At 57.4% G+C, this 96,050-nt stretch carries 94 protein-coding genes; 71 read left to right on the forward strand and 23 right to left on the reverse strand.

The window, feature by feature from the left end; all coding sequences use genetic code 11:
* Nucleotides 1–90: 90 nt before the first annotated feature.
* Both nrdD and ACQ4N8_RS12935 read right to left on the reverse strand, forming a co-directional pair.
* Nucleotides 91–2,280, reverse strand: coding sequence for an anaerobic ribonucleoside-triphosphate reductase (nrdD, locus tag ACQ4N8_RS12930; RefSeq protein ID WP_430704780.1), 2,190 nt, complete (start codon nucleotides 2,278–2,280; stop codon nucleotides 91–93).
* Between the two features lie 384 nt (nucleotides 2,281–2,664).
* Nucleotides 2,665–3,747: a permease gene (locus ACQ4N8_RS12935; RefSeq protein ID WP_430704781.1), complete on the reverse strand. Its 1,083-nt coding sequence runs from the start codon at nucleotides 3,745–3,747 to the stop codon at nucleotides 2,665–2,667.
* Nucleotides 3,748–3,955: 208 nt separating this feature from the next.
* Between ACQ4N8_RS12935 and selD the strand changes: the two genes are divergently transcribed.
* The 5 genes from selD to ACQ4N8_RS12960 all read left to right on the forward strand — a co-directional run bounded on the left by selD (nucleotide 3,956) and on the right by ACQ4N8_RS12960 (nucleotide 10,144).
* Complete coding sequence (gene selD / locus ACQ4N8_RS12940) at nucleotides 3,956–5,008, forward strand: selenide, water dikinase SelD (RefSeq protein WP_430704782.1); 1,053 nt, start codon at nucleotides 3,956–3,958, stop codon at nucleotides 5,006–5,008.
* A gap of 21 nt (nucleotides 5,009–5,029) precedes the next feature.
* Nucleotides 5,030–6,073: a tRNA 2-selenouridine(34) synthase MnmH gene (mnmH, locus tag ACQ4N8_RS12945; RefSeq protein WP_430704873.1), complete on the forward strand. Its 1,044-nt coding sequence runs from the start codon at nucleotides 5,030–5,032 to the stop codon at nucleotides 6,071–6,073.
* A 217-nt stretch (nucleotides 6,074–6,290) separates the two neighbouring features.
* Nucleotides 6,291–8,642 (forward strand): YcdB/YcdC domain-containing protein, encoded by a 2,352-nt coding sequence (locus ACQ4N8_RS12950; RefSeq protein WP_430704784.1) that lies wholly within the window; start codon nucleotides 6,291–6,293, stop codon nucleotides 8,640–8,642.
* 132 nt (nucleotides 8,643–8,774) lie between these two features.
* On the forward strand, nucleotides 8,775–9,620 hold the full coding sequence (locus ACQ4N8_RS12955) for a DUF2785 domain-containing protein (RefSeq protein ID WP_430704785.1): 846 nt from the start codon (nucleotides 8,775–8,777) through the stop codon (nucleotides 9,618–9,620).
* Between the two features lie 32 nt (nucleotides 9,621–9,652).
* Nucleotides 9,653–10,144, forward strand: a complete 492-nt coding sequence (locus ACQ4N8_RS12960) for a tetratricopeptide repeat protein (RefSeq protein ID WP_430704786.1) — start codon at nucleotides 9,653–9,655, stop codon at nucleotides 10,142–10,144.
* A gap of 14 nt (nucleotides 10,145–10,158) precedes the next feature.
* Here ACQ4N8_RS12960 and ACQ4N8_RS12965 read toward each other — a convergent pair whose 3' ends face one another.
* Nucleotides 10,159–11,385 (reverse strand): MFS transporter, encoded by a 1,227-nt coding sequence (locus tag ACQ4N8_RS12965; RefSeq protein WP_430704787.1) that lies wholly within the window; start codon nucleotides 11,383–11,385, stop codon nucleotides 10,159–10,161.
* 206 nt (nucleotides 11,386–11,591) lie between these two features.
* Between ACQ4N8_RS12965 and ACQ4N8_RS12970 the strand changes: the two genes are divergently transcribed.
* The 5 genes from ACQ4N8_RS12970 (at nucleotide 11,592) to nagZ (ending at nucleotide 15,577) form a co-directional block, all read left to right on the forward strand.
* Nucleotides 11,592–12,362 carry a MerR family transcriptional regulator gene (locus ACQ4N8_RS12970; protein ID WP_430704788.1) on the forward strand — a complete coding sequence of 257 codons (771 nt, stop codon included), beginning with the start codon at nucleotides 11,592–11,594 and terminating at the stop codon, nucleotides 12,360–12,362.
* A 145-nt stretch (nucleotides 12,363–12,507) separates the two neighbouring features.
* Entirely contained in the window at nucleotides 12,508–12,966 is a 459-nt protein-coding gene (locus ACQ4N8_RS12975) for a DinB family protein (protein WP_430704789.1), read from the forward strand.
* A 74-nt stretch (nucleotides 12,967–13,040) separates the two neighbouring features.
* The gene (locus ACQ4N8_RS12980; RefSeq protein WP_430704790.1) at nucleotides 13,041–13,598 is read left to right on the forward strand and encodes a hypothetical protein; all 558 of its coding nucleotides are present in this window, start codon (nucleotides 13,041–13,043) and stop codon (nucleotides 13,596–13,598) included.
* 22 nt (nucleotides 13,599–13,620) lie between these two features.
* The gene (locus tag ACQ4N8_RS12985) at nucleotides 13,621–14,199 is read left to right on the forward strand and encodes a TIGR00730 family Rossman fold protein (protein WP_430704791.1); all 579 of its coding nucleotides are present in this window, start codon (nucleotides 13,621–13,623) and stop codon (nucleotides 14,197–14,199) included.
* A gap of 49 nt (nucleotides 14,200–14,248) precedes the next feature.
* Nucleotides 14,249–15,577: a beta-N-acetylhexosaminidase gene (gene nagZ / locus ACQ4N8_RS12990; RefSeq protein ID WP_430704792.1), complete on the forward strand. Its 1,329-nt coding sequence runs from the start codon at nucleotides 14,249–14,251 to the stop codon at nucleotides 15,575–15,577.
* A gap of 1 nt (nucleotide 15,578) precedes the next feature.
* On the opposite strand, the gene ACQ4N8_RS12995 is transcribed toward nagZ, so the two are convergent.
* Nucleotides 15,579–15,890, reverse strand: a complete 312-nt coding sequence (locus ACQ4N8_RS12995; RefSeq protein WP_430704793.1) for an MGMT family protein — start codon at nucleotides 15,888–15,890, stop codon at nucleotides 15,579–15,581.
* 171 nt (nucleotides 15,891–16,061) lie between these two features.
* Between ACQ4N8_RS12995 and ACQ4N8_RS13000 the strand changes: the two genes are divergently transcribed.
* Both ACQ4N8_RS13000 and ACQ4N8_RS13005 read left to right on the forward strand, forming a co-directional pair.
* Entirely contained in the window at nucleotides 16,062–16,805 is a 744-nt protein-coding gene (locus ACQ4N8_RS13000; protein ID WP_430704794.1) for a DUF1361 domain-containing protein, read from the forward strand.
* Nucleotides 16,802–17,371, forward strand: a complete 570-nt coding sequence (locus ACQ4N8_RS13005) for a GNAT family N-acetyltransferase (protein WP_430704796.1) — start codon at nucleotides 16,802–16,804, stop codon at nucleotides 17,369–17,371. Before ACQ4N8_RS13000 ends, ACQ4N8_RS13005 begins: the two co-directional genes overlap by 4 nt.
* Before the next feature lie 143 nt (nucleotides 17,372–17,514).
* Here ACQ4N8_RS13005 and ACQ4N8_RS13010 read toward each other — a convergent pair whose 3' ends face one another.
* The gene (locus ACQ4N8_RS13010; protein ID WP_430704797.1) at nucleotides 17,515–18,324 is read right to left on the reverse strand and encodes a histidinol-phosphatase; all 810 of its coding nucleotides are present in this window, start codon (nucleotides 18,322–18,324) and stop codon (nucleotides 17,515–17,517) included.
* Nucleotides 18,325–18,372: 48 nt separating this feature from the next.
* Nucleotides 18,373–19,275, reverse strand: coding sequence for a LysR family transcriptional regulator (locus ACQ4N8_RS13015; RefSeq protein WP_430704798.1), 903 nt, complete (start codon nucleotides 19,273–19,275; stop codon nucleotides 18,373–18,375).
* A 270-nt stretch (nucleotides 19,276–19,545) separates the two neighbouring features.
* Between ACQ4N8_RS13015 and ACQ4N8_RS13020 the strand changes: the two genes are divergently transcribed.
* The 5 genes from ACQ4N8_RS13020 (at nucleotide 19,546) to ACQ4N8_RS13040 (ending at nucleotide 24,684) form a co-directional block, all read left to right on the forward strand.
* Nucleotides 19,546–20,004, forward strand: coding sequence for a chemotaxis protein CheX (locus ACQ4N8_RS13020; RefSeq protein WP_430704799.1), 459 nt, complete (start codon nucleotides 19,546–19,548; stop codon nucleotides 20,002–20,004).
* Between the two features lie 228 nt (nucleotides 20,005–20,232).
* Nucleotides 20,233–21,009 carry an SDR family NAD(P)-dependent oxidoreductase gene (locus tag ACQ4N8_RS13025; RefSeq protein ID WP_430704800.1) on the forward strand — a complete coding sequence of 259 codons (777 nt, stop codon included), beginning with the start codon at nucleotides 20,233–20,235 and terminating at the stop codon, nucleotides 21,007–21,009.
* Nucleotides 21,010–21,149: 140 nt separating this feature from the next.
* Nucleotides 21,150–22,613, forward strand: a complete 1,464-nt coding sequence (locus ACQ4N8_RS13030) for a DEAD/DEAH box helicase (protein ID WP_430704801.1) — start codon at nucleotides 21,150–21,152, stop codon at nucleotides 22,611–22,613.
* Between the two features lie 101 nt (nucleotides 22,614–22,714).
* A complete protein-coding gene (locus ACQ4N8_RS13035) occupies nucleotides 22,715–23,461 on the forward strand; it encodes an ABC transporter ATP-binding protein (RefSeq protein ID WP_430704802.1) in 747 nt (248 codons plus the stop codon).
* Between the two features lie 2 nt (nucleotides 23,462–23,463).
* Nucleotides 23,464–24,684 (forward strand): ABC transporter permease, encoded by a 1,221-nt coding sequence (locus ACQ4N8_RS13040; RefSeq protein ID WP_430704803.1) that lies wholly within the window; start codon nucleotides 23,464–23,466, stop codon nucleotides 24,682–24,684.
* 82 nt (nucleotides 24,685–24,766) lie between these two features.
* Here the strand turns inward: ACQ4N8_RS13040 and ACQ4N8_RS13045 are convergent, their stop codons facing one another.
* The 3 genes from ACQ4N8_RS13045 to ACQ4N8_RS13055 form a co-directional block, all read right to left on the reverse strand.
* Complete coding sequence (locus ACQ4N8_RS13045; RefSeq protein WP_430704805.1) at nucleotides 24,767–24,880, reverse strand: sporulation protein YjcZ; 114 nt, start codon at nucleotides 24,878–24,880, stop codon at nucleotides 24,767–24,769.
* 110 nt (nucleotides 24,881–24,990) lie between these two features.
* Nucleotides 24,991–26,289: an aminotransferase class I/II-fold pyridoxal phosphate-dependent enzyme gene (locus ACQ4N8_RS13050; protein ID WP_430704806.1), complete on the reverse strand. Its 1,299-nt coding sequence runs from the start codon at nucleotides 26,287–26,289 to the stop codon at nucleotides 24,991–24,993.
* 111 nt (nucleotides 26,290–26,400) lie between these two features.
* Nucleotides 26,401–27,021: a pyridoxamine 5'-phosphate oxidase family protein gene (locus tag ACQ4N8_RS13055; protein WP_430704807.1), complete on the reverse strand. Its 621-nt coding sequence runs from the start codon at nucleotides 27,019–27,021 to the stop codon at nucleotides 26,401–26,403.
* A 643-nt stretch (nucleotides 27,022–27,664) separates the two neighbouring features.
* On the opposite strand from ACQ4N8_RS13055, the gene ACQ4N8_RS13060 reads away from it, so the two are divergent.
* The 3 genes from ACQ4N8_RS13060 to ACQ4N8_RS13070 all read left to right on the forward strand — a co-directional run bounded on the left by ACQ4N8_RS13060 (nucleotide 27,665) and on the right by ACQ4N8_RS13070 (nucleotide 31,195).
* Nucleotides 27,665–29,230 carry a PLP-dependent aminotransferase family protein gene (locus ACQ4N8_RS13060; RefSeq protein ID WP_430704808.1) on the forward strand — a complete coding sequence of 522 codons (1,566 nt, stop codon included), beginning with the start codon at nucleotides 27,665–27,667 and terminating at the stop codon, nucleotides 29,228–29,230.
* 69 nt (nucleotides 29,231–29,299) lie between these two features.
* Nucleotides 29,300–30,085 carry a helix-turn-helix domain-containing protein gene (locus ACQ4N8_RS13065; protein WP_430704809.1) on the forward strand — a complete coding sequence of 262 codons (786 nt, stop codon included), beginning with the start codon at nucleotides 29,300–29,302 and terminating at the stop codon, nucleotides 30,083–30,085.
* A gap of 201 nt (nucleotides 30,086–30,286) precedes the next feature.
* Nucleotides 30,287–31,195, forward strand: coding sequence for a hypothetical protein (locus tag ACQ4N8_RS13070; RefSeq protein WP_430704810.1), 909 nt, complete (start codon nucleotides 30,287–30,289; stop codon nucleotides 31,193–31,195).
* Between the two features lie 58 nt (nucleotides 31,196–31,253).
* Here the strand turns inward: ACQ4N8_RS13070 and asd are convergent, their stop codons facing one another.
* Entirely contained in the window at nucleotides 31,254–32,075 is an 822-nt protein-coding gene (gene asd / locus ACQ4N8_RS13075; protein WP_430704811.1) for an archaetidylserine decarboxylase, read from the reverse strand.
* Between the two features lie 417 nt (nucleotides 32,076–32,492).
* On the opposite strand from asd, the gene ACQ4N8_RS13080 reads away from it, so the two are divergent.
* From ACQ4N8_RS13080 to ACQ4N8_RS13090, 3 genes are read left to right on the forward strand one after another with little or no spacing between them, the layout of a single operon-like run.
* Complete coding sequence (locus ACQ4N8_RS13080) at nucleotides 32,493–33,098, forward strand: ECF transporter S component (RefSeq protein WP_430704812.1); 606 nt, start codon at nucleotides 32,493–32,495, stop codon at nucleotides 33,096–33,098.
* Nucleotides 33,098–34,675 carry an ABC transporter ATP-binding protein gene (locus ACQ4N8_RS13085; protein WP_430704813.1) on the forward strand — a complete coding sequence of 526 codons (1,578 nt, stop codon included), beginning with the start codon at nucleotides 33,098–33,100 and terminating at the stop codon, nucleotides 34,673–34,675. Before ACQ4N8_RS13080 ends, ACQ4N8_RS13085 begins: the two co-directional genes overlap by 1 nt.
* Nucleotides 34,672–35,475: an energy-coupling factor transporter transmembrane component T family protein gene (locus ACQ4N8_RS13090; RefSeq protein ID WP_430704814.1), complete on the forward strand. Its 804-nt coding sequence runs from the start codon at nucleotides 34,672–34,674 to the stop codon at nucleotides 35,473–35,475. The genes ACQ4N8_RS13085 and ACQ4N8_RS13090 overlap by 4 nt, the downstream gene beginning before the upstream one ends.
* A gap of 623 nt (nucleotides 35,476–36,098) precedes the next feature.
* Here ACQ4N8_RS13090 and ACQ4N8_RS13095 read toward each other — a convergent pair.
* Nucleotides 36,099–37,232 carry a YheC/YheD family protein gene (locus tag ACQ4N8_RS13095; RefSeq protein WP_430704815.1) on the reverse strand — a complete coding sequence of 378 codons (1,134 nt, stop codon included), beginning with the start codon at nucleotides 37,230–37,232 and terminating at the stop codon, nucleotides 36,099–36,101.
* A gap of 217 nt (nucleotides 37,233–37,449) precedes the next feature.
* Between ACQ4N8_RS13095 and ACQ4N8_RS13100 the strand changes: the two genes are divergently transcribed.
* From ACQ4N8_RS13100 to ACQ4N8_RS13215, 24 genes are all read left to right on the forward strand, one after another.
* The gene (locus tag ACQ4N8_RS13100; protein WP_430704816.1) at nucleotides 37,450–38,631 is read left to right on the forward strand and encodes a glycosyltransferase family 4 protein; all 1,182 of its coding nucleotides are present in this window, start codon (nucleotides 37,450–37,452) and stop codon (nucleotides 38,629–38,631) included.
* 188 nt (nucleotides 38,632–38,819) lie between these two features.
* Nucleotides 38,820–39,647 carry a glycosyltransferase family 2 protein gene (locus ACQ4N8_RS13105; RefSeq protein WP_430704817.1) on the forward strand — a complete coding sequence of 276 codons (828 nt, stop codon included), beginning with the start codon at nucleotides 38,820–38,822 and terminating at the stop codon, nucleotides 39,645–39,647.
* A gap of 7 nt (nucleotides 39,648–39,654) precedes the next feature.
* Complete coding sequence (locus ACQ4N8_RS13110; RefSeq protein WP_430704818.1) at nucleotides 39,655–40,794, forward strand: glycosyltransferase family 2 protein; 1,140 nt, start codon at nucleotides 39,655–39,657, stop codon at nucleotides 40,792–40,794.
* Complete coding sequence (locus ACQ4N8_RS13115) at nucleotides 40,795–41,541, forward strand: glycosyltransferase family 2 protein (RefSeq protein WP_430704819.1); 747 nt, start codon at nucleotides 40,795–40,797, stop codon at nucleotides 41,539–41,541.
* A 27-nt stretch (nucleotides 41,542–41,568) separates the two neighbouring features.
* Complete coding sequence (locus ACQ4N8_RS13120) at nucleotides 41,569–42,300, forward strand: sugar phosphate nucleotidyltransferase (RefSeq protein ID WP_430704820.1); 732 nt, start codon at nucleotides 41,569–41,571, stop codon at nucleotides 42,298–42,300.
* Nucleotides 42,301–42,518: 218 nt separating this feature from the next.
* Nucleotides 42,519–43,727 carry a GT-D fold domain-containing glycosyltransferase gene (locus tag ACQ4N8_RS13125; RefSeq protein ID WP_430704821.1) on the forward strand — a complete coding sequence of 403 codons (1,209 nt, stop codon included), beginning with the start codon at nucleotides 42,519–42,521 and terminating at the stop codon, nucleotides 43,725–43,727.
* A 4-nt stretch (nucleotides 43,728–43,731) separates the two neighbouring features.
* On the forward strand, nucleotides 43,732–45,111 hold the full coding sequence (locus tag ACQ4N8_RS13130; RefSeq protein WP_430704822.1) for a glycosyltransferase family 2 protein: 1,380 nt from the start codon (nucleotides 43,732–43,734) through the stop codon (nucleotides 45,109–45,111).
* A 117-nt stretch (nucleotides 45,112–45,228) separates the two neighbouring features.
* A complete protein-coding gene (locus tag ACQ4N8_RS13135) occupies nucleotides 45,229–45,516 on the forward strand; it encodes a nucleoside-diphosphate sugar epimerase (RefSeq protein WP_430704823.1) in 288 nt (95 codons plus the stop codon).
* A gap of 25 nt (nucleotides 45,517–45,541) precedes the next feature.
* Nucleotides 45,542–45,913 carry a restriction endonuclease subunit S gene (locus ACQ4N8_RS13140; RefSeq protein WP_430704824.1) on the forward strand — a complete coding sequence of 124 codons (372 nt, stop codon included), beginning with the start codon at nucleotides 45,542–45,544 and terminating at the stop codon, nucleotides 45,911–45,913.
* Nucleotides 45,910–46,212 (forward strand): hypothetical protein, encoded by a 303-nt coding sequence (locus ACQ4N8_RS13145; RefSeq protein WP_430704825.1) that lies wholly within the window; start codon nucleotides 45,910–45,912, stop codon nucleotides 46,210–46,212. The genes ACQ4N8_RS13140 and ACQ4N8_RS13145 overlap by 4 nt, the downstream gene beginning before the upstream one ends.
* A 3-nt stretch (nucleotides 46,213–46,215) precedes the next feature.
* The gene (locus ACQ4N8_RS13150; protein ID WP_430704826.1) at nucleotides 46,216–46,584 is read left to right on the forward strand and encodes a hypothetical protein; all 369 of its coding nucleotides are present in this window, start codon (nucleotides 46,216–46,218) and stop codon (nucleotides 46,582–46,584) included.
* 209 nt (nucleotides 46,585–46,793) lie between these two features.
* Nucleotides 46,794–47,888 (forward strand): CgeB family protein, encoded by a 1,095-nt coding sequence (locus ACQ4N8_RS13155; protein WP_430704827.1) that lies wholly within the window; start codon nucleotides 46,794–46,796, stop codon nucleotides 47,886–47,888.
* Between the two features lie 29 nt (nucleotides 47,889–47,917).
* Complete coding sequence (locus tag ACQ4N8_RS13160) at nucleotides 47,918–49,042, forward strand: CgeB family protein (protein ID WP_430704828.1); 1,125 nt, start codon at nucleotides 47,918–47,920, stop codon at nucleotides 49,040–49,042.
* A 62-nt stretch (nucleotides 49,043–49,104) separates the two neighbouring features.
* On the forward strand, nucleotides 49,105–50,580 hold the full coding sequence (locus ACQ4N8_RS13165; protein WP_430704829.1) for a glycosyltransferase family 4 protein: 1,476 nt from the start codon (nucleotides 49,105–49,107) through the stop codon (nucleotides 50,578–50,580).
* A gap of 4 nt (nucleotides 50,581–50,584) precedes the next feature.
* Nucleotides 50,585–51,676, forward strand: coding sequence for a non-hydrolyzing UDP-N-acetylglucosamine 2-epimerase (gene wecB / locus ACQ4N8_RS13170; RefSeq protein WP_430704830.1), 1,092 nt, complete (start codon nucleotides 50,585–50,587; stop codon nucleotides 51,674–51,676).
* Complete coding sequence (locus ACQ4N8_RS13175; RefSeq protein WP_430704831.1) at nucleotides 51,669–52,655, forward strand: polysaccharide biosynthesis protein; 987 nt, start codon at nucleotides 51,669–51,671, stop codon at nucleotides 52,653–52,655. The genes wecB and ACQ4N8_RS13175 overlap by 8 nt, the downstream gene beginning before the upstream one ends.
* On the forward strand, nucleotides 52,652–53,482 hold the full coding sequence (locus ACQ4N8_RS13180) for a dTDP-4-dehydrorhamnose reductase family protein (protein WP_430704832.1): 831 nt from the start codon (nucleotides 52,652–52,654) through the stop codon (nucleotides 53,480–53,482). Before ACQ4N8_RS13175 ends, ACQ4N8_RS13180 begins: the two co-directional genes overlap by 4 nt.
* On the forward strand, nucleotides 53,475–54,404 hold the full coding sequence (locus ACQ4N8_RS13185) for an NAD-dependent epimerase/dehydratase family protein (protein WP_430704833.1): 930 nt from the start codon (nucleotides 53,475–53,477) through the stop codon (nucleotides 54,402–54,404). The genes ACQ4N8_RS13180 and ACQ4N8_RS13185 overlap by 8 nt, the downstream gene beginning before the upstream one ends.
* On the forward strand, nucleotides 54,401–55,111 hold the full coding sequence (locus tag ACQ4N8_RS13190) for a glycosyltransferase (protein ID WP_430704834.1): 711 nt from the start codon (nucleotides 54,401–54,403) through the stop codon (nucleotides 55,109–55,111). The genes ACQ4N8_RS13185 and ACQ4N8_RS13190 overlap by 4 nt, the downstream gene beginning before the upstream one ends.
* Nucleotides 55,112–55,238: 127 nt before the next feature.
* Complete coding sequence (locus ACQ4N8_RS13195; protein WP_430704835.1) at nucleotides 55,239–55,646, forward strand: hypothetical protein; 408 nt, start codon at nucleotides 55,239–55,241, stop codon at nucleotides 55,644–55,646.
* 93 nt (nucleotides 55,647–55,739) lie between these two features.
* Complete coding sequence (locus ACQ4N8_RS13200) at nucleotides 55,740–56,678, forward strand: glycosyltransferase family protein (protein WP_430704836.1); 939 nt, start codon at nucleotides 55,740–55,742, stop codon at nucleotides 56,676–56,678.
* 39 nt (nucleotides 56,679–56,717) lie between these two features.
* Complete coding sequence (locus ACQ4N8_RS13205; protein WP_430704837.1) at nucleotides 56,718–58,040, forward strand: nucleotide sugar dehydrogenase; 1,323 nt, start codon at nucleotides 56,718–56,720, stop codon at nucleotides 58,038–58,040.
* A 59-nt stretch (nucleotides 58,041–58,099) separates the two neighbouring features.
* On the forward strand, nucleotides 58,100–59,086 hold the full coding sequence (locus ACQ4N8_RS13210) for a polysaccharide biosynthesis protein (RefSeq protein ID WP_430704838.1): 987 nt from the start codon (nucleotides 58,100–58,102) through the stop codon (nucleotides 59,084–59,086).
* A 17-nt stretch (nucleotides 59,087–59,103) separates the two neighbouring features.
* Complete coding sequence (locus ACQ4N8_RS13215) at nucleotides 59,104–60,174, forward strand: glycosyltransferase (protein ID WP_430704839.1); 1,071 nt, start codon at nucleotides 59,104–59,106, stop codon at nucleotides 60,172–60,174.
* Between the two features lie 65 nt (nucleotides 60,175–60,239).
* Here the strand turns inward: ACQ4N8_RS13215 and ACQ4N8_RS13220 are convergent, their stop codons facing one another.
* Nucleotides 60,240–61,310, reverse strand: coding sequence for a glycosyltransferase family 4 protein (locus ACQ4N8_RS13220; protein WP_430704840.1), 1,071 nt, complete (start codon nucleotides 61,308–61,310; stop codon nucleotides 60,240–60,242).
* Nucleotides 61,311–61,534: 224 nt separating this feature from the next.
* Here ACQ4N8_RS13220 and ACQ4N8_RS13225 point away from each other — a divergent pair, with 224 nt between their 5' ends.
* Nucleotides 61,535–62,644: a YhcN/YlaJ family sporulation lipoprotein gene (locus ACQ4N8_RS13225; RefSeq protein ID WP_430704841.1), complete on the forward strand. Its 1,110-nt coding sequence runs from the start codon at nucleotides 61,535–61,537 to the stop codon at nucleotides 62,642–62,644.
* Between the two features lie 91 nt (nucleotides 62,645–62,735).
* Here the strand turns inward: ACQ4N8_RS13225 and nagA are convergent, their stop codons facing one another.
* The 3 genes from nagA to ACQ4N8_RS13240 are packed head-to-tail and all read right to left on the reverse strand — an operon-like array spanning nucleotide 62,736 to nucleotide 65,511.
* The gene (gene nagA / locus ACQ4N8_RS13230; RefSeq protein WP_430704842.1) at nucleotides 62,736–63,920 is read right to left on the reverse strand and encodes an N-acetylglucosamine-6-phosphate deacetylase; all 1,185 of its coding nucleotides are present in this window, start codon (nucleotides 63,918–63,920) and stop codon (nucleotides 62,736–62,738) included.
* The gene (gene nagB / locus ACQ4N8_RS13235) at nucleotides 63,920–64,648 is read right to left on the reverse strand and encodes a glucosamine-6-phosphate deaminase (protein ID WP_430704843.1); all 729 of its coding nucleotides are present in this window, start codon (nucleotides 64,646–64,648) and stop codon (nucleotides 63,920–63,922) included. Before nagB ends, nagA begins: the two co-directional genes overlap by 1 nt.
* A complete protein-coding gene (locus tag ACQ4N8_RS13240; RefSeq protein WP_430704844.1) occupies nucleotides 64,642–65,511 on the reverse strand; it encodes a MurR/RpiR family transcriptional regulator in 870 nt (289 codons plus the stop codon). The genes nagB and ACQ4N8_RS13240 overlap by 7 nt, the downstream gene beginning before the upstream one ends.
* 227 nt (nucleotides 65,512–65,738) lie before the next feature.
* Here ACQ4N8_RS13240 and ACQ4N8_RS13245 point away from each other — a divergent pair, with 227 nt between their 5' ends.
* Nucleotides 65,739–66,173 (forward strand): MarR family winged helix-turn-helix transcriptional regulator, encoded by a 435-nt coding sequence (locus ACQ4N8_RS13245; RefSeq protein ID WP_430704845.1) that lies wholly within the window; start codon nucleotides 65,739–65,741, stop codon nucleotides 66,171–66,173.
* A gap of 109 nt (nucleotides 66,174–66,282) precedes the next feature.
* On the opposite strand, the gene ACQ4N8_RS13250 is transcribed toward ACQ4N8_RS13245, so the two are convergent.
* From ACQ4N8_RS13250 to efeO, 3 genes are read right to left on the reverse strand one after another with little or no spacing between them, the layout of a single operon-like run.
* Entirely contained in the window at nucleotides 66,283–68,124 is a 1,842-nt protein-coding gene (locus tag ACQ4N8_RS13250) for an FTR1 family iron permease (protein WP_430704846.1), read from the reverse strand.
* An 18-nt stretch (nucleotides 68,125–68,142) separates the two neighbouring features.
* A complete protein-coding gene (gene efeB, locus ACQ4N8_RS13255; protein WP_430704847.1) occupies nucleotides 68,143–69,480 on the reverse strand; it encodes an iron uptake transporter deferrochelatase/peroxidase subunit in 1,338 nt (445 codons plus the stop codon).
* 4 nt (nucleotides 69,481–69,484) lie between these two features.
* On the reverse strand, nucleotides 69,485–70,390 hold the full coding sequence (gene efeO / locus ACQ4N8_RS13260; RefSeq protein WP_430704848.1) for an iron uptake system protein EfeO: 906 nt from the start codon (nucleotides 70,388–70,390) through the stop codon (nucleotides 69,485–69,487).
* A gap of 226 nt (nucleotides 70,391–70,616) precedes the next feature.
* Here efeO and glpK point away from each other — a divergent pair, with 226 nt between their 5' ends.
* The 7 genes from glpK to ACQ4N8_RS13295 all read left to right on the forward strand — a co-directional run bounded on the left by glpK (nucleotide 70,617) and on the right by ACQ4N8_RS13295 (nucleotide 74,499).
* Nucleotides 70,617–72,107 (forward strand): glycerol kinase GlpK, encoded by a 1,491-nt coding sequence (gene glpK / locus ACQ4N8_RS13265; protein WP_430704849.1) that lies wholly within the window; start codon nucleotides 70,617–70,619, stop codon nucleotides 72,105–72,107.
* Between the two features lie 117 nt (nucleotides 72,108–72,224).
* Entirely contained in the window at nucleotides 72,225–72,449 is a 225-nt protein-coding gene (locus tag ACQ4N8_RS13270) for a helix-turn-helix domain-containing protein (RefSeq protein ID WP_009225122.1), read from the forward strand.
* A gap of 162 nt (nucleotides 72,450–72,611) precedes the next feature.
* On the forward strand, nucleotides 72,612–73,028 hold the full coding sequence (locus tag ACQ4N8_RS13275) for a DUF4118 domain-containing protein (RefSeq protein WP_430704850.1): 417 nt from the start codon (nucleotides 72,612–72,614) through the stop codon (nucleotides 73,026–73,028).
* Between the two features lie 82 nt (nucleotides 73,029–73,110).
* Nucleotides 73,111–73,368 carry a hypothetical protein gene (locus tag ACQ4N8_RS13280; protein WP_430704875.1) on the forward strand — a complete coding sequence of 86 codons (258 nt, stop codon included), beginning with the start codon at nucleotides 73,111–73,113 and terminating at the stop codon, nucleotides 73,366–73,368.
* On the forward strand, nucleotides 73,310–73,600 hold the full coding sequence (locus ACQ4N8_RS13285; protein ID WP_430704874.1) for a helix-turn-helix domain-containing protein: 291 nt from the start codon (nucleotides 73,310–73,312) through the stop codon (nucleotides 73,598–73,600). Before ACQ4N8_RS13280 ends, ACQ4N8_RS13285 begins: the two co-directional genes overlap by 59 nt.
* Entirely contained in the window at nucleotides 73,597–74,007 is a 411-nt protein-coding gene (locus tag ACQ4N8_RS13290; protein ID WP_430704851.1) for a hypothetical protein, read from the forward strand. Before ACQ4N8_RS13285 ends, ACQ4N8_RS13290 begins: the two co-directional genes overlap by 4 nt.
* Nucleotides 74,008–74,031: 24 nt before the next feature.
* Nucleotides 74,032–74,499, forward strand: coding sequence for an SRPBCC family protein (locus ACQ4N8_RS13295; protein ID WP_430704852.1), 468 nt, complete (start codon nucleotides 74,032–74,034; stop codon nucleotides 74,497–74,499).
* Between the two features lie 233 nt (nucleotides 74,500–74,732).
* Here ACQ4N8_RS13295 and ACQ4N8_RS13300 read toward each other — a convergent pair whose 3' ends face one another.
* The 3 genes from ACQ4N8_RS13300 to ACQ4N8_RS13310 all read right to left on the reverse strand — a co-directional run bounded on the left by ACQ4N8_RS13300 (nucleotide 74,733) and on the right by ACQ4N8_RS13310 (nucleotide 78,503).
* On the reverse strand, nucleotides 74,733–76,010 hold the full coding sequence (locus ACQ4N8_RS13300) for an MFS transporter (protein WP_430704853.1): 1,278 nt from the start codon (nucleotides 76,008–76,010) through the stop codon (nucleotides 74,733–74,735).
* A gap of 42 nt (nucleotides 76,011–76,052) precedes the next feature.
* On the reverse strand, nucleotides 76,053–76,973 hold the full coding sequence (locus ACQ4N8_RS13305) for an ArsR/SmtB family transcription factor (protein WP_430704854.1): 921 nt from the start codon (nucleotides 76,971–76,973) through the stop codon (nucleotides 76,053–76,055).
* A gap of 174 nt (nucleotides 76,974–77,147) precedes the next feature.
* Complete coding sequence (locus ACQ4N8_RS13310) at nucleotides 77,148–78,503, reverse strand: dipeptidase (protein WP_430704855.1); 1,356 nt, start codon at nucleotides 78,501–78,503, stop codon at nucleotides 77,148–77,150.
* A 239-nt stretch (nucleotides 78,504–78,742) separates the two neighbouring features.
* On the opposite strand from ACQ4N8_RS13310, the gene ACQ4N8_RS13315 reads away from it, so the two are divergent.
* The 10 genes from ACQ4N8_RS13315 (at nucleotide 78,743) to ACQ4N8_RS13360 (ending at nucleotide 89,765) form a co-directional block, all read left to right on the forward strand.
* Nucleotides 78,743–79,912 (forward strand): peptidyl-prolyl cis-trans isomerase, encoded by a 1,170-nt coding sequence (locus tag ACQ4N8_RS13315; RefSeq protein ID WP_430704856.1) that lies wholly within the window; start codon nucleotides 78,743–78,745, stop codon nucleotides 79,910–79,912.
* A gap of 291 nt (nucleotides 79,913–80,203) precedes the next feature.
* Nucleotides 80,204–80,899: an N-acetylmannosamine-6-phosphate 2-epimerase gene (locus ACQ4N8_RS13320; protein ID WP_430704857.1), complete on the forward strand. Its 696-nt coding sequence runs from the start codon at nucleotides 80,204–80,206 to the stop codon at nucleotides 80,897–80,899.
* A gap of 122 nt (nucleotides 80,900–81,021) precedes the next feature.
* Nucleotides 81,022–82,353 carry an ABC transporter substrate-binding protein gene (locus ACQ4N8_RS13325; RefSeq protein WP_430704858.1) on the forward strand — a complete coding sequence of 444 codons (1,332 nt, stop codon included), beginning with the start codon at nucleotides 81,022–81,024 and terminating at the stop codon, nucleotides 82,351–82,353.
* A 71-nt stretch (nucleotides 82,354–82,424) separates the two neighbouring features.
* Nucleotides 82,425–83,345: a carbohydrate ABC transporter permease gene (locus tag ACQ4N8_RS13330; protein WP_430704859.1), complete on the forward strand. Its 921-nt coding sequence runs from the start codon at nucleotides 82,425–82,427 to the stop codon at nucleotides 83,343–83,345.
* Nucleotides 83,346–83,355: 10 nt separating this feature from the next.
* Nucleotides 83,356–84,189 carry a carbohydrate ABC transporter permease gene (locus ACQ4N8_RS13335; RefSeq protein ID WP_430704860.1) on the forward strand — a complete coding sequence of 278 codons (834 nt, stop codon included), beginning with the start codon at nucleotides 83,356–83,358 and terminating at the stop codon, nucleotides 84,187–84,189.
* Between the two features lie 67 nt (nucleotides 84,190–84,256).
* A complete protein-coding gene (locus ACQ4N8_RS13340; RefSeq protein ID WP_430704861.1) occupies nucleotides 84,257–85,867 on the forward strand; it encodes a DUF4127 family protein in 1,611 nt (536 codons plus the stop codon).
* On the forward strand, nucleotides 85,864–86,814 hold the full coding sequence (locus tag ACQ4N8_RS13345) for an ROK family protein (RefSeq protein WP_430704862.1): 951 nt from the start codon (nucleotides 85,864–85,866) through the stop codon (nucleotides 86,812–86,814). Before ACQ4N8_RS13340 ends, ACQ4N8_RS13345 begins: the two co-directional genes overlap by 4 nt.
* Nucleotides 86,815–86,963: 149 nt before the next feature.
* Complete coding sequence (locus ACQ4N8_RS13350) at nucleotides 86,964–87,821, forward strand: MurR/RpiR family transcriptional regulator (protein WP_430704863.1); 858 nt, start codon at nucleotides 86,964–86,966, stop codon at nucleotides 87,819–87,821.
* 187 nt (nucleotides 87,822–88,008) lie between these two features.
* Nucleotides 88,009–88,767, forward strand: coding sequence for a class I SAM-dependent methyltransferase (locus tag ACQ4N8_RS13355; protein WP_430704864.1), 759 nt, complete (start codon nucleotides 88,009–88,011; stop codon nucleotides 88,765–88,767).
* Nucleotides 88,764–89,765 (forward strand): MBL fold metallo-hydrolase, encoded by a 1,002-nt coding sequence (locus ACQ4N8_RS13360; RefSeq protein WP_430704865.1) that lies wholly within the window; start codon nucleotides 88,764–88,766, stop codon nucleotides 89,763–89,765. The genes ACQ4N8_RS13355 and ACQ4N8_RS13360 overlap by 4 nt, the downstream gene beginning before the upstream one ends.
* Nucleotides 89,766–89,870: 105 nt before the next feature.
* On the opposite strand, the gene ACQ4N8_RS13365 is transcribed toward ACQ4N8_RS13360, so the two are convergent.
* Nucleotides 89,871–90,437, reverse strand: coding sequence for a phosphatidylglycerophosphatase A family protein (locus ACQ4N8_RS13365; RefSeq protein WP_430704866.1), 567 nt, complete (start codon nucleotides 90,435–90,437; stop codon nucleotides 89,871–89,873).
* A gap of 148 nt (nucleotides 90,438–90,585) precedes the next feature.
* On the opposite strand from ACQ4N8_RS13365, the gene ACQ4N8_RS13370 reads away from it, so the two are divergent.
* The 3 genes from ACQ4N8_RS13370 to ACQ4N8_RS13380 all read left to right on the forward strand — a co-directional run bounded on the left by ACQ4N8_RS13370 (nucleotide 90,586) and on the right by ACQ4N8_RS13380 (nucleotide 93,195).
* Entirely contained in the window at nucleotides 90,586–91,647 is a 1,062-nt protein-coding gene (locus ACQ4N8_RS13370) for a GerMN domain-containing protein (protein WP_430704867.1), read from the forward strand.
* A gap of 154 nt (nucleotides 91,648–91,801) precedes the next feature.
* Nucleotides 91,802–92,563, forward strand: a complete 762-nt coding sequence (gene rph, locus ACQ4N8_RS13375) for a ribonuclease PH (protein WP_430704868.1) — start codon at nucleotides 91,802–91,804, stop codon at nucleotides 92,561–92,563.
* Between the two features lie 2 nt (nucleotides 92,564–92,565).
* Nucleotides 92,566–93,195 carry an XTP/dITP diphosphatase gene (locus ACQ4N8_RS13380; RefSeq protein ID WP_430704869.1) on the forward strand — a complete coding sequence of 210 codons (630 nt, stop codon included), beginning with the start codon at nucleotides 92,566–92,568 and terminating at the stop codon, nucleotides 93,193–93,195.
* A 65-nt stretch (nucleotides 93,196–93,260) separates the two neighbouring features.
* Here the strand turns inward: ACQ4N8_RS13380 and asnB are convergent, their stop codons facing one another.
* Nucleotides 93,261–95,105: an asparagine synthase (glutamine-hydrolyzing) gene (gene asnB, locus ACQ4N8_RS13385; protein ID WP_430704870.1), complete on the reverse strand. Its 1,845-nt coding sequence runs from the start codon at nucleotides 95,103–95,105 to the stop codon at nucleotides 93,261–93,263.
* A 149-nt stretch (nucleotides 95,106–95,254) separates the two neighbouring features.
* On the opposite strand from asnB, the gene ACQ4N8_RS13390 reads away from it, so the two are divergent.
* Together ACQ4N8_RS13390 and ACQ4N8_RS13395 are read left to right on the forward strand one after the other, a co-directional pair.
* Nucleotides 95,255–95,569: a hypothetical protein gene (locus ACQ4N8_RS13390; RefSeq protein WP_430704871.1), complete on the forward strand. Its 315-nt coding sequence runs from the start codon at nucleotides 95,255–95,257 to the stop codon at nucleotides 95,567–95,569.
* A gap of 36 nt (nucleotides 95,570–95,605) precedes the next feature.
* Nucleotides 95,606–95,953, forward strand: coding sequence for a hypothetical protein (locus ACQ4N8_RS13395; protein WP_430704872.1), 348 nt, complete (start codon nucleotides 95,606–95,608; stop codon nucleotides 95,951–95,953).
* Nucleotides 95,954–96,050: the final 97 nt, after the last annotated feature.

Genomic DNA, 96,050 nt, shown 5'->3' on the forward strand with positions numbered 1-96,050 from the left:
TAACGCCATGTTAAGGAAGGAGACTTTTTGTCGCATGCACTTCCGGGCAGTTACAAGCTCGTGACTTTAGTCATGAGTTGTTGACAAGCGTCACATATGCTTGACGCGGGCCAGCACTTCCCGCTGTTTCCCCGCGTTGAACGGCCGCTGGCTCGGCTCGGACAAATAACCGCAGCAGCGCCGGATCACCGACGAGGTTTTCGGATTGCGGTTTCCGCAGTTCGGACATTCAAAGCCCGTAGGGGTCGCTTCGAACTCTCCCTCGTAGCCGCACTCCAGGCATTTGTCCGTCGGGGTGTTCGTCCCGAAGTAAGGCACCCGCTCGTAAGCGAAGTCCCATACCGCTTCCAGCGCCTCCGGATTTTGCACCAGCGAGTCGAATTCGCAGTAAGTGATGAAGCCGCCGTTGGCGTAGACGGAATAATCCTGTTCGAATTCGATTTTTTCGAAGGGCGTCACCTTCTTCGCCACGTCCAGGTGGAACGAATTCGTGTAATAGCCTTTGTCCGTAATCCCCTCGAGGCTTCCGAAGCGTTGCTCGTCCAGCTTGCAGAAACGGTAGCACAGCGATTCCGCCGGCGTGGAGTACAGGCTGAAGCCGTATCCGGTTTCCTTCTTCCATTCCGCGGCTTTTTCGCTCAAATACCGCACGATGTCGAGTCCCTTTTGCCGCAACAGCCGATCATCGTAGATATGTTGGCCGTACAGCGACAAGATCGTTTCATGGATGCCTATGTATCCCAGCGAGATGCTCGCCCGGCCGTCCGTCAGCAAATGGTCGATGGTATCCTCCGGCTGCAGCCGGCTGCCGGCCGCCCCTTCCATATACAAAATGGGAGCGACCTTGGCTTTGACGCCCTTCAGGCGTTCGATGCGATACATCAGCCCTTCCTTGCAGACCTCCAGCAGCTCGTCCAGCAGCCGGTAGAAGGTTTGCTCCGATCCTTTTGCCCGAATCGCCAGGCGCGGCAGATTGGCGGTCACCACGCCCATGTTGAAGCGCCCGTCATGCAGCTCCCGCCCGTTTTCTTCGTATGCGCCGAGGAAAGAGCGGCAGCCCATCGGGAATTTGAACGATCCGGTGATCGCTTTGACCTTCGGCACCGAAATGATGTCGGGATACATGCGCAACGTGCTGCATTTCAGCGCGAGCTGCTTGATGTCGTAATTCGGATCGCCCGGCCGCAGATTCACCCCTTCTTCCAATCCGAAAATGAGTTTGGGGAACACCGGCGTTTTGCCGTCTTTGCCGAGTCCGCGAATCCGGTTCCGCAAAATGGCGATTTGGATCTGCCGTTCCTCCCAGCTTATCCCCCGCCCGAAGCCAAAGGTGCTGAACGGCGTTTGGCCGTTGGCGCTGACGAGCGTATTGATTTCGTACTCCAGCGATTGAAAGGCGTCCGAGGTTTCCTTTTCCGTCAGTTTTTTGGCATAGTCGAAGCATCTCGGATAACGTTCGTGCAATTTCGCATTTTCATAGGAAATATCGAGTTCGGCGATCGCCGCGCTATCCAGTTCATACAGCCACTCCAGGCCGTTCTTATAATGTTTGACAAAAGATTTCGCCACATAGGGCGCCAAAATTTGATCGATTTCGTTAATCGTGTTTCCGCCGTAAATATGACTGGCCACCTGGGCGATGATCTGGGCCGTGATGGCCGTCGCGGTCGTAATGGAACGCGGCGTTTCGATCTGCGCGTTGCCCAGCTTAAAGCCGTTTTCCAGCATGCCTTTAAGATCGATCAGCATGCAGTTGTAAATCGGGAAATACGGGCTGTAATCCTGATCGTGAAAATGCAGGCTCCCGTTGTTATGGGCTTCCACCACCCGCTTAGGGACCATGTAGGTCTGGGCGAAATCCTTGGCCATGATGCCGGCGAGCAAGTCCCTTTGCGTCGGGATGGTTGCTCCGTCTTTGTTCGAGTTTTCTTTGAGCACTTCCTCGTTCGTCAGCTCCAGCAGCCCCAGCACCTTTTTGTCCAGGCTGCTGCGCTCGCGCCGCTTCAGCGTCCGGATTTCGCGGTAGCCGATATACGCCTCGGCGGCGTCTTTTCGGCGGCTGTTCATCAGCGCGGACTGCACTTCGTCCTGAATATGCTCGATGTCCACCTTCTCCAGCTTGGAGATTCTTGCGGTCACTTTGTCGGCAACCCTTTGCGCTACGTCCATATCGATTTTTTTCTCCGTGCTGTTCATGGCGGCGCAGATCGCATCGATGATTTTCTGCCGGTCAAAGGCCACTTCGGACCCGTCGCGTTTAATGACTATCGTAACTATCACCCTCTGTCGTATTTTGCTCCGTGAGTATAGCATAAGGTGCCGAAAAAAATGGTGATGTCACGCACTGTTCATAGAACCGCTTATTGCTTATCGCTCGCCAAGCTTGGGCCGATCCGAGCAATAGCGGAAAAAAAGGGCGCTATTTCCGCCGCCTCGGCGATGTTTGAGCGAATAGCGGAACAAAAAGGCGCTATTTGCTCGAGAAAGGGAAGAAATCCATTGATTTCGACCGTTTCCGGAAAAATAGCGCCACAATTTACCGTTATTTCTCAGTTTCGAGCGGATATCGGCCGAATAAGGCCATTATTTACCGCTATTTTGCATAGGCAGCCAGCAACCGGCTACCGGTTGCCGGACCCGAGAGGCATGCCCCTTTGGCTCCCGCTACAGCACCAAAGCCCCAACCAACCCGGTCACGATGCCGAGGATAACCACCGAAGCGAACACGAACAGCAGCACCTTGCGCGGGAAGGAGCGGGACACCATCAGCATGGACGGCAGGCTGATCGCCGGAAGCGTAAGCAGCAGGGCGGCAGCCGGACCGGCGCCCAAACCAAGCGCGGTGAACGATTGGATGATCGGAATCTCCGCCGCCGTCGGGATGACGAACAGTGTGCCGACGAGGGCGAACAAGAGGATCTCCAGCATGCCGCCGCCAAGTTCCACCGGGAAAAGGACGCCTTGGAAAGCGCCGAGCAGCAGGACGGACAACAGGTAGGCCGGAACCACGTTCAATATCATCAGCCCGAGGCTTTTCAACCAGCGTACGGCAAACGGGCCTTCGTTCTTCGCCGCGGCTTCCGCCTCCGCTTGTTCCATTTCCGCCGGCACGGGCACGTCTTTTCCTTTGGCCAGACGATTCGCGAAGTAGCTAACCCCGAACGTCAGCAGGATGCCGAATACGAGGCGGAGTACGGTAAATTTCCAGGATAGTACGAAGGTCATAAAGATCAGCGTGGCCGGGTTCAGCACCGGATTCCCGATCCAGAAAGCCAGGCTGGCGCCGACGGATACGTTTCTTTTGCGCAGGCCGGTGGCGATCGGAGCGGCGCAGCAGGTGCACATCATGCCCGGCAGGGAAGCGACGCCGCCGAGGAAGGTGCTTTTGAAGCGGCTGCTGCCGAGCACCTTGTACAGCCACTGCGCCGGAAGCAGCACCTGAACGAGCGAACCGAGCAGGATGCCGAGCACCGCCGCTTTCCATACGGATTTGAAATAGGCGGCCGCATAATCGAGGGCCGCTCCCCAAGAAGCCGGGGCCGCCGCGTCCGCTCCGAGAATCGATGAACCGATCGAATGCTCGGTGGCGGCTTTGAACGCTTTTCCATAATAAGGCCACCACTTGACATAACTTAAGCCAGCGATGGCTATGATGAGAAACAGGATGATAAACAACGCCGTTTTGCGTTTATTGAAAGCGTGAGGCTGCTGCTGCGGAAAATTTCCGCCAGTCGATGATGAAACCATAAGCCCTAGTTCCCTCCACATAACGTTTAATATTTGATCCAACACACACGAAATATAGTATACCATACGTTGGCAAGCGATCTTTATCGGGAAAAGACGGGCCTGGCGCCGATCGGACGAGTTGCCTTTTTGGCCGCACCTGGAGTACGCTTTATATGATATATAGTTGATTTTCCTATAACGATGTAGGGAAGGAATGTGAGGATTTATGTCTACAGTTGAGCCTGTAAAATTAACGTCTCTTTCCAGCAAAGGGGGCTGCGGCTGCAAAATCGGCCCGGCCGACCTGATGCAGGTGATCCGGAGTCTCCCGCCGGCGGTACCGAATCCCGATTTGCTGGTAGGACTCGATACAAGCGACGACGCCGGGGTTTACCGGTTAAGCGACGAGCTGGCGCTGGTGCAAACGGTCGATTTTTTCACGCCGATCGTGGACGACCCGTATTCGTTCGGCCAAATCGCCGCGGCCAACGCGCTCAGTGATATTTACGCGATGGGGGGCAAGCCGCTGACGGTGCTGAATATCGTGGCTTTTCCGATTTCCACGTTGGATAAGAGCATCCTGGCCGATATCCTGCGCGGCGCAGCGGACAAAGTGCGGGAAGCCGGAGCCACGCTCGTCGGCGGCCATTCCATCGACGACAAGGAGCCGAAATTCGGCTTGGCCGTTACCGGCTTGGTGCATCCGGACAAGGTCAGAACGAATGCCGGCGCCAAACCGGGGGATAGGCTGATCCTCACGAAGCCGATCGGCGTCGGAATCATGACCACCTCGATCAAGAAAGACCAGCTCAGCGCGGAAGAGACAAGCCGCGTTACCTCCGTCATGGCGACGCTGAACAAAACGGCCGCCGAAGTGATGGAGCCGTATGACGTACGCGCCTGCACGGACGTGACCGGATTCGGCCTGATGGGTCATGCCCTGGAGATGGCCAAGGGCAGCGGCACAGGCATCACGATCCGTCATACCGCCGTTCCCGTGCTCCCTCGCGTCCGCGAATTAGCGGAGCAAGGTTTCGTCCCGGGCGGAACCAAAAACAATTTCGCCCACGTGGAGGCGGACATTACGTTCCCGGCTTCGCTGGATCAGACCGGCCGTTATATTTTGTGCGACGCCGTGACATCGGGGGGCCTGCTGATTTCGGTAAATCCGGAGCAAAGCGAACGGCTGCTGGCCGCCCTGCGGGAAGCCGGCGTGGAAGCGAGCCTCATCGGCGAGGTGACCGCCCAAAACGCGGGGCATATCGTGGTTGAGGAGTAGGAAGGGGTTTGGATATTGGATATGTTTCAGGATTTAAGCCTGGACGATTGGGCGGAGCAGCGAGAGAACGGGAAGGCGTTCACGATGATCGACGTACGCTCCCCTTCCGAGTATGCCGAATCGACCATTCCGGGCAGCTTGAATATTCCGCTGTTTGACGATCGGGAACGGGCGGAAATCGGAACTTTGTATAAACAAGTCAGCGTGGACGCCGCCAAGCAGCGCGGGCTGGAAGTCGTATCGGCCAAGCTGCCGGACTTCGTCCGCCGGTTTGCGGAAATTCCGGGCCGCAAGGCGGTGTTCTGCTGGCGCGGAGGCATGCGGAGCAGAACGACGGCGACGCTGCTGAGCCTGATGGACATTCACGCGTACCGTTTGGCCGGCGGTTACCGGGCTTATCGCCAATGGGTCGTCGGCTCGCTGGAGGACATGTCCTTCGTTCCCGAAATGACGGTGATCCACGGGAACACGGGCAGCGGCAAGACGCTGCTGCTCCGTAAACTCCAGGAGAAGGGGTACCCTGTAATCGATCTGGAAGGGATGGCGGGCCATCGAGGTTCCGTGTTTGGGCAAATCGGCTTGCAGGCCCGTAATCAGAAAATGTTCGATTCGCTGCTGCTGGAAGATTTGCTGCATTATCAGGACGCTCCCTATGTGTTGATGGAAGCGGAGAGCAAGCGGATCGGCAAAGTCGTGGTCCCGGATTTCCTCATCGCCAAAAAAGAGCAGGGCCGTCATATCCGCATCGAGCTGCCGTTAAGCGTGCGCGTTCAGATCATTTTGGATGACTACGAGCCGGGGAATCATCCGGATGCCTGTCTGCAGGCGTTTCGGAAAATCAAATCGAAGATTCACACGCCGATCGCCGCGGATATCGAGCAAAGCCTGGTTAACGGGCAGTATGACCGTGCGATCGAGCTTTTGTTGATCTACTACTATGATCCCCGGTACGCGCATACAGAGGATCAGTATACGGACGCGCAGTTTACCGCGATCCGCGCCCAAACGGTGGACGAGGCGGTAGCGGAGGCCGAACGGCTGTTGCCTAAGCCGGTGCTTTTGTAACGCCAAGCCCTCCATAAAAATGACGAAAACGACCCGTTTGTTTGGCAAGCGGGCCGTTTTTTTTGCCGTGGGCCACGAAAAAGGATGGTAAAAGCATACCTATGGATTTACAATTAGAGAGAAAAAATGGAAATGGGAAGGATGAAACGAGTTGCAGGATCAACGGCATTTTTCAGGAAGACCGGCAGAAGGATCCGGTAGGGGTCCGTCGGCGAAATTGGCATTCATAGGATTGATTGCGCTTTCAGTGGCGTTGCCCCAAGGCGCGGTTTTTGCGGAAAGCGGGGAAGGCGGCGGGTCTGCATCAAGCAGCACGGACGTAGTTACGGTTAATGCGAGTTCCGGAACGCCGCAGGCCAAGCCGGGGGACGTATCCGCGGATCCGGCGAAGGCGAAATTCACGAAGGAGCAGGCCATCGCCAAGGTGCGGGAATTGTTCCCGGCCTTGCAAACAGCCGAGGTTTCCCAAGTGGAACTCGGCGTCACCAACGTGTACCCGGCCCCGAAAAATCAGATGGTCTGGACCATCAACTGGACGGTCAAAAGCGGGAATTCGCAATACGGCTTTGACAGCCGGGTAGACGCAATGACCGGAGACTTGATAAGTACATATCTCAGTTTTCCGGTGGAGGGGAATCAAGGATACTACCCGCCGAAACTTACGAGGGAGCAGGCGTTGGAGAAAGCGAAAGCCTTTATTGCCAAGGCGGCACCCTCGCTCTCGGCCGACGAGATCAAAGAAGCCGAGTATGACGTGTACGGAGATATCAGGGCCTTATTCGGCCCCGTACAATACAGCTTTAGTTTCGACATCCTGAAAAACGGCTTGCCTTCTGGATTTGAAAGCCTCTACCTTTCGGTGAGCGGGGATGGAGAGATCACGCAGTTTTCCAGATCGGAAGAAAGCCTGCAATATCCGTCCTCGGTGCCGGTCGTTACGCAAGCCGACGCGGAGAAGAAGTTCCGCGAGGAATTTCAGGCGGAACTGGGGTACGTGCCTTTGCGCAAAGACGGCGTAATCAAGGATTGGGTACTTGCCTGGAGCCCTTCCGACAGCGCCGCCTCGTACATCCGGGCCGACAACGGGAATAAGATCGACTGGGAAGGGAAAGAGTTGGGCGCTGCCCCGATAACGTACAGCGACGTACCGACCGCGGCGAAAGTATTCGTGCCTAGAACCTCGGGAACGGAACTGACGTCCGACGAAGCCGCCAAGCTGGTAGAACAGGCTGCCTTCGTACCGGAGGGACGCAAGCTGAGATTTCCCAATCTGGATAAGGACTATCAAGCCCCTGAACGCAGCATGTGGCGTTTAAGATGGGAGGAAGGTCCGGAAGATGTTTTCCGCGCCGGTTTCCCTACGCAAACTTCGGCGGTGGTCGATGCCTTAACCGGCCAAATCGTGGAGTTCCAGATCGAATCTTATAATTACGGGCAACCAGAGAAGCCGATCGCCGCTCCTTCCGGAGCGGTCAAATTGACCTATGAAACGGCGAAACAACGCGCCTTGGAATGGGTAAACCTGTTATACCCGCAAGCGGACAAGGAATTGAAGCTGGTCGATCGAGGGGCGGAATGGAGCCGGATCTCGGACGGGGAGCAATACCGCTATCATTTCGATCGCTATGCGAACGGCTTGCCGATTCGCGACCAAGGCGTGTCGATCACACTGGACCAATATGGCCGTTTATTTTATTATTACGCCGATCATGGAGCGGTGCCGAAGGATCTGCCGGGAAGCGAAGCCGCTACCGTAACGGCCGAACAGGCGACCAAGGCCTATCTTGAGAATTACCGCCTGCAGCTGCAATATGCCCAAATCGGCGGATACATGACCGATAACGTGTATGTTGAGCCAAACGTGTATCTCGTCTATGCCGCCCAGCAGGAAGATACGAGTAGATCCTCTCAAGTGCTGGACGCCGTTACGGGCAAATGGGTGACTACGTTTGAGGATATCAGGACGATGGGCGGGGGAGAAGCGGCGGCTGCCAAAGACTTAAAGGGGCATTGGGCCGAACAGGATCTTGCGGCGCTGCTGCAATACCGCGTTCTGCAATTGGATGAGGCGGGAAACATCCATCCCGACGAGGTCATCACGGTCGGGGATTGGCTGAATATGATGGCGTCCGCCGCAAACCCGTATCATACGGCTTATGCCTCGGCTTCGCCGGCCGAGGCGATTGCCGGAATCCCGACGGATAGCGAATACTATTCGGCCGTGAGCTTTGCGGTGGAACGGAAGTGGTTCGAAGCGAAGGAAGTTGCCGCATTGCAGTTGAATCAACAGCTGACCCGGGAGCGGTTGGCCGTCTTGCTGACCTCGATGCTGCAATACGATAAACTGGCGAATTTCCTGGGGCAAGGTTCCGCCGTCAATGACTTCAGCGACGCCAAAGCGATCACCCGGTCCGGCGAGGTAGCTATCGCGGTGCGTTTAGGACTGCTGCAAGGGCAAAGCGGAAAGTTTAACCCGCAGCAGAAGGTCACCAAAGCCGAGGCGGCCTCCGTTATCATGAGACTGGTGAAGCTCCAGGGCAAGACGGATCAGCCGATCGGCCAGGAATAAGCGGATTCATTTGTCTTGAGGGTATAGAGGAGAAGTCCTTGGCGGCTTCTCCTTCTATTTTTGGGTTGAGCAACTGACCTCCGGCCGCGAGCCTGATTTCGGCCAAACGGTAGTAAAGGAGATATACATTAGATGGACAAGACGGATTCAGAGAAGTTATCGTTAAAAGATCAATTGCTAGGCATCCAAATAACAAACTATCAGATTCCCGCCTCGGCTTCGGCATTTGAAATGGCCCTGGCGATGATGGAGCGGATCGGCGACCCGGACCCCGTATTACGCGACGAGCTCATTTATAGCACGCTGCGGCACTGGATCCTGCAAGGGGTGTTTGTTGCGGGGCAACTGCGCCAGATGCTTTCCGCTTGCCTTGATGATCAGCATCTTTTTTACCGCGTCGGCGAGGAACAGACCGATTCTGTGTTTACGCGTTCTTTTTCGGTATTGATGATCCCTTTGATCATGCACGCCGATAGACAAGCGCCCTTCTTGGACGAATCGGATATTCAGATGGCGAGCCGCAAGCTGTTGTCCTATCTTCGCCAGGAAATGGATTTACGGGGGTATACCGGGGATACAGGTTGGGCCCATGCCGTGGCGCACGCCGCCGATGCGGTCGAGGACGTTGTCCAATCAAAGTTTATTCAACGGGAAGAGCTGGCGGGTTTTTTGGAGGCGTTCCAAGCTCTATTAATCCAGACCCGATATGCGTTCATTCATGAAGAGGATGAGCGAATGGTTACCGCCTTCGTTGCGATATTGAACAGGAACTTGCTTCTGGAAGAGGATATTTCCCGGTGGATACTTGAGCTTGGAGATATGCCGAGGGAAGGCCGAACCTCGGAGGACTTTGTCCTAATCATGAATGTAAAGAATTTTTTGAGAAGTTTGTATTTTCGGATTTTGCCCGATGAGCGTCACAACCCGTACACGGAAACGATTCGCCAAGCCCTTAACGGGCGGCTGTTCCATGATTGATCCTGGCGGCATGATAGGAGCGTTGAATAAATATGGAAGTATCAAGTCTTATCCATAAGGCCATCGAACGAAGAAACGCCGGTCAGGCGGAGGAAGCCCGCCTAATCCTGTTGGAACTGTTGGATACGGAGCCGGACAACCCCGAGCTGCTATGCCAATTGGCCTGGACGCATGATGTGCTCGGGCGCGAGCGGGAAGCGGTGCCGTATTATAAAAAAGCCCTAGTCTGCGGTCTTAGCGAGGAGCAAAGGCCCGGGGCGTTGCTGGGCCTGGGGAGCACCTACCGAACCTTGGGCGAATACGCCAAGGCGAAGAAGATTTTGGAACAAGGGCTCCGGCAGCATCCCCGCCGCAAGGAGTTTGGCGTATTTCTGGCCATGGCCTTATACAATCTCGGTGAACACGCGGAAGCGATGCGGCTGCTACTAACGGAGCTGTCGAGCTCGTCGGCGGAGGAGGGCATTCGCGAGTACGCCAGAGCCATCGGATTTTACGCTGACAAGCTGGACCAGGTGTGGGACTGAGGAGCGACAGTGCCCTATGCCTCACCTGCTGCGTTGCGATTTGTTCCGCGATAGGGCAGCAGTATCAGCAGTCCGGCTGCAAAACACCCCCCGGCTAACACGTATATCCCTTCCAGCGTCAGCACGCTTTTCAGCACGCCGACCAAACTCATCGCCAGCAACATCGCGCCGGTCATCAACGGCGTTCGAATGCCGGTCACCCGTCCGATATAAGCGGTCTCGGTCTGCTGCATGACAAGTGCATTGTTGCCGATAAATATAGCCGGTTGAAGCAAGGCGATGCCCAACTGGGCCAGCATGGTGAGCCATAGGGAGGATGAAAGGCCGGTAAGCGCGATGCCTGCCGCATTGGCCAGCAAACCGATCGTCAGCAGGCGCTGCGGCGCGATTTTGGCAGCGACCAGGAACGTAACCAGGCCGCCGGCCAGTTCGCCGAGCCCATAAGGAATCTGAATCCAAGACAAGGCCTCCGCTGGCAGGCCTAAACGCTCCGTGACGACAAAGATGCTCAAAGGAGATATCAGGCCGACGCCCAATCCAACGATCATAAAGCAAAGGCTGAGAGACAGCAGATTGCGGTGACCGGCGACGTAGCGCAAGCCGTCCTTCAGATCGACCCAGAGCGACCCGCGCGTCCCTTCCGGATCCGTTGCCTCTCTGCGATCGGCAGGCATGACCAACAGGGATACCGCCGAGAGCAGGAAGCATACGCAGGTCAACAGGATCGCCGGTCGGATTCCAAGCTGTCTGTAAATCCAAGTGCCGATCACCGGTCCGGCGATCATAAAGATCGAAAACAACGTCTGCAGCAAAGACATACAAGCGGTCGCCTCATCCCCCCGTAAATGCATTTTAAACAGTTTCATGCCGGGTGGTTGGGCAAACTGGGATAACACGGAGGAGCATAAAGTAGCGAAGAACACGGCCTGCCAGATCCCGTTTTCCAACCACAGAAAGATGAGAAACACCGACAAGGAGCTGAGCGACTCGCAGCATAGGATAGTTGCTTTGGGGCGCCAGCGGTCAGCGAAAGCTCCTCCGATAAACGAAAAAGCGAAGATCGGAGCATATTCGGCCACCGACACCATGGACACAGCCAGGGCGTCCCCTTCCGTCCGGTGCATGACGTACAACAGTACGGATAAATTACGGATCCAAATCCCCAGTTGGGAAAAAAGATTGGATACCAGCACGGCGCGTACGAACCGATTGCGAAATAACGAGATGGAGCTGCTTGGCATACGAAAAATCCTCCTTGAGATGAATGTTCGGACCTCATCTTAAGGGCTCCGGCAAGGGGAGGGTCAAACTTTTTTTGAGCTGGTTTTTGTCCTTGACCCTCCCCTTAGGGGAGGCCTTAAGATGATGAAGCGGACGAAGGGGGAAGACCATTCCCCTCCAGGCGAACGTCCAAAAGAGCATCCATGTAAATAAAGGAGGAACGTATATGCTTCACACGGTCAAAGAGGTCTCGGACCTTTCCGGGGTCACCGTCAAAACGCTGCATCACTATCACAAAATCGGCTTGCTGCCGCCCGGCGAAATCAGCGAGTCTGGATACCGGTTGTACGGAACGAAAGAATTGGAAAGGCTGCAGGAAATTTTATTTTACCGGGAGCTCGATTTGCCGCTGCAGCGAATCAAGCAACTATTGGAGAGGGAGCGGGACCACCTGGCGGTTTTGTCCGAGCAGAGGGAGCTGATGCGCGGCCGCAAGCAACGGCTGGAATCCATCCTGCAAACGCTGGAGAATTCGCTCGAGCGCTCGGCCAAAGGGGAACCGATGGACGGCGAGGATTTGTTCCGCGGATTTGCGAGCGAAACGGAGTGGCGGGAGGCGCTGAAGGAGCAGGAGCAGCATTTGCGTGAAACCTACGGGGTGGAAATTCCCGGAGATCAACCGATCGACGTGCCGGAAATGAACGAGCAGGCCAAGGAGGCTGCCGAATTTATGGGGGGGATGGCCGCCGGCTTGCAAGCGGGGGTATCCCACCTGGACGAGCAAATCCGGCAGCTGATCACCCGGCATCTGGCCTTCGTTGCAGAGTACGGACATCCCGCTTCCCCCGCCGATTTTGCGGCGCAGGCCCGCTTTTTCCTGATGGACGATTTCCATCGGAGCATGCTGGAGGTCCAGCAGACCGGCTTGGCCTATTATTTGCTGGCCGCCGCTGAGGCTTATGCGGAACGACCGGCCGGCGATGATCATGAATCGTGAACGATAGATCGCGGGCGACTCTCGGGACTGTCCCGGGAGTTTTTTTACATTCCGCGGGCTGAATTGGACCGGGAACTTATGGTAAAATCAGGTTACCGTGGGGGGCTGCGGCTCCCATGGCTATGTGCAGAGAGGAGAATGGCGGATGCTGAAGTTGTTCCAATACAATTGGCAGGTCAGGGATGAATGGTTTGCATGGTGCGAGAACGTATCCGCGGAGGAACTGCTGCGCAAACGGGTCGGCGGCGTCGGAAGTATTTTGCAGACTTTGTTCCACGTCGCCGACGTCGAATGGAGCTGGATTCGTACGATCCAGGGAAAACCGGATTTTGAGGAAGATTTCAAACAGTATATGTCTTTGGAATTGGTGAAAAAGCTGGCGGCTTCGTTCCACACGGAGGTTGAAGATTTCCTTCGAACCTGGAGCGACGAGATGGACGGCATTCCCGTCATCGACCCATGGGGGAGAGAGTTGACGCGCGGCGAAATCCTGCGCCATGTCATCGCCCACGAAATCCACCATATCGGCCAGCTGTCGATTTGGTCCCGGGAGCTGGGGCTGGTGCCCGTGTCGCCGAATTTTATCGAGCGGGGCATAAGATAACCGCTTTTTTTAACGCATAAAGGGCAACCTATCCATATATCCCTAAATAAACCGCACCCGAGGAGGAGCCCGCTTTGAGACAAAACATTCAGGTGCCCTTTGGTTACGAGCCGCCGGCGGCCAGCCGGAAAGGCACGATGATCTTCTACGATTCGTTTGAACATATTTCGGATCAAGCGCTGCAGGCTGCGGAGGCGGAGGCGGAAGCCCGCAAATTTGTGAAGCTGGTGCTGTATCCGCTGCATGACGAAACCGTGCGGCGGATGTCGAAGGAGCCGGTCAGCCCTTTTTACCGAAGAGAGGATCGGCTGCATCAATGGAAACGGGAGCATGACGGGAACCGAGTGGCGATCGCCGTGGAGGGATGGGAAGGCAAACGGAAGAAATACACGCCGATGGATGCGGCGCTCCGGCATCTCGCGGAGAAATACCCGGCGCCTCATTTCATCTACCTTACGCCGGAGTTGGCCAACCAGTTTGCTTCTTTCTCCTCCTTCGAGGAATGGATCGTCAAGCTCCGGCTCCTGCTGGCGGCAATGCCGGCCGTTCCGCACCCGAAATTGGCCCAATTCAGCCATCGCTGGAACATCGCCGGCGAAGCGAACGTCAAAGAGGAAGTTCTGCCGGATTAACCTGATGCAGGAGGGGTAGAGGATGAAATCGATTTGCGTTTTTGCCGGTTCGAGATTCGGGGAAGACGAGCAATACCGCATCATGGCGGAGCAGTTGGGAAGCGTCATGGCGCAGCAAGGCTATCGCTTGATATACGGGGGCTCCAGGCATGGGCTCATGGGCGCGGTCGCAGGCGCGGTCCTGGCGGCCGGCGGCGAGGCCGTCGGGGTTATGCCTTCCGGCCTGATTCACGGCGAAATGGCCCATCCGGGGCTGACGCAGTTTATCGAGACCCGCGACATGCACGACCGGAAGGCCAAAATGAGCGAGCTGGCCGACGGCTTTATCGCTTTGCCCGGAGGTTTCGGGACGCTGGAGGAGCTGTTTGAGGTGCTGTGCTGGCTGCAGATCGGCATCCATCAGAAGCCGGTGGGCGTGTTAAATGTCAAAGGCTATTACGAGCCGTTGATCGGATTAGTGGAATCCTGCATCACGGCGGGATTCGTGAATGAGGGGCATCAGTCCCTGATCAATATGTCGGAGGATCCGGGGGAACTGCTTACCCGGATGGAAAGCTTCGTTCCGTCCATTGCGGAGAAGAAATGGAAGCAAGAGGCTTAAGGTCGCCCCATAGGTAACAGCGGACATCAAGAAACGGGAGGCGCATAACATGAACACGAAACGAGGGAGAAGCATCCTGCCCTTTTTTTTGGCGGGCGTCGGTATGCTGTTGCTGTTGGTATTCCTGATCGGCGGGTGTGCCCCCCGGCAAGGAACGGCGGGCGGCGGGGAGGGAAGCGGGGCGTCCACGGCCGGGTCAGGCCAGGGGCAGGCAGCTCCCGCCTCTCCCGAAACGCCGGAGGCTCCCGTAGAGCCGGATGAACCCGCGCCGCCTTCGGACCCGGTTGCCGAACTGCTCGGCAAATTGAACACGGCGGAAAAGATCGGCCAACTCGTCCTGGTCGGCATGGACGGAACGGAACCGGATGGCGCAACCCGTTCCTTGATCGAGGACGACCATGTGGGAGGGTTTATCTTTTACAAGGACAATATCAAGGATGCCAAACAGGCGCTTAGCCTGTTTAACGGGCTGAAAGCGGCCAATCGGAGTCAGCCGGTGCCGTTGTTCCTTAGCGTCGACGAGGAAGGCGGCCGGGTCAGCCGCATGCCGGGAGAACTAACCAAACTGCCGACCGCCCGTGAAATCGGCGATACCGGCAGCGTAGAGTTGGCCGGTCGAATCGGCGGGGTGATCGGCGGCGAGCTGTCGGGCTTCGGCTTGAACCTCGACTTTGCCCCCGTGCTCGACGTCAACAGCAATCCCGAAAATCCGGTGATCGGGGACCGGGCCTTCGGCACGAAACCGGAGGTCGTCAGCCGCATGGGGATCGCCGTGATGAAAGGGATCCGCGATCAAGGCGTGATTCCGGTCGTCAAGCATTTTCCGGGGCACGGCGACACCTCGGTCGACTCGCATTTGGGCCTGCCCGTGGTCGAGCATGGCCTGGATCGGCTCCGCAAGCTGGAGTTGGTGCCGTTTAAGCAGGCGATCCGGGACGGCGCCGACGTTGTCATGATCGCTCATCTGCTGATGCCGAAGCTGGACCCCGAGCATCCGGCTTCCTTCTCCAAGGCGGTGATTCACGACCTGCTGCGGGAAGAGCTGGGTTTCGGCGGGATGGTCATTTCCGACGATATGACGATGGGCGCGATCGCGGAGCATTACGATATCGGTGAAGCCGCGGTGCAGTTTGTGCAGGCCGGCGGGAACATCGTGCTGGTCGGACATGATTACGCCAAGGAGCGGCAGGTGCTGCAGGCGCTGGCCGATGCCGTGAAATCGGGAGAGATTACGGCGGAGATGCTGGACGAACGCGTTTACGGCGTGCTCAAGCTGAAAGAGAAATACGCCCTGACGGACGATCCCGCCCCGGGCCCGGATGCGGACGGCATCAATCGCGAGATCCGCAACCTGCTCAAGCCGTATGGCTTGAAATGAACTAGCTTTCCGGGAAGTACTGGTAACGGGCCAAGTCAATTCGTCCGCCCGGCAGCACCTCCACGTCTTCCGCTTCGAGATTCCACTGTTGCTCCTGGCTGGACTCCTCATCCTGCAGCGCGATTTCTCCCTTGGCATTGACCACCCGGTGCCAGGGCAATCGGTATTTGCCGCTCATGCTATGCAGGATGCGGACAATCTGCCGGGCGGCGCGCGGGCTGCCTGCGGCTGCGGCGATTTGGCCATAGGTCATCACCTTCCCCGGCGGGATGGAGGCGATAATTTCGATCGTTCGTGCGGTAAACGGCTGCATGTTTCGTACTCCTTTGTCATCAAGGTATCTACTTCGATTTATACCATGTCAGCATTCCAAGTTCCAGAAGAGGTTCAGCAATGGAACTACCGCGGCACGGCAAGGAACGTAACTATCCGCCGGGGCGAATCGTTTATTGGCCATAAGGACCTAGACGGGAGGTACGGTATTTTGCAGCAGTGGAATGAGCTTGGTTATCCGGGCAAACTGTATTTATACGCTATTTTGTTTATCGGAACGGTGATCGGTATGTTCTATGTGGTCCACACCCGCCTTCCGGCCGGCGGTTCCCCTCCTTACCTGTTTATCATCTGGAATACGACCCTGGCCTGGATTCCGCTTGGCTTGGCCGTGATCCTTGACCTGATCAGCCTGATCCCGGCAAGGTTGGCGAAGCTGGGCTTGTACGCGCCGACGGGTCTGCTGTGGCTGTTTTTTTATCCGAACGCCGCTTATATGATCACCGATTTGCTCCATCCGTTTAACCGTTATCCGATTGCGGAAGGCAACAAGTTTTGGCTGGAAATTTCGTTTTGGGATCATCTGTTTACGCTTTTGTTTGCCGGGCTCTTGGGGCTGGCGCTCGCTTCCGTGTCCCTGGCGTCGGTGCATCAGCTCGTGCGTAAGGCGTGGGGGAGCCTGACGGGGTGGGGATTCGCCTTGATCGTGCTGCTCCTCAGCAGCTTCGGGATCTATCTCGGCCGTTTTATCCGCTGGAACAGCTGGGATCTATTGCGGGACCCGGGGTATGTGCTGCGGGAAACGGCCGCTTATTTCGGCGACGCCGCAAACCTGGAGCACGCGCTCTCGTTTTGCAAATGGGTTTTTCTGATTACGTTGTTCTGTTACGTCGTGCTGTACGGATTTAGCAGCTTGCGGAATTCGTTCGGGATGACCAAACGGGAGGAAACATGACGGGGATCAAGGAGCAGCTGCGGAGCCGGTTTCCGGTGCTGGAGAGCGAGCGGCTGCTGCTGCGGGGGCTGGTTCCGGAGGATTCCGAGGCGATGTACCGCTGCATGACCGATCCGGCCGTGCGGGCATTTACGCAGATCAATCCGGGCAAGCTATTGTTTCCGGGCCGTTTATACCGCTATTTTGAAGAGTCTTACCGGACTTTGCGCGATCTTCATTTTGCCGTCGAAAGCATGGAGGAAAGACGATGGATCGGGCTTTGCTCCTTGCAGTATTGGTCGGCGGAAGGGAAAACAGCGAGGCTCGGCTACCTGCTTGCCCCGGCGCATTGGAACCGGGGGTATGCGACCGAGGCGGCGCGTTGCCTGCTGGACTTCGGTTTCGGCACGCTCGGGCTGGATCGGATCGAGGCCCGTTGCCGCACCGATAATCCGGCATCGGAACGCGTTTTGCAGAAATGCGGGCTGCGTTTCGAAGGTCCGCTTGCAGCCGTAAGCCGCCGCGGAGAAGGGGATCCAAAGGCGCTGAAGCTATATGTCGCCGAGAGGAATTCCTTTGAAACGTAAGTGAGAGCTTTTGTTACACAAATGAAATATAGCTGTGATCAAACCCTAATAGAAAGAGGGTACACTTATCACATGACCCCCTTTTGAATATATATTTTCTTGGAACCCGGAGCAGTACCGCACGGGTTCCCTTTTTTTGTTCATTACAGCGGTACGGATACCCTCTGTTTATTCTTGAAGTACACCCAGTTCTTGAATCCGATTTCCTTTAAGCGTCTGGCCACGTCCTCCCACTCGTCGCCTACCCGGGCAGGCGTATGGGCGTCAGAGCCGAAGGTGACCTCTACGCCGAAATGCAGCGCCCGTTCGAGAATCGAGTCGGCAGGGTACCAGCCGCCGCTCAGCTTCGTTTTGCCGGAGGTATTGATTTCGATGGCAACGCCGTTTTCGGCGATGGTTTGCAGCGTATCGTCGATCGCCCGCGCCGCCGGAATGTCCGAGAAGGCCGGATAGTTGCCTTTCATGGCGTCGATATGCCCCAGGATCTGGAACATCCCGCTTTCTGCCGACTGCCGGATGAGGTTGTAATAAGCTTCTTTGCTGGCGGCTTTCTCTTTCGGGCCGAGGCCTTTCCAGCGGTTTTTGTTAAAAATGCTCACTTCCCCGACGCTATGCACCGAGCCGATCACGTAGTCAAAGGGATATTGATTTAGTGTATTCCGGTAGACTTCGGCATGTTCCGGGAAGAAATCCGATTCGATCCCGAGCAGGACGTCGATCCTGCCTGCGTATTCTTGCTTGAGCTTCAGCACTTCCTCGACGTAACCGGCAAAAGCTTGCTTGCCCATGGATATACGGGGAAACGGCTGGTCTTCCGGACTGCCGAAGTAAGGCGTATGATCGCTGATGCCGATCACCGACAACCCGGCGGCAAGGCCCGCTTCGATATAATCGCGAATGTTCCCGTCGGCATGGCCGCAGCGGAAATGGTGGGTGTGAAGATCGAATTTCATCGGATGGACCGCTCCTTTCTGGATAGGGATTCTGTTGCGTAGAATGGCTTACTCGGAACTGATGAAGTGGGTTTCCGGCATGCCCTTCAGGTCGCCCAGAAACTGCTGCATCGCCGAGTTGATGTAACGGCTGGATTTATAAATGACGCCAACCGGGTGCGTGACCTCGAGCTCGGGAATCGGCACGACCTTTAGCGTGCCCTGTTTCAGCTCGCGCAATATCGATTGCCGCGAAATAATCGCCGCGCCCAGGTTGATCTCGACCATCCGTTTGACCTCTTCGCTGCTGGACAGCTCCATGACGATATGCGGCTCGATGTCATGCTGCTTGAACACGTCGTCGATGAACCGGCGCCCGACCGTATCGGGGGAAAGCATGATTAGCGGTACTTCGCGCAGCGAATCCAGCGTCGGCGAGGTTTGGCTTGCCAGAGGGTGCAGCGGCGAAACGACGAATTCGAAGGTATCGTAATATAGAACCGAAGACAGGACTTGGGGGTTATTTTCGATCAAATAACCGATCCCGATATCGACGAGCCCCTGCTCCACGTTTTGGTAGATCAAGCTGGAAGGCATGGATTGGATGGTGGTTTTGATCAGCGGGAACTGGTCCTGAAAATATGACAAAATCCGCGGCAAAATCTGAATGGCGATCGACGTCGTGGTCCCCAGTACGATATGGCCCTGCGGCGTGTGCTCCATATCGGACAGCTTTTGCTTGAGCTCTTCGACGATATCCAGGATACGTTCCGCCTGTTCGAGGAACACTTGCCCCCGGTCCGTCAAGGTTACCGGTTGGTTGCGGTCGACCAGCACCGTCCGGAACTCGTCCTCCAGGCTTTTGATTTGGGCCGATACGGCAGGCTGGGTCAGGTTCAGCAGTTCCCCGGCCTTACGGAAGCTTTTCGTTTTGGAAATGGTGATCAATGTCTCTAATTGACTAATATTCACCGGAATGCCTCCTTTCTTTCCCGTTCCTCGGTAGCCGCCTCATCGACGGCTTTCCTATGATTTAAATAATTATAGGTGATTTTCCTTCGTTAAATCAATGATGCGCCGTTTGGCACCCTTCGACAATACCTAATCCGGAATGTTCGCCTAAACCTCAAGATTCGATTTTTAATGACTTATTAGTAGGAATAAAGTATAATTGTTTTTAACTAAAAGATGGGTCTTTTGTATCGATAAAGTTATTCTCCTAGTGAAAAGGGGCGCATAATTTTGAAAGCAGAAGTGATAAATCCTTTTCTTGAGTCCGCGCGTTCGGTCATTGAACAAGTTGTTCAAGTTTCTCCTTCCACCGGGAGCATGGGTGTCAAAGACGTGATTCCTGTACAGGATCATATTTGGATACAGATCGGCATGTCCGGTCACTTCAGCGGAATGGTTGTGTTTGGACTGGAGGAGACCGTGGCGCTCCGCATCGTTTCGGCGATGATGGGCGGATTCGTACTGACGGAAATGGATGAGATGGGACAAAGCGCGATTTCGGAGCTGGGCAATATGATCAGCGGGAATGCCAGCACGATTTTGTCCAACCAGGGCTTTGCCGTGGATATCACGCCGCCGCAGGTCATCAAGACGGAAAAGGCAACCCATATGAGTCCGCGCAAGGCGTTGTGCATTCCGCTGCTCATGGACGGGATCGGCCAATTGGACATTCAAGTGATGATCTCTTAAGATAGGATCAGGAAAGCTTGAAAACCGATTCAATGAAGGTTCAAAAAGTCAGGTTTGGAGCACCGAGAAGGTTGGAAGAAGTTAGGGCATGAGTAGCAGAGCGTAGGAGACCTACGTGAGCAACGGAAGGCCCGGCTGAATTCAAGATTCGACGTCGATTAAGCTTCTTGATCTGCTTCGTGATCGAAGGATGACTTTTTGAACAACCTCTTGAAAGGAAGTATAGTTATGTCGTTAACGGGCAAGATCGTCGTGATCACCGGCGCTTCCAGCGGGATTGGGGCCATGGCGTCGCAGATGCTCTCAGAGCGCGGGGCCGTCGTCGTGTTGGCGGCTCGTTCGGCGGACAAGCTGAAGCAGGTGGCGGCCGGCATGAAGGGGCCTTACAAACTGCTGGAGATGGATGTAGGCGACGATATCTCTGTCCAAACCGGCTTTGAACAGGTATTTGCCGAATACGGCCGGGTCGATGGCCTGCTGAACAATGCGGGATACGGCAAATTCGAGTACCTGGATCAAATGACGGTTGCCGAATGCGCCGAGATGATGAACGTGAATTACATAGGCATGGTCAGGTGCACCAAAGCCGTGCTGCCCGCCATGAAGTCCGCACGTTCCGGCCGCATCGTCAACGTAGCTTCGATGGCCGGCAAGATCGGTACGGCGAAATCGACGGCATATACGGCAACCAAGCACGCGGTGGTCGGATTTAGCAGCGCCTTGCGCCAGGAGGTCCGGGAGTACGGCATTACGGTGTCGACGATAAATCCGGGGCCGATCGATACACCGTTTTTTGACCTCGCGGACCCTGACGGGGGATACGTCAAGAATGTTCAATGGCTGATGCTGAAGCCGGAGCGCGTTGCCAAGGCAATGGTATCGGCGCTGGAGAAAGGTCCGCTTGAGGTGAATTTGCCCTGGATTGCCGGGGTGGGGGCGAAATGGTACCAGATGTTCCCCCGTTTGGCGGACCGGTTAAGCTATCGGATGCTGAATAAGAAATAGCCTGCCTGCGAAGGCAGGCTTTTTGCATGTTCGGGGTTTGAATTAAGGTATTCATTTGTTGTGACTCATGCTTATCGCATATAATGAAAATATTGGCAATGGACAACACGTAATTTATGAAAAATAAAGGATGAGCCTCTATGACAACAAAAACAACGTTTGCCGGTTTGGGCATCGGAGAAATTCTCACGGCAAAACTGATGGACTATGATATAGCCGAGCCGTCTCCGGTACAGGCGGAGTGCATTCCTGCAGCCCTGGAAGGCCGGGATATCCTCGCACAGTCGCAGACGGGTACCGGGAAGACGCTAGCCTATCTGCTGCCGCTGCTGCAATCGATCTCTCCGGGGGAGAAAACGCTGCAAGGGTTGATTTTAGCCCCTACCCAGGAGCTGGCGATGCAAATCCAGCGGGAAGCGGAGAAATACGGAGAAGCGCTGGGCATTACCTCCCAGGCTTTGATCGGAGGAGCGGCGATCAAGCGTCAGCTGGAAAAATTAAAGCTTCACCCCGAGCTCGTGGTCGGTACGCCGGGACGCATCCGCGAAATCCTCGCGCTGCGCAAGCTGAAGCTGCATACGCTGCGTACAGTCGTCGTAGACGAAGTCGACCAAATGTTCCAGCTTGGCGGAACCGCCGACGTGGAGCAGATTTTGCGCGGAACGCTGCGGGAACGGCAGCTGATGTTCCTCTCGGCAACCATCAACCCGGAGATCCGGGCGTTGGCCGCAAAAGAAATGAAGGATCCGTTTGAAGTCGGGATCGAACCGGAGCAGCGGACGTCCAAGACGCTGGAGCACCTTTACTTCGTTTGCGATCCGCGGGACAAAATCGATATGCTGCGCCGGATCGTGCGCCATTTCGAGCCGGAGCGCGCGATCGTCTTCATCAACAACACCGATCAGATCGCCGAGGTGGAAGCGAAAATGAATTATGTCGGCTTGAGTGCGGGCGCTTTGTACGGGGATGCCGACAAGACGGCGCGCAGCTTGACGCTGAAACGGTTCCGGGAGGGCAAAATCCGCCTGCTCGTAGCCAGCGACGTGGCCGCTCGAGGGCTGGACATCGAGGATCTTACGCTGGTCGTGAACCTGGACCCGCCGATCGATTCCGAGCACTACGTCCACCGGGTCGGACGGACGGGCCGGATGGGCCGGCACGGTCTAGCCGCGTCGATCATCGCTCCGCAGGAAGAGTTCATCATGCGCAAGTTCTCCCGGGAGCTGGGCATCCGGATCGAGCCGAAGGTGCTGCACGGCGGCAAGGTGGCGGGAGCCGAAGCGGTTCCGGGCGCGAAGCGGAACCCTCGCCCGGCGGGAAGCGGCAAAGCCGGCGTGGGCTTAGGCGCCCGCCGCGGCTTGGAGCCGGGGGCGGGCCGTCCGGCCGGCGATGAAGCAGAGCGGTCCGGCGGACGGGCCGCTGAGCGCCCGGATCGCCAGTCGGGGCCCGTGCGCGTCTCCGGACGGACGGGAAAACCGGCGGCCACCGGAAACGCTGGCGTGCGGAAGGCGTCGCCGACGGCCGAAAGGAAGAAGGAGCGCCTGCAGGACCGCAAGAACAAAGGGGCTCCCAAGTGGTTGAAGAACAAGCCGCCGCGCGAGTAGACGGCATTCGAATCGCCGAACCGTGTTCACGAGGCACGATCGAAGGCTAGGCATGAGGTGTAGGAGTTGTACTCCACGTTTGGGGTTGGGAGGAGTTAAGATTGAGTGAATTGCCAATATTGCAGGTTGAGGAACTGAGCGGAGGCTACAGCCTGGGCCGTCCCGTGCTCCATGACATCAGCTTCGAAGTGAAGCCGGGCGAAATGGTCGGCCTGATCGGTCTGAACGGCGCCGGGAAGAGCACGACCATGAAACATATTCTCGGGCTGATGGCGCCGCACCGGGGAGACATTCTCATCTCCGGCAAAACGCGGAACGAGGAGCCGGAAGCTTACCAGTCTTCCCTGGCGTTCGTCCCCGAGTCTCCGCTGTTGTACGAGGAATTGACCGTCCGGGAGCATCTCGAGTTCGCGGCCCGGGCCTACGGCGTCGAGCCGGGAGCCTACCGGGAGCGCGCCGAACGGCTGCTGAAGCTGTTCCGGATGGAGGAAAAGGCGGACAGCCTGTCGATGCATCTGTCCAAAGGAATGAAGCAAAAAGTCATGATCATGTGCGCTTTCGTCGCCCGGCCGCCGCTGTACATCATCGACGAGCCTTTTCTGGGGCTCGACCCGCTTGGGATCCGTTCGCTGCTGGATTTCATGCTGGAGATGAAGCAAGGCGGCTCGTCGATTTTGCTCAGCTCGCATATCCTGTCGACGATCGAAAATTACTGCGACCGCTTTATCGTCCTGCACCAGGGTAAGGTGCTGGTGCAGGGGACGCTGGCCGAAATCGGCGAGCAAGCGCGCACGCCGGGAGCCGCGCTGGAGGAAATTTTCTATGCCTTAGTGAAGGACGGGGAGTGACGATGGAACTTCGAGCGCTGCGCAGCCGGCGAAAGGCGTCTTTTTGGGGCAAGGTGCTCCCGTTTTTGCCTTACGTGTTCCAAAGCGGCGTCGCCGTGCTGCTGCTGCTGTTGATCATCGCGTTCTCCGCCTGGTATACGGCTTTTCTGCAGAACCTGCCGGCCGGCCTGCCGGTCCGTTGGATCATGCTGCTCCTATTGGGGCCGCTGACGGTGCACGCCGGATTCCGGACCTATGTACAGCCGGCGGACGTGATTTTTCTGCTTCCGCAGGAAACGAGGATGCAGGCGTATCTGGCGCCGGCTTTCCGCAGCGGCCTTATTTATAAGCTGATTGGATTATACGTTGTGCTGCTGCTGGCCTGGCCGCTGTATCAACGCAGCGGCGGGACGATTCATCATCCGCTGTGGCTGATGGCCTTGGTGCTGCTGCTGCTCAAAGCTTTAAGCGCCTACGGAACCTGGCAGGAGCTGCGGATCACGACATCGCGGGCCAGAGCCGGATACCGGCTGCTGCGCTGGTGCTTCATTCTGCTGATGGTCGCCGCATGGGTCTGGCAGCCAGCGTGGAAAAGCGCGTTGTTTACGCTGCTCGTCAGCGTGAATTACGTGTTGATCCTGCGCTTTCCGATGAAGCATCGCGTCCCGTGGGATAATCTGATCGCCGCCGAGCGTTCGGGCGCGGCGCGGGTGATGCTGATTCTGGGCTGGTTCGTTGAGGTGCCGGCCGAAGGGCAGAAGGTGATCCGGCGGCGCTGGTTATCCGCGATAGGCAACGGAATTCCGTGGAATCCGGCGGACGCTTACCGCTACCTGCTGGTCAAAACCTTTGTCCGCAGCGAACTGCTTGGCATCGTGTTCCGGCTGACGTTGCTCGGCATGCTGTTGACCGGGTGGAACGACAAGTCATGGCTGGGCGCCGCCCTCTACCTCCTGTTCGTGTTCCTGACGGGAACCCAGCTGGCCTCCTTGCGCCAGGTCCACCGGGATTCGCCGGCAGCCTCTTATTATCCGCTGCCGGCCGGAGCCCGGAAGGCCGCCTCCTTGCGCCTGACCTCGCGCCTGCTGCTCGGGCTGGCCGTGCTGCTTTGGCTGCCGATGCCGCTCGTGCCGGGCGGGGATGCCGCGCTGACGTTTGGTTCCCTGGTTGCCGGCATCGTGCTGGCGCTGGGAATGCGGGCCGCCTGGTCGCGCAAATGGCGGGAAGAGGACGAGGACGACTGAGCCTCGCGCTGGCTGAATCACCATAAAAACGGACCGCTTCCCAGAATAAAGGGAGGCGGTCCGTTTTTGCTTGATCGTTATTTTAGTACAGGATGGAACGACTTACGATAACCAACAGAATAAAGAGAACCAGGATTACGCCAGTGCTCGTGAACAGGCCGCCGTATCCGCCTCTTACTTCTTCTACACCGCTCATTTTCATTCCCCTTTCCCATAAATCAAAAGTGTAATCGTTACACCCCTATTGTATGAATAAGGAAGAGAACGTGCGTGGGCCATCATGGCCGTTAACGGCTGCGCGGCCGCCTATTTCGCCTGGAGATCCTGAACCCCGCGGTAGACCAAGTCGAACAGATCCTCGAGGTTTTCCTCCGCGATGCAGGAGAAGGCGATCCGCAGGTCGGTTTCGCCCAGCGCGATCGTGCCGACGCCGTATTGATGGATCAAATGCAGGCGCAGCGCCTCCGCGGAAACGGTCTTGAGCTTGAGGCACATGAAATAGCCGGAATTAAACGGGTAGTATTCCCAAACGTCGCCGTACTTGCCGCTATCGAGCAGCGCTTTGACTTTGTTGGCCCGGCCTTTCATCACCTTGAATTTTGCCTCCTTTTGCGCTTCGAAATCCGGCGATTTCAACGCTTGGAGCACAAAGGTTTGCGAAGGGTGCGGTCCGCTGGAAATCGTCGCGCGGATGATGCCGAGCGTTTTTTGCTCCAGGGCGGTTAGTACGTCTTTATCTTCGGAGGCGTAAGTGATGAACCCGACGCGGAAGCCCCAAACGTATTCTTCTTTCGTCGCGCCGTCGACCTTCACCGGCAAAATGCGCGGATGCAAGCCGGCCAGCTTGCCGAATAACGATTCTTTCAGCGATTCCTCGAAGAACAATCCGAAATAAGCGTCGTCCGTTACGACGACCACGTTGATGCCCGCTTCGGCGGCGGCTTGAATAGCGGCAACGATCTCGTCGCCTTCCTTCGCGCCCGGCGTATATCCGGTCGGGTTGTTCGGGAAGTTCAAAATGACGATCGCTTTGCCCTTGTCCTTCTGGGCCAGCAGCGCTTCGCGCAGGCCGGCGCTGTTGAACGTCATCCGTTCGGTGAACAGCGGAAAATGAACGATCTCGGCGTGACGGCGAATCCCGAAGGTCAGCTCGTAGTTTTCCCAGTTTTTATCGGGGAAAATGACGGCATCTCCTTCCTCTACGAACAGGTCGGCCACAATGCTGAGACCATGGGTCAGCGCGTTCGTCACGACCGGATTGCCAAAGCTTTTGCCGGCGAGCGACGGGTTCTCCTTGATCATTTTGTCGCGCCAAACCGAGCGCAGCTCGGGTTTGCCTGCCGGCGGGGCATACGGGTACAAATCCTGCGGTTTATAGGCAGACAGCGTGTCCTGGATCGCCGCGAGATGCATCGGGCCGCCGCTTTCGGTGGCGATGCCGATCGTGGCGTTATATTTTTTGGCGTGGGCCGAAGCTTCGGCGGATTGGCTCAAAATGCCTTCCTTCGGGAAATAGATCTCTTTGCCCAGCGTCGACAGCATATCGTACACATGGATATTGCCGGATTTGACGTTCTCGTTTAATTGCTCCGCTAGTGGGTTCATCACATTCATCCTTCCGATCGGTTTGATATTTTAGGACAGTACCGTCTTAAACTGCCTAACATTATATCATCTCGACCCAAACGAGTCACGGTCAAATCACGCTGCAAACGCCTATTTTTCACGGTGGAAAGGGCAATATTTCATCATATGGCCGATCGTCTCGAGGTCCAGCTCGCCGCCGCGATTTTCCAAGCCCTCTACGACCCCGGAAAAACGGGGCTCCTTCAAGTTTTGGCCGAACTTGAATTTGGCGCTCATCGCTTCCGGGACGATTCGGCACAGGGATACCGATTTGAGCTGACCGGCATAATCCGGATCCGCCGGCGTAATGGGCGAGTAGCCTCCTTCAGGCTGCAGCTTTTCCATGAATAAGGTGAAGGCCCGCGCCTTTTCCGCCAGATCTTCGACCTTTTCCGCCCGGCCGCGCACCATGACGCTTTTGTAATAAGCGGAAGCCGGGCAAGCGAGCTTGGGATCGGAAAAATAGGACGGGATGATCGCATACTCCTTCGCCACCGTGAAGCTGACCCGGAGATCGTTCGCCAGGTGCTTCATCTTTTCGCCGGCCAGGCTGCCGTGAAAATAAAAACATTGGCCGTCGTACACGAAATTGAGCGGCGTTACCCGGCTCCAGCCGTCTTCGCCGACGGTTCCGAGGAAACCGAAGTTCATTTCCCGCAAAAACTGTTGTATTTCCGCTTCTTCCTGCATGCCGAATTCTTTTCTTCGCATCGTTTTCGCTCCCCACTTTATTTTGGAATCCAGCTTACGCCGCAAATTGACAATTAAAAAGAACCAATTTACATTAATTCTAATGGTCCAATTTTGCGCGACCGGAAGTGGGCGGGCGTTTGGCGGATGGTCACTTTGGGGCGAACAATTGTACTGTCGTCTTTTCCGCGAACGGACCGGCCTATCTCATTTGTCGGAATGAACGGAAATGGCGGATTGTATACGATTTTTCGTATAAAATTCGCCGCTAAGGGCACAAACGGAGAAATCTATTCGATTTTTCATACAGATTATCGGACTCCGTCTTCCGTAGGCGCAATTAAGTATGAAATTTCATATACATTCCATCGAAATCGACGGAAATGGCGAATTCTATTCGATTTTTCGTCTATAATTCTCGACTGATATTTTCGGCAATCTGGATTGGGGAGCAGGGGCCGCTGTTACCCAAGATTCTCCGTGAGCTTTGATGCAACGCCGAGGACTATCGTGCCCGTTGCATTCTCCAAGCGTTGGATTCCGCCGGAATGGCATTCCGGTCCGTTGCTATGATTGATCACAAACGCCTCATTGTCAGTCAAGTTCCGTTTTCGTTTTGAGTGCCATTTTTATCGTATCAATTAAGCGGTGGAGGAGAAAAGGCATGCCGGAGTTTACGATCCCGCTGGCTTCGTTCAGCGAAAAATACCGTTACAAATATTTAGCCTTATATCATGCGCTGCGCGCGGCGATCCTCGACGGTACGCTGCCGGAGGGAACGCGCTTGCCGGCGACCCGGGAGCTGGCGGCGCTGTACGGCCTGTCCCGAGGGAGCGTGTCGCAAGCGTACGATATGCTGCACGCCGAAGGCTACGTGCAGTCTGCCGTCGGCAGCGGAACGTTCGTGACCGGCGGGCTGCGGCCGCCGCCGGCGGATGCCGGCCCGAAAGCGCCGATCGCTTTGTCCCGATGGGGACAAAGGGTTGCCGCGCTTATGGGCGCGACGGGGGACGCCGCCGATGCGGCGAATGTTGCGACCGCGGACGCGGGAGCTAGCGAGCCGGGCGAAGCGCGCCCGGCGGTGCGGGCCGAAACGGCGGCCGCCCCGATATCATATCGGGACGGCGGGCCTTGGGAGGCGCTGTTTCCATCCGCCGAATGGAAAAGCGCGCTGGCCCGGGCGGGGCGCAGCAAGCCCGGCGCTCCGGGAGGCGCGGCTGCGGCGGCGGACCCCGCCGGCGAGCCGGAGCTGCGCGCGGCGATCGCCGCGCATTTGCGGCGCAGCCGCGGCATTGCGGCAGATGCGGAGCAAATCTGCCTGTTCAACGGCTCGATGCAGGCGATTACGCTGCTGTCCCAGCTGCTGCTCGGGGAAGGCGAACCCGCGGTGTTGGAGGCCCCGTGTTACTACGGGATCTCCCGGGCGGTCGCCGCCTGCGGAGGCATCGCCGTCCCGGCGCCGCTGGACGGCGACGGCGTCGTACCGCGCGACTGGGACGCGCGGCTGCTGTTTGTCACGCCGGGCCGGCAGTTCCCGACCGGCGCCGTGCTCTCCCACGCCCGGCGGCGCGAGCTGCTGGCATGGGCCGCGCGGCGGAACGCGGTCATCGTCGAGGACGACTACGACGGCGAGTTCCGCTGGGGCGGCCGCCCGCTGGAGCCGCTCAAGGCGCTGGACCGGGAGGAGCGCGTCGTGTACGTCGGCTCCTTCTCGAAGACGATGTTCGCCGGCCTGCGGGTCGGCTATGCCGTGCTGCCGCGCAGCCTGACGCATCCGGTCGCGAGCGCGAAGGCGCTCTACGAGCCGGCGCCGCCGGCGGGGCTGGAGCAGCGGGCGCTCGCCCGGTTCATGCGCACGGGCGGCTACGAACGCCATCTGCGGCGGATGCGCCGCCACTACGGCGCCAAGCTGGAGGCGTTCCGCCGCTGCCTGGAGCGGGAGCTGGGCGGGGTGTTCCGCCTCCGTCCGGCCGATGCCGGGCTGCTGCTCTACGCGGAATGGCGCCGCACGGCCGAGGAGTACCGCGCCTTCCGCGAGGCTGCCCTCGCCCGCGGCGTGAGCTTTCGTGACGCGGCCGTCTACCGGATCGCGCCGGGAACGCCGGCGGCCTGCTTTGCGTTTTCCCATTTGGACGAAAGTTCGCTGATCGAAGGCGTATACCGGATGAAAGCCGCGTGGGAGGATATTCAAGAGAGCATGCGCTGCGGCGCTGAAAACCTGACTTTTTGAACGTGCACTTTAAAGGTATAATAGAGGCAGATTCATGCGCGTCAGGATTTTTTTTCGGGAGGGAAGGACATGCTTCACGTTTCACCGTCTTCATTCGAGTTGAAGCCGGCATTCGCCAAAATCGTCTGCGAGCCCGGCTGGAAGTGGCATAAGCGGGAGAAGCCGCTGGAGAACTACGATCTGTTCTATGTGTGGAGCGGAGAAGGCACGGTTGTCCTGAACGACCAACCCATTCCGGTCAGCAAGGGCAGCTGTTTTCTGTTCCGCAAGGGGGACCATACGAGCGCCACGCATAATCCGCAACGTCCGCTTGTGCTGACGTACATCCATTTCGACGTCCATGAGCAGGTAACGGAGGTGCCGGGATCCTACCGCGTGTTGGAGGATACCCTCGATTTTGAATATATGCTGGCCCGCTATGTCCGACTGTTCCTGGTCAAGGCATATGCCGCCGAGGAGGAAGCGCGTCTGATCCTCAAGCAGTTGCTCATTCATTTGCTTCGCGAAGAGCGAGAGGTTCCGGTGGAGAAGAAGGTAAGCAACCAGCTTCATGAAGTGATCCATGAGGTGGCCAATTACGTGGTGCAGCATCCGGGCCTCCCCCATAAGGTACAGGACTTGTCGGCCCGAGCGGGCTTGTCCCCGCGTTATTTCTCGATCAAATTCAAGGAAATCATCGGCATGTCGGTCCAGTCGTACATCATCAAATCGCGGATAGACCGGGCGCAGCATCTGCTGCTGCATGCCGGGATGAATGTAACGGAGGTTGCCGACGCGCTGGGGTACCGGGACATTTTCTTCTTCAGCCGCCAGTTCAAGCAATACACGGGCAAAAGTCCGTCGGAAATCCGCTGAATCCGCGGGTCCAATCCCCCCCTCCCGTTCCGCAATTCTCGAATTGCCGCCGGCAGCCATAGGCTCCGGCGTTTTTTGCGCAGCGCGAGCTCATGTGCGAACTTGGACCTAAGTCCAGGTACGTACCGGTCCCGCGCCTGTGGTGATGGCCGGATAGCGCGGTATAATGGAGATAGATGGAAATTTTGAGGAGGAACTCGGATGAAGCGTACGCATCACATCGCCTGGATGGCGGCATCGGCCGCGCTGTTGGTCTTGGTGGCCGGCTGCGGGCCGGCGGAAACGCAAACGTTGCAGGATCAAGTGGAGGAAACGTTGGGAGGCGCGGTTGCCTCGGTCCAGCAATCGGTGCAACAATCGGTGGAACTCGCCGCGGAAGATTGGCAAGAGGATTTGACGTTCAAAGGGGTGTCGCACGAGTTGTCCGCCGCCGCGCCCATCGGCTCGGCGGAAGAACTGCACCTGGAGAATGCGGTCGGCAGTCTGGAGCTGAAGCAGGGCACGTCCGACCAACTCGTGGTGAAGGCAACCGTTTCGGCTGCGGACAAGACGTCCCGGAAGGCAAAGCTGGAGAAGCTGTTCGAGCAAAGCACAGTGTCGGTCTTGAACCGGGGAGGCCAAGTGGAAGTGCTTGTGCATGCCAAAGACGAGCCGAACAAGAATTTGTGGGATTGGGCCCGCAAAGAGCTGCAGTTTTCCGAATTCCGCATCGACTATGTGGTGGAGGTACCTGCAGGAATCCGGGAATTCGACGTCATCAATCATGTCGGCAACCTAACGGCGAGCGGTTTGGAAGGAACGTATCGATTGGTAGGGGATGTAGGCTCGATCGAAGTGGCTGACGCCCGCATCGCCGGAAAATCCAAAATCGAAACCGCCACCGGCAGCCTGAATCTGGAGATCCTCGCCATGGAAACGGATAGCCTGCTTCAGGCCAAAGCCGATGTCGGCAGCATCACGGCTGTCCTCGATCCCGCTCTCGACTGCGATCTGGAGACGTCCAGCGGGCTAGGCGAAATTACAGGAGCGCCGAAAGGAAGCAGCGAACGGGGCGGCGGCGGACCGCAGCTTTCGCTCGAGACCTCCATCGGCAGCATTACGGTGGAATAGAGCGGCAAAAACCGGCTTAGCTCCGTCCTGATCAGGGGCGCATTAAGCCGGTTTCACGTTACTTCGTCTCCTGAGGCGGGGTATACGCTTTGGCCGCAGCCGAAAAGCGGCCCAGCGGTTCGCCCATGCATACCTTCCGTCCTGGCTCGAGCCCGGACAGCGGCGCAAACGTGCCGTTCTGGGCGAGCAGCACGACGGTCGATCCGAATTCGAAATAAGCCAGATCGTCGCCTTGCTCCCAGGACTTCGCCGTTTCATCGGTGTATTTGATGCTGCTGACGTTCATCGCTCCCACTTTGACGAGCGCCACCTCGCCGTAAGCATGAGAGATATAAGTAATCAACCGTTCATTCCGGCTCAAGACCGTCTTCATGTGGCGCATGCCGAAATCGTTGACCGGATATACCCTGCCCTTGACGTGATCGCTTTCCAGCTTCTTGCCGGCAACGGGGGCGTGAATCCGGTGATAGTCGGTCGGACTCAAATACAAAACAAAGGCATAGCCGTGTTTATATGTTTCCACGCGCGGCGAGCGGGCCAGCAGCTCCTCCAAGGAGTAATCCTGGCCTTTGACGTTCAGGATCGTGCCGGACCGGACCTCGCCCATGAACGTAATGAGCGCATCCACCGGGCTGATCAACGCTCCCGGTTCCGAATGAAGCGGGCGCATGCCGGGCTTTAATTTTCGGGTGAAAAATTCGTTGAGCGTCCGGTAATCCCTGAGCTCTTTTTCCGCTTCATGCAGCGGAATCCCGTACGATTTTGCGAAAAAAGGAATCATTAATCGGCTCATCCCCGAGTGGGAGAACCGGCCCATCATCTGGGAAATCCATTTTCGGGAGGACAGTTCCGTCATCCATTTCATCCACGTTGCCGCCAAATCGCATCCTCCTAGTTCTATGATGAGTTCATTGAATGAGTTTGTGTGATGGGTTCGTAGCCACTTCCGCTAATATTGACACAGAATAGAGCCGAAATCAATATGGTAGCGTTTCCCTGGCCATTTTCAAATTGGGGCTTGCCGCTTGGAAAAAGTTGATGTATGTTAATTACAATCGCATAGGATACGGGGGCTTGAGGCAATCAGGCTGAGATGGCAGCATAATCCGCTGCGGACCGTTAATCTGATCTGGATAATGCCAGCGTAGAGAATCGATCGTCCGGGATATTCGTGTGCCTAAATGTGCATGTAAGTGTGCATGTGCCATAACCCCGTGGACTTGACAACCGTCTGAGCTTATTCAGGCGGTTTTTTTGCGGCGAGGAAAAAATGCAGATTCGAGAAGGAGAGAAGAAGATGAAAGAAGTTGCAACCAAACCAAGCAGACGCGGATTGAAACTGAGCGATCTGCTCGTGACGGTGCTCGTTTCGGTGGTGCTGGGCGTGGTATATCATTTCTGGAGCTCGGTGTACAATTTGTTCTCCCCGCTGTTTTTCCAGGCGGATGAACTGGTGTACGGGATGTGGTTTTTGGCGGCGACGCTGGTATTCCTGTTGATTCGCAAGCCGGGGGTGGCGCTGATCGCCGAGGTGGCGGCGGCCCACGTGGAAATCCTGTTCGGCAGCGAATGGGGCGTTCAGCTCGTGCTTTACGGCGTGTTGCAAGGCTTGGGGGCGGAATTGGTGTTCGCCGCTTTCCGGTATCGCAAATTTTCCGGCTCGGTTGCCGCGTTGGCCGGGATCGGAGCGGCCGTCGGCTCGGTCATTCCCGATTTCTTCTACGGGTACGTACAGGATTATGAGGCCTGGCTGCTGACCGCCAAATACGCGATGCGGGCCGTCAGCGCGGCGTTGATTTGCGGTTATTTCGCATACGGGCTGGTAAAGGCCGTGGAAGCTACGGGAGTGACCACGCTGTTGCGTCCGGTCGATCCTAAAGATTACGCGGCGTTGAACGACTGATGGTGCGGGGAGAAAAGGCGGCGGAGGTGCGGGAGCTTCGGCTGAAGTTCCCCGGCGAAGCGGATTTCGTGTTCAAGGATTTGTCCTTTTCGGTTCGCCGCGGGGAGAAGGTGCTGCTGCTCGGGCCGAGCGGCTGCGGCAAGTCGACGCTGCTGCAGGTGCTGTCCGGCATCATCCCGGAGCTTGTCGAAATCCCGATGCGCTGCGCTTCGCAGCAGTTGCCGGCGTCGTGGGGGTTCCTGTTCCAGGACCCCGACACGCAGTTTTGCATGCCCTATGTCGATGAAGAGCTGGCGTTTGCGCTGGAGAACCGGGGCGTCCCCCGGCCGGAGATGCCTACCCGGATGGAGGCCGTCTTGGCCAAAGTGGGTCTTCGGCTTCCCGAGCTTCATGTGCCGGTGAATTCGTTGTCCCAGGGCATGAAGCAGCGGCTGGCGCTCGCTTCGGTGCTGCTCGGCGAGCCGGAGGTGCTGCTGCTCGACGAGCCTTCCGCCCTGCTGGACCCGGAGGGCCGGGAGCAGATCTGGGAATCGATCGCCCGGATCGCCGAGGATCGGACCCTGATCATCGTCGAACACCGGATTGAAGAGCTGATGGCGCTTCGTCTTGTGGACCGCGTCGCGCTGTTCGGGCCGGACGGACGCCTTCTGGGAGACGGAGCGCCGGCATCGGTCTTCGCCGAGTTCCGCCGCGAGCTGGAGGCGTTCGGGATTTGGTATCCCGGCGTATGGGAGGATTTCTTCGCGACCCCGGACGGAAGTCGTTTGCTGGAGCCTGCGGCCTTCGCGGGCCCGGAGGAAACGCCGGCGCTCGAGCTTGAGGACTTCTGCGGCCTTAGACAAGGCAAGCCGGTCATTCAAGTGGGGCAGGCTCGGGTGAATCCCGGCGATTTCATCGCCGTGACGGGGCCGAACGGAGCGGGCAAAAGCTCGCTGCTGCTCAGCTTGATGGGCCTGCTGCCGGCGGAAGGCGCATTTGTGCTGCAAGGCATGCCGATGCTGAACGGGAACGTTCGCCGCCGCGCCCGCAAACGGTTATTGGAGCAGGCCGCACGCCAGGTCGGATTCGTGTTCCAGAATCCCGAATTCCAGTTCGTCGCCGATCGGGTGACGGATGAGGTCGCCTTTTCGCTGCGGGAAGACGGGCTGGCGGCTGAGGAAATCCGCGAGCGCGTCGCCCGCACTTTGCGGCAGTTCGGCTTGGAGGACTACGAGGAGCGGCACCCGTACCAGCTGTCGCTGGGCCAAAAACGGCGGCTTAGCGTCGCCGGCGCGGCGGTGCGCGAGCAGCCGCTGCTGCTGCTCGACGAGCCGACCTTCGGTCAGGATGCGGTCAATACGTTTGCCATCCTGACGTTATGCGAAGAGCTGCGGCGGCGCGGAACGGCGATCGTGATGGTCACGCACGAGGAACGGATCGCCGATGGGGTGGCCACCCAGCGCTGGGAAGTCATGGACGGCCGGCTGGTCTCCCGGCGGCTGACCCGGCGGGGGAAAGGGCTGACGGCCGCCGCGGCTTCCGCCGGCGAGGCGGGAGGCTTGCACCAACTTTCCCCGGAGGCGGTGACTTTGAAATGAAGCGGCTGCTGACGCCGAAAACGCAAACCTGGCTGCACCGGGTCAACCCGGCCTGCAAGCTGGCAATGATGATACTGCTGTTTCTGCTGACCTTGTTTACGCATCGGCTGGACTTTATTTTCTATCAGGCTATCCTGTTCACCCTGCTGTTGTTTGCGCTGAGCGGATATGAGCTTTGGAAAGTGGCCCTGCTGGTCCTGCCCTTCCTGCTGATCTTCGTCTCCTCTTCCGCCACGATGATCCTGTTCGGAAAAGGGGAGGAGATTTGGTGGGCTTGGGGGCTGTTTCGCATCTCCGAGGAGAGCTTCTTCCGCGGGATCCATATCGGACTCAAGTCGGTGACCTTCGCCGCCGAAGGCTTGCTGTTCGTGTTGACCACTTCGTCGGTCGCGTTGTTTTATGCGCTGATGCAGCAGATGAAGCTGCCGCCGAAGTATGCTTACAGCTTCATGGCCTCCGTCCGGCTCCTCCCGATGGTCTGGGAGGAACTGCTTGTCCGCCGGAACGCCCTGCTGATCCGCGGGGTGCGCAGGCCGCGCGGCCTGGTTGCCCTGGTCGGCCAGGCCAAGCTGTACGCCGTGCCGCTGCTCTCGCAAAGCATCCGCCGGGCGCACCGCGTTGCCGTCGCCATGGAGGCCAAAGCCTTCGACAGCGACCGGCCGCGGACTTACTATTATCGCACCGCCTATTCGCGGTACGATGTGCTGGTGCTGCTGCTGTTGGCCGCGGCTGCGGCTGCGGCATACGCTCTGGCCGTCGCGTACCCTCCGTTTGGCATCGCCGACGTGAGGTACAAGTAGCAGAGCTTGCAGCGTAACGAACCGGATTGGCGTTCTTCGCCGATCCAACGGAAAACTCATAACGAACGAACCTGAGGGGCGTTATTCCATTCGAAGCCGGGCAAAATGCCGCGGAAAGACGAGGAATAAGGCCCCTTGCGTTCGTGAGCGTTGATGAGTTCATGAGTTCATGAGTCGATGGAGCGTTCGGAGGTGTGTTTGAATTCTTGAACGTTCGCAATCGGGTCGAATAGGGCGAGTTGCGTTTCTTCAGTCACTTGCCAGGTTTGTGGAGATTTTGTATGAATAATCAAGCATAATCTAGTCTTGAATGCCTGCATCGATAAATCTGTATGAATAATCGTATATATTTCAATCATTCCTATCGATATCAACGAATTTTGTATGAGAAATCGTATATAATTCACCATTCCTCTTGATTCAGGCAAAATGTATATGAAAAATCATACAAATTCATCCCTTACGGTGGGGACCTGACGGTGAAGGGCCCTGGCGGTGGGGGAAGCGGGCTGCCTCACTTATGGCGCAGATTTCGCAGCCACTCGCGATCCGCCGGGAGGCGCCATCCGCCCCGGAACCCACTCGCCGGCCGCATGAGCGACCGGCGAGGATCAAAAGCAGCTTCAGGCCCGTTCAGAACCGGTCAGCTTTTGCGAAATCTGAACCCGGGACGGGTGGTCGATCAGGTAGCGCGCGTAGGCCATCGGCTGGCGGTACGTGTCCTTCCAGGTGGAGGTCATCTCCGCTTTGCGGAAGCCGTAACGCTGGTCGCGGCCGTTGCATTCGATGAAGTAGGGCATCCCGCCTGCGGTCAAGCCGATGTCCAGCCCCAAATCGGCCAGCAAGGGCAAGCGCGAGCCCAGATGGCGGCAGACCCCCAGCGCCAGCGCCTCGACGTGGGCCAACACGCCGGGAACCTTATGCGCCGGGAGCGCCTTGGCCAGCAACTCCTCCGCCGGAAGGGCAGCGCCGCCTTTGGCGATGTTGCAGACGAAGCTGCCGGCCGGGGCGAGTTTGGCAAAACGTCCCGTCACGCTCCATTCGCCGCTGATCCCGCGCTGCACGGTCACCCGCAAATCCAACGGACGGTCCTCGCACTCCGCCAGCGGGATGCGCTCCTGCACGAGATAAGGCGTGCGCAGCAGCCGCCGCCGGGTCCATAACGGAAGCTCGCCCCGCCGCAGCTTGAGGGTGTGCCATTCGCTTTTGCCGAAGGGCGAAGCATAGGTCAATTCCCAGCCGGACGATTTTGCGTACCGAAGCCGCATGACGCCCTGGCCTACAGAGCCGCGGACCGGCTTCAGAATCAGGTCGGGATAACGGGACATCATCGATCGCAAGGCTGCGGGCTTGGCGGGCATCGCCGCGGGAAGGTAATGGCGCAGATGGGGAGCGTTCCAGAGCAAGCGGTGAATGACGTCTTTGCCGTACCGGTTATTGACGTTATAGATCGTAATCCCCTCGGAGATCAATGTATGGATTTTCCGGTGGGCTGCCGGTTCGGGATACAGGGCCCGGTTATGGATGACCTGCGGCAAAGGGACCTCCGCTTCGATGTAATCGACGCCGTTATATACATAGCCGACGCAGGTTCCCTCAGCCGGATCGATGTCGCCCAGGCGCAAAAAGCAGGGAACCAGCCCATACTCCCGCGCCGTCTCCTCGTAGCCCGAAATCGACTCCTGGCCGGTTTTACGCGTGGGAATCCCCCGGTACATGCTGGAATTCAGCAATATTCCGACATATTCCTGCCTCAATGGGTTTCCTCCTTCCCGTGCTTCTTCCTCCAATCTATGTTGTCCCGGGCAAAAAGAGTGGACGACTGTTCTGCGGCAGCCGCCTGTTTTCGGGCGATCAACGGGAGGCGAAACCAACGATTTGGGCTCTTCTTTTGAAGAAGTGTCACATTTGCCGAGCGCGGACCGTATATTTAAGGATAGCTAACCTATGCATACAGGGAGGAGGAGACCGTTCATGGAACGGGAAAAAGTCGCGGTAATCTCGCCCGGGGCCTTTGCGGCGCCTCCAGGAAAAAGCCGCTCGGCGGAACGGGTGATCGAACAAATGATCCCGCCGGCATCCGAGCGGCTGCACATCCGCATCTTCGGCATGGCCGACGGACATCTGCCCTCGCAGGGCTGGATCGGAAATGTCCCCTGCTATCGCCTGCCCGGGGGGCGGCTTTATCTGGAATCGCTCCTGAGACATCTCCGCAAATGGCGGCCGGAAACGGTGGACGTGCATAACCGGCCGCTGCTGGCTTGTCAGCTGAAGGGTAGGCTGCCGCTGGCCCGCGTGCTGCTCAGTCTGCACTCCGCCAGCCTGTTTGCCCCTTCCTGCCATCCCAAAACGTGCACGCTGCGCATGCTGGAGACCTTGGATGGTTTGATCGTGAACAGCGAGTTTGTTCGGCAGGAACTCCTCGCGCAATTCCCTCAGCTTCATACGCCCGTTTGGGTGAACCCGCCGGGGGTCAGCCCCGAGGAGTTCATCCCGCGCTGGACGGCGGAAGGGGAAGAAAGGCGCCGTGTCCGTCTGGCGGAACTGGGCTGGGAGCGCCGGAAAATCGTGTTATGGATCGGCCGCCTGACGCTGACCAATGGTGTGCGCCATCTCCTGGGGGCGTTTCCCGGCGTGCTGGCCCGCGAGCCGGAAGCGATGCTGGTCATCGTCGGCAGTCCATATTCCGGCGTTCTGCGGGATATGGAACTGGAACGGGAGCTGAAGACCCTCGCGGCGGATTTCGGGGACCGGGTCGCGCTGGTACCTTATACGCCTTACCTTAAAGCCGCCGACTGGTACATCCTGGCCGATTGTGCAGCCGTTACGGCGGATGATGAAGCGGCGTTCGGGCTGGGAATGATTGAAGCGATGGCTTCGGCCGTGCCGGTCGTCGTCGCGGGATCGGGTGCGGTTCCGGGAAGCATCGCGGATGATTACACCGGTTATCCGCTGATTGCCGAGGGGCCGGAGGATCGCTTGGCCGACCGGATCGTCCGGCTGCTGGAGGAGAAGGAACTCCGCCAAGCGATAGGCCTCGCCGGCAGAGAACTCGCCTGCAGCCGGTTCCGTTGGGAGCACGCCGCGGATCGCTGGGCAGACATGATGCGCGCCGGGTCGGCAGAACTTCCCGATCGCCGCCGCGTCAAAAATTGATCGAGTGTCGAACGGGATGAATTGAGAAAACGCCGGAAGGCGTTTTTTTCTTGTTCGGGGATGAATTTCGGGCCCGAGGTCCGGGCTGCAAACGCGTGGACAGCTGTACGTTTGCCGTTGCAACGCCTCCGGGACGTCATACACTGTGGTATATGCTCCGGTATATCACGATTTGGGAGGAAAGAGATGTGGTCAAAAAACGCAAATCGCGCGGCCGGCTGAACCGCAAGCCGATTCAGCGCAAGCCGATGATGCCGCGTTTGGTCAATCATCCCGACCCCATGGTATCCATCATCATCCCGGCAATGAATGAAAGGGCGACGCTACGGGACGTCCTGCGCGAAGCCGGACGGGTGCATCCCCGCAGCGAAACGATCGTCGTCGCCAACGGGTCGACGGACGGGACGGCCGAGCTGGCCGAAAAATGCGGAGCCCGCCTGATCCGCACGCCGGAGCCGCTGGGGCATGATGTCGGAAGGCGCGTCGGCGCGGAGGCCGCTCTAGGCCGGGTGCTGCTGTTCATCGACGCCGACATGGTCATTCGGGCGCGGGAGCTGCGCCCGTTCGTAGAGGCGGTGCTGTCCGGCGCCGATGTTGCGCTCAACCGTTATTCCGGGCCGGTGCGCCAAAGGGATGTTCACCCGGTCGTGTTGGCCAAACACGTCCTGAACGGTTTGCTGGCGCGTCCCGATTTGCAGGGAGCGTCGCTCACCGCCGTGCCGCATGCCCTGAGCCGACGGGGAGCGGAAGCGATCGGGCTTGGCGCGCTGGAGGTTCCGCCGCTGGCCTTGACCAAGGCGGTGCTGCTTGGATTAAACGTGCAGGCGGTCCATACCGTTTCCGTCGGCAGGCTGAACCCCGTTAGAGCCCGGAAACGGGGAAAGGAGAAGCGCACCGATCCGCTGACCGCGCTGGTGGCGGGCGATCATTTGGAAGCCGTCGATTGGCTCATTCGCCAGCAGGGACCCCGCGGCGGCTACAGCGATCTGGAGCGGAAGCGCGGCAAGGTGAGGTGATAGAATAATGAAAACGAAACTTGCGATAAAATCCCGCCGGGCCCGGAAAGTCGTCCCGCTTCGGCGAACGCGCAAAAGAACGGCCCGGCCTTCCGCCGGTTCGTCCGTCCGTAAAGGCAGCCGGTTTGCCGTTCGCGAAGGTTCCAGAAGGCCGGGAGGTGCCGACGGGCGAAAAAAGCGGCTTGAGCTGAAGGCCGCGACAGCGGGAACCCAAGCCGCAAAATTGGACGGGGAGGGGGCGATAGCCTCTTCGTCCCGCATGCAGCAAAGCTTTCGGGAATGGGCTCAAGCGCATTTGCCCCAAGACCTGCCGTTTGCGGAGCTGCTCCCCGTCGCCCTGGCGTATCGCCGGGGATACGCTTCGGCGGCTGGCCTCGATTCCCCGTGGATTCCCCTGTCGCTCCAAGGAAGCGCTTCGGCCATCGTCACGGCGAGCAACGAAGAGAAGACGCTGCCTGCGGTATTGGCGGAGCTTCGCAAGCTGCCGCTGCGGGAAATCATCGTGGTGCTGAACGGGTGCAGCGACGGCAGCTTTAGCGCTGTGGAGAAAGACCCGCGGGTTACCCGGCTGAACTTCCCCGAGCGGCTTGGCCACGACGTCGGCCGGGCGATCGGGGCGGCCGCGGCCGTTGGCGATATTTTGTTGTTTACGGATGGCGATATTTGCGTCCCGGCCGAGGAGCTGGCGGCTTTTCTGGTCGCCGTCGACCGGGGGGACGATTTGGCCTTAAACGATGTATCGCCCTATTTGCCGGCTTTTGCGCTGCAGGATGAGGTGACGCGCTGCAAAGCGTTCCTCAATCAAGCGTTGGGACGGGCGGATCTCAAGGCGAATTCGCTGACGGCCGTACCGCATGCCTTATCCCGCAGGGCGTTGGGAACGGTGGGAACGCGCGCGCTGATCGTGCCGCCAAAGGCCCAGGCGTTGGCTTTGGCCCGGGGCTTGACGGTGAACGCCACGATCTCCGTCGACGTCATCCGCAAAAACCGCGTCCGCAGCGGCAACAGCGGGGCGGGCAACGCGGTAGCGCAGATGATTATCGGCGATCATGTAGAAGCGCTCGCCGAGGTCATGAAAACGGAGGGCGTCCGGCTGCGGTTTGCGACGCTTTCCCGCAGCGAACTGGCGAAAGCGAGGAATGCTTAGATGAATGAGGGCGGAGTCACGAGCATCATCATCCCCACCTATAACGGGCTCCATCTCCTGGGGCCCTGCGTGGAAGCGATCCGCCGGCATACGGAGGTCCCCCATGAAATTATCGTCGTGGACAACGGCTCCGAGGACGATACCACATCGTATTGCTTGCGGGAGCGGCTGATCCTGGTGGCGTTGCCGCAAAACGAAGGTTTTCCGGTCGCCGTGAACCGGGGGCTCTCCGTCGCATCGGGGGATCAACTGCTGCTGCTCAACAATGACGTGACGGTATCCCCGAGGTGGCTGCCCAACATGCTGCGGGCGCTGGACAGCGCGCCGGACATCGGCATGGTCGGCCCGGTGACGAATTATGCCAGCGGGCGGCAGCAGGTGGATGTCCCTTGGGGCGAAGGCGAGAGTTTCGCTCAGGTCGCCGAGCGGCATAACCAATCCGATCCGGCGAAATGGCAGGATGTTCAGCGCCTGGTCGGTTTATGCCTGCTGCTGAAGCGGGAGGTGCTCACCCGCGCGGGGCTGCTGGACGAACGTTTCTCGCCGGGTCATTATGAGGATGACGATTATTGCTACCGGGCGCGGCAACTGGGCTATCGTCTGCTTGTTTGCGGCGACACGCTCGTGCATCATGCCGGCAGCGCCAGCTTCAAGGCCCGCCATCCGGAGGGCTGGAACGGTTTGATCGAACGGAACCGGCAGCGGTTCATCGATAAATGGGGAGTGGATCCCTGGCAGTTTATCTAGCGAATTTTTTATTGGGGAGGAGAGTTCATGAAAGGTGTGATTTTGGCGGGGGGCACCGGAACGCGTCTATACCCGCTGACCCGATTAATCAACAAGCACCTGCTTCCGGTCGGGAGCCATCCGATGGTCTGTTACGGCATAGAACGGCTGCGTCAAGCCGGAATCACCGACATCCTCATCGTCATCGGCAAGCAGTCCGCCGGATTGTACGCGGATTTCCTCGGGAGCGGCGAAAATTTCGGCGTAAATCTCACGTATCGCGTCCAGGAGTCGGCCGGCGGGATTGCCGAGGCGCTGGAGCTTGCCGAAGGGTTTATTCCGTCCGGCGAGAAGTTCGTCGTATTGCTCGGCGACAATTTGTTTTTGGACGACTTGACCCCTTATGTGGAAAAGTTTGAACAGCAGCCGCCGGGAAGCGCCCGAGTCATGCTGAAGCCGGTGGACGATCCGCGGCGGTACGGCGTGCCGGTATTCGATACCGAGGATCCGAACCTTATCGCTTATATCGAGGAGAAACCGCAAAAACCGAAGTCGAGATACTCGGTTACCGGCATTTACATGTACGATGACGCCGTATTCGGCATGATCCGCAGCATCAGCCGTTCCGCCCGCGGGGAGCTGGAGATCACGGACGTGAATAACCGCTATGCCGAGGACGGCAAGCTGGAGTTCGACGTGCTCAAGCTTTGGTGGGGGGATGCCGGCACCTTGGAATCGCTGCAGGAGGCCGTCAATCACATGAAAGGCGTACTTCCCTAAACGTGCGTGTTCAAAAAGTCGGAATTTCAGGACCGAGAAGGTTGGATGAAGCTAGGGAATGAGTAGCGGAGCGTAGACAGATCTACGTGAGCAACGGAAGTCCCGGCTGAATTCAAGATTCGACGTCGAATCCACTTTAGGAATTGCTTCGTCATGGAAAGACGACTTTTTGAACAACCTCTAAACGTTCCGAGTTTTGTGGAAAGGAGGAGCGGGACATGGCGAGATACGGACATAAATCCGGCACGTCCCGACGATCCCGGCGTAAGCCGGGCGCGTTCGGGGCGGCGTCGGGGGCCGGACGTCCGGCCGGGCGGAGGCCGCGCAAGGCAGTCCTCCGGATGAAAGGCGGAGGCGCTGCCTCCAAGCGGATGAAGCGCCGTCTTCGCCCGCCCGCGGTCCCGCGCCGGCGGAAGGGCGGCCGAGGAGCGGCGACGGCAACGAATCCGCCCGGATTTGCGCCGCCTCCGCCTCCGCAGCCCCTGCCCGCATCCGATCAGGCCGCCCCGGCCAATGTCTTCATGCCGGATGCGGCAGAAATACCCGCGGCCGTTTGGGATGCGGCGGCGGTGGAGGGCGTACGAGCCGCCGCGTATGAGGAAGGCCGCCGGGAGGGCATGTTCGACGGCGGAGAGGCTAAGTTGGGCCGATTGATTCCCCGCCACATGCTGCTGCCCGAGCTGACCGTCGACGATGTGATCGCCGCCGGCTTCCGTTCCGTCTCCGGGCTGCTGCACCCGCTGCTCACGCCGGAGGCCGTGTATGCAGCGGCCGCCGAAGCGCTGCGGGAGGGCCGCCCGATGTCCATCGTCCGCCTCGGCGACGGGGAACTGCTCACGCTGGCGCACGGCACGGTATTGCCCGCGGAGGAGGCGATGCGCTGGGGCGCGTTTTTGCCTTACGCGGGCGTGCAGCTGCCGGATGCGGGCGCCCGCGAGGCCTTGGCGGACGCCGTGTGCGCGGCCGATATCGTCGGGGTGCCGGAATCCCGGCATCCGTCCTATCAAGGGCTGCTGTTCCCGGTGCTGCGGCACTTCGGGATCGATTACCGCGGGCTGCGCCTGACTACCTCGACCGTCAATTACGAACTGAACGACGGCGGGTACCTGGCTAGACTGCTGAAGGGCCGCCGCCTGCTGCTGATCGGCAATCAGGCGCAGGAGCTTGCGGAATTCTTCATGCAGCGCGGAATGCCGGTTGCCGGCTGGCTGGCTCCAGTTCAGGGCGTGGCCGACGTGCCGGCGATCCTGGAACGGGCCCGCGAATACCGCGATTTCGATCTTGCGCTGGTTTCGGCCGGCGTGGGTGCAGTAATGATCTGCGCTCGCCTGGCCCGGGAACTAGGCAAGGTAACGCTGGATCTGGGCCATCTGGCCAATAAGCTGATTCTAGGAGAAGCGGTTCTGCCGCTGGTCGGGGAGGTGTAATATGATGCAAATGGAAAGGAAGCTAACAGCAACATCGCAACGCCGGAGCGTTCCGCCGTCCGTTCCCCCCGTCCGGCAGGAACGTTCCCGCTTGCTGTTCGAACGAGGGTATGCCGACGGTTACGACCATGGCGTCCGGGAAGGCCTCCGGACGTTCGGCGCCGGCCTTGAGGGAACGAGCATCATCATTCCGACCTATAATCGAAAGGCCCTGCTGCTCGAATGCCTGGACAGCATCGAGGCCCATACTTCGTTGCCCTACGAGATCATCGTCGTCGACAACGGCTCGGAGGACGGAACGGCGGAGGAGGTGCGGCGGAGGCGCGGCCGGATTCGCCTGACGGTACATCCGCGGAATCTGGGATTTGCCCGGGCGATCAATTCCGGGTTAATGATGGCCAAAGGACATACGATCGTACTGCTGAACAATGATGTGCTGGTGACGGAACGTTGGCTCGACCAACTGCTGAACTGCTTGCGGGGATTTCCGGATGCCGCAGCGGCGGGTCCGGTGACGAATTATATCAGCGGCGAGCAACTGATCGACGTGCCTTACGAGAACGTCGCGGAGATGCCGGCCTTCGCCGCCGCGCATAATGCAGCGGATCCCCGGAAATGGCGGATGACCGATCGGCTGGTCGGCTTTTGCGTTGCGTTTCCGCGCAGCACGTTCGAGCAAATCGGTTATTTCGACGAAGGTTACGAAATCGGCAATTACGAGGACGACGACTGGGTCGCCCGCCTGCGGCTTCAGGGGAAACGGATGGTTATCGCCGGGGACACCTTCGTCCATCACTATGGCAGCATGACGATGAAGGGGCTTGGACAGCAAGGCTTTACCGACGTGAATGCCCGAAACCACGACTTTTTCCGCGAAAAGTGGGGGGAATTGCAGGGCCTGTATCCGCGGTCGGCCGGTTGGCGAACGGGAGGTGCGCTGCGGTCGGCCGATTTCTTCCCGACCCATGTCTTGGTCAAAGGCTGGTCGTCGACGGTGTATTGGCTGGAGCAAGGCATTCGGCACCCGGTTTCCCCGGACGCGGGGCAGGCGGGAAGCGATACCGGCGCAACCGGGTTTCCGTTACCGGCGACGCGCCTGTCGGTGCTGGATTTGCTCCAGTTGCCGCAGGGTCCGGTCCGCTCGCAAGGAGGACTTCCCGTTCGGCCCGGCTCCGGCCTGACTGACGGGGCCGTCGTTCGCGGCAGCGACGGGCGGTTGTACCAAATCGACCGGGGGCTCCGCCGGGAGATCGTGTCCGAGTACGCGCTGGGGACGTGGGGGCTCGCGGCTTCGGAGGAAGCGGTGCCGGAAGGCGTACTTTCGGCATATCCGGAGGGCTTGCCTATTTTGCCCCCTCCGCGATTGCTGAACGATGATTTATAGGCGGTCCGCGCTTGGAACGCGCTCATCCGCAGCGGCATATGCTATTGCAGGGCATCAGTCGGGCAGGTTCTTGGCTATAGCGCCAGAGCGGAGTGCCCCTATTTAGGAGGAATCAGGGTGGAGCAAAAAATTACGGAGATCATCGTCCACATGGCCCACTCCCACCAGCAGATGGCGCGGGTGCTTGACGCCGAGCGGCAGGTCGCCGTGCGCATGGCGCAGATCGTTCACGCCATTCCCGACGCCGGGCCCGCGTTTGAAGGAATGCCCGGCATCTTGGAGAATACGGGCCGGATCAACAAAAGCGTGATCTCCTATTTAAATGCCATAGCCGACCTTCAGGAGGCGATGGCGGAAAATTTGGGCTTAGTCATGAAGGAATTGAAAGGCCACGAAGAAGAGTGAACCTTCGGAAGCGGGGTATGATGCCATGAGCAGGGAGCAGGCTTATTTGCGCATGTTGGATGCGGCTGCCCAAATCCAGTGGAACGTTGCGATGATACTGGAGGCGAAGGCGGTCGAATCCGAGAAGGTGCGCAACTGGATATTGAATCATGTGCTGGAGAGCGGTTTCGAGGATCATGAAAAACAGCTGTCTGACCCGCTGGACGTTCACGAACAGCTCGTGGAGGTCGTCGAAGGCTTGACCAAGCTGCAAAACGGATTGTGCAGCAACCTGAAAACGGTGCTGTCGACCGAGGAGGAGGAAGCCGGCGGCGATGGCGGGCTCGGCGGACTGGACGGCGGGTTTGGCGGATTATTCGGCGGCGGAGGTTTTGATCTGGAGGATTCAAGCAAATGACGATGCCTCTCCAAGCCGGCGAAGAAGCCAAACTCCGGCTTATCGATTCGATCAGCCAAAGCCAGCAGGCAATGGCGCGGATTCTCGGCAGCCTGGCCGACGTGACCGAACTGTCCGGAGAAACGGCCAGGCAGCTTGCGGGCAATATCGAAAAGTTGACGAAATATCAGGAAGCGATGGCCCGCACCGTCTGCGGGTTAACTTTTCATCGCATTCATTATGGAACTCCTTCGTCGCCCTGGATTATGGACGCTTGTTATGACGCATACGACGCCGCCCGAGGAGAACAGGAGGATTAAGTGATGGCCAAAACGAAACTCCGGCGCACCCGCCGGGTGAAATCGCGCACCCTGCGCAAGGTGCGGTCAGGCAAGAAGCGGAAACTGTCCCTGAAACGAGGGCGTAAAACGGGCATCGTCCGCCGTAAACGGAGCAAAATCGTGCGGAAGCTGCGCCCGCGCCGCCGCAAAAGAAGACTCAGACTCCGGCGCGTGATCGTGCCGGTTCCCGCAGCACCGGCTCCCGTAGCCGAAGCGGCGCCGATCCAGGTGGCCGAGGACCCGGCCGCCTATGATCAGGCTTACAACGATGCTTATCAGGAAGGCTTCAACAGCGGGTTTTCCCAAGGTTACGAGGATGGCCATAAGCTGGCCTACAAAGAGCAAATCTAGCAAGCGACGAACCGCCGCCGGACATACCGGCGGCGGTTTTTTGCGTCGCTCGGGTGCCGCGATGGCGGATTTGGGCACGGGCTGCCGTCTCGTAACGGCATTCGCCAATTTATCAGGCGGGCGGGTAGTCGTCCATGATGCACGTGTCCCCTCGGCATATATTTATTAAGACCCAGGAAATCCGCAAAGATAGAATCCACGAAGATAGGATGAAGAACTTGAAGAGAGATGAGGAAAATCGCTACAGCGAAGCTTATAAGGCCGGGTACGACGAGGGACGGCGCTACGGCGGTTGCCGGGCCGTGCTCGAACGGGTTCCGCTCCCCTCCCGTCCGAAACGAAACTTGCGGGTGCTGTACGTCCCGCAGGGGTTTGACGCGATCGATGCAGGGGTCGAATACGCGCTTGCGGAGCTGACGGACGCCTGCATCGTAGCCTCGCCGGATACGATGCTGCAGGAGGCGGAGCTCCACCGTCCCGATCTGGTGCTGGTGATGAATTCGCTTCATGTGTTTCCGGAAGGCCATGCCTCGCAGGTAGAACGAATCCGGGAGATGGGCATCCGGACGGCCGTATGGTTTGTCGACGACCCGTATTTTACCGATGATACGATACCGCTGGCCCCCTGCTACGACGTGGTATTCACGCACGAAATCGAATGCGTGCCCCTGTACCGTTCCATCGGATGCCCGGAAGTGTACCATCTCCCGCTTGCCGCCAATCCGCATGTGTTCCGTCCCGTTCCGGCGAAGCCGGAGTACCGGTACGATGTGTGTTTCATCGGCAATGCCTTTTGGAACCGGGTGGATTTGTTTGAACGTTTGGTCTCCTTTCTGGAGGACAAACGAGTGCTGATCGCCGGAGGGCATTGGGAACGATTGCCTCACTTCGAGCAGTATTCGCCATTTATCCGGCAGGGCTGGGTTCCCGCAGAGGAAACGGTCAATTATTACAACTCCTCCAAGATCGTGCTGAACATCCACCGCCCCACGCAGGCGGGTCAAGACAACCGGAACGGCCGCGATACGCCCGGGGGATCGATCAATCCCCGGACCTATGAGATCGCCGGCTGCGGCGCATTCCAACTTACCGATGTCCGCAAGGATTTGGTTGCCTACTACCATCCCGGATACGACATCGAAACGTTCCAGGACATCGAGGAGCTGGAGTCCAAAATCCGGTATTACCTGGAACATGAGGAGGAGCGGCGGCTCATTGCCTGGCGCTCTCTTTGGACGACGCGGTCGGTGCATACCTATGCGGATCGCGTTGCCAGATTGCTGGAAATGATGGTGAAGAGTTAGCTTCGAACTATGACAAAAGGAGTGACAGTATGATCACAGAGGAAGCGGCAGCGATGGTGCATCAAGAAATGCTTACCCCGACGGAGCGCGGCAGAGCCGATGGACTTCGCGACGGGCATGACGAGGGGTATCTGAGAGGGAGGGCCAACGTCATCGTAAACCGCGAACGGCCGGCGTTTCCGGTTCGGAATCTGAAGGTGCTTTACGTAGGCTCGGGAAAAGGTTTCCCTTATGCCCCGCTCGATGAAGCCGTCATGACGACGCTTCGCACCTTAACGACCGAGTTGATTGCCGCCGTACCGCACGATCCGATTCCGGAGCTGGCGGCGCGTCATAAACCGGATCTCTTATTGGCGCTTGACGGTTTGGAGCTGCCGGCGGATTACGTCGACGCCGTGCGGGCCATGGGCATACCGACCGCCGTATGGTTCACGGACGATCCCTATTACACGGATATAACGGTTCCCCTTTCGCCCCATTACGATTATGTATTCACGCTGGAGCGGAATTGCATCGAGCCTTATCTCGCGGCCGGTTGCAGTCATGTCCACTATTTGCCCTTCGCCGCTTATCCGGAGCATTACCGTCCGACGCTGATACAATCCAAGGTCCGCAGGACGCTAAGCTTTATCGGCTCGGCCTACTGGAACCGAGTGCATTATCTGCGTCCGGTCATGGCCCCGCTCATGGAGCAAGGGCTGCTGATCAACGGCATCTGGTGGGATCGCCTGCCGGAATTTCCGATCTATGCGGACCGGATCGAGCTTGGCAAATGGATGGGACCGGTGGAGACGGCCGAGGTTTACAGCGGCTCGAAGGTCATTATAAACCTCCATCGCTCTCCGTTAGATGGGGACGTCAACAACAACGGGGCCGGTATCCTTGCGGCTTCTCCCAACCCCCGGACCTTTGAAATATCGGCGTGCGCCACGCTGCAGCTGGTGGATGCGCGCGATGACCTCGCTTCTTTTTATACGCCGGGGGAAGAGATCGAGACCTTTTCCACGCCGGAAGAACTGGTCGACAAGACGCGCTTCTACCTGACCCACGAGAAGGAAAGAAGAGAGATTGCGCTGCGCGCGCTGGAACGGACCCTTCGGGACCACACCTACGGCAATCGGCTGAATGAGCTGTTGAACGTGATCTTCGGCTGACGTGCGAAAGAAAGCGGAGGGCCCGATAGCGGACAGTATCATATCAAGCGAAGGAGAGGGCAATGGTGCCGGGTAGAAAGAAGCTGATGTTGTTTTCGCACGTGTGCAACACGAGAAATGTGACAGGTGCCGAAAAGCTGCTGCTATTTTGCGCGAGAAGGCTGACGGCCCATTACGACTGCACGATCGTGGTCCCCCGGCAAGGGAGCCTGACGGTGCTGGCAAAGCGATACGGAATCCGCACCTTGGTCTGCGGAAATGAATTGCTATACGGCATGTGCTCCCCGTACGCCGGACTTTCGAACGATTTTACTGCCGTCACCCGGAGCGAGGCGGTGCGGATCACGACGGAACTGCTGTCCCGGGAGCGCCCCGATGCCGTCTTCGTGAATTCCAGCGTGAACGTCTCGCCGGCCATTGCGGCCAAACAGCTGGGCATTCCGGTCGTCTGGCAGATTACCGAAGTCATCGCGGACAACGACTTTACCCCGGGGGCCGTCGAAATCGTCGACAGATACGGCGACTTGATCATCGGGATCTCCCATTCGGTGTTAAGCCCTTTTCAGGGAAGCCCGGCCGAAGGCAAGACGGTTCTGCTGTATCCTTCTTGGAATCCCGAAGATATGCATCCCGAGTCGTGGCCGGCGCTGCGCCGGCACAAAAGGAAACTGTGGAACGTCAAGCCTTCCGAGACGCTGGTCGGGTATATTTCCTCCTATCTCATCCCGGAGAAGGGAGCCGATCATTTTCTCGAAGCGGCGCTGAAGCTGGCGGAGCCATTCAAGGAGACGCGGTTCGTTGTGATAGGCGCGGAAATCCATCACGAATATTACCGCGATCTCCAGCGGATGGTTCAAGCGTCTCCCTACAAGGAACGCTTTATCTTCGCCAACTTCGAAGACCATGTCGAAGCGGCTTTCTGCGCGATGGATATCGTGATTATCCCGGGAATTTTGCCGGAGGGATTCGGACTCACCGCGCTGGAGGCGATGGTGACCGGCAAACCGGTGGTCGCCTATGCCTCGGGGGGACTGCGCGAAATATTGGAAGCGACGGGGAACGCGCACTATTTGGTCCCGACGCGGGATACCGCCGGGATCGCGGCAAGATGCGCCGAGCTGTTGTCCTTGCCGGAGCTGGCGAACGGCGTGGGGGTAAACAACCAACTGCAGGCGGAGGCCTTGTTCGGCCCGGCGGTTTACGAGCAGCGCCTGCTCGGGCTTGTTGAACGCATGCAGGGGCTGGCGGGGAGCATCGTGGCGCTGCCCGAACCGGCTAATCCGCCCGCGGCGGAGGCGGATTTCCGCTCCGTTGCGGAATTGCCGGCCGCCGCGGCACCGGCTTCCCCGGGCGATAAAGCATCGCGCCCTAGGCGGGCGGCGAGACAACGCCGCAGCAAAGCTCGAGCCGGCAAGAGATCCCATGCCCGCGGCTTGAAGCGGCGGCGCAAATCGGTCCGGCGCCCTGCTCTCCGGCGGCGGCTGGCGAGTACCGGCTCCCGACGAACACGAAAACGCCGTAAGGCTGCAAGGAGATGAGACATTGAAAATCATGACGATACTGGGGACCAGGCCGGAGATCATCCGTCTGAGCCTGATCATACCTTTGCTAGACCGGTGGGCCGACAAGCATGTGCTGGTCCATACGGGACAAAACTTCACGGCCAGCCTCAGCGACGTATTTTTTCAGGAGCTTGGCGTCAGGCAGCCGGATTATGTGTTTCAGGACCATCAAATGACGCTCGGCGGGCAGCTTTCCGCCATGTTTGCCCAAATGGAACGCATTTTGGACCAGGAGCGCCCGGACCGCGTGTTGCTGCTGGGAGATACGAACAGCGCGCTGTGCGCCGTCCTGGCCGAACGGCTCGGGTACCCGGTCATCCATATGGAGGCGGGCAACCGCTGCTTCGATCTGGAGGTTCCCGAAGAGAAAAACCGGAAAGTGATCGATGCGGTTTCGACGATCAATATGCCCTATACCCAGCAAAGCAAAAATCACTTGCTGGCGGAAGGCGTCCCCAGCCGGCGCATCGTGTTGACCGGCAATCCGATTTATGAAGTCATGAAGCATTACGAACGGCAAATCGACGCCAGCGATATTTTGCAGCGTTTGGGTTTGCGGGAGGGAGATTATTACCTCGTGACGGCGCACCGCGCCGAAAACGTCGATCGGCCCCGGTCCCTGCACGAAATCATGGAGGGACTGAACCGGGTAGCCGCCGCTTCCTCGCGCCGGTTGATCTGCAGCATCCATCCGCGCACGAAATCCCGGATCGAGCGGGATTTGAAGCTGAAAATGAATCCCTTGGTCGAATTCCATGAACCGTTTGGTTTTTTCGATTTCGTGAAGCTGGAAAAGCACGCGCTTTGCGCTTTGACGGACAGCGGCACGGTGCAGGAGGAGTGCTGCATCATGCGGGTGCCGACCGTGACGATTCGCCGGACCACCGAACGGCCCGAAACGATCGATTGCGGCAGCAATGTCGTCTCGGGCATCGATGCCGGGGCGATCGCCGGGGCGGCGGAGATGATGGCCGGCATGGAGCGCACATGGCCTTGTCCCGACGGATACCTCGAGGAGAAGGTTTCGCAAAAGGTGGTCAAATTTGTGCTTGGAGGGAAGCTAAATGTTTAAGGATCAAGTCATTCTCGTTACCGGGGGGACGGGGTCGTGGGGGTATGAGCTCATCCGGCAGCTGTTGCCCCAGGAGCCGAAGGAGATCATCGTATATTCCCGGGGGGAAGCTGCCCAGGTCGCGATGAGCCGCACCTTCGAAGACAAGCGGCTGACGTTCCGCATCGGCGACATTCGCGACAAAGAAGCGCTCATGGCCGCGTGCCGGAACGTGGATATCGTCTATCATCTTGCGGCCCTGAAGCATGTCCCGGTTTGCGAGGAGCAGCCCGGCGAGGCGCTGAAGACGAATGTGCTGGGCACGCAAAACGTTATTGAAGCCGCGATCGAAAACAAGGTCAAGAAAGTGATGTACATCTCCACCGACAAAGCGGCCAACCCGTCGAATTTTTACGGGATGACCAAGGCGATCGGCGAGAAGCTGGTCGTTTACGCCAACCTGCTCCAAAACGACACCCGATTCGTGTGCATCCGCGGCGGAAATGTGCTTGGGACCAACGGCAGCGTCATCCACTTGTTCAAGCAGCAGGTCCGCGAGAAGCACGAGGTCCGGATCACCGATATGGAGATGACCCGCTTCTTCTTTACGATGCCGGAAGCCGTCCAATTGCTGTTCAAGGCGTCGCGGGAAAGCGTTGGCGGCGAAATCTTCGTGATGCTGATGCCTACCTGCCGGATCGTGGAGCTGGCTGAAGTGATCATCGAAGCCTACGCCACGCAAGAGGTAACGATCGTCGAATCGGGCATTCGCCCCGGGGAACGGATCCACGAGCTGCTGCTCAGCGAATACGAAAGCCGTACGACCGTAGTGTACGACCATGAATATTTGGTGATCCTCCCCGCGCTGGAAATACCGGGCTTGCAGGAGCGGTACGGGAATCTGCCGCGTGTTTCCTTCGGGGAGCTGAGCTCGGAGCACCATTTGATGAACAAGGAAGCGATCCGCGATCTGCTTGCCAGAGGAGGATTCCTTACATGAAAATCTTGGTCCTCGGGGGAAGCGGGATGGCCGGGCATGTGCTGGTCCGGTACTTTCGCGAACAGGGTAAGCATCAGGTGTTCTATACCTCCCGCGATACCTCCGACCCGGAGTCGTTGATCCTCGACGTCACCGATATGCTTGCCGTCGATCAGGCGGTACAGCTCGTCCGGCCGGATTTGATCGTCAATGCGGTGGGAGTGCTCAACCAGTTTGCCGATCGGGACAAAATCATGGCTTACCATATCAACGGGTTCCTACCCCATCGCCTGCGGCATCTGGCGGACAAAGTGAAGGCGAAGCTGATTCATATCAGCACCGACTGCGTCTTTTCGGGAGACCGCGGCAACTACCGGGAGGACGACCAACCTGACGGGGTTACCACGTATGCGCTCACCAAAACGTTGGGGGAGGTGCGGGACGAAGGGCACCTGACCATCCGCACTTCGATCATCGGACCGGAAATTCGTCCGGACGGGATCGGATTGTTCCATTGGTTCATGAGCCAGGAAGGCAAGGTGGGCGGTTATCGGCGGGTCAAATGGAACGGCGTCACGACGCTGCAGCTGGCCAAGGCCGTCGAGGCGCTGATGGATCGCCCGGTGTCCGGGCTGATCCACCTGGCCCATACCGAGATCGTCAGCAAATACGAAATGCTGCAGATGTTCAGTGAAATCTGGGGAAAGACCAACGTCGAAATCGAGCCGGACGACGGTCCCGCGATCGACCGGACGCTGGTAAGTACCCGAACGGAAGCCGCCGTCCCCCTCCCTTCTTTCCGGCAAATGTTGGAGGAGATGGCGGATTGGATGAAACGGCATGGCTGACGAAGCGACGGTCCTGATCACGGGTGCGGCCGGCTTCGTCGGCCGGCACGCCGGCCGTCGTTTCGCCGCCAAAGGGTATCGCGTTATCGCGGCGGTGCGAAGCGAAGCCGGGGTTCCCGCGGCGGAAGGAACGGAGTGTTATGTTTGCGATTTGACGGACAAACGGCTGGTCAGGGAAATGATCGCCCGGACAAGGCCGCAGTATGTGCTGCATTTAGGCGGCAAAAACTCGGTCCCGGATTCCTGGTCCGAACCGCTTTATTATATAGAAAGCAATGTGATGACGACTCTGCATGTGCTTGACGCGCTGCACGCTTGCGGAATCAAGGATTCCCGCGTGCTGGTCGCCGGCTCCCGGCTCAAGTTCGGGCTTCATGCCCCGCTCCGCCCCACTCATCCCTACGGATTAAGCAAGTCCCTTCAGGAGGTTGCGGCCCTGGCTTGGGGGCAACTGTTCCGGCTCGGCGTCATGATCGCCGAGCCGGGAAACTTGATCGGATCCGGCCCGTCGACGGGTGTTTGCTCCCTGCTTGCCCGTCATATCGTCCGCATGGAACGCGGGGAATCTCCCCCTGCCTTCTCGCTCACGAAGGCCAACGAACGGCGTGATTTTCTGGATGTACGCGATGCGGTGGACGCTTTTGAGCTGCTGCTGAGGAAAGGGGCGGACGGCGGAGTTTATCCGGTATGCTCCGGACGGGAGCGAAGCTTGGCCGAGCTGATGGCCGGATTCGGCAAGCTGACGGATGCGGATCTGAATGTCCGAGTCGGCCCTGAAGAAGGGGAGCCCTCTTCGGCCGACGCTGCCCCCGCACAGCCGCAGGCCTTATGGTCTATGGGGTGGCATGCCGCAGTTCCCTGGGAACAATCGCTGCGCGATATTCTGGACTATTTCCGCAAGGAGGGAAATCTTTCGCCATGAACCCGAAGGTAAGCATTATTATTCCGTTTTACAACTGTCCCTATATCGAGCAAGCCGTGCAAAGCGCTTTGGATCAGACTTATCCGAATAAGGAAATCATCGTCGTCGACGACGGTTCAACCATCCATGCCGAACGTTTAGCCCCTTACCGGAATCATGTTTACTATTTGGGCAAGGCCAACGGAGGAACGGCATCCGCGCTGAATCACGGGATCCGCCATGCCTCCGGGGATTACATCGCCTGGCTTAGCTCGGACGATCTGTTCCACCCGGACAAAATCACCACCCAGCTTCATTTCATGCGGGAGCAAGGCGCGGAGATCTCCCACACCAACTTCAATTACATCGACGTGCACGGCCATGCGACGCAATACCATGCCGGCATGACGCCGCTAGGGATGAGGGAGTTGGCGAACACGTTTTACAGCGGCAATCCGGTCAACGGCTGTACCGTGATGATCCGTCGCAGCTTGATCGAGCGTGTCGGCTTGTTCGACGAAGGCCTGCCCTATACGCATGATTACGATTTATGGCACCGGGTCCTGCTATCCCGGGCGTCTTTTCCTTATCTCAATATTGCATTGACCTCGTACCGGCGGCATACGGGGATGGGGACGCTGCGGCATCAAGCGGCCATTTCGGCGGAAATCGTCTATCTCCAAAACCGCTACAGGGCGGCTTTGACGCATCTGATTGCCACTTCGTAAACCGCAGATTGAGTCTATCAGCCTTGATAGAATCTAAAATGAGCGGGTATCTTGAGCAAGTTGTCTATACGAAAAACACTTCTTAATCATAACCTGTACTAGATTACAAGAAGGTGGTGAATAAGAGATGGGTGTTTTTCTTGACGCTAGAAGCTCCGTCAACTCCAACCAGCCCGGCTTTCCCGGTACTCCGCTTACGGATACTCCCGCTTTGTTCGGGATTATCGGTCTGCAGACGCAAAACGTGCCTAATCCAATCGTCATTCTGCAAGGGGTTATAGGCATCTTGGGAGACGTCGGCGACACATTCACGATCGAAATCGTCCGCGGTGCGACGTATGCTCCCGCCAATGTCATCTTTACCCTCGACAGCGTCGTCAGTGATGCGGCGTCGACGCAAGTCACTGCATTCGTGGCTGCCGACTTGCTTGCTCCTGCTGCCCCGGAAACCGTGTACACTTCCTTCATTTCCGGTGCTACGACAGCCGTGCGCAACGGCCCGGAAGCTTTCACAGGCATTGCCCAACAGGGTTAGGTCATGCTGAGAAAACCTGCCTCGGGGTGACCCGGGCAGGTTTTCCTGCTAAACAAGGGCAGATAGACTTCAGATAGAAAAGGAAATGACAGAATGAAGCGCCTAAAAATATTGTTCGTGACCAAGGATTTCAGCAGTTACCTGGAGCGGAATTTTCATTACATGCAAATGGAGCTGCGCAAATACGCCGACGTGGCTTTGGATCATAAAGGCGGAGACGTGAAGGCGATCCTCCGGCGGCTGCCCTTCAAGCCGGATTTTATTCTGTTCAACGATATGTTCCATGCATCGTATTGTCCTCCGGTGCGAGGATTATCGGAACTGAACATCCCGTGGGGGATGATCATGCATGATATCCATACCAAAATCGAGAAACGCCGGGAATTTCTTCTCCGTCACCCGTCATCGCATATATTTACGATTTACCGCCGTTCGTTCCGCAAACGGTATCCCGAATTCAAGGGGAATCTAATTTGGCTTCCCCATTTTGTGGAACCCAGTATTTTCAGGGATTATCACCGCCGCAAAAATATCGAAATCTTGCTGATGGGAGCCGTGAACCCGAAAGTGTATCCATTGCGGAATAAGATGAGAACAGCTTTGTCTCGTCGGCCGGGCTTCGTGTTTCACAGTCATCCCGGCTATGCCGATTTCAAATCCGATGCCCAGGCGTTCGTGGCACGAAGCTTTGCGCTTGAGGTCAACCGGGCGAAAATGTTCTTGACCTGCGATTCCATTCACCACTATCCGCTGCGTAAATATTTTGAAGTGCCCGCTTGCCATACGTTGCTGCTGGCTTCGGAAAACGATGATTTGAAGGAGCTTGGCTTCACGCCGGGCATCCATTACGTAGCCATTACGGAAAGGGATTTTCTGGCGAAAATCAATTTTTACCTGCATCCCAAGAACGAGGCGATCCGGGCAAAGATTACCCGGCAAGGTTATGAATTCGTTCGCGAGAAACATACAACGGCCGTCAGGACTGAGCAGCTTCTTCAAATGATCGGTTCGATCGTCGAAGCGAAAAAATAGGGACTATCCCGATTATCAAGCGGAAGGGGGAGATGGAATTTGAGCCGTATCATTGCCATCGTCGGTTTGGGTTATGTCGGATTGCCTTTAGCCGAGACGTATCTGGATCGGGGCTTTCGCGTCATCGGCATCGATAAGGACGAGAACAAATTAAAGGTGCTGAGAGAAGGGCGAAGTTATATCGCCGGGATCTCCGATGCGAAAATTAAAGGATTCGTTCAGGGGCAGCGGCTGCTCGTAATGTCGGATTTCAGCGGAATTACCGCCGCGGAGGCGGTCATCATTTGCGTACCGACCCCGTTGACGGAACAGCATGTCCCGGATTTGACTTACCTGATCGATGCCGCCGAACAGATCGGCGACAACGCGCGATCGGGCCAATTGGTCGCCTTGGAGAGCTCGACTTATCCCGGTACCACCAGGGAAGTGATCCTGCCCTTGCTGGAGAAAAGCGGATTGAAAGCGGGCGTGGATCTCTACGTCGGTTTTTCGCCGGAGCGCGTCGATCCGGGGAACCGCCGGTTTCCTTTGCCGGAAATACCCAAGATCGTCAGCGGCATTACCGAAGCCTGCGCCGAACGGACGGAAGAATTGTACCGAACCGTCTTTCGGACCGTCGTGCGCGTATCGTCGACCGAAACGGCGGAAATGGCTAAATTGCTCGAAAATACGTTCCGCTTCGTTAACATTTCATTTATCAATGAATTTGCCGTATTATGCGACAAGCTCGGCATCAATGTGTGGGAAGTCGTTGAGGCCGCGTCATCCAAACCGTTTGGTTTCAAGGCTTTTTATCCAGGTCCGGGGGTAGGCGGGCATTGCATTCCGGTCGACCCGATCTATTTGCAGTGGAAAGCCCGCCAGCTTGGAGCCGCCAGTTCGTTTATCGAGGCCAGCTCGCGCGTTAATGACGGTATGCCGGCATACGTCGTGTCCCGGATTAAGGAGGAATTGAATAGTCCCTTGTTAACCGACAAGCGGATCCTGGTCCTCGGCGTTACGTTCAAAGAGGATGTCGCCGATATCCGCGAATCCAGCTCGATCGATATGATCCGGCTGTTGATGGCGGAAGGAGCCGAGGTTGCATACCATGATCCCTTGGTGCCCGAGTTCGAAGTCGGCGGCATTCGATTGAAATCGATCCATTTGGAAGCCGACCGGCTTGCTTCGGCCGATTGCGTGCTGTTGGCGGTCAATCACCGCGGCCTGCCCTTACAGGAGGTGGTCGAGCACGCACCGTTCGTATTCGACACGCGGAACGCCGCGGCCGGACGAAAAGGTAAGGCAAGAATCGTTGCTTTGGGCGACGGCACGTCCAGGAAGTTCGCGCAAGATGCCGGGTCCGAGGAAAAAGGTCTTTAAACCCAAGCAAATCGGCAGGTCTTGATTATGATATGTAGGGAAGAAAGGAAGGTAAGGTCATGTTCAAAAACAAGACGATTTTGATAACCGGGGGAACCGGTTCCTGGGGAAAAACGTTGACGCGAAGGCTGCTGAAGGAACAACCTCAGGAAATACGCATCTTCTCCAGAAATGAATACGCTCAGGTGCTGATGCAGCGGGAATTCGGCGGGCATGCCTGTCTTCGTTACCTGATCGGCGATGTCCGGGATTACCGGGCGGTGGAAGCCGCTTGCAAGGGCGTCGATTACGTGTTCCATCTGGCTGCGCTGAAGCATGTTCCGGTATGCGAATATCAGCCGGAAGAAGCGTTGAAAACGAATGTACTCGGTACGGAGAATATTATCCGTGCGAGCATTGTGCAGAAGGTGGCCAAGGTCATCGACGTATCCACGGACAAAGCGGTGGATCCGACCAATACGTACGGCATGACCAAAGCGATCGGGGAAAAGTTGATGATCCGCGCCAATGATTTGAGCGAAGATACCCGCTTTACATGCATCCGCGGCGGTAACGTATTGGGAACGAACGGCAGCGTCGTTCCGCTGTTCATTAACCAGCTTCGGGAAGGCAAGGAGCTGACGTTGACGTTTCGGGAGATGACCCGCTTTTTTCTTACGTTGTCCCAGGCCATCGATTTGCTGCTAAAGGCAGCGACCACGGCGATCGGCGGCGAAACGTTCGTCATGAAGATGAAGGCGTGCCGCATCGTCGATATTGCCGAAGTACTTGCGGAGCATTATGTCGGACACAGCGTCCCGTTCAAGGAAATCGGCATTCGTCCCGGCGAGAAGCTGCACGAGGTGTTGGTTTCGCGTTATGAATCGCCTTATACCTTAAAATACAGCGATCAGTATTTCGTCATTCTTCCTCCCGGCTCCCGGCAACTTAGCGCCCATTATGCCGGCTTAAGTCCAGCCCTCTTCTCCGAATATCATTCCAACGCGTCCTTGCTGGAAAAGTCCGAAATCGCCGAATTGCTTAAAGAGGGAGGTTTCATGAGCTGATCACCATAAGCTTATGCATGATCGTCAAAAACGAGGAAACGAACCTCCCGGTTTGCCTGAAGTCGGTCGCCGGCCTGGTTGACGAAATCGTGATCGTCGATACGGGATCGAATGACCGCACGAAAGAAACGGCCGCGGCGTTTACCGAACGAATCTACGATTTCGAATGGCGGGACGATTTCGCGGCCGCCCGGAATTTTGCCTTCTCCTTGGCTACCTGCGACTATATCCTATGGCTGGATGCCGACGATATTTTTACCGAACCGAATCGGGAGAAAGTGCGCGTACTGAAGCAAACCCTGTCTTCGGACATCGATGCCATCGTGATGAATTACGTGCTCCGTCAGCATGAGACGACCGGAGAGGCCTTGGCGCTGACCAAACGCAACCGGATCGTGAAGCGCAGCCGAAATTACCAATGGATAGGCATCGTGCACGAATACCTAAACGTGACGGAGGGGAACGGACTGATCTCGGATGCTGCAGTTACCCATTTGGGCACCGGGAACCACGCCGGCCGGAATCTGCAAATCATCGAGCGTTGGCTGGCTTCGGGCGGCGAGCTGCAGGGCCGCTTGCGCTTCCATTTGGCTTGCGAGCTGCAGGATTCAGGGCGGCTTGAAGAGGCGGCTTCCCATTTTGAGGAGTTCCTGCGGGATCCACTCGCGAGCCGTGACGATCTGGTGATGGCCTGCGCCAGGCTGGCCGAATGTTATGGGCAGCTAGGGCGTTCTGCGGAGAAGCTGCAGACGTTGCTCGGATCGCTCTATTACGATGTTCCTCAATCGGAAATCTGCTGTAGCATCGGTAAATGCATGGAGGAACGCCAGGAGTGGACCATGGCCGTTTACTGGTATGTCCAGGCGCTGCAAACGGCGCATGGCGGCAGCTGGACGGGAATCGTCAATCAGGCTTCACGTACCTGGTTGCCCCACAGCCGATTGTGTCTGTGTTATGCCCGCCTTGGCCAACTCCAAAAAGCCTATGAACACAACCAGGCGGCGCTCCGTTATTTGCCGGACGATCCCGGTTTGAAAGACAATGAGCAAAAGCTGAAACAGGCGTTGGATGCGGCTGCTACCCAATAGTATATGTACTTTGCCCGAATTTATTGCCAACAAAAGAACCTCCAGAAATGGAGGTTCTTTTGTTGCTACCACACATTCAGTTGATTTAGCATTTGCCGGAACGAGTTGGCATATTGAAGCGGAGACATCCATTGCGAGATATGCTGTTGGCCGCCGCTGCGGATTTGCTCCCGCAAATGAACATGATCCATCATTTCGATCGCCCCCGATACCGCCTCCCCGACATTAGGAAAGCTAAAAAATCTGCCGGTCTGATTATGTTTGATAAAAAAACGGACTCCTTCGGAGTCGGTGCTCAGGACGGGACAGCGGCACGCCAGAGCTTCGGCCACGGCATAACCGAAACCCTCCAGGGAAGAGGTGGAAATCATCATCCCGCCGGAATCCCCGATCCGGGACAAATAAAAGGGCATTTCCCGGTTTGGGGTATTGGGGTACAGCTTGAGCTTCGGTTGTAGTCCGAGCGACTGGACGTACTGCCAAAATGCGTTTTTGGTTTCCTCGGAAGGGAGCTGGTAATCCAGGAACATCCAAATCTCCATTTGAGGGCGTTGACGGATCAAACCGGCGGCGATTTCCAGGAAAAGCTCCCAGTTCTTATTCGGCTCCAGCCTGCCTACCCAGGCAATGACCGGAACTGGATACTTCGGCTGAACTTTGTAATGGAAATGCTGCATATCAAGCAGGTTGGGAAAGACGAATTTGGGCAACGCGGGATAGTATATGGAGGACAGCTCGACCAAATGGGGGGTAGGCGGCATCAGGGAAGCCTGGCAGTACCGGCGAATTTCCTCCGATCCTTCCTGAAGCGTCTGCATAGCCTGTTGCCTGGTCCCGAGCCCCTGGATTTCAAAAATGATCGGCTTGGAAAAGCCAAGCCGGCGCAGTCTGCCCGGCATCAAATAATCTGAGGTGGTCACGACTGCATCGTATTGCGGCAGGAGGTTGATCAGTTCGCCGTCGCTGGGGGCCACGGTGACGGGGATACTCGCCGATTGCGTATTGCCCAGCCCCGAACCGGGCTGAAGATATAGGAGATGACCCTCAATGCCGTGATTTTTGAGGGCCGTGCAACGTAAACGGTTTAAGGTTTCCACGCCTCCGCTCGGAACGTAAAACGTAAAAAGCACTTTCATGGGCAAACACCCCTTGAATTTATTAAACGGTTTCGTAAATATCATACGCTTCGTCCGGTTTGCCCGTGTGGGTGGAACCATCGCGAACATCGCGTAAAAACGCGCAGCATGCCGCAGTTGCTTGATGGGTCTCGCGGTTATGTTTACCTGTATGACGGCAGGGGGCTTTGGCGAATGATAAGTGCTGTTTCATACATCATGATTTATAAATGGAGGATGACTACATGCGAGGAGCCAAAGTCGTTAATTTTTCGCTGTCGGCCGCATTGCTTGCCGGAGTTGTAGGGATTGCGGGTTGCGGTGACGCTACGGACAACAACAATGTTCGTACCCAAGGCCTGCGGAATAACAATAACCGGAACTATGACGTGAACTCGCTGAACGAAGGAAATCGCCTGTTCTCGCGTAGCGCCGGAAATGGGCAGGATCAACGGATTCGGTCCCTTCGCTATAGCCCGGCATTGAGCAATAAAGTGGCTCAGCTCCGCGATGTGCAAACGGCGCATGTTGTCGTGACCGATCGTGACGCCTATGTCGGCGTAACATTGCACGGCAACAATACGACCGGGCGCACCACCGCTTACGGAATGCAGCGTCCAAACGGCATCGGCCTGGGGACGACCAATGTCGGGGGTCCATACGGGGCGGACTACGGAACACGCGGAGCCGGGGATAATGGATTGGCCCGCGGCGGCGGTATGGTGGGCAGAACCGGCACGGCGGGAAGTCTGTTCGACTTCGGCCGCGACGGGTTGTTCGGCGCGGATAATAACGTCCGCAACGGATATACGGGCCGCGGAAACGGAACGGGAACGATGCTGGGCACAGGAACGACCGGAAACCGCGCGGGTTCGATGTATCCCGGCAACATGGGCATGAACGGCGTGAACCGGGGGGCGGGAACCTCGATATACGGAACCGGCACGGATAACGGGATGATGCGTAATCGCACGGGCGTCGGCGCCAACGGAACGGGCACCGGAGCTGCGGGGGTAACCGATAATGTCTCCCAAGACGTGAAAGACCGGATTACTGCCGCCATTAAGCAAACGGCCCCTCATATTCGCAACGTCTATGTATCCGGCGATTCCGACTTCGTTTCCCGCATCGGGGACTACGGAACGCAAACCCGTGGGGGCGGCACGCTGAACAACATGATCGGCGACTTCGAAACGATGATCAATCGCGTGTTTCCCGGACGTACCGGAACGATGACCGGCCCTAACGGGTATACTCCGACAGGTCCTAATGCCGGTAGGGGCAACGGAACCGGGACGATGGGCACCGGTGCAGGCAACACGAACGCTGGATTTACGGGCGGCACGACCCGCTAACGCCGAATTCTAGCTGGCATACGAAAAAGCGCGAGACCGGGAGTTAATTACCCCCGACTGCTCGCGCTTTTGGCGTTTCCGGCTTGCCTCGTCATTCGTTATCGTTGAACGCCCGGCCCTTGATCCAAACCTGCCGCAGCTCGAGCTCGCGGTCCACCAGCAGCAAATCCGCTTGCTTGCCGGTCTCGACGGAACCGGTCAAATGATCGATGCGGATCAGCTTGGCCGGATTGCCGCTAGCGGCTTGCGAAGCGCGTTCTACGGATAAGCCGACCTCGCGGACGAGATGGCGGAAGCCGCGGATCATCGTCAGCGTGCTGCCCGCAAGCGTCCCTTCGCTTTCTTTGAGCGTGCAGACGTTATCCTTGACCACCACCGGCAGATCGCCCAGCATGTAGTCGCCGTTGCCGAGTCCGGCCGCCGACATGGCATCGGTGATCAGGATCAGATTGCTGCCGGTCTTTACGCTGGCCAGCAGCTGGATTGCGGCGCGGTGGACGTGGATTCCGTCGGCAATGATCTCCGCGCTGATGCCCGGCGTGCTCAGTATGGCCCCGGCGGTGCCCGGCTTGCGGTGATGCAGCGGGGTCATGGCGTTGAACATATGAACGGAATGGTTTAATCCGACTTCATAGGCGGCCATGATTTCCTCGTACGTTGCATCGGTATGGCCAGCTGCCGCCGCGATGCCCTGCTTGCGCAAATAGCGGATCAGCTCATGCGCGCCTTCCCGTTCGGGAGCAAACGTGACCTGTTTGATCAAACCCGTATATTGTTTATCCCACGCTTCCACCCATTCGCGGTTCGGCGGGACGATATGCTCCGGATTTTGCGCGCCCGGCCATTTCGGGCTGATAAAAGGCCCTTCCAAGTGAACGCCGACCAGTTGGGCATAGGGCATTTCGCCTTCCATGTACCGGTGGACCTCAGACAGCACATTTTCGATCATCGCTTTGGGCAGCGTCATCGTCGTTGCCAGCATCGAGGTCGTTCCCTGGCTGCAGTGCAGCTTCGTGATCGCATCCAGTCCTTGCTTGCTTGGCAAGGAGAAATCCTCCAGCATGCCGCCGTGCACATGTACGTCTATAAAGCCCGGCAGCACAAAGCTGCCCGCCGCATCGACCGTATGGACATCGGCAGACGGACTTGCCGGCATCCCGTCGGTAGAACCGACATACGTGATCACGCCGTCTTCGACCGTCACCGCACCGTCATGAATAATTCCCCGGGGCGTTACGGCTTCCGCATGGATGATGTTCAAATATCGTTCGCTCATTACAGCAATCTCCCTGCAGCCCGATCGACCACAACCACGACGTTCGAATGGGTTTGCAGCAGCGATGCCGGGCATTTCGTCGTAATCGGCCCCTGAAGCGCCTGAGCGATAATTTCCGCCTTGTCTTCGCCTTTGGCCATCAGCAGGATTTGCTTGGCTTGCAGGATCGAGCCGATCCCCATCGTGAGCGCATGCGTCGGCACCTCATCGATGGAGTTGAAAAATCTTGCATTCGCCAAACGCGTTCGTTCCTCCAGCTCCACGACATGCGGCGGACCTTGCAGCTCCTCGCCAGGCTCGTTAAATCCGATATGGCCGTTATGGCCAAGGCCCAGCAGCTGCAAATCGATTTGGCCGGCTTCATCCAGCAGTTGCGCATAATCCTTGGCTGCTTGCTGCGGGTCGGCCGAGCTGCCGGATGGGACATGCGTATTCTCGGACAAAATATCGATATGGTTAAACAGCTTCTCGTCCATGAATCGGCGATAACTTTCGGGATGATCGGCGGGCAGCCCGATGTATTCGTCCAGATTGTAGCTGCTTGCTTGCTTGAAGCTGACGCTGCCATTCTTGTAAAGCTCGATCAGCTTTTCGTACACGCCGACCGGCGTGCTGCCCGTCGCCAGACCTAAAATGGCACGCGGATTGGCTTGCAGCAGGCTGGCGATGATTCCGGCCCCTGTTTCGTTGAATTGCTGTTCGCTGCTCGTTTTGATGATATTCAGCATAAGTTTTGACCTCCCTGAGTTTTACGGTAAATTTGAACGTTTTGATACGAACTTTCCAGCTTGGGAATATAATCCTGAAATTCCAGGCTAACCATCCCCGTGAACAAAATATCGACGACATGCAATTGGGCGATGCGCGAGGCCATGTCGCCGCGGCGCATACCTTCCTCCAGCGAAGAGGAGAATAACGAGATATCGGCCAGCGTAGCCAGGCGATTGCTGCCGTATTGGGTCAGCGACAGCGTGACCGCCCCGCTGTCCTTGGCGCAGCGCAGCGCGTCGATGGTTTCCGGCGTCTCTCCGGAATAAGAGACGGCCAATGCGACATCGCCTTCGGAGAGCGAGGACGCCGAGGTGATCTGCATATGCGAATCGGCGAAGGCGGTGCAGTTTTTGCCGATGCGGATCAGCTTTTGGTAGAAATCCTGGGCCACGATCGATGAGGTGGCGACGCCGTACAAATCGATGCGTTTGGCGCGGCACAACGCTTCCACGGCCCGGGCCAGCTGGTTCATGTCCAGCAAGCGGGTGGTGTCCGTGATGGAAGCCAAATGATTCGCTTCCATCGCTTCGACGATTTTCTGCAAATCGTTGCCGGCGATGATGTCCTGGTAGTGGTTATCCGCCGGTTTATGGGCGAGCTCGCCGGCCAGCTTCATTTTGAAATCCGGGAACCCCTTGAAATGAAACGTTTTGCAAAAACGCGTCACCGTCGAAGGGCTGATCCCGCAGGCGTTGGCCAACTCCGTGATACCCGAACGGATGACGGCGGCAGGCGCTTCCAGAATGTATTCTCCCAGTTTGCGCTCTTGCGGCGGCAACGTATCCAAATGACTGGTGACCGCATGAAGGATAGGAGTCAAAATAACGGATTCCTCCTTTAAAGATCGATGGTTCAAAGACGATACGAAAATTATTTTTATATATTTAACAAATATCATGAAAATTATTTCGACTTCATCATACTGGATTTTCGTGCCTTTTTCAAGTAGCTTTGCCCGACAATTCGCGACGGATTCCTTGTATTTTCGAACGTCGCATAATACACTTAAAATTAGGTTACACCCAGCGGGAGAGAGGAAGGGTTGCGTTGGCGTTTGATCTCGACAGTTATATCGAACGGATCGAATTAGCGTGGTCGAACACGTTTCGTAAAATGAAAAGCGAATTGATGTATCATCAGGATCTTGGCCTGACCGGTCCCCAGTTTCATATGCTGGCGCTCATTGCCCGGAAGAAAACCTGCAATGTCAGCTATTTGGCCGACAAGCTCGAAGTAAAGCCCAGCGCGATCACGGTGATGATTGACCGGCTCGTCCAGAGCGGCTACGTGGAACGTCGGCATGACGAGCAGGATCGGCGGGCGGTATTGCTGTCGGTCACCGACCGGGGAGCCGAAGTGTTTGAGGAAGCGAAGAAAAAGTCCCGGGAAGTGTTGAAATCGCATTTATCCGTTTTGGATCAGCATGAACTCGATGTACTGATCCGTATTATCGAGAAGTTTGCAAAAGCGGAGAGAACCTGAGGAAGCAAGAAAAGGGAGTATGCCCAAAAAACGCCGGGTGCGCGTACCCGGCGTTTTTTGGCATGAGCTGGCTTCAATGGCTTCATCATCGGGAAAACGGCGACGTGTCTTATGGCAACGCGGGTGTTTCTTTCCGTCTTTCCGTCGCCAGCAAGCGCCAAACGATGAACAGCAGCAAAATGCTTTGGGGCGCAAAGGTTTCCCAAGTCGGGTAAGCGCCAAGCCATCCGGCCGCCGGCAGCCAGCCTTGGCTGTGAGTAGGAAGAACGCCGGCCACCTGCAAGGCATGCAGGCTTTCGCCCAAAAAGCGGAGGACCAGGTAATAAATAAACAGGGTTGCAGCCAACATAAAAGGTTTGACCGGCAGCTTGACGCTAAAGCGGATAATGACAAAGCCAAGCCCTCCGAGCGCGGCCGCTGCGCCGAGCATACCCGTCAGCAGTTGGGCGGGCTCAATATTGGGAGCCATCCCGATATAGAAGATGGCGGTTTCCGCACCTTCCCGCAAAATGGCCAACCCCGACAAAAGAAACAGCGACCACATGCTTCCCCGTTCCATCGCCCCGCCGACTTGTTTTGCGACGTAGCTGTTCCAGGCCTGCGCGCTCGATTTGCTGTGAAAAAAATGCCCGACCGCCAGCATCATTACGACGGCAAGCAGGCCGATGATCCCCTCGATCAGTTCGCGTGCGCCGCCGGATACCGCCTGGGCGACGGCATAGGTAAGCAGCACCGCCAGAGCGGCGGATAACGCCAGGCCGGTTCCGGCTCCCGCCCAGATAAATCTGCGGGCGGCGGTCTGATTGGCCCGCTTCGCGAAAGCAAGCAGGGCGGCGAGCACGAGGATCGCCTCAAGCCCCTCCCGGAGCAGAATCAGCGCCGCGTCCCAAGCGGAATAGGAGGTTTTGCCGGCCAATGGCCCCAGATCGCCTATCATTTGACCGATGACGCGCATCGCCCGGTCAAATTCGGGCGGACTGGACAATAGATAGCTTTGCGCTTCGGTCATCCGGTTTTCCGTGGACGTGTAAACCGACGCGGAGGAAATCGACACCTCGCCTTCGACTGCAGGCCACATGACGATAAAGGCTTGCATTTGGCTCGCCGCCTGCTCGGCATCCCTTGCTTTAACGGCCTTGTCCGCCTCCCGGAGCAGAGCCAGCGCATCCGGCAGATTCTTTCCTCCGTCATTGGGGAGAGAGGATGTGGAGGATTCTTCCAATTTGCCATCCATATAGTTTTGCAGCAGGCCGGCAAGGGCCTTTAACTCTTCGACCGCCTGCCCGGTTTTGGCTGGCTGGGCCTGGAGCGCAATGCGGATCAGGCTCATATGCGTTTCCACGTCACTATACACGCCAAAATGCCCGCTGCGAATCGGCCCCTCCATCTTGCTCCACCCGTTCAGGATCTCCTTGTAGCGGGTCTGAGCCTCCGCGAGATTTTCGTTGTCCAACGACTTAATCGTATTTTTCGCCATCTCCAGCAACCGCCCTGCCGCTTCTTTCCCCGCGGCCGAGAAGTCCGCTTGTTCGCTGTTGCCCTTAATGAATTGGTTGACCTGCTTGGCTAAAGCGGAAAGCTGCTTCCCGGCTTCCTCCGGATTTTCGCGCTGAAGCGCCCCCTTGGCCGCCGCCAGCGACGCGGAGATCCCGGAAGCCGTTTCGCCCGCAGGGGCGGGCTTTAGGTTATTCCACGCCGCTTCGAACTCCGCCAAATCGGCGGAAGCCTGATCCCAGTTGCCGGCCCCGGCTTCCACGAGGGCGCCTCCGACAAGCGGCAGCAGCGAATCATGCGCGGCCGCATCCTGTTGTGATGCGGCCACTGCCCTGGACGTGGAGCCTGCGTGGAAAACGGCCAGGCACAGCAGCAGCAATGCCGCGATCCGCAGCGAACGAAAGGCAGCTGCGGCTTGGGCCGGGCTTCGCCGCGGCTCGAAGGGTGTAACGGACATAAACTTGGCACTCCTTTCTTAGAAAAGCGTCTCCCCGATATAACCGCCTTCGCGAATGCCGGGGAAACAGGCGAATACGGCACTGCCGACATGAAGGATATATTCGTTCAATTTATCGCTTTGCGCCAGCGTTTGCTGCATCGGAACAAATTGCTTCTGCAAATTTCGTTGATAGCTGATGAAAATCAGCCCGGCATCCAGTTGCCCGGTTTTGGCATCCATGCCGCCGGTGTAGGAATACGCTCTGCGCAAAATTTTGAGTTTGCCGTCCATATGCGCAAGGCGCGAGTGGGAAGTCATCGGCAGAACGGGTTGGCCGGAAGCATCCTTGGCGTCTAAGTCCAGGGGCGCAAATTCGTCCTTTGACCCCAACGGCGCCCCCGAGCCCCGGTGCCGGCCGAACGTTTGCTCCTGGTCGGCGAGCGACGAGCGGTCCCAGACCTCGATGCGCATCCGGATGCGGCGGATGGCCATATAACTGCCGCCTCGCATCCAACCGGCCCCGTCCACGGCCTGCACCCAGACGGATTCGTTCATCGCGGCGGCGTCCGCGATATCGGGATTCCCCGTGCCGTCCTTGAATCCCATCAGATTGCGTGGCGTCCCCCCGGCCGGGTCCGCCGGTCCGGTGCGCTGGAAGCCTTCCTGCATCCAGCGCAGCACGGCGGTGCCGCGGCCGATCCGGGCCAGGTTGCGGACCGCATGGAACGCTACCTGCATATCGTCGGCGCACACCTGCACGGCGAGGTCGCCGCCGCACCACTCGGGCAGCAGGGCGTCCCCGCGAAATGACGGCAGCTCGCTGAAGGAGGCCGGACGCTGCCCGGACAGGCCGAAGCGGCCGTCAAAAAAGGAAGGCCCGACGCCAAACGTGAGCGTAAGCCTGGACGGAGAAAGACCTGCCGCCTCGCCGGTATCGGAAGGGGGCAGGTTGAGATTGTCGTTGCTGCTGCCGATCATCATGCCTTCGGTCATGGCTGCCGCGGCTTCCGTCCAGGCCTGGAACAGCTTGCGCACGTCGGACAGCGAGCGGGTCGTCAGGTCGAAGGCCGCAAAGCAAAGGAAGTTTTGGGCCGGCGTAACGATCCCGGCCTGATGCCCGCCGTGAAAAGGCACCAGGCTGCCGGAAGGAACGCCGGCCTTTGGCGCGGTTTTGGCGAGCATTTCTTTGGCCGCCAGCATGCCGTACGCGCCCCCGCCTCCAAGCAGCAGGCCGATGCCGCCCGCACCGGCGATCTTGAGCAGCTCGCGGCGGCTAAACCGCTTGTCGAGCAGGCCGCCGCCGGCTTCCGCGCTAGCTTCGGAGCGTCCGCGGTTCCCGTGCCCTGATTCTGAGTTTAGTTCTGTTTTTCGCATGGCGTCAGACTCCCAGCAGCTTGCCCATGTGGGACAAAGGTTCCGCCAACGCGTCGAGGTTCTGGCTTAAAGTACGGACATCCTCTTCCTGGAGTTGATCGTAGCTCACGTAACCTTCGCCGTCCTTGAATGGAGCAAGCTCTTGTTCCAGCGCGGCAAAACGCTCGGCGATCCGCTTATCCAGCTCGGCGTCTTTTGCCGCGAGCTGAGGCGCCAGCAGTTCGTATATTTTTTTCGCCCCCTCCACGTTGGCGGCAAAATCATACAAATCCGTACGGGAATAACGTTCTTCTTCTCCCGTCACTTTGGAGGTGGACACTTCGTTCAGCAGTTCGACGGCACCAGTTACGAGCAGGGAAGCCTGAATATCGACCGTTTCCACCAAGGCCCGCAGCAGTTTGGCATCGCTTAGCAGGCGATCGGCAAATTCTGTTTGGCCGGCCGTGGACCGGTCTTCCCACAGCGCTTTTTCGATGCGGTGAAATCCGCGCCATTCCGCGGATTCGACATCGCCGTCGCGCGCATCGATGTTCGGATCAAGATCGCCCAGCGCTTCGGCGATCGGTTCGATGCGTTCATAATGCATGCGGGCCGGCGCATACAGCGTTTTTGCGGTTTCGATGTCCCCGCTGTTCACGGCCTCCACGAATTTTCCCGTTTCGGTAACGAATGCGTCGCATTCCTGAATGACGTATTCCCGGTATTGTTCGACGGCCTGTTGAAAATCGGCCTTGTTCGCTCCGGCATCAGCTTCGCCCCCGCCTGTCCCCGCCGTATCAGGGGTTACATTTCCATTGGCCGCAGCCGGCGCAGCACTGCCGTTTCCGGCCTGTTTTCCGTCGCCGCAGCCGGACAAAAGCAATGCCGCCGATAAAATCAGGGCTGTTGGAACCGTGTAACGAAAATTCATAGATTGAGTGCCTCCTTAAATAGACATGCCTTGAGAACCTTAGAATAATCAAAACTTAATTGATAATGATTATCACTGTCAAAAAACATCATAAGCGGAAGCCCTTCCGCCGTCAATAAAAATTTAAGATAAAATTGGATATACGGAGATGGCGTGCTTAAGGCTAGCGGGTTATGATAATAGAAACAATGTAAGCGTTATTCTTAAGACGGAATGAGGAGAATGCATGGAACATTACATTTTGGCGCTGGATCAAGGAACGACGAGCTCACGGGCGATTTTGTTCAATCGGGCGGGAGATATCGTCCATTCGGCGGGGCGGGAGTTCCCGCAGTATTTTCCCGAGCCCGGTTGGGTGGAACAAAACCCGAATGAAATATGGGGTTCGATTCTGTCGGTGATCGCCTCCTGCCTGTCGGAGTCCGGCATCAAACCGAAGCAGATCGCCGGAATCGGCATCACCAATCAGCGGGAAACAACGGTCATCTGGGAAAAAGAGAGCGGCCATCCGATTTACCCGGCTATCGTATGGCAATCCCGCCAAACCGCGCCGATCTGCGAGGAGCTGCGCGCCGCCGGCCACGACGCGACGTTTCGGGCCAAGACCGGGCTGCTGCTCGATCCGTATTTTTCCGGGACCAAGGCGAAGTGGATTCTGGATCGGGTGGAGGGCTCGCGGGAACGGGCCCGCAACGGAGAGCTGCTGTTCGGCACGATCGACACCTGGCTGATCTGGAAACTATCCGGCGGCCGGCTGCATGTCACGGACTATTCCAATGCGTCGCGGACGCTGATGTACAACATTCACGAGCTCGCCTGGGACGACGAGTTGCTCGCATTGCTGGACGTGCCGAAAGCGCTGCTGCCCGAAGTCCGTCCCTCCTCGGAGGTGTACGGGACGACGATTCCGTATCATTTCTTCGGCGAGGAGGTGCCGATCGCGGGGGCGGCGGGCGACCAGCAGGCGGCGTTGTTCGGCCAGGCTTGCTACGAGCCGGGGATGGTCAAAACGACGTACGGCACCGGCTGCTTCATGCTGATGAATACCGGGAACAAACCCGTCGCCTCCGAACACGGGTTGATCACCTCCATCGCCTGGGGACTGAACGGGAAGGTGGAATATGCGCTGGAGGGCAGCATTTTCGTGTCGGGCTCGGCGATCCAATGGCTGCGGGACGGACTGCGCTTGTTCCGGGATGCGAAGGACAGCGAAGTCTATGCTTCGCGGGTGGCGTCGACGGAAGGGGTGTACGTCGTTCCGGCCTTCGTCGGGCTCGGCAGCCCGTATTGGGACAGCGACGTGCGCGGCGCCGTATTCGGCTTGACCCGGGGCACGACGAAAGAGCATTTTATCCGGGCGACGCTGGAAGCGCTGGCCTATCAAACCAAGGATATCCTGGGCGCGATGGAGCAGGATGCCGGTTATGCCGTGCCGTCCATGCAGGTTGACGGAGGGGCTGTGTCCAACAGGTTCCTGATGCAATTCCAAAGCGATATTCTCGGCGTTCCGGTCGAACGTCCGGTCATCGGCGAGACGACGGCGCTGGGAGCGGCCTTTTTGGCGGGACTGGCGGTTGGCTACTGGAACGGCCTGCAGGATATCGGCAGCTGCAAAAGGCTCGACCGCCGCTTTGAGCCGGCGATGCCGCGCGAGACCCGGGAGGCGCTTTACGAGGGCTGGCTGAAGGCGGTTCGCGCCGCCATGGCCTATAAATAAGGAGCGCCCATTTCTTTGCCGCACCGCACCATTGCCCCTGTTCTTTCATAAGATGTGTTGACTGTATCCCTTAACCTTGTTAAACCACAAAACCCGAGCAAGGAGGGGTGACGCATTTTGAAGAGCAGCGATCGTAACAGCAAATTTCTGTTAACTCATCGTGAACGTGAGGTCTTTGAACTTCTCGTGCAGGATAAAACGACGCGCGACATTGCCGGGCAGCTGTTTATCAGCGAAAAAACCGTTCGCAACCATATTTCGAATGTTATGCAGAAATTGAACGTCAAAGGTCGGGCGCAGGCGGTTGTCGAGCTGATCAAGCTTGGGGAGCTGAAAATCTGACGGCTATCCGAGGTCGATGGAGAGCCGTAAGCCTTCTTTTTCATCCCGTTCGCGGGAGGGAGAGGAGGTTTTTTTGTTTCTATTTCCCGCAAGCCAAGCTTTCGTTCCATCGTTTCCTCAGGATCCGAAAAATGAGGTATGATAAAGAACGGGTGAATAACTATGAAATTACGACGCGCGGCGGATGCCGCCGGGCTTGCGCCCGATACGGAATGGACGAGGAAGAAACCGGCGGCCGCCAATTGGGCGGCGACGGTCGGCATGATCGCTTTGGCGACGCTGCTTTCGCTCGGCTTCCGGTCGATCGGGATGCCTGAATCAAACTATATCATGGCCTATATCCTGGGCGTATTGCTGGTGGCCAGACTGACGGACGGGTATATTTACGGGATGGCGGCTTCGGTCATTGGCGTCTTGGCGTTCAATTTCTTTTTTACCGAACCTTATTACTCGCTCGTGGCTTACAGGGACGATTATCCGGTGACCTTTGCCGTGATGCTGGCCGTCGCTGTCATGACCAGCGCCTTGACGACCCGGGCGAAGCGGGAGGCCGAAAACTCCGCGTTGCGCACGACTTGAGGACTCCGTTGGCCGGCATCCTGGGTCGGCAGCTGCGCTGCTCAACCATGACGATGCGCTTGACCAGGCGGAAAAAGAGAAATTGTTGCAGGGCATTTACGAGGATACAAGCTGGCTTATCCATTCGATCGAAAATATCCTGAGCATGACGCGGATGGACGAAGGAAAAATATCGATCAACAAAAGTATGGAAGCGGTGGAGGAAGTCGTCGGGGAAGCGATATCCCGGGTGGAGAAACTTCGCGCGGACCATGGGATTCGCGTCCGCATTTGCGGAACGGATGTTTCAGCGGCGCACCGGCTTAAGCATCTCCCAATACATTTCCTTGGTTCGCATTGAAAAAAGCAAGGAACTGCTGATGGATTCCGGCTACTCGGTTTGCGAGGTCAGCGCCCGGGTAAGGTATGCAAGCGTCAGTACCTTTTCGCGTACGTTTAAGCAGTACGTCGGCGTCCAACCGAATCTGTTCCGTAAAATGTACCGGGAGCTGCAGAGCGGAATCGTCGTTACGGCTTCCCCCCGCTTCGCTTCGCCTGAGGAAACCGCGGGCAAAGCTGCCTTTCGGGCATGATCACGGCCGACAGATCCGTCAAAGGACTGATCCTGATCGGCTTGTTTCCCGAACCGGTACCTAAGGGGGCTCCAGTGAGCTGCACGCTGCTGCGGGAGACGGGACCGTTTACGCTGAACGGAGCCGCCGACGGTCATTACTACGCGTTTGCTCTCGTGCTCGAGCTTCCTTTGGTTTCGGTGCAGTACTTCGCCAATACCCATGGCCTTCGCGGCCGGGCACATTTGCCCGTCCTCGTTCAGCGGGGGACGGCCTCCGCGCCGATTGCAATCCACCTTCGTCCCCCACTGATTACGGACCCGCCGATTTCCGTCTCCCCGGTCTACCTGCTGCAAAATTTCATGGGGAAACTTCTCTCAAGAGAGCAATCCAGGATAAAAAAACAGGACGAGGTTCGGATACAATAAGAGAAAAATGGGGAGGTGCTTTGCATGACTACGCCGATCGTAAAAGAAATCGAAATTGACGCCGAGCTTGAACTCGTCTGGAAAGCCTGGATCGACGAGCAACGGATTACGCTATGGTTTGCGCCTGCGGCAAAGGTTGAACCCGAGATTGGCGGGAGATTCGAACTGTTTTTCGATCCGTCGAACAAAGATCGCATGGGCACGAAAGGCTGCACGATACTCGAACTAGAGGAACCGTGCCTGCTCGTTTTCGAGTGGAAAGGGCCGGACGATTTCGAAACGGTCATGAATCGTGGGGATGAATTGACTGTGGTGCGCGTCGAGTTTGCGCCGGAGGGGCAAGGAACGAAAATCCGGCTGGTTCATTCCGGTTGGGGATCCTCGCCTGCCTGGTCCGAGGCCAAAGAATGGCATGAAGCCGCTTGGGATCAGGTGCTGGGTAGCCTCAAAAGCGAGATGGAGTCCGGGGAAGGCGTCTTGTGCTGCAAATAGGCCGAAGGGAAGGCGCGTAGCCCAAAGTAAGGTCTCCAGATTTTAACGGACCGAGGGAGAGTGTCGATTTATTGTGGCTAGCTTTGGACTCGAGGCCATAAAGCAGATATTGTACGATTTTTCGTCCAAAATCCCTGCATTGGTGGCGGACGCCAGTACGGCATGCGGATCGGAATACAGCTTTGAACTTGAACGCCGTCAGGCGTTTTTTTGTTTCTGGTGAAACCAGTCATCTAGCCGTCCGCGGGAACATTGCTTTCGCCCACCCTGATCGAATGCGTTGAATGGACCCTGGTCTGCAGGTCGTCCAAATCCCCGTTCAGCGCCTTCAAGCCGGGAAGTAACCATGCGGCGCAAGAGGTTAGGACGGGGAGCAGGCCGGCAGCCAGCATCATGGTTTGTAAGCCGTAGCGCTGGGCAACCGCACCGCCGACAAAAGCCCCTACGGGATACAGAGCGCCGCCGATCAGAAAACGGTTCGCATTCACTCGCCCCTGCAGGTGGCCGGGAACGAGCCGGCCATGCAATGAAGAGCTCAGCGAGCTGAAGAAGGGACCGGCCGCACCGGCGGCAAACAGTACTACCAGGGCAATCGGGAAGCTCTGCACCAGTCCGAGGATGGCGTTGAAGAGACCCATTGCAACCAAACTGCAAAGCATCACCGTCCGCCGCCATTTGATCTCCCCAATCAGGGAAATGACGGCGAGTCCCGCCAAAGTACCCAAAGCCGTAGCGGTCGTCAAGCTGCCCATGGCGGCGGCATCAAGGCGGAGTACCTCGCGGACATACGGGACCATCATCGTCCAAATGGCCGCCGAGCTCATGTTGCTGATCGAAACCATTCCCATGATGGCAAGCAATGCCGGGAATTGCCGATAGAAGTCAAACCCTTCGGCAATTTCCCTAATATATGAGGCAAACGAGACGGCTGACGGAGCTTGTGCGGCAGGTTCGACCTTTGGCAGAAACAGCAGCGTGACGATGCCCGCCGTATAACAAACGGCATTTATTCCTAATGCCGTCAGTGTTCCCACGGCGGCAATCACCGCGCCTGCGAGCGCCGGACCAATCAGGGCGGCCGCATTCCGGCAGCCGTCGATAACGGCAAAAGCGCGCATGAGTTTGCGGCTGTCGGCAACTTCCGGAACGAGGGCCATTGCCGTGGGCATAAACAGGGCTGCGCAGGAACCGCTAAGCCCTGCCGCTAGGAACAAATGCCAGAGCTGGAGTTGGCCTGTAAGAGCGGCAACCAAGGGCAGCAAGATGGCGATCAGGCGCGTAGCCGCGAGGCCGGCCATCAGGCGGCCTCGCGGCAGTCGGTCGGACAACGGGGAACCGAGAAGACGGAGCGCCAGCTCCGGAATGCCGGAGCTAAGGGCGAGCGCGCCCATCGCCAATTTGGACCCGGTGATCTCATACACCAGCCACTCCATGGCAAGCAAGCCGAAAGCATCGCCAAAGCCGCTTAAGGCAATCGTTGACAGCAGTCCGTAATAACTGCGCTTTTTCACGAGATGTCATCCCCTTGATTCATTTCTTGCTAGACAGAACAATCAGCTATTGATATAAGCGCCGATATGGAGCGGGAAATCATCCAGAGCCTCGCGGCGCAGGCTGTATTCCACGGATTTGTACTGGATGCTCTTGGCATGGTAATGAACGATGACCAGTCCCGCCGCCCGCAGCGCGATTAGATGGTAATGAATCGTGCTCTTGGATAACGCGATCTCGCGCACGATTTCGGTAAAGGTCATCTGCTTCTGCGCCAGCAGGTGCAAAATGCGCAGCCGCGTCTCATCCGACAGCGCCCGCGTTAGCCGAAGGAGGCCGGGAGCAGGGTAGCCCTGTGCCGGAGGAAAGATGTCGCAGGAGTAATGGGTGAATCCGATGTTATCATAGAGGCTTGAGGTGACCAGCGGACGGAAATGGTATTGGGGGATGAGAATGACACGCTGCAGGGTATCATTGGGATGCAGCCTCATTCCTCCCGTCGCCTGCTCGTAGACCTCCATGCCGTTCGTTTCGTTCACTCGCGACTTCATTGATAGGGCTTCTTGCTGCAGTCCTTCGATAATAGCCGGATCGATGCGGCTGAAATAACGCAAATCCCATTCCCGCAAAACTTCCGAAGCCAAATTTCGCAGCTCCGGGAGATTGGATGGGACCGATTGACCACAAATGGCGGAAATTTCGAACAACTGGCCCGTCGATAATCCGTTGAACCAATCCAGAAAGCCGGCGACCGTTCGGGTACCGGAGCAGCTCCAAATGTAGGGGGAGAGGCTAAAGTCCTCCAACGTTTTGGCCGTTTCCCGCATCTTATTTAGCGTCACGGGCGCAAACAGGTCTTGAACCTCCCGCACCCAGAGCTTTCCGGCATCGATGGCGCCATGGTTTTGTTTGTTGAAAAAAGCAGTCAAGCTGGTCACGCACTCATATATTGGGGCAAATTCCACATCAACCTTATAATCCATCGCCGCTACACGATTCCTTTCTATGTTCAGGTTAAAAACGAACAATGCCGTGTGTTCTATAAACATAGAACCAGACTTGTGTTCTATAATAATCGAATCGAATGAATTTCGCAATAGAAGCCAAACAAAAAAAGCCGTCCGAACTCGGACGGCTTTTCGTTATTGTGATCCAGCTTACAGCGATTTCAGGTACTCGACGATCGTCAGCAGGCCCTTATCGAAATTTTCCAAATTGAAGTGCTCGTTCGGCGCATGCAGGTTTTCGTCCGGAAGCCCGAAGCCCATCATGACGGCCGGAGCCGACAGGACTCGGGACAAGGTTTCGACGATCGGGATCGATCCGCCGTCCTTGGTAAAGAGCGCACGCGTGCCGTACACAGCTTCGTATGCGTCCGCCGCTTTTTGCAGCATCGGATTCTCCGGATCAATCGTAAACGCCCGGGCTTTCTCGGTCGCTTTTACCTTCAAGGTTGCGCCAGGCTGCACATGCTCCTGCAGATGGCGCTCGATGCGGTCGATCGTCGCCTGCGGATCCTGGTCGCCGACCAAGCGGCAGGTGATTTTGGCGTGGGCTTCCTTCGGCAGCACGGTTTTGGTGCCTTCTCCTTGGAAACCGCCGTACACCCCATTCAGCTCCAGCGTCGGCCGGGCGCCGGTCCGCTCCACGAAGGAGTAGCCTTCCTCGCCGAACAACGCGTCCAGGCCCAAATCGCGTTTGAGCTTCTCTTCATCGAACTGCTGCTTGGCGAACTCTTCCCGCACGAGCGGGGTGAGCTCATGAACGCCTTCATAGAACCCTTCCACCGTGACCCGGCCCTGCTCGTCGTGAAGAGAGGCCAGCAGCGCGACGAGCGCATGGAGCGCGTTAGGCACGCCGCCGCCGAACGTTCCCGAATGCAAATCGGTGTTTGCGGTAAATATGGATACTTCCATGGCGCACAAGCCGCGAAGACCGATGCAGATCGCCGGTTTGCCCGGAGCCATCAGCGCGGTATCGGAAATCAGGATGACGTCGGCCGCCAGCTTCTCCTGATTGTTCTCCAGGAAGGAAGGTAAATTCGGGCTGGTGACCTCCTCTTCCCCTTCGATGCAAAACTTGATATTGATAGGCAGCTCTTTCTCCTGCCGCAAAATCGCTTCGATTGCCTTGATATGCATAAATACCTGGCCTTTGTCGTCCGTTGCGCCGCGGGCATACAGCTTGCCGTTCCGGATCGTGGGTTCAAAAGGCGGCGTCTCCCACAGCGCCAGCGGGTCCACCGGCTGAACGTCATAATGGCCATAGACCAATACGGTCGGTTTGCCCGGGGCATGGAGATGTTCTCCGTACACAACGGGATGCCCGGCGGTCGGGTGGATCTCCACGCCTTCCATGCCGGCGCTGCGAAGGGATTCGGCGATCCATTCGGCGGCTTTCAGCACGTCTCTTTTGTGCTCGGACAAGGCGGAAATGCTGGGGATGCGGAGCAGCTCTTCGAGCTCCTTCAAATGTTGTTCGCGGTGATTCGTAAAGTAAGATTGATAATCCATCGTCGCTATCGTTCCTCCCGAACTAGATTTACCAGTATATTCTACACCTTTTTTGCCCAGAACACGAATGACGGACCCCATAATTTGGGCGGGGTCTCCACGGATCCTTAAAGTTATCTTAAAAAAGGCCGGCGTTTTTTTATGATTATTTAAGGTATGTCCGATATAATTCTGGTAAAGTCAAGAAAGCACGATTTTCAAAAAAATGAGGGTTGTTAGAGGAAGGGAGTCGCAAGTGAATGGAAGATAAGGACAAGAGCAAGCTGGATTTAGCCGGAGGAGAAGCGGAATCTCAGGCCAAGGAAGGCGACCAGCCGGAAGGACAGGCCGCTCCGGAGGCGCAAGACGGGCTTGGATCCCCGGAGTTCGACAAGGATTACGATCCGTCTTCCGAGGCGGAATTTACCGCACCTGACGAAGAGAACGAAGCCTTGCCTGCATCCGAATACGAATCCGCGCCGATCATGGTTTCTCAGGGCTTCGCCGATCAGGCGGATCCGGTCCGGCCGGCCAAGTCGAGTAAATTATGGCCGATCGTATCGCTGATCTTGGCCGTATTGCTCATTATTGTATTGATCAAACCGCCGTTTGCCACGCAAAAGGCGGAAGCCGTCGCTACGGTGAACGGGGTGGAAATCACCAAGGACCGTCTCTTTGACGAATTGGCCGCCAGCGGCGGAGAACAGGCGCTCACGAATTTGATTAACCAGGAGTTGGTGAATCAGGAGGCGCAAAAGCAGAATATTACGGTAACGGACGCCGACATCGATGCGGAAATCGAAAGCTATAAAAAGCAATTCGGTTCGGAGGATGCGCTGAACCAAGCGCTGGTGCAGTACGGTATGACTATGGACGATTTGCGCAAGCAGGTCGTGATGGAACTGAAGCTGACCAAGATTCTTCAACCGCAAGTCAAAGTTACCGACGAGCAGATCAAGGAAACGTTCGAGACGAACAAAGAATCCTTTAATACGCCGGAGCAGGTGCGCGCTTCCGTGATTTTGGTGGCGACCGAGCAAGAGGCGAAGGATATCATCAAGCAGTTGAACGAAGGCGCGGACTTCGCCGAATTGGCGAAGAGCAAGTCGCTGGACACCGCAACGAAGGAGCAAGGCGGAGACACCGATTTCTTTGCCCGCGGGGAAAGAGAAGAAGCGGTTGAAGAAGCGGCCTTTAAACTGGCAAAGGATGAAGTCAGCGGTGCCGTAAAAACCGGCGAAGGGTATCAGGTCATTAAAGTGACCGACCGCAAGGAAGCCCATGAAGCTACGCTGGAAGAGAAGAAGGAAGAGATTCGCAAAGGCCTTACGTCCCAGCAAGTCGCGAGCCTGTCGGGAACTTGGCTGGAGGAGATGCGCAGCAAATCGAAGATCACCAATACGCTCACGGATGAAGCCGCAGCCAATTAAGATCGGCGCGGTGCGACCGCAGTACCGCCGGGGAATAGCCTCCGGCGGTTTTCTTTTAACCGGCCCTTTTGCTCTTGATCATTCAGGGCAATGTGAATTTTGGTTTACAAACGAAACATCGGACTCTATAATAGAGAAAAAAGCCGTTATTTTTTTAAAAAATGGAGATAATATTCTTTTTTCTAAGCGTTCCGAAAAATAGCGAAATATTTTTTTAATTGAAAATGGAGAAAATATTCTTCTTTAAACTAAATAAAGGAGAATCAAACCAATAAACGGAGGTTATATCCTATGTCCCATCCCATCATCGATTCCTTCAAAGGCGGTTTGATTGTCTCGTGCCAAGCTCTTGAAGGGGAACCGTTCTTCGGCAGCGACTATATGGCCCGGTTCGCGGTATCCGCCGAAATGGGGTTAGCGGTCGGAATCCGTGCCAACACGCCGCCCGATATCGCTGCGATCAAACGAGCGACCAAACTTCCCCTGATCGGATTGTGGAAACGGGATTATGCCGGTTCAAGCGTGTATATTACCCCTACCCTGAAGGAGGCTGAGGGCGTGATCGCCGCCGGAGCGGATATCGTGGCGATGGATGCCACAGAGCGCGATCGGCCCGACGGACTTCAGTTGGCCGAGCTGGTCTGCGAGTTAAAAAAAGGCCCGCCCGTTCTCCTGATGGCTGACATCTCAACCGTCGACGAAGGGCTTGCAGCGGAGCAGCTTGGCTTCGATTTGATCTCGACGACGTTATCGGGCTATACACCGTATAGTCCGCAGCGGCATGAACCCGATTTTCAGTTGATCGCCGATCTGTCGCGCCGGGTCAAGATCCCCGTGCTGGCAGAAGGCAGGGTTCATAGCCCGGAACAGGCGCAGCGCTGCTTACGGGAGGGAGCCTACGCCGTTGTCATCGGCGGGGCCATAACGAGGCCCCAACAAATCGCCCGCCAATATGCCGACGCCTTATCCCAATTCCAATACAACTGAGTTTTTACGTGACTCCAACCGGCCAGGGTACCCGGCAAGACTTTGAGAGGGGGGATGAACCGCTTCGATTCAGGAATCAAGGTTTTTATCAAACGATGGAATTCCAAAAAAGGAGGGTTACTATGAAAAGCAAAAAATTACTGTCGGTTATGTTGTTGTCGATGCTGTTGTCAGTGGCCGTATTATCGGGGTGTTCCGGAGGCAATGAAGGAGCGCAGTCCACCGGGGACGGCGAAAACGGAGCGGGCGCTCAAAAGCAAGTCACGATCACCATTTGGGACAACTATGGAGCGACGACGCCGATCAAACCCTTGATTCCCAAATTTGAAGAGGAATTCCCGGGCATCAAAGTAGATTTTCAGGAGCAGCCGTGGGATAACTTCTGGGATAAAATGGCCGCGGCGGCTTCGGGCGGAGAAACCCCGGATATCGCGACTTCCGGACTGATGTGGAACCCGAAATATACGGTGTTTGGATTGTTTGCGGATCTCAATCCGCTTTCCGGCGGCAAAGTGAACGGGAAGAACATCAAGGACGTATATAGCGAAGGTATGATCCAAGCGGCGACGACCGAGCAGGGATTGTTCGGCATTCCTTACGATTTCGACTCCTATTCGCTGTATTATCGCAGCGATTTGCTTGAAGAAGCCGGGGTAAGCGCGCCGCCTGCGAACTGGGACGAGCTCGTCGAGGTCGGCAAAAAATTGACCAAGGACTTGGACGGAGACGGCAAAACGGATCAATACGCTTTTCTGGTCATGCCGGACTGGTATCACTACGAGCCGTTCCTTTACGCAAACGGCGGCAAAGTACTTACGGACGACAACAAGCAAGCGGCGTTCAATAGTCCGGAAGGAGTGGAAGCCCTGCAATTTTACGCCGACTTGGTCAACAAGCATAAAATCGGCGTCAACTGGACGCCGGACCGCGGCAGCTACGTCGCCGGACTTAAGGACGGCACGATCGCGATGTTCCAGGACGGACCTTACGTCATGGGATTGATCAAAAACAGCAATCCGGAGCAGGAAGGCAAGTGGAAAATCACTGACGCTCTCAGCAACAAACAATACGGAACGCATATCGGCGGGACTTATCTCAGCATTTTCGAAAAATCCGAGCACAAAGAAGAAGCCTGGAAATTCATCGAATTTCTGAGCCGGGAAGAGAACGCGATCCAGGTGTACCAAACTTCGGGGGCGGCACCGGGGTACTTGCCGGCCCTGGATTCGGAAGAAGTCAATTCGCCGGACCCGTTCTTCGGCAACGAGGTGCCGATGGAAGTGTTCAAAAAAGCGGTGGAGAACGGAAAACCGAATCCGATCGTCAGCTCTTGGCAGGAGATCAGCCAGGCGATATCGGATGCCGTGGCAAAAGCGGTTATGAACGAGGCCACTCCGCAAGACGCTTTGGACGAGGCCGCCGAACGGGTGAACCAAATCTTGGCGCAGGAATAAAAGGAAACGTCAATTGAATCGTGGGGCGGGTATGCAATGATGCCCGCCCTTATCTGAAAGGATGGGTCGTAATGAGCGTACAACTGGCGGCCAAGCCGGAGCGAAACCGGCGTCCCGGATTTACAAGGCTCATCAAAGAGATCGGGAAGAGCAAAGAAGCCTACCTATTCGTGCTTATTCCCGTAGTCCTGCTGATCGTTTTCAGCCTGATCCCGATGGTGTACGGGTTTTTGATGAGCTTCACGAACTGGAACGGGCTGCAAAGCGCCAAATATGTCGGTATCGATAACTACGCGGCGATTTTGCGCAACAAGGACTTTCATCTCGCTTTGGCCAATACGGTTAAGTTTGCCGTGGTCAGTCTGGCGGGAGGCATGGGCGTGGCGTTGATCCTGGCGCTCGCCATCGACCGGCTGACCCGGTTTCAAAGCTTTTTCAAGGTTTCCTATTTTATCCCCGTCATTACGCCGATGGTCGTCGTCGCCCTCGTTTGGACGCTGATCTACAACGAAAAGGGCTTGTTGAATTTTCTCCTGGGCGAGCTGGGCTTCGAACCGGTCGGTTGGCTGACCGACAAGCGAATCGCCATGTATTCCATTATCGGCACCAGCATCTGGCAGGGTATGGGCTTCTCGATGATCGTATTTCTGGCGGCTTTGCAGAAAATCCCCGAGCACTTATACGAAGCGGCCAAAATCGATGGCGCCGGCGGCTTTAAGTCTTTTGTCCACGTCACCTTTCCCGGCTTGAAGGATACGTTTGCCTTTCTGTTGATTTACGGGGTCATCGGCGCTTTTAACGTGTTTGACCAAATTTACGTGATGACCAACGGCGGTCCCGTCAAATCCACGGAAACGATCGTGTTTCAGATTTTCTCCAACTTCAGGTACCTGAAATTGGGGTACACTTCGGCCTTGTCTTATATCTTTCTGATCATGTTGTTAATCATCTCGTTGATCCAGTTCAAGCTGATTTACAAGAAAGAAGAATGAGGTAACCGCCATGGGAGAATTCCGAAAAAAGAAATTACGGCTGTTTTTCGTATACCTGTTCCTCAGCGGGGGCCTTGTACTGAATCTCGCTCCGCTGGCGTGGATGCTCTCCACGTCGTTCAAGCCGGGCAGCGAAGTGTTCCGTTTCCCGCCGAAATGGATCCCTGATTCGCTCGACCTGGCCAATTACGAGAAGGTGTTCACCATGATACCTTTCGGACGTTACTATGCGAACAGCATTGGGGTGGCTCTTTTGATCACGGCCATTACCGTCCTGCTATGCACCATGGCGGGTTATGCCTTCGCGAAATTGAGGTTTCCGGGCAGGAACGCATTATTCATGTTGTTCCTAGTCACGCTCATGATACCGTTCCAGGCGACCATGATCCCGCTGTTTCGGATGGTTTCGGGCTTCGGCTGGATCGATACGTATCAGGGATTGATCCTGCCGCAGATTTCAACCGCCTTCGGCATTTTTTTGATTCGCCAGTTCATGTTGTCCATGCCGGACGCCGTGATCGAGGCGGCAACGATCGACGGGAGCTCGCAGCTCCACACCTTCCGGAAAATCGTCGTTCCCATGAACCGCGGCGCGATGGCCACGCTGGCCATATTCACGTTCAATACCGCCTGGAACAATTTGCTGTGGCCCTTGCTGGTAACGAATAGCGACCGGATGCGGACGCTTCCGGTGGGGATGGCTTTATTCAGGACTTCCAGGGATATCGATTGGACGGCGATCATGGCCGGCTCGGTCATGTCGCTCATTCCGATGATCGTCTTGTTCCTGCTGATGCAAAAGCAATTTATCCGGGGGATCACCGCTGGAGCAGTCAAAGAATAAGCTTCATTTCCGAACCCGCGATGATATTCATACATCCAATATTCAGCTTGAAGGTTGGTGTTCTGTGATGACGACAAAAGTAGTGTATTTGCCATTGGACGAAAGACCGTGCAACCTGCTGTATCCGCAGCAATTGGCGGCTATGACCGATATCGGGTTGGCGGTTCCTCCATCGGAACTGCTCGGCGACAAAAAACGTCGTGCGGATCTGGCGGGATTGGGCGATTGGCTGATAGAGCAGTGCAGGGACGCTGACGTGCTGATCGCCTCGCTTGATATGCTCGTGCACGGCGGCATCGTCCCCTCCCGACTGCATCATGATACCGCGGAGATTTGCGGGGACCGGCTGAAACTGCTGAACTTCGTGAAGGCAAACCGACCGCAGATGAACATTTATGCGTTCAATTTGATCACCCGGGTTCCCGCCTATTCGAGCAGCGAGGAAGAGCCGGAGTATTACGATCGGTTCGGCCGGGAAATTTTCGAGCTTGGCTGGTTGTCCGACAAGCGGAATACGGACTCGTTAAGCGCCGAAGAGCAACGTCGCCTGGACGAAGTCCTCGCGGTAATCCCGGAGGAGGTGCAACGCGACTACCGCACCCGGCGCAGCGTGAACTCGGCCGTCAACGAGGCTGCCATGGATTTGGCGGAGTCGGGGATCATCGATTATTTGATCATCCCGCTCGACGACAATGCCCAATACGGTTTCAGCGCCATGGAACAAAGGAAGCTGGCCGTGCGGGCCGAGTCGGCCGGATTGACGGAACGGGTGGCGATTTATCCGGGGGCGGACGAAATCGGCTGCACGTTGTTTGCCCGCGTGTTTTGCGCATTGAAGCAACATTCGCCCGCCCTGTACTTTAGGTATTCCTCTACCCAAGGACCGCTGTGTATTCCGAAGTACGAGGATCGCAGTCTGAACGAAAGCATCAAGGCCCATCTCACGGCGGCCGGAGCCTTCATGGCCGATGCCTCGGGGGAGGCGGACGCGATTCTGATGGTTCATTCCCCGCCCGTTTCCCAAGCGGCGATGGCGGAAACCGACACGGCGCTTCAAGACAGGAACCGCGCTTATTTTTCCGAAGTCAACACGCGCGAATTCGCCCAGGCCATGAAGCATTACCTGGATCGCGGACGCCTCGTTATGCTGGCGGATGTAGCCTTGTGCAACGGCGGAGACGATTTGCTCATGAAACAGCTGCATCGCCTTGGCTTGCTCGAACGGCTGCAGGGCTACGCCGCGTGGAATACTTCGGGGAATTCGCTGGGGACCGTCATTGCCCATGCCGTGATCGCTTCCTATTACCGGGCCGGGAGGGGAGAAGCGGAGGAAACGGCCGAGGCGGAGCTTGGTTTGCGCCGGTTTCGTCTGGCCAGCAGGCATTTTTACGTATCCAGGCTGATCGAGGATTGGGGCTATCAGGCGCTGGTTCGCCGGCAGGTTTGCGTGGAGGATCTTCCGGGGTTGGGCGCAAGTTATTTCGAACTCTCTCACGTCGGGGTCCAGGTATGCCGGATCATCGGCGAGAAGCTGAACCGGTTTGCTGCCGCGTATCTGTGCGATCAGGCGGCAGCGGGTTTGAAGATCAGCGGCGTCACTCTGCCGTGGCGCCGGATGTTCGAAGTGGGGTTTGAGTTGGACCTCGAACCCGGGCCTAGGGAGGATGAATGCAGATGAACGGAACTAACGCAGGAGGCGAGGTGGCGATCGGCCTCGATCTCGGAGGGACCAATATCAAGGCCGGCATCGTGAACGGCGCGGGCGAGATGCTTCGCCGCTGGAGTCTTCCTACGCAACCTCATCAAGGCGGCGAAGCACTGCTGCAACGGGTTGGCGGTGTGATCAAGACGCTGGAGGGCGAGGCCATGGCCCAAGGTTGGCGAGTGCGTGGCGCCGGCATCGGCTCCGCGGGCCAAGTCGACAGCGTCAACGGCGTGGTTAAGGGAGCAACGGCCAATTTGCCGGGCTGGGCGGGCATGAAGCTGGGCAGCCGCCTGGCTTCGCTGACCGGTCTTCCCGTTTCGGTCGATAACGATGCCAACGCCATGGCCTTCGGCGAAGCCTGGGTCGGGGCCGGCCGGCGGTGGCGGGACTTTGTTTGCGTCACGCTGGGAACCGGCGTAGGCGGGTGTCTCGTGATCAACCGGCGGCCCTACCGGGGCCTTAACGGATATGCGGGAGAAATCGGCCATCATGTCATCGTAGACGGCGGACGGCCATGCAATTGCGGCAGGTCGGGCTGCTTCGAACAATATGCCTCCGTGACGGCGCTTATGGGCATGGTTCGTGATTTGAGGGGCGAGGCGGACGGACTAAACTTGCCGGAAAACGTATTTGCCGCCGCCGGGAAAGGGCAGGAGCCGGCACTGGGAATCATCGGCGAATACGCCCGGAATATCGCGGTCGGACTAGCCAATCTGGTCCATCTTTTTGATCCGGAGGGTATCGTCATCGGAGGGGCGGTTACAAAGCAGGGAGAGCTTTTGCTGAACCCCGTCCGGCGCGAATTGGCCGGATTTTTACTTCCCGTTTACGGTGAATCGCCTAATGTCGAAATCGTAGCGGCCCGGCTTGGCGATGACGGAGGGGTCATCGGGGCCGCCGCCGGATTCTTCGAAACTTGAATAAACCGGAGCTTCGTGATGAGAATAGCGAATGGATTTGCCATTTTTCGGGGTTTATGTATAACTTATTATAGAACATCACATGTCAAGGAAACCGCGTGTTACGGCGAAGCCGGTCAAGGACCGGGCCTGAAAGGGGAATTTGCTTGTTGAACGAACAAGGGATGGGAAAAACGCTGCTGTCGATCCGCAGCCATTTCGGCGGATTGACGAAAACGGAACAGAAAGTGGCTCATTTTATATTGGAGAATGCCCAAGACGTGATTTATTATTCGGTCACGGAACTGGCGGAACGCGCCGACGTGGGAGAAACGACCGTTCTCCGGCTTTGCCGGAAGCTGAAATTCCACGGATTTCAGGATTTTAAGCTTTCGCTCGCGCAGGATTTGGTCAAGCCCTCCGATCGCCTGTATCATGAAGTGACGGAAGAGGATGACGCCTCGACGTTGAACCGGAAGATCATTTCAATGCACATCGAGACGTTGGAGCAAACCTCGGAGCTGGTGAATGCCGAGCAATTGGAGAAAGCCATTTTCCTGCTGCATCAGGCGAACAACATCCACTTCTTCGGCGTGGGTTCCTCGGGCTTGACGGCCCAGCAAGCCGCGCACAGCTTCTCCAGGATCGGCAAGCACAGTTCGGCCAGAACCGATACCCATTTCCAGGCGATGATGGCATCCCTGATGGGGAAAGGCGACGTAGCCGTCGGTATTTCTATTTCCGGCAGCACGAAGGATACGATCGACAACCTGAACCTGGCCAAAAGAGCCGGCGCCCAAATCATCGTGATCACCAGCAATGCAAGATCGCCGATCACCAAGTTGGCGGATATCGTGCTGCTGATGGTGGGTCGGGAAAACCCGCTCCAGGGCAGTTCCTTGTCGGCCAAAATTTCTCAGCTGGCCATAATCGATATTTTGAACGTAGGCGTCTCGCTGAGAATCAAGGACGAGGCTTTAAAATATCGGGAAATGACGGCAAAAGCCATCACGGAAAAGCTGTATTGACGGGGGAAAGATGGATCAGCCGGGGGCGGGAAGTCCACGGCTTTTTTCTTTGCGCCCCATCCCGCTCAACCCTTCAGGCCGCCGTTCACACAGGTTATGTTTGGAGTTTCCAGGGAGCAGGCGGTACAATGTGAATATTGCGAGAGAAACGTGATTTTGCGTTGGGGTTGGATAGGAGGCGGAATGAATGTCGGAATGGTATGAGCGCAGTTTCGGAGAGGATTATCTGCTGGTATATAAGCATCGCGACGCGCAGGGGGCCCGGCATGAGGTGAAGCGAATGATCGGCTGGCTTGGCCTTCCTCCGGGGGCCATGGTGCTGGATTTGTGCTGCGGCATGGGGCGCCACGCCATGGTTATGGCCGAAGCCGGTTATGCGGTCACCGGGGTAGATTTGTCGGAAGTGCTGCTCCGCGAAGCGATACGCCGCGATCCCGAGGGCCGGGTCGCTTGGCATCAGGCCGATATGCGGGAACTGCCGCTTGAAGGCGGTTTCGATGGGGTGGTGAATCTGTTCAGCTCGTTCGGGTACTTCAAGAGGGACGAGGAGCATGTCCAAGTACTGAGGGAGGTGGCCCGAATGCTGAAGCCGGAGGGCCGGTTTATTCTGGATTTTTTGAACCCGGCCTATACGGCGGCGCATCTGGTTCCCTATTCGGAACGGATGGACGAAGGCCAGCGGATTATCGAGCGGCGCCGGATCGAGGACGGTTACGTGTTCAAGGATATTGAAATCACGGGGATCGGCGAATCGGGAAGCGGTCAGGGGCAAGACGGCGAGCCGAGGCGTTATCTGGAACGGATCAAGCTGTATTCGCTGGAGGATTTCCAGAGGATGCTGCTGCTGGCGGGGCTCGTTCTGAAAAAAGTCCACGGGGATTACGACGAGGACGATTACTATCCCGAAACGTCGCGGCGCATGATCCTGGTGGGGGCGCGCCGATGACATTACTGCCGGAAATCCAGCTATGGGAAAAAGAACTCATCGCCCGTGTCCCCATATCCATGGCTCCCCCGCTGCGCCGGGTCAACAGCTACGTGCTGCGGGGCGAGGAAGGGATTACGATCGTCGACCCGGGTCCGCGGACGAAGGAGACCGAGGCCGAATGGCAGGCTGCTTGGCGCGAGCTCGGGATTTCGCCCCGCGAGATCGCCCAAATCGTCCTGACCCATCACCATCCCGACCATTATGGCCTGGCGGGTTATCTGCAATCGTTGACCGGGGCCCCGGTGCTGATGTCTTCGCGGGCGTTTGCGGAGACCAAGCTGATGTGGGGGGAGGACGGCCGGATGAACGAGGCGCTGCCTGGCTTGTTCCGGCAGCACGGGATGCCGGAGTCCTGGTGTGCCCGGCTGCCGGATCATTTAAACGGCTTTGTCGGTCAAGTGACGCCGTCGCCGGAAGTGACTTTCATCGGCGAAGGCGAGTCGGTCACGATGGGCGGACGAGCCTGGGAACCGATCGAAACCGCCGGACATGCTCCGGGCCATCTCTCCTTTTACGATGCGGAACGAAAACTGATGCTTTGCGGAGATGCGGTGCTGCCGCAAATTTCCCCCAACGTCAGCTTCCTGCCGGGCAGCGATCCGCAGCCGCTCCAATCGTTTCTCATCTCGCTCGTCAAGCTTAGCGGTTACGAGGTAGAGCTCGCTTACCCGGGCCACCGGAATCCGTTCGGGTACTTCGGCGAGCGCGTGCGGATGCTGCTGCAGCACCATGAGGAGCGGCTGTCGCGCATCGAAGAACTGCTGCGGGAGCGGCCGCAATGCGGATTCGACGTCTGCGCGTCGCTGTTCGGCACGGAGCTGGGCATCCACCAGATGCGCTTCGCCATGTCGGAGACGCTGGCGCACCTGGTGGAGCTGGTTAGGCGGGGCCGCGCCTATGAGCAGGAGTGCGGGGACCGCGGTACCGTGCTGTACGCGTCGCCCCGCCATCCATGACAATAAGAAGAGCGGCATTTACGCGGGTACCATTTGTTGCAAGCCCATGAGAAAAGACGCCTGGAACCGGTCCAAGCGCCTTTTTTTCTCATGCATAAATTAGTCTTACCGCTCCGCATCGAGCGTTTCCTCACCCTGTTCTTTTTCCCGTTCGGCCTGTTTGCGGTGGGCGATCCGGCTGCTGGCCGAGGCCGCGACCGCGCCGACGATATCGTCGAGGAACGTGTTGCAGGGCCCCAGGGTTTTGTCGTTTAGCTTCTCCAGAATGCCGGGCTTCAGTTTATCGACGTATCCGTAATTGGTAAACCCGATGCTGCCGTATACGTTGACGATCGAAAAAGCCAGAATCTCATCGACCCCGTACAATCCCTCGTCATTGGCGATCATGTCTTGAAGCTCGGGGATCAACAACCCCTGCTCGGCCATAATGTCCAGCTGAATGCCGGTCAACACCGCATTTTGCACCTCGCGTTTGGTCAATACCTGCTCGACGTTATGTATGCACTCTTCCATGGTCAGGTTCGGATAATATTTTTGCTGTAAAAACAACACGAGTTCGGCGATCTGTTCGGTAGTTACGCCGCGTTTATGCAGCCACTCCTTGGTGGCGTCGGCGACTTTTTTGCTGTTCAGGCTGTAAGGCGCCTTCGCTTTCGGTTGGTCCATCCCCATACTCTCTACCCCTCGCTATTTAGTCATGTTGACATGGATATGAAGCAGTTTGTCCAGTTCCCGGAAAAATATAGTTATTTTTCGAAAAAGGGCTCGTATATATAGTAATACAAACCTTAGAAAATTGTTAGGGAGGAACCTGAAGACGATGAAATGGAACCGCCGAATTCGTAACACGGCTGCCGTCAGTGCAATTTCGCTTCCGCTGCTGTTATCAGGCTGCGGGATGTTTGGGGGGAACTCTTCCGCCCAAATCGATCCTCCGCCTGCGGATGTAGAAACCCAGATGCTGGAGGGGGGGGGCTCCGTGAAGCAGACAAGCTTCATGACGGAGGAGGCGCTCTCTACGGTTTATTTGGAGAACGAGTATGGTAAACTGGCTCCGGTCGCCCTGCATTTGCCGGAAGGCGAAGCTTCGATGAAGCTGAACCGGATGCTGGAGCTGCTGGTCCAGGACGGTTCTTATGCCGGTCTGCTGCCGGCCGGATTCAACGGCGTGCTGCCTGCGGGCAGCGAGATTAAAGCCGTCACCGTCAAGAAAGACGAAAAACTGGCCGTCGTGGAATTCAACAAGGCGTTTGCCGGCTACGACGCCGCGGATGAGCGGAAAATCCTCGAAGCCGTCACCTGGACCCTGACCGGAACGCCCGACGTGGAGAAGGTCCAGCTGTGGATGGAAGGCGAAAAGTTGAACGAAATGCCGGTGAACGGCACGCCGCTCGACCGGCCGCTCAGCCGCAGTTTCGGCATTAATCTGGAGCTGAATGCCGAATCCGGTTTGTCGCAAACGAGTCCGGTCATCGTGTACTTCTCGGCCGCCACGCCGGACGGCGTGCAGTATTTCGTGCCGGTAACGCGTTTTGTGCCTGCGGGGAACGATCGGGTCAAAGCGGCACTCGGCGAGCTCTTGAAAGGACCGCAGAAAAACGACGGTCTGGAGCGGGTCGTCACGGATAATACGAAACTGGATAACGTCGAGGTATCCAAGGACGGCATCGTGACCGTGTCGCTTCAGGACGACATGTTCGAAGCCGGCGAGAAGCTGCCGGCCCAAATGATGCAGTCGCTGGTGCTTACGGTGACGGAAAACGCCGATGACAGCAAGGTCCGCATTTGGTTGAACGGGCAGAAGGAAGTCGTGGGCATGGACAACCAAACCTACAGCGAGCCGGTGATGCGGCCGGAAACGATCAACGAAATCCCGCTTTAGCGCTACCGTTCCTTGGCGGACGCCGGAACTGAAATGACGAACGGAACCTTGCTCCGGCAAGGTTCTTTTTTGCCGAATGGAAAGATGCTTTTATGACCACACTTTGGTAGAATAGGAAAAGCAAACTGACAGCAAGAAAACGTAGGAGGCAGTAATGATGAGAAGTAACGGACGTGGGGCGGACGAGCGCCGGCCGATGAATTTGACCGTCAATATCAATAAATATGCAGAGGGTTCCGTCTACATCGAGGTGGGCGATACGAAAGTCATGTGTACGGCGACCGTGGAGGAGAAGGTCCCGATGTTCATGAAGGGCCAGGGCAAAGGCTGGGTGACGGCCGAATATTCGATGCTGCCCCGGGCGACCCAAACGCGCAACCAGCGGGAATCGGCCCGCGGCAAGCTGAGCGGCCGGACGATGGAAATCCAGCGTCTGATCGGCCGTTCGCTGCGTTCGGTCGTCGATTTGCATGCGCTCGGCGAGCGCTCCGTCACGATTGACTGCGATGTGCTGCAGGCGGACGGCGGAACGCGGACGACGTCGATTACCGGCGCGTTCGTGGCAATGGCCCTGGCGATGCATAAAATCGCGCAGAAGCATTCGCTTCCGGTATTTCCGATCACCGATTATCTGGCATCCGTCAGCGTCGGCATCGTCGGACAGGAAACTTTATTGGATTTGAATTATGAAGAAGATTCCAAAGCGAAAGTCGATATGAATGTGGTGATGACGGGAGAAGGCCAGTTCGTAGAGATTCAGGGGACCGGAGAAGAGAATCCGTTCTCCCGCGCCGAATTGGACGGCATGCTGGCGTTGGCCGAGAAAGGGATCCGGGAAATGATCGAGCAGCAGCGCGAGGCGCTGGGCCCGATTGCATTGCATATCCGCAGCGGGCAATCCGGATCGGCGGTTTGAGCATGATCGAAGGTCCTGTCATTGTGGTGGCGACGCGGAACGCGGGTAAGGCGAAGGAGTTCGCCTACGCCTTGGCGCCGCTCGGCAAGCAGGTGCAAAGTTTGGCCGATTACCCGGACGTGCCGGAAGTCGTGGAGGACGGAGAGACGTTTGCCGAGAATGCGCGCAAGAAGGCCAAGACGGTCGGCGATGCGTTGGGGCGGGCCGTGCTGGCCGACGACTCGGGGTTATGCGTCGACCAGCTGGACGGCGCGCCGGGCGTGTATTCGGCGCGTTTTGCCGGCGAGGGCGCTTCCGACGAGGACAACAACGAGAAGCTGCTTGCCGAGTTGGAAAAGCGCCGGCTGGGCGAGGATACGGAGCAGCCGCTGCTCAGCACGGCGCGGTTCGTCTGCCATCTGGCGCTGTACGATCCGGCCGGCGGGCAATTTGTGGAGGCCTCCGGCACGGCCGAGGGCTGGATCACCTCCGTGCCGGCGGGCGGGGGCGGATTCGGATACGATCCGCTGTTCTACTTGCCGGCGTACGAGAAGACGTTCGCCGAGCTGACGCTGGAAGAGAAGCAGGCCGTCAGCCATCGCGGCGCGGCGCTGCGGGCGCTGGCCGAGAAGCTGAGCGGCGCGTTAAAATAATAGCCCTAACAAATAGCCAGGCCGGGGAGCGGTTTGATCCCCGGCCTGGTTCCATCTTTATCCCATTAACGAATTGCGATATTGTATTGGCTTAACCAGAAATTCACCTGCGACAAATAGGCGAACAGCTGAGGTCCCGACATCAGTTGGCCGAACCACGGCAGATTGGAGGACGATTCCTTCGAAGCGGCGATGGCGCGGATTTTATCCGCGTCGATCAACGGCAGGATGGGTGACGCCGGATTATCGAGAATCCCCAGCATTTGATCGCGGACGGCGGTAAGATAGTTCGGATTATGCGTTTTGGGATACGGGCTTTTTTTGCGGTACAGCACGTCTTCGGGCAAGATGCCTTCGAGCGCTTTGCGCAGGATGCCTTTTTCCCGATTGCCGGTTGTTTTGATTTCCCAGGGGATGTTCCAGACGTACTGTACGAGCCGGTGGTCGCAATACGGGACACGGACCTCGAGGCCGGCGGCCATGCTCATGCGGTCCTTGCGGTCGAGCAGCGTCGGCATGAAGCGGGTGATGTTCAGGTACGACATCACGCGCATGCGGGCCCGCTCCCCCGTCTCCCCTTCCAGTTTTGGCGTCTCCCCTACCGCTTCGCTGTACCGATCTGCGATGTACTGCTCCGGTTTGATCCACTCGCGGATTTCCGGGGACAGTAAATCAGCGCGCAGCCCGGTTGCCACCGACCACGGGAACGTCCCGGAATTCAACAGCTCTTCGCGGTGGAACCACGGGTAACCGCCGAACACTTCGTCCGCGGCTTCGCCGGAGATGGCGACCGTCGCCCCCTTTTTGATTTCCCGGCAAAACAGCAGCAGCGAAGCGTCGACATCAGCCATGCCCGGCATGTCGCGGGCGATCGTCGAGTCGGGCAGCGCCGAGGCCAGTTCAGGGGTATCGAAGGTGATCGCATGATGGTTCGTTTGCAGTTCCTCGACCATGCGCTTAATCCACGGGCCGTCCGCGCCGGGCTGATAGCTATGGGCCTGGAAGTGTTTGTCGTTATCGACGTAATCGATCGAATACGTATGCACCTGCCCTTGGCCGGTCCGCTTGTAATAATCGACGGCCAAAGCGGTCAGCGCGCTGGAGTCGAGACCGCCCGACAGCAGGGTGCACACGGGTACGTCGGAGATCAGCTGGCGCTCCATCGTGTCCTGCAGCAGTTTGCGGATGGTGGAGGCCGTTTCTTCAACATTGTCGGTATGCGGCTCGGCTTCCAGCTTCCAGTAGGCGTATTTGCGCAGCCCGCTGCGGCTGTAAATCATCACGTGGCCGGGACGCAGTTCCTTGAGGTCCTTGTACACGCCATGGCCGGGCGTTCGGGCCGGGCCGATGACGAAAATTTCGGCGAGACCTTCGGGGCCAACGATGGGCTCGACCTTCGGATGGCGCAAAATCGACTTCGGCTCGGAGCCGAAGATCAATGTTCCGTCCACCTCGCTGTAAAACAACGGCTTCACGCCTAGGCGATCCCGTGCGAAGAAAACGTGCTCCCTGACGCTGTCCCATACGGCAAACGCAAAAATACCATTAAGCCGGTATACGCAATCCGGCCCCCACTCGATATACGATTGCAGCAGCACCTCCGTATCGCAATTGGTACGAAACGTACGGCCCCTGCGCTGCAGCTCGGCTTTTAGCTCCGGAGCGTTGTAAATTTCCCCGTTATATACAATCGTGAACACCGCATCTTCTTCATGAATGATCATCGGCTGAGCCCCGTTTTCGGGGTCCATGACGCTAAGGCGCCGATGACCGAAGGCACACGGGCCGGAAATCCATGTTCCCTGCGCATCGGGTCCCCGTTTTTCCAAGCAGGATGTCATGGATAATACCAGATCCGATTCCTTGGTCAAGTCCCGGTTCCATTCGATAAAGCCGGTTATTCCGCACATTTTTGCTATCTCCTCTCCGCATTGCTTTACAAGTCCCCGCTTGCCGACCGGGTGAAAAGTATTAACAAATTATGCCGAACAAGGGCATAAAATGTCTGTCCATCATGGAAAACTATGACTTGCAGGTATTAGCGAGAGGAGGTAGTGCCGTGGAAAAGAGGACTTATTACGTTTCCGTCCAAGGGCGTTCTCTGCTGGACGACCCCGGGGCTGCGGCGTACGAATGGGCGGTGGAAGCTACTCGGGAGGAGGCGGATACTCTGAGCCATCTGCTGGAGCAATTGGGGGAGAAGGAGGAAAGCGGCTTTATGGCTTTTACGTATCCTTGGCCGGATACGCCGGAGGACGACGTGAACCGTAGCTACCAAAGCCATCTGAACGCGTTGTACCGGGAAATTTACCGGCTGGGCATGGCGGAAACCCGGGCTCAAATGGAACGCTCCGGTTTTATGGCGAAGCTGTAACAACCTTTGATTCAAACGAAAGGAGCATCATCGGCTATGTACTATATCAAGGACGCTGAATACAGGCGGTTGGATGAGCATCAAGGCCGAGCCTGCGCGGTGATCCAGGTGTATCCGGGCGCGGTGGGCGACCCCGATTTGTTCGCCTATGTGGCTCGCTCCAAGGACGGGAACGGGTACGAAATCATCCGCATGATCCGCAGCGAAGCCGATTTGGAGATCGATTGGTACGACAACAGCATGCATCAGGCATTCGCCGAAGTGGCGGAAGAACGGTTCGGGGATCGGGGCTGGCCGGAGCCGGCCGTCCAACGCAAGGAGTTCCTGCAAAATCTGCTCTCGAACGAGAACGTTGCCGCCAAACTGGAGCAGTTGCCTCACTGATGGAACCGTGTTTTTTCGCAAAAAGCTCTTTGAAAAAACAAAAAGGATGCGCTATAATAATTAACGCATCCTTTTTTCATACCCCTGTGTCCCAGTA

The organism is Paenibacillus macerans (assembly GCF_050565405.1).
Classification (GTDB): Bacteria; Bacillota; Bacilli; order Paenibacillales; family Paenibacillaceae; genus Fontibacillus; species Fontibacillus macerans_B.

Coding starts and splice junctions, on each gene's coding strand:
- ACQ4N8_RS12935 (WP_430704781.1), bottom strand. CDS start 3,747: ATGGTTTCATCATCGACTGGCGGAAATTTTCCGCAGCAGCAGCCTCAC.
- selD (WP_430704782.1), top strand. CDS start 3,956: ATGTCTACAGTTGAGCCTGTAAAATTAACGTCTCTTTCCAGCAAAGGG.
- mnmH (WP_430704873.1), top strand. CDS start 5,030: ATGTTTCAGGATTTAAGCCTGGACGATTGGGCGGAGCAGCGAGAGAAC.
- ACQ4N8_RS12955 (WP_430704785.1), top strand. CDS start 8,775: ATGGACAAGACGGATTCAGAGAAGTTATCGTTAAAAGATCAATTGCTA.
- ACQ4N8_RS12960 (WP_430704786.1), top strand. CDS start 9,653: ATGGAAGTATCAAGTCTTATCCATAAGGCCATCGAACGAAGAAACGCC.
- ACQ4N8_RS12965 (WP_430704787.1), bottom strand. CDS start 11,385: ATGCCAAGCAGCTCCATCTCGTTATTTCGCAATCGGTTCGTACGCGCC.
- ACQ4N8_RS12970 (WP_430704788.1), top strand. CDS start 11,592: ATGCTTCACACGGTCAAAGAGGTCTCGGACCTTTCCGGGGTCACCGTC.
- ACQ4N8_RS12975 (WP_430704789.1), top strand. CDS start 12,508: ATGCTGAAGTTGTTCCAATACAATTGGCAGGTCAGGGATGAATGGTTT.
- ACQ4N8_RS12985 (WP_430704791.1), top strand. CDS start 13,621: ATGAAATCGATTTGCGTTTTTGCCGGTTCGAGATTCGGGGAAGACGAG.
- nagZ (WP_430704792.1), top strand. CDS start 14,249: ATGAACACGAAACGAGGGAGAAGCATCCTGCCCTTTTTTTTGGCGGGC.
- ACQ4N8_RS12995 (WP_430704793.1), bottom strand. CDS start 15,890: ATGCAGCCGTTTACCGCACGAACGATCGAAATTATCGCCTCCATCCCG.
- ACQ4N8_RS13005 (WP_430704796.1), top strand. CDS start 16,802: ATGACGGGGATCAAGGAGCAGCTGCGGAGCCGGTTTCCGGTGCTGGAG.
- ACQ4N8_RS13010 (WP_430704797.1), bottom strand. CDS start 18,324: ATGAAATTCGATCTTCACACCCACCATTTCCGCTGCGGCCATGCCGAC.
- ACQ4N8_RS13025 (WP_430704800.1), top strand. CDS start 20,233: ATGTCGTTAACGGGCAAGATCGTCGTGATCACCGGCGCTTCCAGCGGG.
- ACQ4N8_RS13030 (WP_430704801.1), top strand. CDS start 21,150: ATGACAACAAAAACAACGTTTGCCGGTTTGGGCATCGGAGAAATTCTC.
- ACQ4N8_RS13040 (WP_430704803.1), top strand. CDS start 23,464: ATGGAACTTCGAGCGCTGCGCAGCCGGCGAAAGGCGTCTTTTTGGGGC.
- ACQ4N8_RS13045 (WP_430704805.1), bottom strand. CDS start 24,880: ATGAGCGGTGTAGAAGAAGTAAGAGGCGGATACGGCGGCCTGTTCACG.
- ACQ4N8_RS13050 (WP_430704806.1), bottom strand. CDS start 26,289: ATGAACCCACTAGCGGAGCAATTAAACGAGAACGTCAAATCCGGCAAT.
- ACQ4N8_RS13055 (WP_430704807.1), bottom strand. CDS start 27,021: ATGCGAAGAAAAGAATTCGGCATGCAGGAAGAAGCGGAAATACAACAG.
- ACQ4N8_RS13060 (WP_430704808.1), top strand. CDS start 27,665: ATGCCGGAGTTTACGATCCCGCTGGCTTCGTTCAGCGAAAAATACCGT.
- ACQ4N8_RS13065 (WP_430704809.1), top strand. CDS start 29,300: ATGCTTCACGTTTCACCGTCTTCATTCGAGTTGAAGCCGGCATTCGCC.
- ACQ4N8_RS13070 (WP_430704810.1), top strand. CDS start 30,287: ATGAAGCGTACGCATCACATCGCCTGGATGGCGGCATCGGCCGCGCTG.
- ACQ4N8_RS13080 (WP_430704812.1), top strand. CDS start 32,493: ATGAAAGAAGTTGCAACCAAACCAAGCAGACGCGGATTGAAACTGAGC.
- ACQ4N8_RS13085 (WP_430704813.1), top strand. CDS start 33,098: ATGGTGCGGGGAGAAAAGGCGGCGGAGGTGCGGGAGCTTCGGCTGAAG.
- ACQ4N8_RS13090 (WP_430704814.1), top strand. CDS start 34,672: ATGAAGCGGCTGCTGACGCCGAAAACGCAAACCTGGCTGCACCGGGTC.
- ACQ4N8_RS13100 (WP_430704816.1), top strand. CDS start 37,450: ATGGAACGGGAAAAAGTCGCGGTAATCTCGCCCGGGGCCTTTGCGGCG.
- ACQ4N8_RS13110 (WP_430704818.1), top strand. CDS start 39,655: ATGAAAACGAAACTTGCGATAAAATCCCGCCGGGCCCGGAAAGTCGTC.
- ACQ4N8_RS13115 (WP_430704819.1), top strand. CDS start 40,795: ATGAATGAGGGCGGAGTCACGAGCATCATCATCCCCACCTATAACGGG.
- ACQ4N8_RS13120 (WP_430704820.1), top strand. CDS start 41,569: ATGAAAGGTGTGATTTTGGCGGGGGGCACCGGAACGCGTCTATACCCG.
- ACQ4N8_RS13125 (WP_430704821.1), top strand. CDS start 42,519: ATGGCGAGATACGGACATAAATCCGGCACGTCCCGACGATCCCGGCGT.
- ACQ4N8_RS13130 (WP_430704822.1), top strand. CDS start 43,732: ATGCAAATGGAAAGGAAGCTAACAGCAACATCGCAACGCCGGAGCGTT.
- ACQ4N8_RS13140 (WP_430704824.1), top strand. CDS start 45,542: ATGAGCAGGGAGCAGGCTTATTTGCGCATGTTGGATGCGGCTGCCCAA.
- ACQ4N8_RS13145 (WP_430704825.1), top strand. CDS start 45,910: ATGACGATGCCTCTCCAAGCCGGCGAAGAAGCCAAACTCCGGCTTATC.
- ACQ4N8_RS13150 (WP_430704826.1), top strand. CDS start 46,216: ATGGCCAAAACGAAACTCCGGCGCACCCGCCGGGTGAAATCGCGCACC.
- ACQ4N8_RS13155 (WP_430704827.1), top strand. CDS start 46,794: ATGAAGAACTTGAAGAGAGATGAGGAAAATCGCTACAGCGAAGCTTAT.
- ACQ4N8_RS13160 (WP_430704828.1), top strand. CDS start 47,918: ATGATCACAGAGGAAGCGGCAGCGATGGTGCATCAAGAAATGCTTACC.
- ACQ4N8_RS13165 (WP_430704829.1), top strand. CDS start 49,105: ATGGTGCCGGGTAGAAAGAAGCTGATGTTGTTTTCGCACGTGTGCAAC.
- ACQ4N8_RS13175 (WP_430704831.1), top strand. CDS start 51,669: ATGTTTAAGGATCAAGTCATTCTCGTTACCGGGGGGACGGGGTCGTGG.
- ACQ4N8_RS13180 (WP_430704832.1), top strand. CDS start 52,652: ATGAAAATCTTGGTCCTCGGGGGAAGCGGGATGGCCGGGCATGTGCTG.
- ACQ4N8_RS13185 (WP_430704833.1), top strand. CDS start 53,475: ATGGCTGACGAAGCGACGGTCCTGATCACGGGTGCGGCCGGCTTCGTC.
- ACQ4N8_RS13190 (WP_430704834.1), top strand. CDS start 54,401: ATGAACCCGAAGGTAAGCATTATTATTCCGTTTTACAACTGTCCCTAT.
- ACQ4N8_RS13195 (WP_430704835.1), top strand. CDS start 55,239: ATGGGTGTTTTTCTTGACGCTAGAAGCTCCGTCAACTCCAACCAGCCC.
- ACQ4N8_RS13200 (WP_430704836.1), top strand. CDS start 55,740: ATGAAGCGCCTAAAAATATTGTTCGTGACCAAGGATTTCAGCAGTTAC.
- ACQ4N8_RS13210 (WP_430704838.1), top strand. CDS start 58,100: ATGTTCAAAAACAAGACGATTTTGATAACCGGGGGAACCGGTTCCTGG.
- ACQ4N8_RS13215 (WP_430704839.1), top strand. CDS start 59,104: ATGATCGTCAAAAACGAGGAAACGAACCTCCCGGTTTGCCTGAAGTCG.
- ACQ4N8_RS13220 (WP_430704840.1), bottom strand. CDS start 61,310: ATGAAAGTGCTTTTTACGTTTTACGTTCCGAGCGGAGGCGTGGAAACC.
- ACQ4N8_RS13225 (WP_430704841.1), top strand. CDS start 61,535: ATGCGAGGAGCCAAAGTCGTTAATTTTTCGCTGTCGGCCGCATTGCTT.
- nagA (WP_430704842.1), bottom strand. CDS start 63,920: ATGAGCGAACGATATTTGAACATCATCCATGCGGAAGCCGTAACGCCC.
- nagB (WP_430704843.1), bottom strand. CDS start 64,648: ATGCTGAATATCATCAAAACGAGCAGCGAACAGCAATTCAACGAAACA.
- ACQ4N8_RS13250 (WP_430704846.1), bottom strand. CDS start 68,124: ATGTCCGTTACACCCTTCGAGCCGCGGCGAAGCCCGGCCCAAGCCGCA.
- efeB (WP_430704847.1), bottom strand. CDS start 69,480: ATGCGAAAAACAGAACTAAACTCAGAATCAGGGCACGGGAACCGCGGA.
- efeO (WP_430704848.1), bottom strand. CDS start 70,390: ATGAATTTTCGTTACACGGTTCCAACAGCCCTGATTTTATCGGCGGCA.
- glpK (WP_430704849.1), top strand. CDS start 70,617: ATGGAACATTACATTTTGGCGCTGGATCAAGGAACGACGAGCTCACGG.
- ACQ4N8_RS13275 (WP_430704850.1), top strand. CDS start 72,612: ATGAAATTACGACGCGCGGCGGATGCCGCCGGGCTTGCGCCCGATACG.
- ACQ4N8_RS13285 (WP_430704874.1), top strand. CDS start 73,310: ATGTTTCAGCGGCGCACCGGCTTAAGCATCTCCCAATACATTTCCTTG.
- ACQ4N8_RS13290 (WP_430704851.1), top strand. CDS start 73,597: ATGATCACGGCCGACAGATCCGTCAAAGGACTGATCCTGATCGGCTTG.
- ACQ4N8_RS13295 (WP_430704852.1), top strand. CDS start 74,032: ATGACTACGCCGATCGTAAAAGAAATCGAAATTGACGCCGAGCTTGAA.
- ACQ4N8_RS13305 (WP_430704854.1), bottom strand. CDS start 76,973: ATGGATTATAAGGTTGATGTGGAATTTGCCCCAATATATGAGTGCGTG.
- ACQ4N8_RS13310 (WP_430704855.1), bottom strand. CDS start 78,503: ATGGATTATCAATCTTACTTTACGAATCACCGCGAACAACATTTGAAG.
- ACQ4N8_RS13315 (WP_430704856.1), top strand. CDS start 78,743: ATGGAAGATAAGGACAAGAGCAAGCTGGATTTAGCCGGAGGAGAAGCG.
- ACQ4N8_RS13320 (WP_430704857.1), top strand. CDS start 80,204: ATGTCCCATCCCATCATCGATTCCTTCAAAGGCGGTTTGATTGTCTCG.
- ACQ4N8_RS13325 (WP_430704858.1), top strand. CDS start 81,022: ATGAAAAGCAAAAAATTACTGTCGGTTATGTTGTTGTCGATGCTGTTG.
- ACQ4N8_RS13330 (WP_430704859.1), top strand. CDS start 82,425: ATGAGCGTACAACTGGCGGCCAAGCCGGAGCGAAACCGGCGTCCCGGA.
- ACQ4N8_RS13335 (WP_430704860.1), top strand. CDS start 83,356: ATGGGAGAATTCCGAAAAAAGAAATTACGGCTGTTTTTCGTATACCTG.
- ACQ4N8_RS13340 (WP_430704861.1), top strand. CDS start 84,257: ATGACGACAAAAGTAGTGTATTTGCCATTGGACGAAAGACCGTGCAAC.
- ACQ4N8_RS13345 (WP_430704862.1), top strand. CDS start 85,864: ATGAACGGAACTAACGCAGGAGGCGAGGTGGCGATCGGCCTCGATCTC.
- ACQ4N8_RS13355 (WP_430704864.1), top strand. CDS start 88,009: ATGTCGGAATGGTATGAGCGCAGTTTCGGAGAGGATTATCTGCTGGTA.
- ACQ4N8_RS13360 (WP_430704865.1), top strand. CDS start 88,764: ATGACATTACTGCCGGAAATCCAGCTATGGGAAAAAGAACTCATCGCC.
- ACQ4N8_RS13365 (WP_430704866.1), bottom strand. CDS start 90,437: ATGGGGATGGACCAACCGAAAGCGAAGGCGCCTTACAGCCTGAACAGC.
- ACQ4N8_RS13370 (WP_430704867.1), top strand. CDS start 90,586: ATGAAATGGAACCGCCGAATTCGTAACACGGCTGCCGTCAGTGCAATT.
- rph (WP_430704868.1), top strand. CDS start 91,802: ATGATGAGAAGTAACGGACGTGGGGCGGACGAGCGCCGGCCGATGAAT.
- ACQ4N8_RS13380 (WP_430704869.1), top strand. CDS start 92,566: ATGATCGAAGGTCCTGTCATTGTGGTGGCGACGCGGAACGCGGGTAAG.
- asnB (WP_430704870.1), bottom strand. CDS start 95,105: ATGTGCGGAATAACCGGCTTTATCGAATGGAACCGGGACTTGACCAAG.
- ACQ4N8_RS13395 (WP_430704872.1), top strand. CDS start 95,606: ATGTACTATATCAAGGACGCTGAATACAGGCGGTTGGATGAGCATCAA.